This is a genomic window from Kitasatospora sp. NPDC032150, from assembly GCF_055579945.1.
On record NZ_JBVIMH010000012.1, the window covers coordinates 111695 to 208428 of the forward strand.

Consider the following 96734-nt stretch of genomic DNA (forward strand, 5'->3'; position numbering starts at 1 on the left):
GGTCAAGCCTTCGTGTTGCAGGCCGGACCGTGCGGTCAGGCTGACTGCCGAGCGCCTGGGCAGTGGCACGATGTCGAGGCCGGGTGGGGTGGGGTGTTTGGCGGCTGCAGCTGTCAGATACTCATCCGAAGGCGTCCGTGATCCGGGATGCGGCGGCTGACGCGACGGCAGGAGCGGCGCCCGGTGCGTCGCTCGGGCGACCGAAGTACACACTGTCCGCGATCTGCGCCAGCATGGTCACGTACGTGGGGAACTCCGGCATGGACGGCGTGCTGATCCGCATCACGAGCAGCGTGTCCGCGCCCTGGACGGGGATGTACACCTCCGCCTGGGCGAGTTCGAGCGTGGCGGGTGCCCCGGCCTCCTGACTGAAGTCGCACAGCTGGCCGTGGACGACCACCACTGCGGGCCCGCAGTGGACGTCGGTCCGGTACACCTCCTGATCCGGGTCGGCCGACAGCATCTCGACCAGGGAGGCTGCGGCGATCCCGGCGTCCGAGGTGTCGATCTTCTCGGCCTGGATGACCAGATTGGCGGTGGCGAGCCGGTCGTCGTCGGTGCGGAAATAGTTGATGCCCGCGTACAGCACGCCGTCCTCAAGCGCGCTCTCGGCGATCTCCGCGTACCAGGCGGCGACCGTCGTCCGCTGGTAGTCGGTGCCGCCCGCCCAGATCTCGGAGGCGATCTCCGCGTGGTGCGCGGCGCGCTGTTCCTCGGACATCTCGAGCCCGAGGGAGTGGAACCAGATCGGGACCTCGAAGCGGACGTCCACGTCGTCGTCGGCGTACAGCGGATCGACGGCATCCGCCTGCGCGGGCACCTCCGCAGCAGCCGTCGCGGCGGCGTCGGGCGTGAACGGATCGGTCATGCCGGGCTCCCCGAAAGCTCGTTCGACAGCTCAGGCGCGTGCAGCCCCAGACCGATGCCCTTGACACCGATCTGCGTGCCACGAGACCACCAGGACATCGGCTTGAGCGCAACCTGGATGACCTCGTGGCCCTCCTTGCCGACCTTCACGGCGACCTTGCCGGCCTTGTCCAAAGCGGGAACGAGGTCGGATGCGATGCTCGGCAAGTTACGCAGAGGCGTCTTGGTGACCACTGCCGAGATGCCCTTGTGCATCAGCGAGCCCCCCTCGCCCGCCTTGACGAAAGCCTTGCCCGCCATGGAGAGCTTTGAGGCGGCATTCACGGCCTCACCTGCCTCCGTCGCCGCCTTGACGCCCATTCGCATGCCACTGATCGCCTTGGCGCCAGCAGTCACTCCCGGAATCGCGCCGATGCCGTCCATTACGAGGGTTGTCATACTGATGTTCGCGCCGCCGAGCTTCGCCAGCCCGTGGGCCCCGAGGGCGACCGCCGACGCGCCGGCCGCGGCGCCTCCGAGGGCGGCGGACAGCGGCGGGCACCACATGGTCGCGAGCGCGGCGATGCCCAGGACGGCCGAGGCGGCGCCGGCGACGTCACCGATCTTCTTCAGCAGATCGGCGTGCTTGTGCGCCCAGTTCTTGATGCCTTGGCCGATCTTCTTGAAGCCGTCCCCGATCTTGCTCCACATGCTCTTGTGCGGAAGATTGTGGTCGGCCTTGCGCAGCGCCTTCGCGGTCTTGTCCGCGTCGTCGTGGTGGTGGTGCAGGAGTTCCTTGGCCTGCTTGACGAGATGGTGAAGCTGCTCCTCCAGCTCGTGCAGCTCCGCCTTCGCCGTCTGCAACTCGCCGTCGGCCGCGTGCAGTCGGCCCGAGGCCTCCTTGATGGCGTTGTCGGCGGCCGCCAGCGCCTCGGCGTTGGCCTGGTACGTGCCGATCAGCTGGAGGGCCGGATCTTCGGCGGCCTGGTTGTAGCGGGAGGTCGCCTCGCCCTTGCGCGCCTCGGCCTCCTGGATGCGGCGCTTGAGCTCCTCCGCATCCGCCTCGTACCGCTTGGCCGTGTCCTGGTAGTGCGCCAGCGCCGAACTCCAGGAGGCCAGCTGGGTCGACGCGCCCTTCAGCGCGTCCACACCCTGCTGCAGATGCTTGGGCAGCTCGCCGACCTTCTTCGAGAACGCGTTGGCGGCATCGCCCTGCCAGCTGCCGCTGCCGCTCGCGAGCGACGTCAGCGTGTTGTGGGCGTTCTCCATCGCGTTGGACGCCGAGTTGAGCTGGTCCACCAGGGCGTTCACTCCGCCCACGTTGCCCGGGGCCGGATTGAAGCCGAGCGCTGGGTACTCCGCGTCGTCGCTCATGCCGCGCTCCCCGGCCGGAGGGCGCCGCTGACGGCCTGCTCGGACTCCGCGTAGTTCTTGCGGACCTCGTCCAGACCGGTCGAGATCTGTTCGGTGCCCTCCGCGAGCATCTTGATCTCGTCGCCCCAACTGTGCTGGAAGTCGTTGCAGGCGTGGTCGAGCGCCTTGCTGCCGGTAGTCTTCGGGCCTGTGTCGCGCATCGCGTTCAGTGCGGTGTGCAGCTCCTGCTGACTCTGCTGCAACTGCTGCAGCAGGCGGTCGAGATCGCCGATCTCGACGCGGAAGAAGTCCCCCATCGTGCTTCAAGCCCCCGTAATCCGTGATCCAATAGCTGATCAAATGATAGGCGGATCATAGGGGGTCGAAGGCGTGGTGCGCGGACTCTCCCCACGGCCCGGTGATCGGCACTGTCGACGGACGGCAGGGCCGGCGCGAGGCATCCGCCGGCACCCGCGGGCTGACGTGGGCACCGAGTCCATGAGCCGTTACGCTTCCTGCCCGAACGATAGCTTGAGGCCAGGTGGGGACCATGCGTTGGCGTGACAGTCAGGGGAACAAGTATCGGATCCGCCAGGATCGCCTGGCATGGCGGGGGCTGGTACGGCCGAACATCGTCTGGAGGTTGGTGCCGGACACCACTGACGACATCATCCCCGGACTGGTGCTGATCCTCGTCACGCCGGTGTTCCTCGTTCTCGGGATCATCTGGATCGCCGAGTTGATGCTGCGTCTGGCGGCCACGCCCGTGGTCGCGGTGCTGCGCATGATGGATGTGGTGCCGTACCGGGTGGACCTGCTTCGGAACGGCAATGTGATGCACAGCTATGATCCGCGCGGCCGGGTCCAGCTGCGGCAGCTGTGGACGAGTCTGTCCCAATGGGCGGCGCAGCCCGCGGTCCCGGCGGGCAACCCCTGGCCAACGGCCCAGTGACGGACCCTGGTTTTCGCGGGCCCCGGCCGCTCAGCCCGCCGAGGGGGAGAGGTCGCCGAGCAGGTCGGTGGCGATCCGTCCGGTCCGCTCGCGTTGGGGGAAGGCGCCGACCGGGACGCGGGTGAGTTCCTTCGCGGTGCGGTAGTCGATCACCGAGACGGCGTCGGCCTTGCTGAGCGAGACGAAGCAGAGCGTGCCGTCGGCGCTGCTGGTGCCCCAGTAGGGCAGGCTGCCCGTCGGGTAGTCGACCGTCCCGCGGGTGCTCAGGTCGGCGGTGGAGACGATCGCGGTGTAGTCGTCGATGGTGCCGACGTCGCACAGGTTCGCACCGTCGCCGGAGAGGGCGAGGCCGTGGTGCGCCGAGTTCTGCGGGTAGTTGTCGGGGGAGAGGGCCGCGCCGGCCTGGCTGTAGGGCATCTGCACGGTGACCACCGAGCCGGTGGACAGGTCGTACCTGGCGAAGCCGTTGAGGTAGGACAGGTCGGTGTACATGGTCCGGCCGTCGGTCTCGATCGTGTTGGGGCGGATGCCGTGCGGGAACTTCCAGGTCTGCACGGTCTGCAGGGTGGCCGCGTCGACCTTGGTGAGCTGGAAGCTGCCCTTGGCCCACTCCATCGCCTGCGGGAACGAGGTGATGCCGATGCTGGAGTTGTAGATGTACTTCCCGTCCGGCGAGTAGTCGTTCTGGTGCGGGTAGGTGCCGGTCGGGAAGGAGCCGACCACGTCGCCGGTCGCGGTGTCGAGCACCTCGGCCTTCTGCGCGGTGGTCGCGGACACGACGTAGCGGCGGCCGTCCGGCGAGAGCGCGGCGTGGTCGGCCTTGAACCCGTCCAGTCGGGTGCGCCAGAGCTGGGTGCCGGTGGCGATGTCGAACGCGGCGACGTCGTCCAGATTGCCGCGGGAGACGTACAGCCGGCGGCCGTCGGGCGAGAGCGTCGCGTCGTCGACCCAGCGGTTGCCGCCCTCGATCGAGGTGACGGTCTGGAAGCCGATCCACTGGATGGGATCCATGCCGGAGATCCGCTGCTGGGCGTCGGCGGTGACGTTCAGCGAACCGAGGTTCCGGAAGGTGTGGGCGTCGAGGAAACTCACCGTGCCCGCCTGGCTGTTGCCGACCACCAGGACGTCCAGCAGGCCGGCATCGGCGCCTGCGCCCGCTGCCGGTGAGGCGGGGAGTACGAGCGCGCCGGCCAGGGCGGCGGCGGCCGTGGCGACGGAGACGGAGCGGGACAGGTGCCGAACGGCCTTGCCGGGGACGTGCTTTCTGCTCATCCGATCTCCCGGGGCGCGGTGCGTGGAAGGGGCGACGCTCGGTGATGGTGCTGAGGTCGACGGTGCTGAGGCCGACGGTGCTGAGGTCGACGGTGCTGAGGCGATCCGAGAAGAAGCACGCGCTCGGATTCGGCTACTTGACGGTACTGAGTGGCTGCGGGCCCGACAAGACTGCGGCAGAAGGGGAGTTGGCCGGTTGTCGGCCCGGTCTCCCACCACGTGTCCGGATGCGGCGTCAGACGGGAATTCCGGTGCTCCGTCCGGATGCGGTCCTCTACGCTCGCCACAAACCGCAGAGCGGGTCGGTGTGGCGGCAGGCCGACCGGCACGGGGGGCCGAGGACCCGCCCGCGCGCGGGCGGGTCCTGCCACGGCCCCGGAACCGGAGCAGCGCGGAGATGTTCTGACATTCCGTCAGGACGGCATCGGGAACGCGTCGGTGTCGGGCTCCAGCAGCTGGCCGGGCTCGGGGGTGACCTGGTCCACCAGGTACGAGGTGATCAGCGCGTCCAGGGCCTTGCTCTGGCCGATCGCGCAGTGCTGGACCATGTCGACCGAGACCAGTACGGCGCTGCCGAGCTCCTGCTGCATGTGCTGCGCGAACCGGTACCGGGTGGCCGGATCGAAGGTGTTGCCGATCACCATGACCGGATGGGCGGTCCTCCGGTGCCAGGGCCCGGAGTAGCGCTCCACCGCGCGCGCCGGCGCCGGCCAGGTCGCGCACGCCGGCGCGTCGAAGGCCTGGTACCGGCCGAAGGTCGGCGCCTCCAGCTCCCAGGCCCTGGCCACGAGGGCGAACAACCTCGGGTTCGACGGGTACGGCTTGTCCTGGCAGTTGACCCCGAGGTAGGAGTCGTCGGCGGTGTACGGGGTGTCCGCGGGGGCCTCCCGCAGTGCCGTCGGAGCCGGTACGGCCAGCGCGGCCGCCTCGTTCGCCGCCTGTGGTGCCGCCAGGGCGCCGGAGGTCCGCTGTGTCTCGATCACCTGGTGCAGTGCCTGCAGTGACTTGGCCAGCGGCGCCTGCCGGGTCTGCGCGTAGAGGGCGTTGGCGACCTGACTGGTGAAGGTGCTCAGCGTGACCTTCGAGCCGTCCGGCAGGGTGACCGGCTCGGTGCGCAGGTGGTCGCGGATCGCGTCGAACCTGGCCCGGGGATCGCCCTCGGCGAAGGCGCAACGCTGCACGCCCGCCGCCTTGCAGCGCTTCAGGTACTCGTCCAGCGCGAGCTCGAACCCGCCCGCCCGCTGCCGGTCGTACTCCAGGCCGTTGCTCAGCCGCAGCTGCGGGTCGACGTTGCCGTCGATGACCAGTGCGCGCACCTTGCCGGGGTACATGTTGGCGTACGTGGCACCGATCAGCGTGCCGTAGGAGAAACCGGCGAAGGTGAGCTGGGAGTCACCCACGGCCTGGCGCATCCGGTCGAGGTCGCGCACCACGTTGACGGTCGACATGTGCTTGAGCAGCGGACCCGCGTTGCGTGCGCAGGCGTCGGTGTAGTCCTTGTCGGCTGCCAGGGTGCTGTTCATCTCCGCTGAGGTGACCGGAACCTCGGTCGTCCGCTTGAGGACCGCGTCGGCCTCCTCGCCGGTCGTGAAGCAGCGGAGCGGATTGCTTCTGGCGACCCCGCGGGGGTCGAAGCCGATCAGGTCGAAGCGCTCCGTGACCCGGGGATCGAACCGGGTCGTGGTCGCCCAGAGGTAGCCGCTGCCGCCCGGTCCGCCGGGGTTGAGGAACAGCGAACCGATGCGCTTGGCCGGGTCGCCGGCCCGTCGGCGCATCATGGCGATGCCGGTCTTCTCGCCCGACGGGTTCGCGTAGTCCAGCGGCACCGGGTAGACGGCGCAGTCGTAGATCTTCGGATCGGGCTTCGACGGGTCGGGGTTGCACGGTGTCCAGACGACGGGTTCCACCTTCTCCGCGACGGTCTGCGCCGCGGTCCGCGCGGCTGACGCGGAGGCGGTGGCGGCGCCACCGGTGACGAGGGCGAACGCGCTGATGACCGCGACTGCCAGAGTCGGTTTCCGTAACAAGGGGCCTCCTCGGATTATGCAAACCCGGTCAGCCTGGCATCCGGCGGCCGTCGGTGGAAGAGCGCGTACCTCCGTCGGCGTGGCGGCCCCGGGCGGGATGCCGGGGCCGTCGGTGGAAGAGCGCGTACCTCCGTCGGCGTGGCGGCCCCGGGCGGGATGCCGGGGCCGTCGGTGGGTCACTTCTTCGCCTGGTACTGAACCTGATCAGGTGATGTCGGGGTCGTTCGCCTGACAGCGGCCGACCGGTTCCGGAAGCCGTGGGGCGTGAGGTTCGCGCAGGGCAGCGGGTTTACCGACGCCGAGAGGGCCGTGCGGGAGCGGGTCAGGCTGCAGGCCGTGGAGCGCTTCGAGGGAGGGGAGGAGCACCGGGAGGTCACTGTCGCGCTGACGGGTGTGCGAGCGGTCGGTGGAGCGATGGCGCCGGGCCTGGCGCGCGCGAGGCGAGGCCGCGACCGCCAGGAGGCACCCCGCGGTCCGGGCGAGTGGTAGTCGTAGCCACGGAACGACCGGCAAGTGGCGCGCGCCGTCAGCTGATTTGAGGCCACGCCCGCGGCCGGGGCCGCGCTGCTCATTGCCGCTGGAGGTCCGGGCGCACAGAGGACCCCTGTGCGCCCAGCTCCGCTCACCGCCGTGCCAGCGCCGGACTACGTGACGTCGCCGCCCAGCCGTATCACCGCCGACAGAGCCTCAGCCGATCCAACCCGACGCGGCAGCCCGTTCAGGATGACGGCCGAGAGCGACACCGGATCGGACCACTCCAAGATCAGCCGGTCACGACCGCGGACGTAGAAGTTACGGCCCCACGCCGTACCAAGCCCGGCGATCTCAGGAAACGCGGAGAGGCTCGGCGATGCGACACGCGACCACCCTTCCCGCTCGATCTCCAAGTCCCAGAACGCTGGTCCAGCTAGCATCACGCCTCCCGAGTCCGGCGACTGCGCGCGGCTCTCTTCGCCGTGCTCTTCTTCGCAGGTCTCCGCGCCGACGCCTTCGGGTGCTCTTCTAGCGCCTTCTCGACCGCAGCCTGCAAGACCGCCACCAAGTCTGTCACCCCGGCCGCCGGCGGCAGCACCTTCGCCTCCGGCACGTGCGGCGCCGGCAGGCCGCCATCCGTGCCTCCACGACCACGGTTCAGCCACGGCATGCGGCCGGTATCAGGCCTGGCCGGCGTCGGTGCCAGTGCCTGGGCTGGTGCCGGTTCTCATGCCCGTCCCCGTCCTGGCGCCCTCCTCGGCGCACAGCCGTACCGCCAACTCGCAGAGATCGGCGCGGTCCTGACACCCGGTCTTGCCGAGCAGGCTCGCCAGGTGCTTCTCCACCGTGCGCGGTGAGATGGACAGCTGCCGGGCGATCTGCTGGTTGCCCGGCCGGCCGGGCAGCAGCTCGAACACCTCGTACTCGCGCGGCGTCACACCTCGCAGCCGCAGCGGCGCGGGGATCCGCTCCCGGCCGGTGCGGTGCTGCGCCACGCTGGCCCCGGCCTGCCGCAGCAGCGCTCGGCAGGCGGCGGTCACCGCGGGGACCCCGGCGGCGTGGAAGTGCTCCTCCGCGGTCCGCAGCCACGCCACCGGATCTCCCCAGCCGTCGCGCAGTGCCGCCTCCGAGACCAGACGCAGGCCCAGGTGGGCTGCCGTCGGGAAGACCGCGGCGACCTCCCGGGAACGATGCGGCGGCGGAGAGGGCGGCCGGGGCGCTAACGCAGGCCGCATCCGTCGAACTGATTCGCACCGCGCGGAAGGACTTCCACCCATGACCCCCGATTGGTTCAAGTCGAGCTACAGCAACAACGGCGGCGCATGCGTAGAGGTAGCCGCCAACATCCCCGGCATCATCCCCGTTCGTGACTCGAAGGACCCTGAGGGCCCGGCGCTGATCTTCCCTGTCGACGCCTTCGCAGCCTTCGTGGCAGGCGTGAAGGCTGGCGAGTTCGGTACCGTGTAAGGCATCAAGTTGCCACGGATGCAGAGGTGTTAAGACTGCAGACGAAAGAGCCCCGACCCGGTTTGGGTCGGGGTTTCTTTGTTCGTGGGTCAGAGCAGGGCGCGGAAGGGATTGGCCGCCGCTACCTGTTCCACCTTGGGAGGCTGTGGCCGGGCTGGGGCCGTGCTCACCGGCCGGGGTGCGGCCTGTGGCTTGGTCGGGCGGTAGGTGTCCATGCGGACGACCATGGCCGGGCGTTCGTCACGCTGGGGTCGCGGCCGGCCGAGCGGAGAGTGATCAGCCTCCGCCTCGACCAGTGTGTAGACGGTGGCGGGACGGCCCACGCCGGAGCGGTTGAGAGTGACCTACACCCCGGGTAGGGCCCGGACCTCGTCAGTCGAGGCGGGTGTGGGAGCGTGTGGTGCACGGGTCTGACCGGTCTGGTCCAGCCCGTTCCTGGCCCTGTTGGTCACGCCCAGTGCCTAGAAACAGAAAGACCCCAGATCAACTGGGGTCTCTGCTGGTGTCCGAGGGGGGACTTGAACTCTCCACTCGGGCACCAGCTTCTCTCTGCTCTGACCTGCGCAAACAGCTCCGACACGCCGTTGGTTTGGCTGGCCGGTTTGGCCATGCTTCCTGGGCGTTTCTGGCCGTTCTGGACCGCTGTTGGTCATGCGTTGGTCACGTGGCCAATGCCTTCGTCCCGGGCAGAGAAAAGCCCCGCCCAGGGCGCGGGGGAGCACGGGCGGGGCGAGTTCTTGGTCCTACCGGTCTTCGGCGGCCCGGTAGGCGGGCTCACAGGACCGGCAGGCGTAGACGGGCACCGGGGCGCCGCTCTGGCGCTCCACGCGGCCGACGACGATCAGTTCGGCAGTCTGCTTGCAGCGGGGGCAGGTGGGCTTGGTCATCACGCCACCGCTCCACCGAGCGAGTGAGCGCCGGGGTAGGCGTAGCCGGTATCGGGCAGTCCGGCGGACGCGGCGAACAGTGCTTCCTGGCGTTCTTCCTGCCGCTGAAGCTCTTCTTCCCAGAGGAGGACGTACGGCCGGACGATCAGGTGGTCGTCGGGGTCCAAGGGCATCGTGCGGGCGAGCACGTGTGCGGGGATGGGCTCGGTCCATCCGCAGATCTGTCGGCGCGGGTCGGGCGTCCGGTGGCGCCCCTTGGCGGGCAGCAGTCGGCGGAGGGCCCAGAGAAGGGCGAGAACGATAAGGTGGCGCATGTCGGCAGCTCCTCGAAAGCTGTTCGGCGTTCCGCCCCCGGCGGCCGGGCCAACGGCTTCCGGGGGTTCCTTGTTTCCCGAAAATAACGGACCTCCCTATACCTGTCTATAGCCCCCTACTGGTGACGGTAGCCACGCATGGCGTTATGTGCCCGGCTACGGTTGTCGCGTGAGTGACCTTGATCCCACCCGCCCGAAGTGGCCGCAGATTGCCGAACGGTTGTCCGCCCGTATCGAGAGCGGGCAGTACGCCCCTGGCCACCTGATCTCAAGCCGAGCGGTAGAAGACGAATTCGGGGTGGCCAAGGTGACCGCAGGCAAGGCGCTTTCCGATCTTCGCCGCCGTCGGCTGGTTCGGACCGAGTTCGGCATGGGGTCATACGTCACGGACCCCGCAGAACGCGGAGACAACTAGGCCCCGCCCTGCCGGATCATCAGCGGGACGGGGCCTATGAGGGGCGCGGGTCAGGCATAAATCGTTTGATCAGTGTCTTCGCCGTCCTTGGCGTGGTGAGCAAACGCCCGCACCGTAGCTTGTGAGCCTAGCGTGGGCTCAGTTCCATTCGAGCCGGTGCCCGTCGGGGTGCACGGCCACCCGCAGCCGCTCGCCCGTGGGCTCACCCGCGACGCGCCACTGAGTGATCAGCTCGGCCACCGAATCCCAGAGTCGGACAGGGCCGCCTTGGCGGGCCAGCCACTGGCCGCCGTTCTCAAACACCACGGCCCACGACCCGCCGTCCACGTCCACAAGAACGTGTTCGGTGCGCCCGTTCCGGGGCATGGCAAGGTACTGCGCGAACGGCGCCGCGAACTGCGCCACGAACCGGGCCGCCCACTGGTCGAGCACGTCAGCACCGACAGCCGTAGGCCATGCCTCGCCCTGGTCGAGCGCGGGCAGCATGCCGAGCGGTGGGGGCATGTGTGGGCGGGCGAGCATGAACGAGACACCGCCCCCGAGCACCGGACCGGTTGCTGTCCCGTCCTCGGCCACGGTGAGCCGGACCAGATCGGAAGCGTTCATCCAACCGCCGACAGTCACCAGGATTTCGCCGCCGGGGCGGGTCTGCGCGATCCACTCGGCCGGGACGGTCCGCACCCCGCACGTTGCAATGATGCGGTCGTACGGCGCGCCCTTTGCGTGCCCGGCGAGCCCGTCACCGGTTACCAGGTCGGGCCAGTAGCCGAGTCCGCCGAGCGCCACGGACGCCCGCGCGGACACGTCCGCGTCAACCTCGATTGACGTCACCTGGTCGTCGCCGAGAACGTGCGTCAGAAGCGCGGTGGAGTAGCCGGTACCGGTGCCGATCTCCAAAACCGACATGCCGGGCGACACCCGTAGGTCTTCGAGCATCCGGACCACCAGGCCAGGCAGCGTTGAAGACGACGTGGGCACCTGCGACAACCGCCCCTCGACCTGGCGCGGGACCACGCAGCCGGCGAGTTGGGTTACCAGGGTGTCATCCTCGTAGACCCTGCTGATCAGCTCGGGTGACTCGGCTAGCGAGACGGGCCGGTACCAACCGCCCCCGTCATGCTCGAACCATCCGTCCGCCAGGAACGCCTCGCGCGGGACGGCCAGCACCGCCGCTTCCCACTCGGCGCTACGGATCACCCCCGCTTCCTTGAGCCGCGCGGCCAGCACCGCCCGCAGCCCTTCCGACTCGCTCACTCAGCTACTCCGTTCTCCAGAAGATCAGCGATGGCCGATGTGATCGGCAGAGCCGCCGCGTGCTCCAGCCACGCCCATTGGCCATTCGGGTTGCACTCCAAGAACCACCATTCGCCCTCGGGGGTCACCGCGAAGTCGAACGCCCCGAAGCTCAGCCCGAAGTGTGCGAGGAACGCCACCAGGGCGGCGTGGATCGGCTCCGGGCATTCGACAGGCTCATACGTCAGGTTGCGGTACTCGCTGCGCCAGTCGACCACTCCGGCCGGAGCCGTGATCAGAGCGCAGAACACCCGGTCGCCGACCGCCACGGCCCGCACGTCCCCAACCTTGGGCACCTGTGCTTGGAAGAGATGAGCGCAGCGGCTCACGGCGTTGGTGATCTCGGCGGGGGCGACTGGTGCAGCCCAGATTCCGGCGGCTTCGCCGTCGATCCAGTAATCCCCCGCGTGCAAGGGCTTGTAGATCGTCGGCTGTGCCGCGACGAATGCCGTAGCCTCGGCCGGGTCGTTGGTGATCGTTGTTGCTGGCACCCGCAAGCCGAGACGCGCCGCCGCCGCCAACTGAGCGGGCTTGTACTCCGCGCGAGCAATCGCCTGCGGGTGGCTCAGGTAGAGGCACCCTGGTAGGTCCGCGAGGATGCCCCCGAGGCCCCGGCGGTTCTCCTCCATCGTGAACCGTGCGGCTTGGCCGTCCGACTCCGGGCGGAACGGACTCGGGCGCCGGTGGTACAGCGCTCGGACCTTGGAGAGATCAACCGAGCGTTCGTCGGCCGTGAGCATCCCGGCCCAGCCGTCCGCGCCGAGTCGCGCTGCGAGCGTCGCGCGCTCCGGCAGATCCTTGCCAGGGTCGAACCGGAGGACGGGCACCCGGCGCCGGTTCAACTCCGCTATGACGAGATCAGCAGTCGGGTCTTCGTACCCTGTAGCGACCAGCACCGGGCGTCCGTCCATGGCACTACCCCTTAGTCCTGCGTGGCGTCTTGGCCGGAGTCCTGGTCCATCTTCCCGTCCTTGCCCTGCTGGGTGGTCGGGTAGGTGTTGACGGACGTGCCGTGCTTGCCGAGTTCGGCGGGCGTCATCTTTCCGTCCTCACCGAACCACAGTCCGGTCTGCGTCTCGGGGTCGATGCCCGCGTACTGCCACTGTGACGGCTCGCCGTTTCGCAGCGGCGCCAGGCGCCCCATGCCCCACGGGGCCACGGGGTGGAGATCGGTCGTGGTGCTCAACGTTCCTCCTGTGTTTTGGTGTTGCACGGAGTTACGAGCAACCCACCTTGCCCTCCCCATGCCCATCTAGGGATGGGAATGGCCAAGTAGGGTGGCGCCCCGCCCTGGTCGTCCGGTCTGACCGATTGCCCGTCACCGGGGCGGGAGTCTTGGGCCCGGCTCAACCCAGCGCGCGAGAACGCAGGTTGAGCCGGGGAGTGCTCTACGGGACGCGGCGCCAATCCTGTCCCGGAGCACGGCCCGCCGGTAGGGGGTTCGGCGGGGGTCTTGAGCTACACCGGTCGGTACGCCGCCAGGTTGATCCGCCACTGTCAATCCCCTGATTTCGTAGAGGCCTTCGTTATGCGGCCAGGTCCTTCTGATGATGGCTGGCGCGTGCTTCCCTGATGATCCGTTCGAACTCCACCGGCGGTAGTCCGTCGGCCGCGCTGTGCCTCCGACGGGTGTTGTAGAAGTCGGCGATCCAGGTCGCTATTCGGATGCGGGCCTCGGCCCGGGTGGCGAACGTATGGCGGTGGATGTACTCGACCTTGATCAGCGAGTTGAAGCTCTCCGCAGCGGCGTTGTCCAGAGCCGACCCCACGCGCCCCATGGACTGCACGACACCCAGCCGGTCGCACAGGGTGTTGTACGCCTCGCTGGTGTACTCGCTGCCGCGATCAGAGTGGAAGATCACCCCGTCGACTTGCCCGCCCCGGGTGGCGGCGGCCATCTTCAGCGAAGCGGTGACCAAGCCGGCGTCGTGGTGGGCGCCCATCGCGTAGCCGAGCAGGCGACGCGAGAACATGTCGATGACTGTGGCCAGGTACAACTTGCCTTCCCCAGTGTCGATCTCGGTCATATCGCCCACCCACAGCACGTTCGGAGCGACCGCGTCGAAGTGCCGGCCGACCAGGTCCCGGGCCGCTTTGCGCTTGCCCTGCCGGGTCAGCGACCGGCGCCGCCGCGGCGGCTTGCGGCCCTGGAGTCCGAGATCGGCCATGACCTCGGCGACGGTGTTCACCGAGACCTTCCAGCCCTCGGCCCACAGATCGAGCGTGATCCTCGGCGAGCCGTAGGTCTCACCCGAGCGGTGGAAGAAGTGCTTGATCCTCTCCTCCAGCCGCGTGCGCCTGACCTCGCGGTTTGTCGGCGAGCTCGGCCTGCGGCGCCACTTGTAGTACCACGCCTCGGAGACGCCGAGCGCGCGGCAGGAGACGGAGTGCGGGATGTTGTACTCGGTCCTCTGGTCGCTGATCACCCCGACGAGCGCCGCCAGGTCCGCCACAGCTATTTCACCCACAGGACCATGCAGCGTTTGAGGACATCACGCTCCATGGCAAGTTCCTTGTTCTCCCTGGTCAGCTCGGCGTTGCGCCGGCGCAGCCGCTCCAGTTCCTCCTGGACGCTCTCGCCCCGCCCGCCCGGGGCCGCGCCGGACCCCCGGGCCCGGGAGACCCAGCTGCCCAGCGTGGTGTCGTTGATCCCCAACTCCCTCGCGACCTGCGCAACCGGCTTGCCGGTCTCGGTCACGATCCGCACAGCCCCCTCACGGAACTCCGCGTCGAACTTCCGCCTCTTCTCCGCCATGACTCCCAACTTCCCCTGCAGTCACGGCCTCTACGCTACGAGGGGATGCTCACGTGCTCACCGGCCGGGGTGCGGCCTGTGGCTTGGTCGGGCGGTAGGTGTCCATGCGGACGACCATGGCCGGGCGTTCGTCACGCTGGGGTCGCGGCCGGCCGAGCGGAGAGTGATCAGCCTCCGCCTCGACCAGTGTGTAGACGGTGGCGGGACGGCCCACGCCGGAGCGGTTGAGAGTGACCTACACCCCGGGTAGGGCCCGGACCTCGTCAGTCGAGGCGGGTGTGGGAGCGTGTGGCGCACGGGTCTGACCGGTCTGGTCCAGCCCGTTCCTGGCCCTGTTGGTCGCGCCCAGTGCCTAGAAACAGAAAGACCCCAGATCAACTGGGGTCTCTGCTGGTGTCCGAGGGGGGACTTGAACCCCCACGCCCGATAAAGGGCACTAGCACCTCAAGCTAGCGCGTCTGCCATTCCGCCACCCGGACAGGGTGTGTGCCTCGGGTTTTTCTTCCTGCGCCCCGTGGCGACGGAGAGAACATTACCAGGCTTCTGGAGTGCTTCTCACCTGCGTATCTGTCGTGCGGTGAGGGGTCGGTCGGCGTAATCAGGAGAAAACGGGCATAGGTGGGCGAGTAGGGTAGAAGGCGGCGGTGTGTCAGGACGGGGGAGTGCTGGGCGGTGGAGTGGGCCGGGGTGAGGGAGGGGTGTCGGGGTGCGGGGGTCGGCGTCGGCGGGGTGAATGTTTCGGCTGTTGGGCGAGCACAATCGCCGCAGAATTCACCGGAAATAGTCAGGATCCGATCAGGAATGGGCTTCGGGTGGTCCAGTTCCAGTCCATGCCCCGCGGCCGGCCGGGGTTTCCCTAGCCTCTGGTGACCAAGGGAGCCTGAGCGGAGCGCCCGATTCCCGAGGGCCGGTGTCCGGGCCGCCCGGTGACGCCTCCCATCACCTGCGCGAAGGGCGGCTTGAGGTGGAGCAGATGAGCGGGGCGGCGGAACCCGCGACGAGGCCTGCGACGGAGGAGCGTGCGGAGACGGCCGAGCGGTCGGCGGCGGAGCGGTCGGCAGCGGAACCGCCGGGCAGAGAACCGGGGCTGCCGATCGAGGGCGTCTGGCGGTTCTCGGCGGTCGCGCACGAGGCCTCGGTGCCCCAGACCAGACATGCGGTGCGGGACCGGCTACTGGCCCAGGGGCTGGCGGCGGAGCGGTACCAGGAGCTGGTCGACGACGTACTGCTGATCGTCTCCGAGCTGGTGGGCAATGCCGTCACCCATGCCGCGGTGCTCTCGCCCTACCTCACCACCGAGCTGGCGATCGAGGACGGCTGGGTGCGGATCTCGGTGGAGGACGGCCATCCGCACCGCCCCAAGGCCCTGGACAGCGACCAGGGCCAGCTCGGCGGCCGCGGGCTGCTGCTGGTGAAGAGCGTGACCCTGCAGGCTGGCGGGGTGTGCGACGTCGAGTGCACGGGGGAGGGCGGCAAGGTGATCTGGGCCTCCCTTCCGCTTCCCACCGGACCCGGGGGCCCTGCGGGCGCTGCGGACGGCGGGGCCGGAGCGGGCTCGGCGGCCGCCGAGCCGGGGGCCGTGCAGAGCCCGGCAGTCGTGGACGGACTGCCGGGCTGCAGTGGCCTATGGCCGATGTGAGCTGGTGTGAGCCGGTGTGAGCCGGCGTGAGCCGGTATGAGTTGGTGTGAGCCGGTATGAGTTGGTGTGAGCCGGTGCCGGCGTGAGCCCGCGCGAGCAACTGTGAGCCGTCAGGGGTCGGCACGAGTCGGCGCAAGTCACGACCCGGGTCGGGCCCGCGCGCACCGAGCCGATCCGGCGCCCCCTGATCCCCCGATACCCCGACGCCTCGAACCGGGCAGGCCGGCGCCGCCGGGAACTACCCCCGCCCGGAACCACCAGCCCCGCCCGGAAGTACCGGACCTACCAGTCCCGCCCGGCGATCTCCCGGATCCCCGGGAGCGCGGCCTCGAAGACCGTCCGGAACCACACTGAGAACGGCTTCTCGGCCTCCAGTGCCTTCAGTTCCTCCGCGGTGACAAACCGGGTCTCGTCCACCTCGTCGGGGTCCGGCGAGAGCGGCGCGGTGACCAGGCCGACGAACAGGTGGTTCCACTCGCGCTCGATCAGGCCCGAGGTCTCGTCCGGCAGGTCGTAGCGGACCGTGCCGGCCTCGCAGAGCAGTGCGGGGGCCGTGCCGATCTCCTCGGTGGTGCGCCGTGCTGCGGCCGCGAACGGCGACTCACCCGGGTACGGGTGACCGCAGCAGGTGTTGGACCAGACGCCGGGCGAGTGGTACTTGCCCAGTGCCCGGCGCTGGAGCAGCAGCCGTCCCTGACGGTCGAACAGGAAGACGGAGAAGGCGCGGTGCAGGCGGCCCGGCTGCTGGTGGGCCGAGAGCTTCTCGGCCGTGCCGATGGTCACACCGTCGTCGTCGACGAGCTCCAGCAGGATCTCCGGGGCGGGGGAGCCCGGGGCTGAAGGAGTCGGGGGCGCTGCGGGGGACGGGGACGAGGCTGCCGCGCTCTGGTTCGCGAACTGCGTCTGGCTGGTCGGTCGGCTCTCCGGCATGGGGCCTCTTTCGGCACGGGGGGTTGCGTCGGTGGCCCAGTCTGCCCCATGGCCCACAGGGCCGGACCATCCGACGCACACGGGGGCGTGGAAGGCCAGGATCTCCAGCCTGCGCGTTCGATTCGTGATCATCTGAGCCCTGCTCTGTTCACCTTCTGTCTGCTGATTTGTCAGGTCACGGTCGCATGGGGGCAGGCGTGCGGCTTGAAGGCAGGGCCCGCGGTCCGGAATGATGATCTGCGCGGGCCGGTGCGCCAGCTGTTGATAAGCGCGGCCTGCTGGCTGCCGGCTGCCATTTCGAGGGCGAATCACCCGTCGGGTAGCCTCGGTCGGTGCGCCTGGTCCCGGAAATGCTCGTCCGGTACCGCCCGCCGCTGCATTCGTACGTCCAGAAGCCCCCATTCGTCCCACCGCACACCGTTGTGGCCGGACCGCACACCATCGCCAGGGAGTGAGTTCCGCTGTCCACTGTGATCGTGACCGGCCCCGAGCTGCTCGCGCACGGAAGGCCCGCCGGATCCGGCCGTGGCCGGAACGCCGCAGCGGTGACCGCGGCGCCGCTCGCCACCGCCCCGACGGCCACGGCGGCCGCCACGGCCACCGAGGCCCTCCAGGGCGACCTGGGTGCCGATCTCGCCGCCATCGGCTTCCGGCGGGTCCTGCGCGCGCACGACGCCGCACAGCTCGCCGCGCTGGTCTCCTCCGTCGGCCCGGGCGAGCGCCTGGCCGTGGTGGACGCCGGCTTCGTCGGCCACCGCCACTCGCTCCGGCTCGCGCTGACCGACCCCCGCTTCCCGGCCGCCGCCGTCCCCGGCGCGATGGTGGTCTCCGGCGCGGAGGCCCGGGCCGCCCTCGCCACGGCCGTCCAGCGCCTGAGCACCGAGCCGCAGCTGCCGCAGCAGCGCACCGGCGACTCGTACCAGAACGGCTACGGCGGCTACGCCGACGGCTACGGCACCGCCCCCCAGGGCACCGACCCGTACGGCACCGCGCGGTACGGCTGGTCCGACCGGTACGAGAGCCCGCTGCCCGACCAGCTCGCGGACGCCCTCGCCCAGCACGGGCTGCCCGTCCAGCGCCCCGAGCTCGGTACGCTGGTGGCCACCGTCCCCGGTGACGACGACGAGCTGCACGCGGCCCGCGCGGCCGTGGCCCGGGTGGACGAGGAGGCGGTCCGGCTGCGCCGGGCGGTGAAGGCCAGGGACGGCTTCTTCACCACCTTCTTCGTCAGCCCCTACTCGCGCTACATCGCCCGCTGGTGCGCCCGGCGCGGCCTGACCCCGAACCAGGTGACCACCGCCTCCCTGCTCACCGCGCTGATCGCGGCGGGCCTGGCGGCCACCGGCACCCGGGGAGGCTACATAGCCGCCGGCGTGCTGCTGCTCGCCTCCTTCGTGCTGGACTGCACCGACGGGCAGCTCGCCCGCTACTCGCTGCAGTACTCCACGGTGGGCGCCTGGCTGGACGCGACCTTCGACCGGGCCAAGGAGTACTCCTTCTACGCGGGCCTGGCGCTCGGCGCGGCCCGTACCGGGGACCACGTCTGGGCGCTGTCGCTGGCGGCGATGACGCTGATGACCTTCCGGCACAGCGTGGACTTCGCCTTCATGGCGGCCGACCAGGAGACCTCGCGCAACCCGGTCACCGCCGGCACCAAGCAGCAGGGCACCAACACCAGCCCCACCGCGCAGCTCTCCAACCGCCTGGACCGGGTCGGCTGGACGGTCTGGGCCCGCCGGATCATCGTGCTGCCGATCGGCGAGCGCTGGGCCCTGATAGCTCTGCTCACGGCCTGCACCACCCCCCGGATCACGTTGTCGGTGCTGCTCGCCGGCTGCGCACTGGCCTGCTGCTACACCACCGCAGGACGGGTGCTGCGCTCGATCAACCGCCGCCGCCCGCGCGAGGACCGGGCCGCCCGGGAGGTCGCGATCCTGGCCGACGGCGGTGTGCTCACCGAGCTGCTGGCCCCGGTGCTCCGCCCCGTGGCGCGTTTCCTGCCGGGCCTGGCCGTGCCGCTGCTGGCCGCCGTCGCGGCCGCCGGGCTGCCGGCCGCCGCGTACCTGACCGCGGGGACCTGGCAGGCGGTCGCCGCCGCCGGCTTGTACGTGCTGCTCAGCTCGCTGGTGCTGGCCCGCAGGCTCACCGGCGCGCTGGACTGGCTCGCCCCCGCGTTCTTCCGGGCGGGCGAGTACCTGACCGTGCTGGCGCTCGCGCTGAAGCTGGACACCGCTGCCCTCCCGGCCGCGTTCGGGCTGGTCGCCGCCTTCGCCTACCATCACTACGACACGGTGTACCGCCTGCGCGGCGGCACCGGAGCGCCGGCCAGGTGGCTGGTGCGAGTGACCGGCGGACAGGAGGGCCGGGCACTGCTCGTCACCCTGGTGGCGGCGCTCGTCTACCACGGCAGGCCCGAGGGGCCGATCGGTCACCAGACCGCCGGGGCGCATGCTCTGCAGGTCGTCCTGGTGGCCCTGGCAGGCCTGCTCGCCCTGGTCGTGGTCGCGGAGAGCATCCACTACTGGGTCCTCGGCGACGCCACCGCAGAACACGATGAATCAGGAGACACCGCATGATCGGCCTCGTTCTGGCAGCCGGCGCCGGCCGCCGGCTCCGCCCGTACACCGACACCCTGCCCAAGGCGCTGGTGCCGGTCGACGGGGAGCGGACCGTCCTGGACCTCACCCTCGGCAACTTCGCCGAGGTCGGTCTGCGCGAGGCCGCGATCGTGGTGGGCTACCGCAAGGAGGCGGTGTACGACCGCAAGGACGCGCTGGAGCAGAAGTACGGCGTCAAGCTCACCCTGGTCGAGAACGACAAGGCCGAGGAGTGGAACAACGCCTACTCGCTGTGGTGCGCCCGTGACCTGTTCGGCGAGGGCCTGCTGCTCGCCAACGGGGACACCGTGCACCCGGCCGCGGTCCAACGCACCATGCTGGACGGCAACGACCGGATGATCAAGGAGGGCGGCGCCCCCGGCATCCTGCTCGCCCTGGACACCGTGAAGAAGCTGGCCGACGAGGAGATGAAGGTCGTCGTCGACCCGGCCAAGGGCATGCAGAAGATCACCAAGCTGATGGACCCGGCCGAGGCGACCGGCGAGTACATCGGCGTCACGATCATCAACCCGTCTGCCAAGGACGCCCTCGCGGACGCCCTCAAGGCGACTTACGAGCGCGACCCGCAGCTGTACTACGAGGACGGCTACCAGGAGATGGTCAACCGCGGCCTGCGCATCGACGTGCAGCCGATCGGCGAGGTCTCCTGGGTCGAGGTGGACAACCACGACGACCTGAACAAGGCGCGGGAGATCGCGTGCCAGTACTGACCCGGCTGCTGCCGTCGCCGGTCTTCGTGGAGATCCGCCCGGGCGCGCTGGACGCGCTCGGCGGCATCCTCGCCGACCAGCGGCTGTCGGCCTCCGGCCGGATAGCGGTGGCGATCAGCAACGGATCGGGCACGGTGCTCCGGGAGCGGCTGGAACCGCTGCTCCCGGACGCCGAGTGGTTCGAGGTCGTCGACGGCAGCCTGGACAGCGCGGTACGGCTGGCGGACGCGATGCGGGCGGGGCACTTCGACGCCGTGGTCGGCCTCGGTGGCGGCAAGATCATCGACGCGGCGAAGTACGCCGCGGCCCGGGTCGGCCTGCCGCTGGTCGCGGTGGCCACCAACCTGGCGCACGACGGCATCTGCTCGCCCGTCTCCACCCTCGACAACGACGCGGGCCGCGGCTCCTACGGGGTGCCCAGCCCGATCGGCATCGTGGTGGACCTGGACGTGATCCGCGAGGCGCCGTCACGCTTCGTCGCGGCCGGCATCGGCGATGTGATCTCCAACATCTCGGCCTGCGCCGACTGGGAGCTCTCGCACGAGGTCACCGGCGAGAAGGTGGACGGCCTGGCGGTCGCGATGGCCCGCTCGGCCGGTGAGAACCTGCTCCGCCACCCGGGCCAGCTGGCCGACCAGTCCCTGCTGACCTGCCTCGCGGAGGCCCTGGTACTGTCCGGCATCGCGATGAACATCGCCGGCAGCACCCGGCCGTCCTCGGGCGCCTGCCACGAGATCTCGCACGCCCTGGACGTGCTGTACCCCAAGCGCTCCGCCCAGCACGGCGAGCAGGTCGGCCTCGGTGCCGCCTTCGCCAGCCACCTGCGGGGCGAGCGCGAGCTGACCGGCCTGATCGTGGACCGCCTGCGGTGCCACGGGCTGCCGGTCACCGCGGCTCAGATCGGGTTCACCGAGGCGGAGTTCACCGAGGCGGTGTACTACGCTCCGAACACTCGTCCGGGACGTTTCACCATCCTGGAACACCTCGATCTCTCTCCCTCCGACATCAGGGACGCGTACGCCGACTATGTCCATGCCGTCAACAACTGACCGCGCCGCGGTCGATCTCACGGTCCGGCCCTCGATCGAGGAGCTGCGGGCCGTCATCCACCCGGAGGGCATGCTCCAACGGCGCAGTGCCGAGCACTGGGCCGGCCGCTGGTACATGCGGAAGATCTCCCTGCGGATCACCCGCCTGCTCTCCACCATGACGGCGATCACGCCCAATGGCCTGACCTACCTGATGATGTTCACCGGCATCCTGGCCGGTGCCGCCCTGGTGCTCCCGGGCATCACCGGGGCCGTCCTGGGCGCCTTCCTGATCCAGGTCTACCTGCTGCTGGACTGCGTCGACGGCGAGGTCGCCCGCTGGCGGCGGCAGACCTCGCTCACCGGTGTCTACCTGGACCGGGTCGGCCACTACATGTCCGAGGCCGCGCTGCTCACCGGTCTCGGCCTGCGGGCCAGCGACCTGCTGCACCGCCAGGGCCACGCCTCGCACTGGGAGTGGGCCTTCCTGGGCACGCTGGCCGCGCTCGGCGCGATCCTGATCAAGTCCGAGACCGACCTGGTCGACGTGGCCCGCGCCCGCAGCGGGATGACCGCGGTGGAGGACAGCGCCTCGGTGCCGCGCTCCTCCGGTGTGGCCAAGGCCCGCCGTGCCGCGTCCTTCCTCAAGTTCCACCGCCTGGTGGGCGCCGTCGAGGCCTCGCTGTTCATCCTGGCCGCCGGGATCGCCGACACCGTCCACGGCGGGCTGCTCTTCACCCGCCTGGCGGTGGTGATCCTGGCCGCGATCGCCATGCTGCAGACGGTCCTGCACCTGCTCAGCATCGTCCTCTCCAGCAGGCTGCGATGAGCGCGCCGGGTCGCCCGGCGGCGGGCGGGCGGGGCGCAGACGACTTCCGCCTCGGCGCGGTCATCATCACCATGGGCAACCGACCCGAGGAGCTGAACGCTCTGATCGAGTCGGTGCGGAACCAGGAGGGCCCGGCCGTCGAGCTGGCCGTGGTCGGCAACGGCGCCCCGCTGCCCCCGCTGCCCGCGGACGTACGCACCGTCGCACTGCCCGAGAACCTCGGCATCCCCGGCGGGCGCAACGTCGGCATCGAGCTCTTCGGCGAGGACGGCCGGGAGGTGGACGCCGTCCTCTTCCTGGACGACGACGGGCGCCTGCCGAACAAGGACTCCGCCCGGCTGCTCCGCGAAGCCTTCACCGCCGACCCGAAGCTCGGCATCGTCTCCTTCCGGATCGCCGACCCGGACACCGGCGTCACCCAGCGCCGGCACGTCCCCCGGCTTCGGGCCAGCGACCCGCTGCGCTCCTCCCGGGTGACCACCTTCCTCGGCGGCGCCAGTGCGGTGCGCAGCGCGGTCTTCCCGCAGGCCGGCCAGCTGCCGGCCGAGTTCTTCTACGCGCACGAGGAGACCGACCTCGCCTGGCGCGCGCTGGACGCCGGCTGGGAGATCGACTACCGCGCGGACATCGTGCTGCACCACCCCACGACATCCCCGGCCCGGCACGCCACGTACTTCCACAACGTGGCCCGGAACCGGGTGTGGCTGGCGCGACGGAACCTTCCGGCCCCGTTCGTGCCTCTCTACTTGGGAACCTGGTTGCTGCTCACTCTGGCCCGCCGTCCCTCGGGCGACGCGCTGAAGTCCTGGGTGGGCGGTTTCCGGGCTGGTTGGAGCGAACCCTGCGGTCCGCGACGACCGATGCGATGGCGTACTGTATGGCGACTGACCAGGTTGGGCAGACCGCCAATCATCTGATCGCATCAGCAACTGATCACATCAGGGCGGCAGCCCCACTGCCGACCGGACAATCCCCCCGAGATCCCAGTGGATCCGCAGGCCCGTCGCCGCTCCCCCCGGCGGCGGGCCCGATATCCGATCCCGTGAAGGACGAATGTGTCAACAGTGAGTGACTTCAGCCTCTCCACACCGAGTGGGGCTGATGCGGGCCTGACCCCGAAGCAACTCGCGGCCAAGTACGGCCTGGAGGTCAGCGGCAGGCGGCCCGGTCTGCCCGCATACGTGAAGCAGCTGTGGGCGCGGCGCCACTTCATCCTGGCCTTCGCCACGGCCCGCCTGGTCGCTCAGTACACGACCGCCAAGCTGGGCCAGCTGTGGCAGGTGCTCACGCCGCTGCTGAACTGCTCGGTGTTCTTCCTGGTCTTCGGTGTGATGCTGAAGAGCCGGGACAGCATCCCGGTCTACCTCGCCTGGCTCTGCGTCGGCGTCTTCGTCTTCCAGTTCTCGCAGAGCGCCGTGCAAGCCGGTACCCGTTCGATCGCCGACAACCTCGGGCTGATCCGGGCGCTGCACTTCCCCCGGGCCTGCATGCCGGTGGCCTTCACCGTGATCCAGCTGCAGCAGCTGCTGATCTCGATGGTCGTCCTGGTCGGCATCGTGCTGGCGAACGGCCAGATGCCGCACATGACGTGGCTGCTGATCATCCCGGCGCTGCTGCTGCAGTGCCTGTTCAACGCCGGTCTGGCCATGATCATGGCCCGCGTCGGCTCCAAGGCCTCGGACATCTCCCAGCTGATGCCGTTCATCCTGCGCACCTGGATGTACGTCTCCGGCGTGATGTACAGCATCCAGGGGGCCATCGCGAGCTGGCCGCCGCTGGCCAAGACGGTCATGTCGCTGAACCCGGCGACGATCTACATGGACCTGATGCGCTACGCGTTCATGCCGGACAGCTTCAGCAAGCACTACTACCACGGTGGCAAGGACCACGCTGGCCACGCGCTGCCGCAGCACCTGACCCTGCCGCACCACATCTGGTTCACCGCCACCGCCTGGGCCGTGGTGGTCTTCGTGGCCGGTTTCGTGTTCTTTTGGAAGGCAGAGGAGGAGTACGGCCGTGGCTGACATCGCGATGAGCAACTTCCGAGGGGCGAGCCAGGACACGCCCAAGACCGCGTCCTCCGAGCCGGCTCGGACCCCCACCGTGGTCGTCGACGACGTCCACATCGTCTACAAGGTGCACGGCGCCGGTTCCGGCAAGGGCAGCGCCACCTCGGCGCTGAGCCGGCTGATCGCCAAGAAGCGCTCGCCCGCCATCCGCGAGGTGCACGCCGTGCGCGGCCTCAGCTTCACCGCGTACAAGGGTGAGGCGGTCGGCCTGATCGGCTCCAACGGCTCCGGCAAGTCCACCATGCTGGCGGCCATCGCGGGCCTGCTGCCGACGGCGAAGGGCGCGATCTACACCAACGGCCAGCCGTCCCTGCTGGGCGTGAACGCCGCGCTGATGAACGACCTGACCGGTGACCGAAACGTCATCCTGGGCTGCCTGGCCATGGGCATGACGCCCAAGGAGGTCGAGTCCCGGTACCAGGAGATCGTCGACTTCTCGGGCATCAACGAGAAGGGCGACTTCATCTCGCTGCCGATGCGCACGTACTCCTCGGGCATGGCGGCCCGTCTGCGGTTCTCGATCGCGGCGGCCAAGACCCACGACGTGCTGCTCATCGACGAGGCGCTGGCCACCGGTGACCAGAAGTTCCAGAAGCGCAGCGAGGCCCGCATCCGCGAGCTGCGCAAGGAGGCCGGTACGGTCTTCCTGGTCAGCCACAACAACAACGCGATCAGGGACACCTGCGAGCGCACCATCTGGATCGAGAAGGGTGAGCTCATGATGGACGGCCACACCGACGAGGTCGTCCGCGAGTACGAGAAGCACAACCGGGCCTGAGCTGAGCCGGTACGGCGGGGGCCGGTGCCGGGGCGGAAACGTCCCTGGTGCCGGCCCTTCGGCTGTGCCCAAAGGCTCGGGTGCGTGTCCGGTATGGGCCGGTGGACCGGGCCGGTGTAGAACGGGGGAGTGACGGTAGTGGCAGCTTCGGCTAAATCCGATAACCAGACAGACGGCGCCACGCTCGAGAAGGCGGACCTGGAGAACTTCCCGGTCGCGCCCTTTTTCCTGCCCGCCGCCTGGCGCACCGATCTGATGGCGGTGTACGGCTTCGCCCGCCTGGTGGACGACGCGGGTGACGGCGATCTGGCGGACCCGGGCCGGGTCGCCGAGCTGCTGGGTGTACCGTTCACCCGTTCGGCCGAAGACGGGACCGTTTTCCGGCTCGCCCTGCTGGACGGACTCGAACGGGACCTGGATCGCGCCTTCGAGGCGGCGCTCACCCCGGACGCCCCGGCGCCGCACCACCCGCTGATGCGCGCACTTGTCCCGCTGATCGGCCGGCACGCCGTCACCCCCGAGCCGTTCCGCCGGCTGATCGAGGCCAACCGGGTCGACCAGACCGTCACCCGCTACCCGGCCTACCGCGACCTGCTCGACTACTGCACCCTCTCCGCCGACCCGGTCGGCCGCCTGGTGCTCGCCATCGCGGGCGTGGCCACCCCGGAGCGGATCGCCTACTCCGACGCGATCTGCAGCGCCCTGCAGGTGATCGAGCACCTCCAGGACGTCGCCGAGGACCTCGGTCGCGGCCGGATCTACCTGCCCGCCGAGGACCTGGACGCCTTCGGCGTCACCGAGCAGGACCTCGCCCGGCCGGTCGCCGGACCCCGGGTGCGTGACCTGGTGGCCTTCGAGGTGGACCGGGCCCGGACCCTGCTCGATCACGGCGCACCGCTGGTAGGTACGGTTTCCGGGAGGCTCCGACTGCTGCTGGCGGGATTCACCGCAGGCGGGTACGCGGCCCTGGCTGCCATCGAGGCCGCCGGGTACGACGTCCTGGCCCAGCAGCCGAAGCCGGACAAGCGCCGCCTCGCAGTGAAGGCGGCGAGACTCTTCGCGAAGGGAAGGTGAACGCCCGCGTGGCGGCATCACCACTGGCGTCCGCTCAGGTCATGGCGGCGTACCGGTACTGCGAGGCGGTCACCGCCCTGCAGGCCCGCAACTTCAGCTACGGCATCCGGCTCCTCCCGGAGGCCAAGCGGTACGCCATGTCCGCGCTCTACGCGCTCGCCCGCCGGATCGACGACATCGGCGACGGCGACCTGCCGCCCGAGCGCAAGGCCGAGCAGCTCGGGCGCACCCGCGAGCTGCTCGACGAGATCCGCTCCGGCGCCGTCAGCGTGGACGACACCGACCCGATCAAGGTCGCCCTGGCGGACGCCGCCCGGCGCTTCCCGATCCCGCTCGGAGCCCTCGACGAACTGATCGACGGCGTCGAGATGGACCTCAAGGGCGCCGAGTACCAGACCTTCGAGGAGCTCAAGGTCTACTGCCGTTGCGTCGCGGGTTCCATCGGCCGGCTCTCGCTCGGCGTGTACGGCTGCGACGACCCGGAGCTCGGCGCCGAGTACGCCGACACCCTGGGCCTGGCCCTCCAGCTCACCAACATCCTCCGTGACCTGCGCGAGGACGCCCTCAACGGCCGCACCTACCTGCCCAGCGAGGACCTGGCCAGGTTCGGCTGCGAGCAGGGCTTCGCCCTGCCCAGGCCCCCGAGGGGCGCCGACTTCGCCGGGCTGGTGGCCTTCCAGGCCGAACGCGCCCAGCGCTGCTTCGAGGAGGGCCTGCGGCTGCTGCCGATGCTGGACCGCCGCAGCCGGGCCTCCACCGCCGCCATGGCGGGCATCTACCACCGGTTGCTGGGCCGGATCGCCGCCGATCCCGAGTCGGTGCTGCGCGGCCGCGTCTCGCTGCCGGGCTGGGAGAAGGCATACGTGGCGCTGTCCGGGCTCGCCGGAGGGCGTTCTTGATTCTCTCGGAAGTTATGTCACGCTGTGTCAGCGCAACATCACGGAAACGGTTCGGCGGGCTGCCCGTAAACGCACGTCCGACGTCCGTCGGCGGGTGTGCGACGGCCCTGGGCGGGCACGTGGTGTCCATGAGCGAACAGCCGAACGACGGCGGGGGGAGGGGCAGATGACCGGGCAGCGGACGTCCGCCCGCCGCAGCGCCGTGGTGGTCGGGGGCGGCCTGGCCGGGATCACCGTCGCACTGCGGCTGGCCGAGGCCGGTCAGCAGGTCACCCTGCTGGAGACCAGGCCCAGGCTCGGCGGCCTGGCCTTCTCCTTCAAACGCGGCGGGCTGACCGTCGACAACGGCCAGCACGTCTTCCTGCGCTGCTGCACCGCCTACCGCGGCCTGGTCGACCGGCTGGGCGCGGGCCGACTGGTGGATCTTCAGCCGCGCCTGGACGTCCCCGTCCTCGGGCTCGGCACCGGCGGCCGCCGCGACTTCGGCCGGCTGCGCCGGGACGCCCTGCCGGTACCGCTGCACCTCACCCGCAGCCTGGCCACCTATCCGCACCTGGGCCCGGCCGACCGGCTGCGGGTGGTGCGCGCCGCGCTCGCGCTGCAGCTGCTCGACCTGGCCGACCCGGCGCTGGACGAGCTCTCCTTCGGCGACTGGCTGCGCCGCCACGGTCAGACCCCGGCCACCGTCGAGGCCCTGTGGGACCTGGTCGGCGTCGCCACCCTGAACGCCACCGCCGACCGGACCTCGCTGGCGCTGGCCGCGATGGTCTTCAAGACCGGGCTGCTCTCCGACCCCGGGGCCTCGGACATCGGCATGGCCGCCGTCCCGCTCGGCGAGATCCACCACGACGCGGCGCTCGCCGAACTGGAACGCCTGGGCGTGCGGGTGCTGCTGCGCAGCCGGGCCGCCGAGCTCAAGCCAGCCGACCGGCACGCCGTCCGGCTGGAGAGCGGCGAGCTGCTCACCGCCGACACCGTGGTGCTCGCGGGCGCCCAGGACAGCGCCGCCGCGCTGCTGCCGGCCGGCGCGATCCCCCGGCAGGGGCGGCTCGCCGAGCTCGGCACGTCGCCGATCCTCAACGTCCACGTGGTCTACGACCGGCGGCTGCTGCGCCGCCCGTTCTTCGCGGCGCTCGGCTCCCCGGTGCAGTGGGTCTTCGACCGTACGGCGCACTCGGGTCTGGCCGTACCGGGTGCCCAGTACCTGGCGCTGTCCCAGTCCGACGCCGGGAACGAGATCGACCTGCCGGTGGCCGAGCTGCGGGCGCGCTACCTGCCCGAGCTGGAGCGGCTGATCCCGGGCGCACGGCAGGCGGAGGTGCTGGACTTCTTCGTCACCCGCGAGCGCACCGCGACCTTCGACCCGGCACCGGGCACCGCCGCGCTGCGCCCCGCGGCCCGGACGGCTGTCCCGGGGCTGCTGCTGGCGGGCTCGTGGACCGCCACCGGCTGGCCCGCGACCATGGAGGGCGCGGTGCGCAGCGGCCATGCCGCGGCCGATGCCGCGCTGGCCGGGACCGGGCGGATCCCGGTCGACCGAGGGGACGGGAGGTGGCCCCGATGACAGCGGGCCCCAGCACTACTGACATCGCACCAGGCGGGCCTGCCAGAGGGGCCCGGCGTCCGGACGGAGAGGGAGGACACGTGGAGGCTCGCTCCGCATCGGCCGCGGCCGCGACGGTCGAGGAGGCCGCTTCGGTGCCGGAGCTGCTGGCCCGCGGCCGGAGCCTGTGCACCCCGCCGCTGCGCGCCGCGGTCGCCCGGCTGGCCGCACCGATGGACACGGTGGCGGCGTACCACTTCGGCTGGATCGACCGGGACGGCAAGCCGGTCGCGGGGGACGGCGGAAAGGCCGTCCGGCCCGCGCTGGCGCTGCTCTCGGCGCAGGCGGCCGGTGCGCCGGCCGAGACCGGAGTGCCTGGCGGCGTCTCGGTGGAACTGGTGCACAACTTCTCGCTGCTCCACGATGACTTGATGGACGGTGACGAGACCCGGCGGCACCGGGCCACCGCGTGGACGGTGTTCGGCCCGGCCCAGGCGATCCTGGTCGGCGACGCGCTGGCCACGCTGGGCACCGAGGTACTGCTGGACGCCGCCGTCACCGGTGGCGCGAGCGCGGCCGACGCGGCCCGGGCGGTCCGTCTGATCACCACCGCCACCCGGAAGCTGATCGACGGGCAGGCCAAGGACGTGGCCTTCGAGGCACGCGAGGCCGTGACGGTCGAGGAGTGCCTGGACATGGAGGGCGGCAAGACCGGCGCCCTGCTGGCCGCCGCCTCCGCGATCGGCGCCGTCCTGGCCGGGGCCGACGACCGCGTCTCCGACGCGCTCCAGCGCTACGGCCACCACCTGGGCCTGGCCTTCCAGGCCGTGGACGACCTGCTGGGCATCTGGGGCGCCACCGAGGTGACCGGCAAGCCGCACTGGGGCGACCTGCGTCAGCGCAAGAAGTCGCTGCCGGTCGCCGCCGCGCTGGCCGAGGGCGGCAGCGCCTCCCGCCGGCTGGCCGAGCAGCTGGCCGACCCCGAGGGACGCGGCGAGGAGAGCGAGCAGGTGCTCGCCGCCCGCGCGGCCCTGATCGAGGAGGCGGGCGGCCGCGCCTGGACCCAGGCGGAGGCCCGCCGCCAGCACACGACTGCCCTCGCCGCACTGGACGAGGTGCCGATGACCGACGCGGTGCGCCGGCACTTCGTCGCACTCGCCGAATTCGTGGTGGTACGAGAGAGGTGACGTCAAGTGACGGCAACCGCGGACGGCCGGCTCGACCCAGAGTACGATTCCGAGCCGGTCGCGGTGGGCGACCGGCCGCCGGGGCCTGAACGGACCAGCGGCCGGATCGCGTCGGGCCGCCCGGCCGGCGGGCGCGGCCCGGTGCTGTGCGAGGCCGCCGGGGCCGACGGCGCGGTGAACGGGGCCAGGGCGGCCGGTCGGGCGGAGGAGGGCCCCGACCGGACCGCGCCGGCCGAGGCGCTGGCCAGGGCCACCGCCCATCTGCTGTCGCTCCAGAGCCCCGAGGGCTGGTGGAAGGGCGACCTGGAGACCAACGTCACCATGGACGCCGAGGACCTGTTACTGCGGCAGTTCCTCGGCATCAGGACGGAGGAGCAGACCCGCGGCACCGCCGCCTGGATCCGCTCCCAGCAGCGCCCGGACGGCACCTGGGCCACCTTCCACGGCGGTCCGCCCGAACTCTCCGCCACCGTCGAGGCGTACGTCGCCCTCAAGCTCGCCGGTGACGACCCCGAGGCCGCGCACATGCGGTCGGCGGCGCAGTACGTACGCGCGCACGGCGGTATCGCCGCCACCCGCGTCTTCACCCGGATCTGGCTCGCGCTCTTCGGCTGGTGGCCCTGGGAGCGGCTGCCGGAACTGCCGCCCGAGCTGATCTTCGCGCCCAAGTGGCTGCCGCTGAACATCTACGCCTTCGGCTGCTGGGCCAGGCAGACGATCGTACCGCTGACCGTGGTCTCGACCTACCGCCCGGTCCGCCCGGCGCCCTTCCCGCTCGACGAACTGCACACCGACCCAGCCGACCCGCACCCCCGTCGGCCGCTCGCCCCGCTGACCACCTGGGATGGGCTCTTCGAGCGCCTGGACAAGGCCCTGCACGTCTACCATCGTTACGCCGTACGGCCGTTGCGCCGGCTCGCGCTCGCCCAGGCCGAGCGCTGGATCATCGAGCGGCAGGAGGCCGACGGTTGCTGGGGCGGTATCCAGCCGCCCGCCGTGTACTCGCTGATCGCGCTGCACCTGCGCGGCTACCGTCTGGACCACCCGGTGATGAAGGCCGGGCTCGACTCCTTCGACGGCTTCACCGTGCACACCGAGGACGGCGGGCGCTGGATGGAGGCCTGCCAGTCCCCGGTCTGGGACACCTGCCTGGCCGCCATCGCGCTGCGCGACGCGGGACTGCCCGCCGACCACCCCGCGCTGGTGGCCGCCGCCGACTGGATGCTCGGCGAGGAGATCACCCGGCGCGGCGACTGGGCCGTCCAGCGACCCGAACTCGCTCCCGGCGGCTGGGCGTTCGAGTTCCAGAACGACAACTACCCCGACATCGACGACACCGCCGAGGTGGTGCTGGCACTCAGCCGGGTCGCCTTCCCCGACCAGGAGCGGCTGCAGGGCGCGGTGCGGCGCGGCGTCGAGTGGAACCTCGGGATGCAGTCCAAGAACGGCGCCTGGGGCGCCTTCGACGTGGACAACACCAGCCGGCTTCCCAACAAGCTGCCGTTCTGCGACTTCGGCGAGGTGGTGGACCCGCCGTCGGCGGACGTCACCGCGCACGTGGTGGAGATGCTCGCCGAGGTCGGCCGATCCGACGACCCGCGCACCCGGCGCGGCATCGCCTGGCTGCTCGCCAACCAGGAGCCGGACGGGTCCTGGTTCGGCCGCTGGGGCACCAACTACATCTACGGGACGGGGTCGGTGGTCCCCGCGCTGACCGCCGCCGGGCTGCGCACCGGCCACCCGGCGATCCGGCGGGCGGTGCGCTGGCTGGAGGAGCGGCAGAACCCGGACGGCGGCTGGGGCGAGGACATGCGGTCCTACCAGGACCCGCAGCGCTGGGCCGGACGCGGGGAGTCCACCGCCTCGCAGACCGCGTGGGCGCTGATGGCGCTGCTCGCGGCCGGGGAGGGGCCGGACGGGGCACGCAGTGCCGCGGTCGAACGGGGCGTGCGCTGGCTGGTGGACACCCAGCTGCCCGAGGGCACCTGGGACGAACCGCACTTCACCGGTACCGGGTTCCCGTGGGACTTCTCGATCAACTACCACCTCTACCGGCTGGTCTTCCCGGTGACGGCCCTCGGCCGCTACCTGCACGGCAACCGGGTGCCCGGCGGCCAGCGATGAGGCGCCGCCCGCGGCCGGTCCGGTGGCGGAGGAGGCCCGTGCCCCTGAGGATCGGGCCAAACGGCCGGATCGGAGGACTGGGATGAGGGCGAGTGCCTGCAGTGCCGCGGGGTGCGGGGCTCCGGGTGAGGTGTACCCCGGTCGGGTGCGGGGTCACCCGCGGGGTACCGCGCGCCCCCGGGGCGCCGCCTGCCTCGGCGCCTCGCGAAGCGGGGCCGTGCGATGAGGGACGGGGTGCTGCTGGTGGTGTGCGCGCTGGGCCCCGAGGTGTGGGCGCTGCGCGGCGGGGACTGGGCCGAGGCACAGAGCGGGCCGCCGGTACTGGCCAGGACCGGGGTGGGACGCACCCGGGCCAGGCGGGTGGCGCGCGAGCTGCTCGCCCGGGACGGGTACGGCGCCCTGGTGGTGGCCGGCTTCGGCGCCGCCGTGGGACCGGGCGTGCGGCCTGCCGATGTGATCGTCGCCGACGCGGTACGCGACCCCGACGGCAACCACTACCCGCTGGACTCCGCCAAGCAGCTCGCCCGGGCCCTGCAGTCCCGAGGCCTCACCACCCACACCGGGCTGCACCACACCGCGGACCACGTGGTGCGGGGCGCCGAGCGGCGGGCGCTGAACTCCCGGGGTGCACTGGCCGTGGACATGGAGGCGGCCGCGGTCCTGGCCGTCCGCGCCGAGCTGCGCCCCCACCTGCCCGCCGCCGTCCTGCGGGTGGTGGTGGACACCCCGGACCACGAACTGATCCGGCCGGGCACCCTACCGGCCGGGGTGCGGGCCTGGCGGACCCTGCGCGCCGCCGTACCGGCCCTCATCGCCTGGCACCGCCAGGCAGCTGTCGCACTCGAAACCCCGCCCTCGACGCTCCCTCAGGAGGCGAGTTAGTCATGGCCATGCCGCTGCGCCAGTCCATCCGCATCAGCACCTACCTCATGCAGCAGAAGCTGAAGCGGCGGGAGAAGTTCCCGCTGATCGTGGAGCTGGAGCCGCTGTTCGCCTGCAACCTCGCCTGTGAGGGCTGCGGGAAGATCCAGCACCCCGCCGGGGTGCTCAAGCAGCGGATGCCGGTGGCGCAGGCGGTCGGGGCGGTGCTGGAGGCGGGGGCGCCGATGGTGTCCATCGCGGGCGGCGAGCCGCTGATGCACCCGCAGATCGACGAGATCGTCCGGCAGCTGATCGCCCGCCGCAAGTACGTGTTCCTGTGCACCAACGCGCTGCTGCTGCGCAAGAAGCTGGACAGGTTCAAGCCCTCGCCCTACTTCACCTTCACCGTGCACATCGACGGACTGCGTGAGCGGCACGACGCCTCGGTGGCCAAGGAGGGCACCTTCGACGAGGCGGTGGAGGCGATCAGGGAGGCCAAGCGGCGCGGCTTCCGGGTCACCACCAACAGCACCTTCTTCAACACCGACACCCCGCAGACCGTGATCGAGGTACTGGACTACCTCAACGACGAACTGCGCGTCGACGAGATGATGATCTCCCCGGCCTACGCCTACGAGAAGGCCCCGGACCAGGAGCACTTCCTCGGCGTCGAGCAGACCAGAGAGCTGTTCCGCAAGGCCTTCGCCGGCGGCAACCGGCGCCGCTGGCGGCTCAACCACAGCCCGCTCTTCCTGGACTTCCTGGAGGGGCGGATCGACTTCCAGTGCACCGCCTGGGGCATCCCCAACTACTCGCTCTTCGGCTGGCAGCGTCCCTGCTACCTGATGTCCGACGGATACGTGCCCACCTACCGCGAGCTGATCGAGCAGACCGACTGGAGCAAGTACGGGCGGGGCAAGGACCCGCGCTGCGCGAACTGCATGGCGCACTGCGGGTACGAGCCGACCGCGGTGCTGGCCACCATGGGCTCGCTCAAGGAGTCGCTGCGCGCGGCCCGGGAGACCCTCGGCTCGTCCGGCACCGCGGCACGGTGACGGCATGTCGCTGCTGAGCGGGATCAGGGGACCCGCCGACCTCAGAGCCCTGGAGGCGGCCGAACTCCCGCTGCTGGCCGAGGAGATCAGGGACTTCCTGATCACCGCGGTGACCAGGACCGGCGGCCACCTCGGCCCCAACCTCGGCGTGGTCGAACTGACCATCGCGCTCCACCGGGTCTTCGACTCGCCGCACGACCGGATCCTCTGGGACACCGGCCACCAGGCGTATGTGCACAAGCTGCTCACCGGCAGGCAGGACTTCTCCCGGCTGCGCGCCAGGGACGGCCTGTCCGGCTACCCCTCGCGGGCCGAGTCCGAGCACGACCTGATCGAGAACTCGCACGCCTCCACCGCGCTCGGCTACGCCGACGGCCTCGCCAAGGCCGACCAGCTGCTCGGCCGCACCGAGCGCAGGAACGTCGCGGTGATCGGCGACGGCGCGCTGACCGGCGGCATGGCCTGGGAGGCGCTCAACAACATCGCCGAGGCCCGGGACCGCCCGCTGGTGATCGTGGTCAACGACAACGAGCGCTCCTACGCCCGCACCGTGGGTGGCCTCGCCCACCACCTGGCCACGCTGCGCACCACCCAGGGGTACGAGCGCTTCCTGGCCCTCGGCAAGGAGGCGCTGCAGCGCACCCCGCTGGTCGGGCAGCCGATCTTCGACGCGCTGCACGGCGCCAAGAAGGGCTTCAAGGACGCCTTCGCGCCGCAGGGGCTGTTCGAGGACCTGGGTCTGAAGTACCTGGGCCCCATCGACGGGCACGACATCGGCGCCGTCGAGCAGGCACTGCGGCAGGCCAGGAACTTCGGCGGCCCGGTGATCGTGCACTGCCTCACCGTCAAGGGACGTGGCTACCGGCCCGCCGAACTGGACGAGGCGGACCGCTTCCACGCGGTCAACCCGATCGACCCGTACACCTGCCTGCCCGTCGCGCCCTCGGCCGGGGTCTCCTGGACCTCCGTCTTCGGCGCGGAACTGGTCGCGCTCGCCGCCGAGCGGCCCGAGCTGGTCGCGGTCACGGCGGCGATGCTCCGGCCGGTCGGGCTGGCCAGGTTCGCGCAGACGTACCCGGAGCGGATCTTCGACGTCGGGATCGCCGAGCAGCACGCGGTGGCCAGCGCCGCCGGGCTGGCCACCGGCGGGCTGCACCCGGTGGTCGCGGTGTACGCAACCTTCCTGAACCGGGCCTTCGACCAGGTGCTGATGGATGTGGCGCTGCACCGGCTCGGAGTGACCTTCGTCCTCGACCGGGCGGGGGTCACCGGGAACGACGGGGCCTCGCACAACGGGGCGTGGGACATGTCCGTGCTGCAGGTGGTGCCGGGCCTGCGGCTCGCCGCACCGCGCGACGCCGAGCAGCTGCGCGCCCAGCTGCGCGAGGCGGTCGCGGTGGACGACGCGCCGACCGTGCTGCGCTTCCCCAAGGGCGACCTGCACCCCGCCGTCCCGGCCCTGGAGCGGATCGGCGGGGTGGACGTACTGCAGCGGACCGGGCCCGAGCCGGAGATCCTGCTGGTCGCCGTCGGCGCGATGGCCCCCGCCTGCCTGGACGCCGCCGCACTGCTCGTCACCGAGGGCTTCACCGCGACGGTGGCGGACCCGCGCTGGGTCAAGCCGGTGGACCCGGTACTGCTCGAACTCGCCGCCGCGCACCGGCTGGTGGTCACCGTCGAGGACAACGGCCGCTCCGGCGGCGTCGGTTCGGCGATCGCCCAGGCACTGCGCGACGCCGGTGTGGACACCCCGCTGCGCGACCTCGGCATCCCGCAGGAGTTCCTGGCGCACGCCGGGCGCGGCGAACTCCTGGAGGAGATCGGCCTCAGCGGCACCGGGGTGGCCGCGCAGACGGCCGCCTTCGCCAAGCAACTGCTGCGAACCCCGCCGAACCCGCCGATGAGAGGAGCGAACCAGCCCCATGCCGGCTGACCGCCTCGACCTCGCCGCGCTGATCGCCAAGCGCGGCCGGGAACGCTACGAGCTGCACGCCCGCTACCTCAACCCGCAGCTGCCCAGGATGCTGCACACACTCGGCTTCGACCGGTACTACGAGCGCGCCGAGGGGCCGTACTTCTACGACGCCGAGGGCAACGAGTACCTCGACATGCTGGCCGGGTTCGGCATCTTCGCGCTCGGGCGGCACCACCCGGTGGTCAGGGAGGCCGTTCAGCAGGTGATGGACCTGGACCTGCCGGACCTCACCCGCTTCGACTGCTCGCCGCTTCCCGGCCTGCTGGCCGAGCAACTGCTTTCGTTCGCCCCGGAGTTGGACCGGGTCTTCTTCGGGAACAGCGGAACCGAGGCGGTGGAGACCGCGCTGAAGTTCGCCCGGTACGCCACCGGGCGGCCCCGGGTGCTGTACTGCGAGCACGCCTTCCACGGCCTGACCACCGGATCGCTCTCGGTCAACGGTGAGAGCGGATTCCGCAGGGGCTTCGATCCGCTGCTGCCGGACACCGCGATCCCGCTGGGCGATCTCGGCGCGCTCGCCCGGGAGTTGAAGAAGGGCGATGTCGCGGCGCTGATCGTGGAGCCGATCCAGGGCAAGGGGGTGCACGCCGCTCCGGCCGGCTGGCTGCTCGCCGCCCGGCAACTGCTGCACGAGCACCGGGCGTTGCTGATCTGCGACGAGGTGCAGACCGGCATCGGCCGGACCGGCTCCTTCTTCGCGTACCAGGAGGAGGGGGTCGAGCCGGACCTGGTCTGTGCGGCCAAGGCGCTGTCGGGCGGGTACGTGCCGATCGGGGCGACGCTCGGGAAGGGCTGGATCTTCGAGAAGGTGTACTCCTCGATGGACCGGGTGCTGGTGCACTCCGCCAGCTTCGGTTCCAACGCCCAGGCGATGGCCGCCGCGCTGGCCACCCTCCATGTGATGCGGGAGGAGCAGGTGGTGGAGAACTCCCGGCGGATCGGCGAGCTGTTCCGGGAGCGGCTGGCGGCACTGGTGGACCGCTACGAGCTGCTGGCCGAGGTGCGGGGCCGGGGGTTGATGATCGGGATCGAGTTCGGGAGGCCCAGGTCGCTGAAGCTGCGCACCGGCTGGACCGCACTGCAGGCGGCGCGCAAGGGCCTGTTCGCGCAGATGGTGGTGGTACCGCTGCTGCACCGCCACCGCATCCTCACCCAGGTGTCCGGTGACCATCTGGAGGTGATCAAACTGATCCCGCCGCTGATCATCACCGAGCGGGAGGTGGACCGTTTCGTCACGGCGTTCACCGAGGTGATGGAGGAGGCGCACCGGGGCAGCGGCCTGATGTGGGACTTCGGACGGACGCTGGTCAAGCAGGCGGTCGGAAACCGGTAGGCCGGGGCGCCGCCCGGCGGGACGCCGGGGGCACCGGACCCGCTAGCGGGAGTTGGGGGCGGGGCAGAGGTCGGCCTGGACGGCGGTGAGGATCTTCTCGGCCTTGTCGGGGCCGAAGCCGTCGGGGTGCTTGGAGGAGGTGAAGTGCTGGTTGACCAGGTCGATCAGCTTCGCCCGGTCCTTGGGGAAGTTGTAGATCGCCTGGCACTGGCTCCGGGCCAGCTCCACGGCCTGGTCGGGGTGACCGGCGACGATGTCCGGGTCTATCGCGTCCAGGGCCGCCACCAGCTTCGTCACCACACCGGGGTCCGGCTTGGGCGGCAGGCCCGCGTCGCTGGGCGGGGCGGGCTTGGCCGGGGCGGCGGAGCCGGAGGCCGCGTCGGAGCCGGACCGGCCCGGCTGCGGAGACGTACCGGCGGCCGAGGCGGCCGGTGAGGCGGCTGCGGAGGAGGAGGCGGCGGGCGCGGCGGTGGTGGAAGCGCTGCTGCTGCAGCCGGTCAGTGCGAGGGCCGCGACGGCGAGAGCCGGTGCCAGTGATCGGAGACGCATCGCGTCAGGATGGCATGTGCGCGGCGGAGGTGTCCGGGGTTGTGACGACCTTGTGACCTGCCGAATCAGGGCTGACATCCGGTCACAGTTCGGTCCTGCGGCGGCGGACCACGACCCAGAGGTCGATCAGAGCGAGCAGGGTGAGGACGCCGCAGCACACGGCGAAGAAGGTGAGCGTGCCACTGCTCGGTGCGGCGGCGGAGGAGGTGTGGGCCGCCCAGAACGCGAACACGGCGGTGAGCACGGCGAAGAACGGGGTGAAGGTGACGGACAGCAGGAAGCGCAGCTTGAGGTCGCTCCGGGCCGTAGCGGGCTCGGTGCCGCTGCGCCACTGCCGTGGGGTCTTCGCTGGACGCATAGCCGATCGCCTCCACCCCGCTCGGCCGCGGTGGCCGATCTACGATTCCAGCGTACGTCCGGGTACGTCCGGGGACCGTGACGACCGTGGGGAGAACGGCTGTGGACGAGCGCGAGGAGCACGTGGAGTACGTCGGGCTGCCGGTGGAGGCGGCGCAGGACCTGGCGGCCGAGCGGGGGTGGGACGTCGTCCGGGTGCTGGCGCCCGGTGAGCTGATCACCCTGGAGTACCGCGAGGGCAGGCTCAACCTCGCGATCCGGGACGGGGTGGTCGAGCGCTGCTGGAGGGGCTGAGGGCCGGCCCGCGGCCGGGCGGGGGCCTGTGGTGGTGCGCCGGGGCCTGGCGGAGCCGTCTGATCAGCTGCGCAGTGCCGCGGGGGCGCGGCCTAGCGCGATCCGTGCCAGAGGGCGGTGATGCGTTCGTCGATCGTTGCGATCAAGGGCTCGAAGAGGGGCATCGAGAGCAGGACCAGAGCGCCCGCGGCCCAGCCGGCCAGGACGTCTGAGAGCCAGTGGGTGCCCAGGTAGACCGTGGTGAGCCCGATCGAGACGGCGGTGAACGAGGCCAGCAGGATGCCGGTGCGGCGCCAGCGTTCGGCGAGGTAGGCGAGTACGCCCCAGGTCACCACGGCGTTGGCGGTGTGCCCGGAGGGGAAGATGGTGCCGCCGGCGAACAGCTCGGGCGAGCCCAGGTAGTGCGCGTAGTGCGGGCCGAGCCGGCCGGTGACGATCTTCACACCGCCGACCGTGATGTTGAGCAGCAGCAGTGCCACCCCCATCGCCAGCAGCGGCCGTACGGTCTTGTGCCGGAAGCAGCGCCAGCCCAGCCAGACGCAAGCGATGATCGCGGAGGGGCCGCGCTGCCCGGCGATGATCCAGACGTTCAGCAGCGGCTGGACCTCGGGCCAGCGCTTGTAGGGTCTGAGCTGCTTGAGCGCCCAGTCGAGATCGACCAGCTTGGTGTTCAGCACCACGGCGATCACGACCAGCAAGTACGCCAGGCCGGTGAGACCGAAGACGATCGCGTGGCGGCGGCTCATCGGTAGCCACCCTGCCTCGGCGGATCCCCCGTCCACGGCGGGGTCGGTCCGGTGGCCGGACGGTTCGACATGAGCTTGCACGGCTTCGACATTACCCGCTCCACCTGGGCACTCTTGCCCAGTGCCAGCGGCCGTCACCCCGCAGTGACCACCCACTCCCGGCGCACTCCCGTGCGCTGGTGGGCAGGTTCGAAGCCGGCGAGGCGCCCGTCCTCGCGGGGTGGGGCCTGCGCGGACGGGCGCCGCTCCGAGGGCGGTGCCGAGTGGAGCAGCAGGTCAGGCGTAGTGGTCCAGGGCCCGTGCCCGACTGCCGTGACCGGCCCTCGCGCCGTCGAGCGAGCCGATCCCGAAGGGGATCCGGCAGGCGGTCCGGTGCCGGCGGGGCGGCCGGGCGGGAGGGGAGGACCAGTGCGGTCCACCGCGGGGGCCGGTGACCGCTGCCGAGAATGTCACCGAACCGTAGCCATTCCGTCGGCTACCGCACGGCCGGCCCGACAGCGCTCGCTCCGTCAAGCACCAGCCGGAGGCCGGCCGAGGTGGAGAGCGCCGCGGTCTTCACGTGGATCACGCCGCCACGGTCGTCCGCGTCGTACCACCAGCCCTGGCCGGACCGGTCGAAGGCGGCCCGGTCGGCCAGTTCGGGCAGGGCGCGCCCGCCCAGGGCGACCCGGCTCGGCGCGGTGCCGCCGTGCACGGTGAACAGGTACGGCCGGGCGCTCTGCTTGCCGGTGAAGGTCCCGAGACTGGGCGAGACGTCGATGCGCACCTGCCCCCGCCCGGCGGTCGGAGCGTCGACCCGGGCGGTCTGGGTGGCGTAGCCGCCGTCGCGGTACTGGCGGGTGACCCCGTCGTCCTCGTACAGGCTGAAGCCGCTGTGTCCCTGCGGGTAGACGTCCCAGGCGAGCGGGGAGTCGGCGGTGCGGTCCCGGTAGGAGCTGATACCCGGCCACATCGGCACCGCGGCACCGGCCTTGACGAACAGCGGCAGGGTGTCCAGCGGCGCGTGGTACCCGTTGACCGTGGTCGGCCCCTGGTACGTGCGGCCGGTCCAGTAGTCGATCCAGGTGCCCTCGGGCAGGTAGATGCCGTCGCGCACCGAGGTGTCGGAGTAGACCGGGGCCACCAGGAAGTCCTGGCCGCTGAGGAACTCGTACTTGACCGCGTCGGTGGCCGTGACCGGGTCGTCCGGGTACTCCAGGGCCAGCGGACGGACCGGGCCGACACCGGTGCGGTGGGCCTGGGCCGCGTAGCTGTACACGTAGGGCAGCAGCGACTCCTTGAGCTTGAGGTACTTGCGGTTGATGGAGGTGTACGGCTCGCCGTAGCGGTAGGGCTGCTTGTCGCTGGGCGCCCAGCCGTCCATCGACATGACGGCGGGCAGGAAGGACTTCCACTGCAGGTCGCGGGTGTAGGTCTGCGGGCTGCCGCCGAAGATGCCGTCCACGTCGCCCGTGTTGTAGGCCATCCCGGACATGGTGGAGCCGGCGTACGTGGGGATCTGCCAGCGGATGTAGTCCCAGCCGCCGGACTGGTCGCCGCTCCACTGCACTCCGCAGCGCTGGGCGCCGGACCAGCTCTCGGGCGCCCAGGTGAAGCCGCGGGCGTCGCTGTTGTCCTCGATGCCGCGGTAGGCGTCCTTGCAGCCGTCGAGCGCGAACTTGTAGCCGTCGCCGACCCAGGCGACGTCCAGTTTGGCCACCCGCTGACCGGACTTGACCTGGTCGGCGAGCTGGCTGAGGCCGTTCTCGGTCCACAGGCCGAGCTGCATCCCGCGTTGCCGCAGGCCCTCGGCGGTCTGGGCGAGGTTCTCGTATCCGCAGCCGTAGCCGTCGTTGACCAGCATCCAGCCGTTCGGCATGTCGTTCCTGCGGTAGTCGTCCGCGATCTTCAGCGCGTCCAGGGTGTGCCGCTCGCCCCGGTTGGCGTTGTGCAGATAGCAGTCCGAATCGCCCATCTCCAGACCGTAGATGGGCGGCAGGAACGGTTTTCCGGTCAGTGAGGTGTACTGGCCGATCACGTCCTTGAGGCCGGGCCCGGCGAAGTAGTAGGCGTCGAAGCGGAGTTCCTGCTCGGTGGTGGTGACCGGGTCGGTGAAGGCGTACGTGCCGGGGGCGTAGGTGTTGCGGTAGACGCCGTACCCGGCGGAAGAGAGGTAGAACGGCACGGAATTGGGGTGCCCGCCCTCGTTCCAGTCGTAGTCCACGCCGATCTGGACGGTCCTGTCGCGGTGGGAGAACGAGCCGTTCTGCTCACCGCCGCCGAAGAACTGCTCGTTCGCGCCCCGGGCCAGGGCCTGGGTGGTCGTCTTGCCGTCCCAGGAGATCGGCCGGGTCTCCTCCCAGACCTTCGTGCCGTCGGCCCGGTAGAGCGCGAAGCGCAGTGCCGACTTGTAGACGCGCAGGGTGACCTTGCCGGTGGACAGCTCGTAACGGTCGCCCCGGTCACGCCACTTGGTGGCGGGCGGGGCGCCCTGCGGCAGGACGACGTCGGCGCCGACCGGGTCGGTGAACGAGCCGTCGGGAGCGAGCTCGATCCGGAAGACCTGGTCGGTGACGAAGCTGACCCGGGCCCTGGCGCTGCCCGCGGAGAAGGTGTAGACGGCGCCCCTCGCGGTGATTCCGGTGACGGCGCCGGCCGACCCGGCCACCGCGGCGGCCGGCGCTGCGGCGAGGGCCGGGGCGAGGGCACCGCCGCCGAGGGAGAGCAGGGCGGCCAGGGCGAGAGCGGTGGTCCGTGACTGCCGGGAGTGTTGCAAAGTTCTGCGCATATGAGCTCCTCATCATGCAAGAACAAACACTGATGGGCAGGTATAGCGCACAGTCCTCCGCTTGACCACACCGCCGGACGGTCGGAAAAACACACAGGCCCCCGCAGATGCGGGGGCCTGTGAAGGGCTGGAGATCTCAGGGCATCAGGCGTTCGACCGCGGCGGCGCCGTACTTCTCCAGGTCCTGCCGGGCCTTCTCGATGAGCTCCGGGGTGGGGGTGCGGCCCGAGGCCATGACCAGGTCCTCCGGGTCCACCGGGTGCTCGGCACCCGTGTGGAGCAGGCGGTCCGGCGTCGGGCGGAACTCGCTGTCGGTGGGCTCGTTCGTCATCTGGTGCCTCCCGGGGAGTGCGGGCTTTCTGAGACCCGAGTCTCCTCCCACCTGGGCCCGCGCGCATCGCGAGCGGGCCCAGGACCTGTCCGGCGGACCCCTGCGGGCCGAAGAAGGTCCGCCGGACAGGCCCTGATGCGGTGCGGCGGTCAGTCGAGCGGGCCGCCGGCCACGTAGATGACCTGGCCGGAGACGAAGCCGGCCGCCTCGCCCGCCAGGAAGGAGATGGTGTTGGCGACGTCCTCGGGCACGCCGACCCGGTTCACCGGGATCTGGGTGGCGGCGGCCTGCTTGAAGGCCTCGAACTCCATGCCGACCCGGGCCGCGGTGGCGGCCGTCATGTCGGTCGCGATGAAGCCGGGCGCCACCGCGTTGGCGGTGATGCCGAACTTGCCCAGCTCGATCGCCAGGGTCTTGGTGAAGCCCTGCAGGCCGGCCTTGGCGGCGGAGTAGTTGGCCTGCCCGCGGTTGCCCTGCGCCGAGGAGGAGGAGAGGTTGACGATCCGGCCGAAGCCGGCGTCCACCATGTGCTTCTGGCAGGCCCGGGTCATCAGGAAGGCCCCCTTGAGGTGGACGTCCATCACGGTGTCCCAGTCCGACTCGGACATCTTGAACAGCAGGTTGTCGCGGAGCACCCCGGCGTTGTTGACCAACACCACCGGAGCGCCCAGCCCGGCGGTGATCGTCGCCACGGCCGCCTCCACCTGCTGCGCGTCCGAGACGTCCGCCCCCACCGCCAGGGCCCTGCCGCCCGCGGCGGTGATCCGCTCGACGGTGTCCTTGCCCGCCGAGGCATCCAGGTCCACGACGGCCACCGCGTAGCCGTCGGCGGCCAGCCGCTCGGCGGTCGCGGCGCCGATGCCGCGGGCCGCGCCGGTGACGACCGCGACCCGGGGGGTGCTGCTCTGCTCGGTCATGCTCGTACTCGTCTCTCTCGGTGGGGTGACGGACATGGCCGCTGCCGAGCGCGGCCCTGCCCCGATGGGTGGTCAGGAGGACGCTGAGGCGGACACCCTACCGGTGGGTAGTGCCCGGAGCCAGAGTGCAGAGTCGCAGGTGACGGAGGGTGAGGGCATCCGGTGAAGATCAATCATCCAAACCGGTAGTTGTGCCCACGACATGCTGCGGAAATATGCCAACTTCGACGAACATGCGTCTACTCTTGGCCCCTGCCTGCCGGTGCGGGCCTACCGTTTGTATAGTGTGCGCCAGCAGCCACCGGCTGCACGGCTGGCGCGCCTACCCTCACAGCGGGACGCTCACTCGCCGTTACTGCCCCGCCCGGGTGTCCCACACACACCGGGTGTGACATCGGGACGGATTTCATGGTGCTGGGGGAGATCCCGACGACCCGTGTGCCCGCGCGACTTCAGCAGTCGCCCGGTCACCTCATCCGCGTGGCCCAGCAGGTGCACACCCGCCTGTGGTCCGAGTACGTCGGTACCGAGCTCACGGCTCCGCAGTTCGCGGTGCTGCTCGTGCTGGCCCTCGAACCGGGAGCCGACCAGCGCACGGTCGGTGAGCGGGCCTCGCTCGACAAGGCGACGATGGCGGAGATGGTCGCCCGCCTGGTCCGGCGCGGTCTGGTGCTGCGGCGCCGTGACCCCGCCGACGGCCGTCGCAAGCTGCTCGCGCTCTCGCAGAGCGGTGCGCAGGCGGTGCGCGAGGCCACCGGCGGAGTGGTCCGCGTGCAGCGGACCCTCTTCGAGCCGCTGAGCGCCGAGGAGCAGGTCGAGATCGTCCGGGTGATGGCGAAGATAGCCCGTCTGGAGCCGGCCGCGGTGGCCGTCATGACGGACGCCCGGCCGATGCTGGACGCCCAGCGGGCGATCGGCTACCTGATCCGGGTCAGCCAGCAGGTGCACACCAAGCTCTGGTCCGAGAAGGTCGGCGCTGAGCTGACGGCCCCTCAGTACGCCGTGCTGGACGCCCTGGAGACCGAGCCCGGCGCCGACCAGCGTACGGTCGGTGAGCTGGCCTCGCTGGACAAGGCCACCATGGCCGAGATGGTCAGCCGGCTGGTCCGGCGCGGTCTGGTGCTGCGCCGCCGCGATCCCTCGGACGGTCGCCGCAACCTGCTCTCGCTCTCGCCGGCCGGGCAGGACCTGCTGCACCGCTCGGCGGCCGCGGTGCGGGAGGTGCAGGAACTCCTGCTCGCCCCGCTGGAGCCGGAGGAGCACGAGAGCGCGCTGGCGCTGATCGCCAAAGCCGCCAGGCTGTAGCGATCCGTCGGGCACTTCCTCGAAGTAACGATTTGCCACCGTGTCGAACGGCCCCGATCACCGGGTGCGTCCGGGCACGGCGGCGTGACGAGCGGCCGGTCGCCTCCGATCCGGGGGCAACGACCGGCCGCTCGTCTTTCCGTCACCGCCCGCGGTGGACCGTTCGGGCGGTCAGCTCCAGTCGAACTCCTGCGGGTCCGGGCCGAGGCGCTTGCCCGTGGCCACACCGGCGATCGCGCTCAGGTCCTCGGCGTCCAGCTCGAAGCCGAGGACGTCGATGTTCTCCCTGATCCGGGACGGGGTGACCGACTTCGGGATCGCGATGATCCCGCTCTGCAGGTGCCAGCGCAGCACCACCTGGGCCACCGTGCGGTCGTGCTTCTCGGCGATCTTGACCAGCTCGGGCTCGGTGAGCAGCTCCTTGCCCTGGCCCAGCGGGCTCCAGGCCTCGGTCGCGATGCCGTGCGCCGCGTGGTACTCGCGCAGCTCGTGCTGCGGGAAGTGCGGGTGCAGCTCGACCTGGTTGAGCACCGGCACGATCGAGCTCTCCTGGCGCAGCGCGTCAAGCTGCTGCGGGCCGAAGTTGGAGACGCCGACCGCCTTGACCCGGCCCTCGGCGTACAGCTTCTCGAAGGCCTTCCAGATGTTGAGGAAGGTGCCGTGCATCGGGCGCGGCCAGTGGATCAGGTAGAGGTCGACGTAGTCCAGGCCGAGCTTGGCCAGCGACTCGTCGAAGGCGCGCAGCACGGCGTCCTGGCCCTGGAGGCCCGACCAGTCCCGGGTGCCGGAGTTCCACAGCTTGGTGGTGACGAACAGCTCCTCGCGCGGTACGCCGGCCGCCGCGATCGCCTGGCCGGTGCCGGCCTCGTTCTCGTAGATGGCGGCGGTGTCGATGCTGCGGTAGCCGGCCTCGATGGCGGTGCGGACGGCGGTCGCCGCCTCGGCGTCCGGGACCTGCCAGACGCCGAAGCCGAGCTGCGGGATCCGGACGCCGTTGTTCAGAGTGACGCTGGGGATGGTGCTCACTGGAAGGGGTGCCCTCCGTCAGTCGGATAGTGCCGTTGGGGAGCAACCCCGAGCGGGGTCGGTATGTTCCCGATTCGCCAAGGATTCACCGAAATTGATGAACCTTGACGCCAAGTGCCGTTCCGCGGCCCTGCGTTGAGCGGCAGGTGCGGGAAAACCTGTTGCGTACGTCACAGTGCGGGCGGCACTCTCGGTGCCCATGACGTCCTGATGACCCGCACCCCCGCCGTCACCTCGTCCCGCCCGGCCTGCGGATCGCGCCGGGCGACCCGCCGCGCCCAGGACCTGGGCCGCGTGCCTGAGCATCCTGCCCGCACCACCCCCGCAACGGAGCGTCATGCCGCTCAAGTCCCTACCCATGCCGGATCCGGGCGTCCCCGACCTGGGTTCACCACGCGCCTTCCTGCGCTGGCTGCGCCGCAGCCAGCGGCGCGGCCAACTGCTAGCCACCGCCTGGGGCGTACTGGAACTCGCCTGTCAGGCGGCCCTTCCACTGGCGCTCGGCCTCGGCATCCAGGCCGCCGTGGCCGGCGACACCGCCGGGATCTGGCGCACCGGCGCCCTCGCCCTGCTGCTCGCCGCGCTCCAGGCGTTCGGCGCCGTCCAGTTGCACCGGCAGGCGGTGTGGAACTGGATCACCGCCGCCTCCCAGCTGCGCCAGCTGGTGGCCCGACAGGCATCCGGGCTCGGCGCCGGGCTGTCCCGGCGGATCGCCACCGGCGAGATCGTCGCGGTCAGCAGCAGCGACGTGGAGCGGATCGGCTGGTACGTCGAACTGCTCGCCAGGGTGCGGGCCGCCGTCCTGGTCTGGCTCGGCCTCAGCACGATCGTGCTGGTCCGCCGACCGCTGCTCGGCCTCGCGGTCCTGCTCGGCGTGCCCGTCCTCGCGGCCTCCGTGTGGCCGCTGCTCGCCCCGCTGGAGCGCCGCTACAGCACCCAGCGCGCCTTCGCGGGCAAGGCCACCGAGCTGACCGCCGACACCGTCGCCGGACTGCGGGTGCTGCGCGGCATCGGCGGCGAGGAGCTCTTCCTGGAGCGCTACCGGGCGGCCTCGCAGCAGGTCCGCGGCGCCGCCGTCCGTACGGCCAGGATCTGGTCGCTGATGCAGGCCCAGCAGGTGCTGCTGCCCGGCCTGTTCGTGGTCGCCACCACCTGGTACGGCGCCGAGCTGGTGATCCGCGGGCAGATCGGCGTCGGCGAACTGGTCGCCGTGTACGGGGCGACGGCCTTCCTCTCCTCGCCGCTGCGGATCCTCGGCGAGGCCGCGCACGCCCGGAGCGTCGCCCGGGTCGCGGCCGGCCGGGCGGTCCGACTGCTGGCGCTGAACCGGACGGCGGACGGCGAGGCCCTCACCGCCCGGCTCACCCGTTCGGAGCGCGCCGACCTGCACGACCCGCTCACCGGGCTGACCGCCCGCGCCGGGCGGATCACAGCCGTGGTCTGCGGCGACCCGGACGTCGCCGGCCACCTGGCCGGACGGCTCGGCGGGCATCTACCGCTGGCCGAGGGCGAGCAGCCCGAGCCCTCGGTACGGCTCGGCGGCACCCCGCTGGACGAGGTGCCGCTGGCCGAGGTGCGGGCGGCCGTACTGGTCCAGGACAAGGACCCGGCGCTGCTCTCCGGCACCCTGGCCGAGTTGTTCGACGTCCCCGGCGCCGGGCGCATCACCCCCGAGCGGGCGCTGGCCGCCGCCCGCGCCGGGGACGTCCTGGAGGCCCTGGTCGACGGCTCGCCCGAGTGCCAGGGCGACCCGATGCTGGCCCGGATCACCGAGAAGGGGCGCTCGCTCTCCGGGGGCCAGCGCCAACGCCTCGCGCTGGCACGCTCGTTGGCGGCCGACCCGGCCGTGCTGGTGCTGGACGAGCCCACCAGTGCAGTGGACGCCCACACCGAGTCCAGGATCGCCACCGGGCTGCGCGAGGTGCGTGAGGGCCGCACCACCGTGCTGTTCGCGACCAGCCCGCTGCTGCTCGACCGGGCCGACACCGTCCTGCTGCTCCACCAGGGCCGGGTCGCCGCCGGCGGCACCCACCGCGAACTGCTGCACGGCTGCCCCGAGTACCGGGCGATCGTCACCCGCGACGAAGGGGCGGCCAGCGCCGACAGGAGAACCGCGTCGGACGGTCCATCCGCATCCGCGCCCGCCGAGGAGAAGGTATGAAGCCCCCGGAAGTACGGCAGCACGGGCCGGCCGCCATGCTGCCGGTGGCCTCCCCGGCCACCGTCCGCGACTACGTCCGACTGCTGGCCCGTCGGCACCGCGCCGGCTTCGCCGCCGTGGTCGCACTCAACGCCACCGCCACCGTCGCCGGACTGGCCGGCCCCTGGGTGCTCGGCTCGCTGGTGCAGGAGCTCAGCGCGGGGACGACCGGGAGCCGGATCCTCACCGCGATCGGGTGGTATCTGCTCGCGCTGTTCGTGCAGGCCGGCTTCATCGGCTGTTCCCGGCTGCGCGGCAGCATGCTCGGCGAGCGGATGCTGGCCGACCTGCGCGAGGACTTCCTGGTGCGCTCGGTCGCCCTGCCGCCCGGCGTGCTGGAACGCGCCGGGACGGGCGACCTGGTCTCCCGCGGCACCACCGACATCGACCGGCTCGCCAAGTCGGTCCGCGAGGCGGTGCCCGAACTCGCCGTCGCCCTGGTCTCGGTGGTCCTGGTGCTCGGCGCCCTGCTGCTCACCTCGCCGCTGCTCGCGATCACCGCGGTGATCGGACTGCCACTGCTGCTGGCCACCTCCCGCTGGTACTTCCGCCGCGCCCCGCAGTCCTACCGCTGGGAGTCGGCCGGGTACGCGGCGGTCAACACCGTGCTGGCCGAGACGGTGGACGCCGGGCGCACGGTCGAGGCGCTCCGGCTGGGTGAGCGGCGGGTCGAGCTGACGGATCGCCGGATCGGCGAGTGGCTGGCCTGGGAGCGGTACACCCTGTGGCTGCGCACCGTGTGGTTCCCGAGCGTGGACGCCACCTACGCGCTGGCGGTGCTGGCCACCCTCACCCTGGGCGGCCTCTACGCGACCCGGGGCTGGATCGGCGTCGGCCAGTTGACCGCCGGGGTGCTCTACGCCCAGGCGCTGACCCACCCGGTCGACCTGATCCTGCGCTGGTACGACGAACTCCAGGTCGGCCAGGCCTCGTTGGCCCGGCTGGTCGGTGTCCGCGAGGTGGTGGACCCGGAGACGGACGAGACCGTGCGTCCGGCGGGCCGCGAGGTCTCGGCGAGCGAGGTGGCCTTCGGCTACCGCGACGGCGTCGATGTACTGCACGGCATCAGCCTGGACGTCGCGCCCGGCAGCCGGGTCGCGCTGGTCGGGCCGTCGGGGGCGGGGAAGTCCACGCTGGGGCGGCTGTTGGCGGGGATCTACGCCCCGGGCCGGGGGAGCGTCACGCTGGGCGGTGCCCCGCTGGCGCGGATGCCCGCCGAGCGGATCCGGGCGCAGGTCGCACTGGTCAACCAGGAGCACCATGTGTTCGTCGGCACCCTGCGGGACAACCTGCGGCTGGCCCGGCCCGGCGCCGATGACGTCGAACTGCGCGCGGCGCTCGCGGCGGTGGACGCCGGGGAGTGGGTGGCGGCGCTGCCGGACGGCCTGGACACCGAGGTCGGCTCGGGTGGGACGGTGCTGACGCCGCCGCAGGCCCAGCAATTGGCGCTGGCCAGGCTGGTGCTGGCGGACCCGCACACCCTGGTGCTGGACGAGGCGACCTCGCTGCTGGACCCGCGGGCGGCCCGGCACCTGGAGCGTTCGCTCTCGCGGGTGCTGGAGGGGCGTACGGTGATCGCCATCGCGCACCGGTTGCACACGGCGCACGACGCGGATGTGATCGCGGTGGTGGAGCAGGGGCGGATCAGCGAGTACGGGAGCCATCCGGAGCTGGTGGCGGCGGGCGGGGCGTACGCGGCGCTCTGGCGCTCCTGGCGCGACGAGGGATAGCGGGCCCGACGGACAGGCCGGCCCGGGCACTCGGGGGCGCACCGCTGTAGCGCCCCCGAGTGCCGGATCACCCCTCCGCGGCTGCCGCCGGTTGGGTGTACGGGGTGGGCCGGCCCGGGCACCGGGGGCGGCGCGCGGTGCGGGGCGGTGCGGCCGCGGCGCAGACTGCCTCCGTGGCCAAGACTTCAGGCCCCAAGGTCAAGGGCGGTGCCCCGATCGCAGCGGCGGGAGTGGTGACGGGCCTGCCTCCGGAGGCGCGGCAGTAGCCCTGTGATGCCCGAATATCAAAGCGAATACTGGGGTATTGCGGATGCGACTCCAAAATCTGCTTATGATTCAGGAGTGTTCGACTCACGGCACATCAGGACGTTCCACGAGGTCGTCAGCACCGGCTCCTACTCGGCCGCCGCTCGTGTCCTCGGCTACACCCAACCCGCCATCACCCAGCAGATGAAGGCGCTGGAGCGCGATGTCGGCGTACCGCTGTTCACCCGCGCCGGGCGCGGACTGCGGCTCACCGAGGCCGGCGAGGCCCTGTCCCGGCACGCCCGGACCATCCTCGCCAGCATGGAGGCCGCCCAGCAGCAGCTCGGCGCACTCGCCCGGCTGCGCGCCGGCCGGGTTCGGGTCTGCGCCTTCCCCAGCGCCAACGCCACCCTGATCCCCGAGGCGATGGCCCGGCTGCTCGCCGGGCACCCCGGGGTCCGGGTCGAGCTGCTGGAGGCCGAGCCGCCCGACTCCGTCCAGCGGCTGCTTCGCGGCGAGTGCGACATCGCGCTCTCCTTCACCTACCCGGGCGTGCGTGCCGAGACCCCGCCCGAACTGGTCGAAGTCCCGTTGATGGAGGATCAGTTGACCGTGCTGCTGCCGGTCGGCCACCAGCTCGTCCGACGGCATGCGGTGCGTCTGGCCGACCTGGAGACCGAGCGGTGGATCGCCGGGTGTCCGCGCTGCCGGGCCAACCTGCTGCACGTCTGCGCCGAGGAGGGCTTCGCCCCCGACGTGGTCTTCAGCACCGACGACAACCTCGCGGTGCAGAGCCTGGTCGCGGCCGGAGTCGGCATTGCCCTGATGCCCGCGCTGGTGCTCTCCTTCATGTGCCACCGCAAGGTCACCGGCCGGCTGGTCGAACCGCACCTGCGCCGCAAGGTCTGCGCTTACGTGCTCCGCGAGCACCAGCGGATACCGGCCACCGCGTTGGTGCTGGACGAGCTGCGCCGGGCGGGGGCCGCTCGGGTCGGGTGCTGAGGCAGCACCGGCGGGAGGCGGCCGAGGGCGGCAACCCATAAGCTGAAGTTGGCATACAGCCAAAAGACTGTCGTTGGACGTAATGGCTTGATCGGTCGACGCTTCAGATATGAACACTTCCGCCACCGTTATCGCCGACCGGTGTACGGAGCGTATGCACCGCCTGATCAGCGCGCTGCGCGACGTCGTCGAACGCGGCCTTCCTCCGGACCTGACCGCCTACCTGGTCGGCGAGCAACTCGCACCGCACCTCGGCGCAGCCGACCTGCTCACCGCCGACCAGCAGCTGGGCGATCCGGACCGTTACCGCCAGCACCTGATCCACGCCGAGTCCGACGGCAGCTTCTCCCTGGTCGCCCTGGTCTGGCTGCCGGGACAGCACACCTCCATCCACGACCACGTCTCCTGGTGCGCCACCGGCGTCCACCAGGGCACGGAGAGCGAACGCCGGTACCGGCTGGTCCCCGACGGCCGCGCCGCCCGGCTGATCGCCACCGAGGACATCACCAACCCGGTCGGCGCCGTCTGCGGCTTCGCCCCTCCCGGCGACATCCACCGGGTGCAGAACTGCGGCAGCGACACCGCGATCTCCCTGCACGTCTACGGTGCGGACATCTCCAGGATCGGCAGCAGTGTCCGCCGGGTCTACCGGCTGCCCGCCGACGAGCGGTGAGCGGGCCCGTGACGCTGACCGTCGATACCGCCGGACGACCCACCACGCCACCCGTCCTCGGGCCGGCGTTCCGGCGCAACGGCCCGGGACTGGCGCTCGCCGCACTCGGCGTGGCCACCGCCTGGGCCGTGCACCAGCTGATACCCGCCATTCCGCGGCTGACCGCGGCCGTGGTGCTCGGCGTCGCGGTCGCGCATGTCCCGTGGCTGCGCCCGCTGGTCAAGGGCGCGGCCAGGCCCGGACTCTCGCTCGCAGGAAAGCGGTTGATGCGGGCCGGGATCGTACTGCTCGGCCTCAAACTCAGCCTCGGCGACGTGCTCGGCCTCGGCTGGGCCACGGTCGCGATGGTGCTGGCCGTGGTCGTCGCGACCTTCTTCGGCACCCTCTGGCTCGGCCGCCGGCTCGGCCTGAGCGGCGACCAGCCGCTGCTGATCGCCACCGGCTACTCGATCTGCGGCGCCTCCGCGATCGGCGCCGTGAGTCAGGTCGCCGAGAGCGACGAGGAGGACGTCGCCACTTCGGTGGCGCTGGTCACCCTCTGCGGAACGCTGGCGATCGCGGTACTCCCGCTGCTGCAGCATCCGTTGGGGCTCGGCGGCGCCGAGTTCGGACGCTGGGTCGGGGCGAGCGTGCACGACGTCGGGCAGGTGGTCGCGACCGCGCAGACCGGTGGGGCGGACGCGCTGCGTGAGGCCGTACTGGTCAAGCTGATGCGGGTGGTGCTGCTGGCGCCGCTGACGGCGGGCGTGGCGGTGGCACTGATCAGACGGCGTCCGGAGGGGAACGCCGCACGGGAGAGCGGAGCGAAGCGGCCGCCGCTGGTGCCGCTGTTCGTACTCGGCTTCCTCGCCATGATCGTGCTGCGTTCGGTGGTGACCGTCCCGGCGGAGGTGCTGACGCTCGCCGGCGACGGACAGGAACTGCTGCTGGCGGCAGCCCTGTTCGGCCTCGGCAGCGCCGTCCACCTGCCCACCCTGGCCCGCACCGGCGGGCGGGTCGCGGCACTCGGGCTGGCCTCCTGGGTGGTGGTCGCCGGCGTTTCCTACGCGGGCGTGCTGCTGACCACCTGAGCGGATGCCGCGCAGCACTCGAGCGGATGCGGCTCACCAGCTCACCGGGCCTGTGGCGGGCGTCTGTGGCAGGGCCGTTGAGAACCGGGCTGACGTAAAGTGGTCCGGTACCGCTGGCCGCACACGATGGGGACCACGATGGCTGTACTGCCCGACCGGGACGGACTGGACACCCCTGTCACGCTCGACCGGCATGAGGGTCCGTACGGCGAGGTGGTGCTGCGGCAGCGAGGCGAACACTTCGAGATCATCGCCAACGGGTGCTTCCTGATGGACACTGCCGACGGGCGTTCCGAGCGGTTGCTGATCCAGGCGGCCCTGGACCAGCTCGGCTCGGTCGAGCTCCCCTCGGTGCTGATCGGCGGCCTGGGTGTGGGTTTCTCGCTCGCGTACGCCGCCGCCGAGCCCCGCTGGGGCCGGATCGCGGTCGCCGAGCGGGAGGGCGCCATCATCGACTGGCACCGCTCCGGCCCGCTGGCGGCGTTCTCCGCGCACGCCCTGGACGACGACCCGCGGGTCACGGTGCTCCACACCGACCTGGTCGAGTACCTGCGCGCCGAGGGCGAGTTGTACGACGCGCTCTGCCTGGACATCGACAACGGCCCGGACTGGACGGTCACCGACTCCAACCTCGGCCTTTACGGACCTGCCGGACTGGCCGCCGCCCAGCGGCGGTTGACGCCCGGTGGGGTGCTGGCGGTGTGGAGCGCGCAGCCGTCCGCCGCCTTCGAGGAGGCGCTGCGAGCGGCGGGCTTCGCAGATGTGCACACGCTGGAGATCCCGGTGCTGCGGGGCGTGCCCGATGTCATCCACCTCGCGCGGCGGAGCTGACACGTCGCAAGGGGTGCGGCAGCTGCTTGGCTCCGCAGGTCATTGACGGGAACGCCGGCTGAGGGCTACCGGTAGCGCCGGTGCTCACGGGCAGAGAACAGGGCGGCCGGGCGGACCCGAGTGCATGGGTCCGTCCGGCCGCTTCGGGCTTTCGGGTGAGCTTTTTGGCGTCCTGGCTTCCGCCGTTGCCGTCGGTCCTTTGACGCAGGCCCTCCGGCTCAGCCGAAGGGATTGTTGGCAGGCGGTTCCGGGGTCGCCGGGGCGGCGGGTGCCGCGGCCGGGGCGGAGGCAGCGGCAAAGGGGTTGAAGTCCGGCGGGGGAACGTTGACCGGAGTTCCCTTGGCCGGCGGAGCCTGCTCCTCCGCGTCGGCCGGTGCGTCGGTGGACGGCGCCGGAGGTGCGAACGGGTTGAAGTCCGCGGGGGGTACGGCCACCGGGGTGCCCTTGCCCTTGGGCGGGGCCGGGATCGTCGGCGGGTGCGCCGGCGGCGGGGGAACGGTGAACGACTGCGACTGCGCCGGAGCAGGGGCGGGTGCTGGTGCGGGCGAGGAGCCGGTCATCACCGTGCCGAACGGGTCGGCGGGCTGGTTGTTCATCACCGTGCCGAACGGATCGGCAGCCGGCGCGGGTTGCGGAGCCGCGGCGGCAACTACCGGAGCAGCAGAGGGAGTTGCCGACACGCTGACCGAGGGAGCTGCGGCCGCGAAGGGGTCGAAGTCGGCTGGGGGGACGGCTACCGGGGTGCCCTTGGTGGGGGTGGGGGCGTCGGTGGTGGTGGCGGTGGGTGCCGGGGGTGCGAAGGGGTCGAAGTCGGCTGGGGGGACGGCTACCGGGGTGCCCTTGGTGGGGGTGGGGGCGTCGGTGGTGGTGGCGATGGGTGCCGGGGGTGCGAAGGGGTCGAAGTCCACTGGGGGGACGGCTACCGGGGTGCCCTTGGTGGGGGTGGGGGCGTCGGTGGTGGTGGCGGTGGGTGCCGGGGGTGCGAAGGGGTCGAAGTCCGCTGGGGGGACGGCTACCGGGGTGCCCTTCCGCGCTGCGGGCTGCTCGGCGGGCGTCGCCGGTGCGGTCACCGGCGGGGTGGCGGTCACCGGCGGGGTGGCGGTCGGGGCCTGGGCAGGGGAGACACTGGTCGGCTGCGGCTGCGGCTGCGGCTGCGGCTGCGGCTGCGGCTGCGGCTGCGGCTGGGCGGAGCTGTGCGGGGCAGCGGCGGGCGCCTGGGCCTGGGCGGGAGCAGCGGGCTGGGTGGCGTAGACGCCGTCCCAGCCGAGCTGGATGCTCTTCAGGACCTCGGCGAACGAGGTCACGTACAGCTCCCAGTCCTCCGGCTGCGCGACGGAGAGCTGGATGACCAGGACGGAGGAGCCGTCCGGGAGCGGTACGAAAGCCTGGGCCACCGAGCTGGAAGTCCGGTGCGGCTGCCCGTCGTTGGAGAGCGGGGCCGGGACCGGGGACGTCCGCCCCTCGACCAGGACGGCGGCCGGGCCGGCGGGCAGCAGGACCGTCCAGACCTCCGCCTGCGGCCGGGAATCGGCGAGCTGGGCGGCGAGTTCGGCGATCTGGACCGGACGGTGGGCCACCGATATCACCAGCGAGGCGTGGCTCGGCCGGTCGGACACGCGAAGCGCGGAGACCCCGGCGAACAGCACTCCTGCGGCGCTCAACCGCGTGTCCAACGCGGCCGTCAGCACGGCCCACTCCTTGCGGGCCCGGACGTCGGCCCCCGCGAAGAGCTCCTCGGCGACCTCGGCGAGCTGTGCCGTGCGGGCGGGGGTGCCACCTCGGGCGGCGAGCGAGTGGAAGACCGAGGGCAGTACGAGTCGAACCTCGGTGCCGGTGCCGGTGGACAGCTCCTCCGGGGCGACCGTCGGGCGGTCGGCGGCCAGCTCGGCGAGGACTGCGGGGAAGGCCGGGCGGAGGTTGTCCTCCGTACGCTCCACACCGACCGGCAGTTGGAACTGCTCCGCGTCCAGGCCGTGGGCCGGGGCGAAGACACCTCGGACGGCACCGCCGCCGAAGCGGGTCAGCAACTCGGTGGCCACGGCGGGGTCCGGGGCGGTCGGGCGCTTGGTGCTGCCCTCGACCACCGTGCCCAGGCCGCGGACCGTCAGGGTGCCCGGACCCTTGGCACTCAATCGCAGGCCGAAGAGCGCGGAGGCGGACGGGTGGGCGTTGCGGCGGAAGCCCGTCAGCGAGGCGATCGGGTAGTGGGTCGCGTGCTCGTCGAGCAGGGCTGCGGCGAGTACGTCGAGTGTGGCTCCGACCTGCTCCGCGGCTGCGAAATCGTCCTGACTCACGGTACTGAGCCCCCCTCACCCGAATGCTGGAATTCCGTCCACTTTCTATCAGAAACCTCTGACAGTCCGAGACCGGTGGTGGGCGGGGGCGGGTGCTGTGCCGAGTCGGTGTTGGAAGGCGGAGCGGGGCCGGTGGGCGGTGTGCGGGGTGAGGAGTCGGGGCCGACACCGAAGTGCGGGTGGCCGGGCGGGCCGCCGGCAGGCGCGGGTCAGCAGGCGGCGAGCCGGGTGAGTTGGGCGCCGAGACCGGGGACGGATAGGAGACCGGCCAGTTCCCGGACCAGTTGGCCGGTGGGTCCCTCGGGGCGTTCAGCGGCGAAGAAGTCCGCGAGTTCGAGGGCGAGGACAGGCTCTCGGGCCGCGGTCAGCGTCAGCGCGGCCACGAACTCCTGGACCAGCTGGAGTTGGAGTTCCTCGCGTGGCACCGACCGGTCGGTCAGCCAGTCGAGGGAGGTGATCTCCGCGTTGGCGATCCAGGCCCGTACGGTGCGCCGCAGTCCGGTGCTGGGCTCGGCGATCGCCAGGTGCCGCAGGATCTGGTCGTGCGCGGCCCGCCGTACCTCGTCGATGACCGCCGTCGTTCCGGGGCTGGCGGCCACCGAACCGCCACGCAGCAAGGCTGCGAAGCCGGGCCCGTGGCTGTCCACGAAGTCCAGGTAGCGGCCCATCACCCGGTACAGCCGCTCGGAGAGCGGGCCCTCGATCTCCTCCTCGAACCGTCCGGCCAGTTCCTGCCCGGCGCGCCGCAGCGACTCCTCGTACAGCGCCTGTTTGCCCGGGAAGTAGTGGTAGACCAGCGGGCGCGAGGCGCCGGCCGCCGCGGCGATGTCGTCGATGGACACCTCCTCGGGCGGGTACTTGCTGAAGAGGTCCAGGGCGACCCCGATCAGCTGTTCCCGGCGCTCGTCCACGCTGAGCCTGCGCCGCGGTGCGCGTTCGCCGGCGGCACGTCCGGCTCGCCCGGCCCGGCCCGCGGCGTGCTCGCCCTCGGCGCGGTGGTCCGATACCGCCGGTGTACGGGAGGAAGCCATGCCCGCCACCCTATCCGGGCGGGAAGATGACGAAACCCTGACGTCCGGCCCCGGACCCTGGGAAGAGCGGCACCGACCTGCTCGAATGGCGGCATGACAGCGATGGGAGGCAGGCCATGAGAGCGGGCGGCGAGGGACCTCCGGTCGGGCGGCGGGTGGTGCTCGGGATGCTCGGGCTCGGGGCCGCCGGGGTTGCGGCCGGGCCGTACCTGCAGCGCGCGGTCGAGGGCGTGGCCAGCAAGGATCCGACCGGGCTGAGCGACCTGCTGCCGGGCGGCGGCGGGTTCAGGTACTACTCGGTGGCCGGATCTGTGCCGGTCAGGACGGCGGCCGACTACACCCTGACCGTGGGCGGCCTGGTCGATCGACCGGCCACCTACCGGCTCGCCGACCTCCAGGCGATGCGTCAGCGCCGGATCGTGCACGACGTGCAGTGCGTCACCGGCTGGCGGGTGCCGGGCACCCCGTTCGAGGGGGTCCCGCTCGCGGAACTGCTGCGGGCGGCGGGGGTGCGGCCGGAGGCGACCGCCGTCTCCTTCGGCTGCTTCGACGGCAGCTACACCGAGAGCCTGACGCTCGATCAGGCCGGGCGGGAGGACGTCCTGGTGGCGCTGCGGATGCAGGACCAGCCGCTCGGCCACGCGCACGGAGGGCCGGTCCGGCTCTACGTCGCGCCGATGTACTTCTACAAGTCGGCGAAGTGGCTCGACTCGATCACCCTCACCTCCACCGTCCAACCCGGCTACTGGGAGCACTTCGGATATGACGTCGACGCCTGGGTCGGACGCTCCAACGGACGCGATGACGCCCCGACCGGCTGACCGAGGCCCGCTGCTCCGCTTCACCAGGGCCGAGCGGTGGGTGCACTGGGCGAGTGCGGTGCTGATGCTGGTCTGCCTGGCCACCGCGGCCTGCCTGTACTACCCGCCGCTCGCCGAACTGGTCGGCCGGCGCAGGCTGGTGGTGACGGTGCACGAGTGGTGCGGGGTGGCGTTGCCGGTGCCGTTGCTGCTGGGGCTCGGCTCCCGGGCGCTGCGCGCGGACCTCTCCCGGCTGAACCGTTTCGCCCCGTACGACCGGGAGTGGCTGCGGGCGGTGCGGCGGTGCTCCTACCGGCGCCCGGCGGGCAAGTTCAACGCCGGGCAGAAGCTGTACGCGGCGTGGACGGGCGGTGCGGTCCTGGTGATGCTGGGGACCGGGCTGCTGATGTGGTCCACGCGGCTGGCGCCGCTGGTCTGGCGGACCGGGGCCACCTTCGTCCACGACTGGCTGGCGGTGGCCGTCGCGACCGGCGTCGCGGGGCACCTGTACCGGGCCGGGAAGGACCCGGAGGCACGGCGCGGAATGCGGACGGGGCTGGTGGACGAGGGCTGGGCCGCCCGGGAACACCCCCACTGGGACGGCCGCTAGCCGGGTACCGTCCAGGCGGTGCGGGGGGGCGGGCGGAGGTCCGGAACTCCGCACCGGGTGGCCGGGGCGCGGGGCCCACGCTGCTCGGCGCGCCCCGGCCGGGCAACCGGCTCACGCCGGGCCGGAGGTCCGTAGCGCCGGACCGGCCGCCCCACCGGCTGCCGGGGCTCAGGCGGAGCGGTACTCCAGGTAGCGGTGGTAGGCCTCGCGGCCGTCCGGGACGAAGTCCCAGCCGCCGCCGGCGAGCCGTTTTGCGAGCTCGTCCTCGGTGAGCCAGCCGTGCCAGGCGACCTCCTCGGCCTGGGGGGAGACCGGGCCGTCCCAGCGGGCCTCGTACATGTCGCACCACCAGGAGAGCCGGGGTTCGGCCTGGAAGAGGAACTTGAACAGCGGTACCGGCCTGATGCCGCTCACCCCCAGTTCTTCCTCCGCCTCCCGTACGGCGGCACCCGCGTAGGTCTCGCCGCTGCCGACCACGCCGCCGACGAAGCAGTCGTAGGCGCCGGGGGCGAAGAGCTTGGTGTCGGTCCTGCGGTGGGTGAAGATCCGGCCCTGCGGGTCACGGACGAGGATGAAGACGCAACGGTGCGTCAACCCCTCGCGGTACACCTCGGCGCGGGTGGCGGTTCCGATGACGTGGTCCTGGGCGTCCACCACGTCGAGCACTTCTTCGGCAGGGTTCGTCATGCCGCTCACGGTAGTGGGGGCCGGGAGCCGCCTGACACCGGCTCGGCGAGGTTTCGATGATCCGACTATCGTTCGGAAGGGAGACGTACGAGCGAGAAGGTGACGCGCGGTGGTCGAGATCTGGGGCGAGGCGGCGAAGGGCTTCGAGCCGGTCCGGGAGGCGTTCGCGCAGAACTTCCGCGAGCATGGCGAACTCGGCGCGGCCTTCGCGCTCTACGTCGACGGCCGCAAGGTGGTCGACCTGTGGGGAGGCGACGCCCGCCCCGAGGTCGGCGAGATCCCGGCCCCGGCCGTGCCCTGGACGGCGGACACGGTGCAGGTGCTGCGCTCGGTCACCAAGGGGCTGACGGCGGCCACCGCGCTGCACCTGGTCCAGCAGGGCAAGCTCGACCTGGACGCGCCGGTCGCCTCGTACTGGCCGGAGTTCAAGGCCGAGGGCAAGGAACGGGTGCCGGTGCGCTGGCTGCTCTCGCACCAGGCCGGCCTGCCCGCCCTGGACACCCCGCTGCGGGTCGAGGACGTGATTGCCTGGGAGCCCGCCGCCGCCGCGGTCGCCGCCCAGGCACCCGCCTGGGAGCCGGGGACCGCGCACGGCTACCACCCCTTCACCTTCGGCTGGCTGGTCGGCGAGGTGATCCGGCGGGCGAGCGGGCGCTCGGTCGGCCAGTACTTCGCCGAGGAGATCGCCCGGCCGCTCGGCCTGGACCTGTGGATCGGCCTCCCGGCCGGGGCGAGCCCCAGGGTCGGACGGCTGGTGGACCTGCCGGCGCCCCCGGCGGCGCACAGCGGTCCGGCCGGGCTCAGGATGCGGCCCAAGCAGTCCGTGGTGGACGCCTACCGGGACCCGCACTCGCTCACCGCCCGCGCCTTCTCCTCGGTGCGCCCGACGGTCGACTTCAACGACCCGGCGGTGCAGGCGGTGGAGATCCCCGGCGCGGGCGGGATCGGCACCGCGCGGTCGGTGGCCCGGTTCTACGCGGCGCTGATCGGGGCGGCGGACCGGCACGGCGGCACGCCCGGAGAGCTGCTGCCACCGCTGCTCAGCGCCGAACTGCTGGACGAGGCGATGGGGCCGGCGGTCAGCGGTCCGGACCGGGTGCTGATCATCAAGACCACCTTCGGCCTGGGCTTCTTCCGGCACAGCGCGACCTCGCCGATGTCCTCCCCGGCCGCGTTCGGCCATCCAGGGCGCGGCGGCTCGTTGGGCTTCGCGGATCCCGAGCTCGGGATCGGGTTCGGCTACGTCACCAACGGGATGCAGCCCGGGGTCACGGGTGACATCCGGTCGAAGACGCTGATCAAGGCAGTGCTGAAGTGCCTCGGCGGGTGACCGTGGGGCCTGGTGACTGGCGGTCAACCACGCTGATCTGATGGCGTGTCAGTCAATGCACCGTAGCGGCGCGGGCGGACAGCCGGTCTGGGGCGCGGGGTCGAGACCGGTGATCGAAGCGGCCGACTGAGGCGGTCGGCCTCGGTCGGGGCAGCGGCAGTCGGACCCGGACGGTGTGGAGCCGAGGCGGTGGAGCCTCCGGTACCGCCGGTCTCCCGTGTTGCCCGCCAGGCGTCCGCAGCGGCCGTCCCTCTCGCAAGCCCGGTCGGTGTCCCGGCCCTCACGGCCACGGGGGCTGAGTCGCGGCCTGCGGTCTCGGTGATCCACGTGCGGCGACCGCCGCGACGGCCGGGCGGGGGCGGTTCCGCGAGTTAGACCGACCGGCAATAGGGCCCGCGGCGTCGCGTGCCCTATTGCCGGTCGGTCTTTATTCCCGGTGTGACGGCGGCCATAGACAGTATGCGAAGCGTCGGGGAAAAATCCGGTCACCCGGCGCCGCCTCGCTTCCCAAGCCAGCCACTGCGCTGCAGGCCAGATCGTTCGATCGCCTCCGTGGTAGCTGTGTCGCCTGACGCGCGCCGGGCCCAAACGAGGACCCGTCCCGGAACCCTCCTGCCCAGTTCCATCCTGCCCGTCCCGCCGTGTCCGCCCAGCGACCCGGAGGCCTTTGCCAGAAAGCTCTCGATGCCTGCCTCGACCCGTCCACCGTCCCTCGCCCCACCTGTCCGCGCGGCCGCCCTCGGGGCGCTCGGCGTACTGGCCGCCCTGGTCGCCACCGGCTGCGGTGGCACCACCGGCCAGCTGTCCGCCGTCCCGGCGGGCAGTGCCTCGACGGTGTCCGCCGTCGGACAGCCCGGGTCCACGGCCGCGGCGCGACTCTCGGCGGAGCAACTGCCCAACGACGTCGCCGAAGGCTGGCAGCCGCTCTCCCAGCCCCGCGTCCAGGCCGTGACCGGTGACATCCAGCTCAACGAGTGCGCGTCCGTGTCCGGTGCCGCCACCTGGTGGCAGCAGGGCTACGTCGGCGTCCACCGCACTCCGGCGGAGCAGGACCTGTTCACCTTCCGGGACGCCGCTGCTGCGCAGGCCGCCTACCAGGGCCTGCTCGCGCAGATGGACGGGTGCCAGAACCAGTCACGCGCCGTTCAGGCCAAGGCCCTCGGCCTCGCCGACGCACAGGTCGCCAAGACCGCCGTGACCGACCGGGGCACCTCCTGGTCGCGTCAGTGGACGGGTGTCGAGGGCCTGTCCGCGGCAGGTCCGCAGACCGACCACTTGTACGCCGTCCTGCAGGGCATCCGCCTTGCGGTCGTCCACTACGACGAGTGGGCCGGCATCCACGCCGCCCCCTACAGCACCCGATCAGACGGCGACCTGCTCACCTCGGTCGCCCAGCAGCTCGGCTGAGCCGCACGCCTGCCACCAGCACATCCACGGAGACTCCCATGCCCAAGTACGGACCGTTCCTTCGCCGCTGCCTCGCCGGTCTCATCGGAGCCGGTGCCGCCTCCGTCGCCATCGCCGCTCCGGCGCACGCCGCCTCGTCAGTCGGCGGCAGCATCTCGCGCGACGAGGTGATCCAGCGGGCGAAGAGCTGGGTCACCGAGGGTGTGCCCTACAACCAGGGCGCCAGCCACACCGACGCCAACGGCACCTATCGCGAGGACTGCTCAGGCTTCATCTCCATGGCCTGGCACCTCGGCTCCAGCATGGTCACCTCCACCCTCCCGAACGTCGCCACCAAGATCGCCATCTCCCAGCTCCAGAGCGGCGACGCCCTCGACTACACGGCCGATCACGTGATCCTCTTCGGCAACTGGACCAACCAGTCGGCCGGAACCTTCAACTACTACTCCGAGCAGAACCCCAGCGTGCGCACCAGCGAGTACCAGGGCAACATCAACGCCAGCTCGCTGGCCGGCTGGCCGACCAGCTACTACACGCCGCTCCGCTACAACAAGATCACGGGCACCGGTACCACGTCGTCCACCTCGACCGCGTCGACCGCCTCGACGACCTCGACCACGTCGACCACGTCGACCACGTCCACCGCGCCGGCTCCCGGGCCCAGGTGGCAGCACGGCGGCCGCTGGTGACAGGAGCGCACCGCACGGCCCTGTGAGGAACAGCACCGTCGAGGCCGACCCCCGCACTGCGGGGGTCGGCCTCGACGGTGTCCGGTGCGGGAAGGCGCGGTGGGCGGTTCACGAGGTGGGACCGCGAGGTGTGAGGTCGCTTACGGTCAGGGCCTGGAACGGGGATGCGCCGGCCGGTCGGAAGGTCAGGCCTGGCCGGTCTCGAAGCGGCTGATCCTGCCGTCGCTGACCATGAACCGCCAGGCGGTGCGCATCTCGCCCCAGGTCTCGTTGGTGAAGTTGGCGATCAGCGCGCGGCCGCCGTCGGACTCGGTCTGGACCTCCATGTGGCCGTGGGAGGAGAAGATCTCCCGGTCGAGCCACGGCAGCAGGTCTCGGTCCGAGCCGTCGTCGGACATCGTCGCGTCCTCGGCCAGCAGGGCCAGGAAGGCCTTGCGGTCGTTGGCGTTGATCGCGGTGACCGCGGCGCGGACGGTTGGGTCGGACAGTTTGGCTACGGCGATGGTCATCTGACTGATCCTCGGATCATGGGGTGGATGGGTCGGCAGCACTGTCGCACAATGTGGCGGACTGCGCACTCTCCGTCGAGGGTGTCGTTCGGGGGTGGCCGACGCCTCCGGTGAATCGGCGTGGCGGTGTGCTTAGATCCCGATATGGGGCAATTCCGACCGGAAGGGAGCCTCGGATGGGGCCGGCCGAACTGCTCGTCCTGACGTTCCCGCAGGAGACCATCACCGTCGAGGCGGCGTCGGCCCTGTGCAAGCTGCGGACCGGCGGTGACATCCGGGTGATCGACTCACTGGTCGTCACCCGGCACCCCGACGGCGAGGCCAGCTACGGGGAGCTCGCCGACTTCGAACACCTCAGGGGCGTCGTCGGGGGCGGCGGTCACGCACAGGTGCTTCCGCTGATCGGTCCCGAGGACGCTCAGGAGGCCGCCGGACTGCTGGAACCCGGCACGGTGGCGCTGCTGGTGCTGATCGAGCACGTGTGGGCACAGGCCGCGGCGGACGCGCTGCGCGGGGTCGGCGGACGGATCGCCTCGGGTGTGCGGATTCCGCCGGAGAACATCGAGGAGGCCGTGCGCGTGGCCAAGGCCCGTGCCGCGGCCGGGAAGTGAGGGTGTGATGGTCCGTGCGCCGTATCCGGTGCGTTCGGTCCGTGCGCTGGGGGCCGCCCGGCCGGCGGGGACTCCGTTGATGCCGCCTCCTGGCGGTGGCGACCTGGCCGGACAGGCCCTGGGCGAGCTCGGCAGGCTGGTGGAGCGAGGGGTGCTCACCCCGGAGGAGTTCGCGGTGGTGAAGGCGAGGCTCCTGGCGGGGTGAGCCGCCCGGGGGTGCGGTGCCGTGTGTGCGGACGGCCGCGCGGGGCCCGCGGCCCCGGGCTAGCGTCCCAGGGCCGCGGACTCCTCGTCGGTGAGGAGGCGGGAGCGGGTCAGGAAGCGAAGGCCGGTGGGTGCCTCCAGGGAGAACCCGCTACCCCGGCCGGGCACCACGTCGATGGTGAGGTGGGTGTGCGACCAGTACGCGTACTGGTCCCTGGCCATCCAGACCGGGATCGGGTCCAGCCACCTCGAGCTCGCCGAGCAGCTGGTCGGTCTCCGGTGAGACGTGCAGCTCTCCGGCCGGGTAACACATCGGTGCCGAGCCGTCGCAGCAGCCGCCGGACTGGTGGAACATCAGCGGTCCGTGCTCGCCGTCGAGCTGCCGCAGCAGCTCGGCGGCCTGCGGGGTCACCGAGACCTGGGAGGGGCGCATCCTAGAAGAATCCCTGCGCCTGTCCGCTGTAACTGACCAGCAGGTTCTTGGTCTGCTGGTAGTGCTCGAGCAACACCTTGTGGGTCTCGCGGCCGATGCCGGAGTTCTTGTAGCCGCCGAACGCGGCGTGAGCGGGGTAGTGGTGGTAGCAGTTGGTCCACACCCGGCCGGCCTGGATGGCCCGTCCTGCCCGGTAAGCGGTCGAGCCGTCGCGGCTCCAGACGCCCGCGCCGAGCCCGTACAGGGTGTCGTTGGCGATGTCGACGGCCTCTGCGAAGTCCTCGAAGCGGGTGACCGCGACGACCGGGCCAAAGATCTCCTCCTGGAAGATCCGCATGTCGTTGGTGCCCGCGAAGACGGTCGGGGCGACGTAGTAGCCGCCGGACAGTTCACCGCCGAGGTCCACCCGCTCGCCGCCGGCCAGCACCTTGGCGCCTTCGGCCTGGCCGATGTCGATGTAGGAGAGGATCTTCTCCAACTGGTCGTTGCTGGCCTGGGCGCCGACCATGGTCTCGGTGTCCAGCGGGTTGCCCTGGCGCATCGCGCGGACCCGCTCCAGGCCGTCGCCGAGGAAGGAGTCGTAGATCGACGACTGGATCAGCGCCCGGCTCGGACAGGTGCACACCTCGCCCTGGTTGAGGGCGAACATGGCGAAGCCCTCAAGTGCCTTGTCGTAGAAGGCGTCGCGCCGGTCGGCGACGTCGGCGAAGAAGAGGTTGGGGCTCTTGCCGCCCAGCTCCAGGCTGACCGGGATCAGGTTGCCGCTGGCGTACTGCATGATCAGGCGGCCGGTGGTGGTCTCGCCGGTGAAGGAGATCTTCCGGATCCGCGAGCTGGAGGCCAGCGGCTTGCCCGCCTCGACGCCGAAGCCGTTCACCACGTTGATCACGCCCGGCGGCACCAGGTCGGCGATCAGCTCCATCAGCAGCATGATCGAGGCCGGGGTCTGCTCGGCGGGCTTGAGCACCACGGCGTTGCCCGCCGCCAGCGCCGGGGCCAGCTTCCACATCGCCATCAGCAGCGGGAAGTTCCACGGGATGATCTGGCCGACCACGCCCAGCGGTTCGTGGAAGTGGTACGCGACGGTGTCCTCGTCGAGCTGCGAGAGGCCGCCCTCTTGGGCGCGCAGCGCACCGGCGAAGTAGCGCAGGTGGTCGACGGCCAGTGGCAGGTCGGCGGCCAGGGTCTCGCGGACCGGCTTGCCGTTCTCCCAGCTCTCGGCGACCGCCAGCTCCTCCAGGTGCTGCTCCATCCGGTCGGCGATCCGCAGCAGCAGCCCGGCCCGCTCGGCCGGGGCGGTGCGGCCCCAGGCGGGTGCGGCGGCGTGCGCCGCGTCCAGGGCCGCCTCGATGTCCTCGGCGGTGCCCCGGGCGATCTCGGTGAACGGCTGCCCGGTCACCGGCGTGGGGTTCTCGAAGTACTGGCCGCGAACGGGCGGCGTCCAGGCGCCGCCGATCCAGTGCTCGTAGCGGGGGTGGTAACGGACGATGCTGCCGGGCCGGCCGGGGGGCTGGTACACGGTCATCTGATACCTCCGAGGAAACCCCCGGCTTCAGCCGGGGGTGGGGGCGCCCCCGCTGGCGGGGGAAGGATCGGGCCTCCTGCGCAGCAGGTCGGGAAGCGGCGTTTCGCCGTCAAGGCGGACCGCCGTCTCGCTACTGACAGTTAGTGGCATTGAACGGATGGTAGGCTTTGTGGTGCCCCGTGAGCGGCAACCGAGCCGGCCGGGCCTACCGCCGGGCTGGCTGGAAGTCAGGTCTGTGGAGCTGATGTAAGGCCGATGGGCGGTGCGCCGTCCCTCCGCCGGTAACTCCAGGTCGGCTGTCGGCCGTGAAGCAGAAGGCCCGACCCGCGAGGGTTGGAAGCCCCCTTGTTCGCGAGGGGGAGGAGGTCAACTGGTAGTGCTCCTCGCTTCGTCGGGTTGCCGTCCGGGGGGCGGCGGGACGGCGCACGGGCCCGGTTCGCGGGCGCGTGCGGACGGTCGGGAACGTGCTCGGAGAACGCTCGGTCGCCGGGGTGGGGTGTCCTCGCACTGCACCCTAGCCGCGCTCGGCTCGGTCCGCCATGGCGCGCACTTGATCAAAGAGGGGGCGTGCAGCGGGAGTTGCGCGCCCGATGCCGTCGTCGGAGCGGCAGGTGCGAGGGGTGTCCGCGACATGCGCCACGGGCCGGGGTGGGCCGGCCGCGCGGTGCCCCGTTGCTCCTGGCCCGATCGTCTCCGGGCGTGCCCCGCGCCGGCTCCGTCGATCGACGGAGCCGACACTCGCCCTCGTTGCCCGCCTCCGGCCGGGGGACCCATCCCCCAGCCTCCGGCCGGGGGGACCCCCGTTCGGCTCGGGGGCGCGCGGGGCACCCCGCTGCGGATCCGGGGCGTCCGGCTCAGTCGTGGTGGTAACGGAGGGTGCGGGACTCCCAGCGGAGGTAGCCCGCGATCCAGAACGCCATCCCGTCGGCGTAGCGCCGCGCGGCCCGCTGCTGCGCCTCGTCCAGCGCCATCCAGCGGCAGAGGTCGGCGAGCTCGTCCCGGAGGCCGCAGAACCGGTCGGCCATCCGCTGGGCCTCGTCCCAGACCACCGCGCAGGCCTCCTCGGCGGAGCAGCTGCGGTCCCGTTGGACGATCATCACCAGGTTGGCGACGTCGCCGCGCCTGGCCTCCTGTGCGTAGGAGCGCACATCGTTGGTGAACGACGGTATGTCGGCGGCTAGTTGGCGCATCTGCCGGAGCAGCGGGTGATGCATCACCTGCTGGGGCACCTCGAAGCGGCCGAGCCGCTCGATCATGTCGAAGATGCTCTCCATCGCGGCGGTCCCGCGTCTGAGGGTCAGATAGCTCTGCCGGTCCGGCGGCTGTCCGATGTTCCGGCTGGCGGCCTCGGCGGGATGGCAGGCGAAGTAGAACTCCCAGTTGTAGGCGGCGCGCGCCTTCCAGCGGTCCGACATGCCGCGACTGATGCGCCGCCACAGGTCGGCGAAGGCACGCTCGGCGGGCGAGGTGCCGGCCGGGTGGGCGCCGTACGCGATGGCGGTGAGGCGCTCGCAGACCAGGGCGACCTGGTCGGGGCGGCGACCGAGCGGGCCGTCGAACTGGTCGTCGAACAGGAAGTAGAACCCCATGAGGTCGGCGGCGAGCGCCAGGTCCTCGGCGGCGCTCTCGGGGTAGACCAGGGAGGCGAGTTCGGCGATGTCCCAGCCGGTGTAGGTCGGCTCGCTGACGACGGTGGCCAGCTCTCGGTGGCGTCGGAGCCAATCGAGGTGGCGGTCGGCGGCCTCGGTCTGGTGGGGGTTGCGGCGATGGGTGAACGGAAGCTCAAGAAAGGTGTCGTCGGACATCGGACTCCCGGTGCTGCTGGGGAACAGTGGTGCTGTGTGCTGCCGGACCTGTGCTGAACTCCTGCTTGCGGTGGTCGAATAGCGCTGATCAATTGCCATTGCCGGGCGGAACAGTAGTCGATCTGATCATCAGGTGTTAGAGATAACAGGGCATTTGCCCCCGATGAGGGCTCCAAACCCCGTAGGACCACCGCAGCCTGCGGGAACGGACCACACTCGGAGGTTTGCGGGGATAGTCTCGGCAGCGGACAGACCATCAGGTGACGCGGAGGGGCAGCGGTGGCCGAACAGCAGCACGGACCAGCGGGCGAGGCTGGGTCGGAAGGAGGTGTCCCGCCGATCGGTACCGCGGCGTCCGGTGTCGCGGAGCCGCAGACACTGCACGAACGCGAGGCCGAACTCCGTTCCGCCGAGCAGGCGTTGGACCGGCTCTGCCGCCGCTTCGCGGCCGGCGGCACCGAGATCGGCGAGCTGCTGGTCTTCTCCGCCCCGGCCGGCGGCGGCAAGACCAGCGTCCTGGACCAGGTCCGCCGTCTGGCCGGGCTGCGCGAGGGCTGCACCGTGCTCTCCGGCCGCGGCGGCGAGCGGCAGACCACGGAACCCTTCCACGTACTGCGGCAGTTGCTGCTCCCGGTGCTGGGCACGCTCGACAAGGACGAGCTGGCCGAGGTCTTCGGCGCCTGGTATGGCATCGTCGGCCCGGCCATCGGCCTGGTCCCGCCCTCCGACGAGGTCGAGCGGCTCGACCCGCAGGGCGTGCAGGACGGCCTGGACTACCTGCTCAGCCAACTCGCGCCGCGCCGTGCGCCGTTGGTGATGGTGGTGGACGACCTGCACTGGGCCGACCAGGAGTCGCTCGGCTGGCTGGCCTCCTTCGCGGCCCGCACCCGCCACCTGCCCGTCCTGCTGGTCTTCGCCTACCGCGACGAGTTCCAGGAGGAGGCCCAGGCCCTCCAGCAGCAGATCCAGGAGCAGGCCGCCCGCTGCCACGAACTACGCCCGCTCAACCCCGCGTCCGTCGCCCGGCTGGTCCGCGCTGTCCTCGGCGAGGAGGCCGAGGACGCGTTCTGCCGCCAGGTCTGGGCCGTCACCGCGGGCAACCCGTACGACACCACCGCGCTGCTGCGTGAGGTCCGCGACCAGTGCCTCGATCCGATCGAGGCCAACAGCCCGCAGCTGCGCGACCTGGCAGCCGCCGCCAAGGGCATGACGCTCCAGCACTGGCTGGCCAAGCTCGGCCCGAGCACCCTGCGGTTCGCCTGGGCCGCGGCCCTGCTCGGCACCGACATCAAGCAGAGCTTCGCGGCCAGCATCTCGGCCCAGGGCGCGGCCGAGGCCGACGAGTCAGTCCGCCAGCTGCGCAAGCACCGGATCCTCACCAGCACGCCCAACGGCCGGCTGGAGTTCGTCCACCCGCTGATCGCCACCTCGATCTACCAGTCCATGCCGGCCGGCACCCGCACCGGGATGCACGGGATGGCCGCCACCATCATCGAGAACAACGGCGGCTCCCTGCTGGAAGCCTCCCGCCACCTGCTGGAGACCCACCCCGAGGGCGACGACCGGATGGTCCGCAAGCTGCGCGCCGCCGCCGCCGAGCACCTGGCGATCGGTGCGCCCGAGGCCGCCCAGCGCTGTCTGGCCCGCGCCCTGGACGAGCCGCCGGACGACGACGACCGGGCCGAGGTGCTGTACGAGGCGGGCTGCGCCGCACTGCTCACCGACCCGAAGACCACCGTCAACCAGCTGAAGCTGGCGCTGTCGCTCAAGCCGGGGCTCCGTCCCGACTTCCGGGTGGACGCCACCTTCCGGCTCTCCGAGGTGCTCGCGCACGCGGGAGAGCTGGTCGAGGCCGCCGAGGTCTGCCGCCGCGAGGCCGAGAACACCGAGCCCGGGCCCGGCAGGCTGCGGCTCCAGGCCCTGCACTACATGTGGGTGGCGTGGCGGCGCGACGAGGAGGACGGTCCTGGCCGCTCCCGCAGGCTGAAGGAGCTGACCGCCACCCTGACCGGCAGCACCGTCCCCGAACGGGTGATCCGGGTGATGCGCGCCTGGGACCTCACCCTGCGCGGCAGGCCCGTGGCCGAGGCGATCGACCTGGCCGACAAGGCCCTGGAGAACGGCCGGCTGCCCAAGGAGATCGGCTGGACCAACACCACCTGGGGCTTCGAACTGCCCGCGCTGATCGGCCTGACCTACACCTACACCGACCAGCTCGCCCGCGCCGAGAAGCTGTTCTCCGATGCCGTGCTCGGCTTCGAGATGGCCGGCTGGAGCGGCGCGCACAAGGGCTTCGGGTACTTCCTGATGGGTCTCACCCGGTTCCGGCGCGGCTTCCTGATGGAGGCCGAGGACTATCTGCGCCAGGGCCTGCGGATCTCCGAGCGGGTCGCCCCGGACATCCCGCTGCAGTGGGACATCGTCGGCGTGCTGGCCGACACCCTGCTCGCCCGGGGCCGCGTCGACGAGGCCTGGGAGCTGGCCCAGAAGTACCGATTCGGACCGCCGTACCACCCCACCGCTATGGTGCTGCCCGACGCGCCCACCCTCTACGGCAAGCTGCTGCTGGCCATCGGCGAGCACGCCGCCGCGGCCGAGGTCTTCGAGGAGGTCGGTGAGCAGCTCACCAGGCGGGGCTGGCGCAACACGATCTGGGCGCCCTGGGTCGGACACCTCGCCCAGGCACTCTTCCCCACCGAGCCCGACCGGGCGCGCAAGCTGGCCGCCGAGGCCGTCGTGCTGGCCAGGGGCTTCGGCTCGGCGTCCGCGATCGGCACCGCGCTGCGGATGCAGGCCGAACTCTGGGACGGCCAGCGCGCCGTGGACCTGCTCGAACAGGCCGTCCGCTGGCTCTCGCAGTCCCCGGCCGGCTTCGAACTCGCCTGCGCCCTGGTGGACTTGGGCGCCTCGCTGCGCAGGGTCGGACAGCTCACCGACGCCGCCGAGTACCTGTACCAGGGCATGGAGCTGGCCCAGACCTGCGGCGCCGACGGCCTGGTCGACCGGGCCAGGACCGAACTGGCCACCTCGGTGCTGCGTCCCAACCGCCTGCGCACCCTGAGCAAGGAGGGCCTCAGCGAGCCCGAGTGGGACGTCGCCAGGTTGGCCGTCCGGGGCGTCCCGCCGCAGCGGATCGCCGAACGGCTGGACCTCCCGCTCAGCCTGGTGCACCGACGGCTGGCCGCCGTGCACCGCAAGGCAGGCAGCGGCCCGGAGGGTCTGGCGGCGGCGCTCGGGCTGACCGCGGGGCCGGAGCCGGACGGCGAGCCGGGATCGGCGGAGGGGCAACCGGAAAAGGAAGACTGATGAACCATCGGGTGCGGGAGGGTCGCAGCCGATCCGGGCACGGAGGCCGGGGCTAACCTGGCGAGCGTACAGATCCCCAAGCAGGGGCGGCCGTCGGGCGAAGGGTCGTCGGGAGGAGCGAGTCATGACGGGGTCGGCCGGGACGACCGAGGTCAGCCGGGCGCCGTTCGCCGCCAGCGGCGCCGGAGCCGCGATCGAGCGCTGGACGCTGCGCAGCGGCCCGATCACAGCCAGCGTGCTCACCCTGGGGGCGACCCTGCACACCCTCACCGCACCCGACCGGGCCGGCGCCGATGCGCAGCTCCTGCTCAGCACGGAGGACCTCGGCGCGCTCCTCGGTCCCGCGCGCACCTACGGCAGCGTCGTCGGGCGCTACGCCAACCGCATCGCCGACAGCCGGATCACCATCGACGGCGAGGAGCACCAACTCGCCTCCACCGGCGGCGGTGTCACCCTGCACGGCGGCCCCGACGGCTTCGCCCACCGGATCTGGACGGCCGAGGAGGTACCCGACGGAGTCCGGCTCCATCTGCACAGCGCCGACGGGGACCAGGGCTTCCCCGGCGCGCTGGAGGTCTGGGTCGGCTACACCCTCGACGGTGACACCCTCACCATCGACTACCGGGCCACCACCAACCGCCCCACCGTCGTCAACCTCACCAACCACGCCTACTTCAACCTCTCCGGCGAGGGCAACGGCGACATCCTCGGCCATCTGCTCACCCTGGAGGCCGACCAGTACACCCCGGTCGACGACCGGCTGGTTCCCTACGGCCCGTACGAGCCCGTCGCCGGAACGCCGTTCGACTTCACCTCGCCCCGGCCGATCGGCAAGGACATCCACGACGAGCACCCGCAGCTGCGGGCGGGCGGCTACGACCACAACTGGGTGCTCAGGCCCCGCCCCGCGGACGGCACGCCGGCCCGTGCGGCGTTTCTGGAGGACCCGGTCAGCGGCCGCACCCTGGAGGTGCTCACCACCGAACCGGGCATCCAGGTCTTCACCGCCAACACCTTCCACGGCGCGGTCACCGGTCCGAGCGGCGTCCCGTACGGTCCGTACGCGGGTGTCGCCCTGGAGGCCCAGCACCACCCGGACTCCCCGCACCAGCCCTCTTACCCGTCCACCGAGCTGCGGCCGGGGGAGGAGTTCCGCTCGACCACGGTGCTGCGCCTGGGCGTGAGCGGGTAGCCGGACCGCACAGGTGGGGCGTGGGACCGCGGCGCCGGGGCGGGCGGTTTCCCGGGGCTTCGCACGTCCGACCGTAGTATTGGGTGAATGGAGAGCTCGGACCCCGGTGTGCACAAGGCCCTAGCGGTGCCCGCGCGGCGGGCGCTGCTGGCGGCACTGACCGACGCGGCCGAGCCACTGGACAACCGGCAGCTGGCCGAACTGGTCGGGCAGCACATCACCACCGTCCGCCACCACCTGACCGCACTGGTGCAGGCGGGTCTGGTCGAGGTGCGTCAGGAGGAGCCGACGGGCGGCCGCGGCCGGCCCCGGCTGCTGTACGCGGCTGCTCCCGTACGCGAGCAGCTGGCCGCCTACCGGACGCTGGTGGACGTGCTGGCACTGGGCCTCGGCGACAGCAGGGGTGAGCGGGCGCAGCGGGCCGGGGAGGCCGGCCGACTGTGGGGCGCCACCGAGCAGGGGGCGGACGGCTCGCTCACCGAGCAGGTGATGGCGGCCGCCGACGGCTGGGGCTTCGAGCCGGAACTTCGCACGGACGGCGACGCGGGCGGCGGTGAGGTGCTGTTGCACGGCTGCCCGTTCCAGCACAACGCGGAGCGCAACCCCGAGGTGGTGTGCTCGGTGCACCAGGGCCTGCTGGACGCGATGGCGGAGCGTGCCGGACAGCCGGGCACGCTGCGGCTGCAGCCCTTCGTCGGCCCTCATGTCTGCAGCATCTCGATCGGCCGTCGCGGGAACTGAGCCGAGTCGGCGGCCTCCGCGGGGTCGCGGAGGCCGCAGCGCGGCGGGGCGGGGCGGCTGATCATGAGCGCGCCGGGCGGTCGGTCACGAACATGCCGGACGGGCAGCACCCCGTGCCAGCGGGGTGCTGCCCGTCGCGAGCCGGTTCAGTTGCCGGAGGCCAGCCAGAGGTCGGGGCCGAAGACCTCGTAGTGGACCGACTGGGCCGGGACGCCGCGCCGCAGCAGTTCGGCCCGGGTCGCGCGCATGAAGGGCAGCGGTCCGCACAGGTAGGCGCGCACACCCTCCGGCACGTCGATCTGCGCCAGGTCGACCAGGCCGGTCCGAGCCTGGGCGTCGTCCTCGGCCGGCTGCTGGTACCAGCGGTGCAGCTCGGCGCCGGGCAGGGCGGCGACGAGGGTGCGCAGCTGCTCGGCGTGGGCGTGGTCGGCGGGGGAGCGGTCGCCGTGCACCACGGTGACCGGGCGGGTGGAGCCGGTGGCCACCAGGTGGTCGAGCATGCCGATCATCGGGGTGCAGCCGATCCCTGCGGAGGCGAGCAGCAGCGGCTCGGTGCCCTCGGCCAGGGTGAGGTCGCCGAACGGGAGCGAGACGGTGAGCTGGTCGCCGGGCTGGACGTTGGCGTGCAGCCAGTTGGAGAGCTCGCCGTCCGGGGTGTCCCCGCCGTGCACCCGCTTCACGGTGATCCGCCAGTGGCTGCCGCCGGGGGCGGCGGACAGGCTGTACTGGCGGATCTGCCGTGCGCCGTCGGCCAGGTGGACGGCGACGCTGACGTACTGGCCGGGCCGGAAGTCGGGGGCGGGGCTGCCGTCGGCCGGGCGGAGGGTGAAGGAGACGGCGTCGCGGGACTCCTGGGTGCGGGCGACCACGGTGACCGGGCGCCAGGTCTCGCCCGGGGCCACGCCCGCCTCGGCGTACAACTTGGCTTCCAGGGCGATGAGTTCACCGGCCATCAGCCAGTAGACCTCGTCCCAGGCAGCGGCCACCTCGGGGGTGACGGCGGCGCCGAGCACCTCGACGATCGCGGCGAAGAGGTGCTTGTGCACGATCTTGTACTGGTCCTCGGTGATGCCCAGCGAGACGTGCTTGTGGGCGATCCGGGCCAGCATCGCGGCCGGACGCACCTCCGGCTGCTCGACCAGCATGGTCGCGTAGCCGGCGACGGCTCCGGCCAGCGCCTTGGGCTGCTCGCCGGCGGCCTGGTTGCCGCGGTTGAAGAGGTCGCGCTCCAGCTCGGGGTGGTCGGCGAACATCCGGCCGTAGAACAACGAGGTGATCTCGCCGATGGCGGCCCCGATGGCGGGGAGGGTGGCGCGGACGATCGCGGTCGATTCGGGGGAGAGCACGGGTTCCTCCAACACGGTCTGACGGATCTGGCTGCGTTCGGCAGTGCCATCAATATATAGGAGGATCATCCTTTTAAATGCAGGCGGATGCCGTTTGGGGTCTTGTGAAGCTGCACACGGGCCGGAAGATGCCCTGCAAATCGGACAATTGCTAAGAGAGCGGCCATGGGTCGACTACCTTGCGGCAACGCGGAGGACACGCGGGCGTAACGATCGCAAGATGTTGCAGAAACTTGCTGCAAGGACTTTCGTTGGCGATTGCGCGCCTGTTACGTTCCTGCCCAAGCCCGACGGCCGCAACGGCGCAGTCGGCACGGGACAGCCATTATGCGTGCTCCCCCCACCAACTCGGGCACCCCCACCTTCTAGGAGTTCTCATGCGGCGTGGCATCGCGGCCTCCGCCCTCATCGCGGCCCTCGCGGTCACGACTGCTGCGTGCGGCAGCAGCGGCGGTTCCGGTTCGGACGGCAAGGCCGACGGCCCGGTGACCATCACCTACTGGGACACCTCCAACGCCACCAACGAGGCACCGAACTACCAGGCGCTGGTCGACAAGTTCCAGACCGCGAACCCCGACATCAAGGTCAACTTCGTCAACGTGCCGTTCGACCAGGCGCAGAACAAGCTGCAGACCGCGATGGGCGCCAAGGGCGCGCCGGACGTCTTCCGCTCCGAGGTCGGCTGGACCGCCGCCTTCGCCAAGGCCGGCTTCCTGGCGCCGCTGGACGGCACCGCCGCCGCCAAGGACGTCTCCGCCTTCCAGCCCAGCCTGGTCAAGCAGGCCACCTACGAGGGCAAGCTGTACGGCGTGCCGCTGGTCACCGACACCCTCGGCCTGCTCTACAACAAGGAGATCTTCGCCAAGGCGGGCATCGACAAGGCCCCCACCACCTGGGACGAGCTGAAGGCCGACGCCGCCCAGATCAAGGACAAGGCCGGCGTGGACGGCCTGTTCATGCGGGCCGGTGACGGCTACTACGCGATGCCGTTCCTCTACGGCGAGGGCACCAACCTGGTGGACGCCGCCAACAAGAAGATCACCATCAACTCGCCCGAGGCCGTCAAGGCGATCGACACCTACAAGTCGATGTTCACCTCGCCCGGCACCGTCAAGGCCGACGTGACCACCGACTCGTACGCGCACATGATGGACGCGTTCAACAACGGCAAGGCCGCGATGATCATCCAGGGCCCCTGGGAGATCACCAACATCTACAAGGGCGCCGCCTTCACCGACAAGAAGAACCTCGGCATCGCCCCCGTCCCGGCCGGCTCCTCCGGCAAGGCCGGCGCCCCGACCGGCGGCCACAACGTCTCGGTCTACGCCGGCTCCGACAAGGCCCACCAGGAGGCCGCCGAGAAGCTGGCCGCCTTCCTGACTTCCGCCGAGAGCCAGACCTTCCTCGCGCAGAAGAACTCCACCCTGCCGACCCGCGCCGACGCCTACACCGCCGACGTCAAGGCCGACCCCGGCATCGCCGGCTTCCAGGCCGTCCTCCCGGTCGCCCAGCCGCGCCCCGAACTTCCCGAGTACAGCTCGATGTTCGCCCCGCTCGGCACCGACCTGACCAAGGTCGCCCAGGACCAGGCCAGCACCCAGGCCGGCCTGGACACCGCCGCCACCGACTTCGCCAAGCTGCTCCCCGGCTTCAGCAAGTAACGCCAGCAGCCGCCCGGCCCACCACCACCGGTGGTAGGCCGGGCGGCCACTGGGCTCTGCGACACCTGTCCGAGAAGGTGTCAAAGGTGACTCCGCCCTGGCTGAGCCGAGAGCTTCCCACTCACTGACCGGAGCCGGCTCATGGCGGTCAAGCCCTGACCGCTGCCTGACGACAGGCGGCCAGGATACGTATTCCAACCGGCTGAGGTCGGTGGTTCCCCGAAAAGAGGATTGATGGCAGTCGCCGTGCAGGGCGCTCCCAGCCAGCGCAGCCGCGAGCCGCGGCCCGGCCTGCTCCAGCGCCTGAAGCTCTCGTACAGCAAGCACTGGTACGCCTATGCGATGGTCGCACCGGTGATCATCGTGCTCGGCGTACTGGTCGGCTACCCGCTGGGGCGGGGCATCTACCTGACCCTCACCGACGCCAACAGCCTCAACGTGGGCCGGCAGATCGGCGTCAACCACATCCCGGACAGCTTCAACTTCGTCGGGCTGCACAACTACGCCGACGTGCTCTGGGGTCCCGGGTCCTACGACCGGTTCTGGTCGCACTTCATCTGGACGGTCCTGTGGACCGTCTTCTGCGTCGCCCTGCACTACACCCTGGGCCTCGGCCTCGCCATGCTGCTGAACCAGAAGCTGCGCGGCCGCCTCGCCTACCGGATGCTGCTGATCCTGCCCTGGGCCGTGCCCACCTTCGTCACGGTCTTCTCCTGGCGGCTGATGCTCTCCGACAGCGGAGTGGTCAACAGCTTCCTCGGCTTCCTGCACCTGCCACAGCCGTCCTGGCTCAGCGACCCGCTCGCCTCCAAGTTCGCCGTCGTCATCGTCAACACCTGGTGCGGCGTGCCGTTCATGATGGTCTCGCTGCTCGGCGGCCTGCAGTCGATCCCGGCCGAGCTCTACGAGGCGGCCGAGATGGACGGCGCCACCCCCTGGCAGCGCTTCCGCTACGTCACCCTGCCCGGGCTGCGCACCGTCAGCAGCACCGTCATCCTGCTCGGCGTGATCTGGACCTTCAACCAGTTCGCGATCATCTTCCTGCTGCTGGGCGACGGCTCGCCGGACACCCAGATCCTGGTCACCTGGGCCTACCGCCTCGGCTTCGGCCAACAGCCCCGCGCCTACGCCGAGTCGGCCACCTACGGGGTGCTGCTGCTCTCCATCCTGGTCGTCTTCACCAGCTTCTACCGCCGCTGGCAGGTCCGCAACGAGGAGAACGCGTGATGCCGCGGACCGGCGCAGTCACCCCACCGACCACGACGAGGCAGGCCAGCGAATGAGCGCCACCACCGAACTCCCCACCAGTGCCGCGCAGTCCGCGCCGGCCGCCGAGCCCCGCCGAAGGGCGCGCGGCGAGCGCGGTCCGCTCCGCACGGCACTGCTGCACGGGCTGCTCACCGTCGCTTCGCTGGTGGCGCTCTTCCCGGTGCTGTGGATCGCCTGGATCTCGCTCGGCCCGGACAAGACCGACTACCTGCACCCCGGCGACATCCTCGGCAAGATGAGCCTGGGCAACTACGGCTTCGTGCTGCAGCACACCGACTTCCTCGTCTGGTTCGGCAACTCGCTGCTGGTCGCGCTCGGCACCACGGTCTTCTCGGTGCTGGTCGCCGCCACCACCGGCTACGCGGTGTCCCGGATGCGCTTCCCCGGCCACCGCCAGTTGATGTGGACCCTGCTGCTCACCCAGATGTTCCCGATCGCCGTGGTGATCGTGCCTATGTACACCATCCTGTCCAGCCTCAACCTGCTGGACAACTACCTCGGCCTGATCCTCACCTACGCGGGCACCATCGTCCCGTACTGCGCCTGGCTGATGAAGGGCTACTTCGACACCATCCCGGTGGAGATCGACGAGGCCGGCCGGGTGGACGGGCTCACCCCGTTCGGGACGTTCTGGCGGCTGATCATGCCGCTGGCCCGTCCCGGCCTGGCCGTCGCCGCGTTCTACTCCTTCCTCACCGCCTGGGCCGAGGTGCCGTTCGCCTCGACCTTCATGCTCAGCTCCGACAAGTACACGCTGGCGGTGGGCCTGCAGACCTACATCAGCGAGCACGACGCGCAGTGGCACCTGATGGCCGCCACCTCGGTGCTGATCGCGCTGCCCGCCGCGCTGTTCTTCTACTTGGTCCAGAAGCACCTGGTCACCGGCCTGACCGCCGGTGCCGCGAAGTCCTGATCCGTACCTGGCCTGATCGCCACCCGGCCTGATCAGCAGCCGTTTCCTCTGATTCCTCAAAGGATGACTTGTCCGATGACCCAGAACCTGGCCGACACCTCCCGGCCCGCCGCAGCGCCGACCGCCGCGAACGCCGGTGAGAGTAGAGGCTGGTGGCGTGACGCGGTCATCTACCAGGTGTACCCGCGCAGCTTCGCCGACTCCAACGGCGACGGCATGGGCGACCTGCCCGGTATCCGCAGCCGCCTGCCGTACCTGCGTGACCTCGGCGTGGACGCGGTCTGGCTCTCGCCGTTCTACGCCTCCCCGCAGGCCGACGCCGGGTACGACGTGGCCGACTACCGCGCGGTGGACCCGATGTTCGGCACCCTGCTGGACGCCGACGCGCTGATCCGCGACGCCCACGAGCTGGGCCTGCGGATCATCGTCGACCTGGTGCCCAACCACTCCTCGGACCAGCACGAGTGGTTCCAGCGCGCGCTGCGCGAGGGCCCTGCCTCCCCGCTGCGCGACCGCTACCACTTCCGCCCCGGCAAGGGCGAGACGGGTGAACTCCCGCCCAACGACTGGGAGTCCATCTTCGGGGGCCCGGCCTGGACCCGGACGAAGAACCCCGACGGCACCCCGGGCGACTGGTACCTGCACCTGTTCGCCCCCGAGCAGCCCGACTTCAACTGGGAGAACCCGGCCGTCGCCGACGAGTTCCGCTCGATCCTGCGGTTCTGGCTGGACATGGGCGTCGACGGCTTCCGGATCGACGTGGCGCACGGCCTGGTCAAGGCCGACGGACTGCCGGACATAGGCTCGGGCGACCAGCTCAAGCTGCTCGGCAACGACGTGATGCCGTTCTTCGACCAGGACGGCGTGCACGAGATCTACCGCTCCTGGCGGAAGATCCTCGACGAGTACCCGGGCCAGCGGATCGGCGTCGCCGAGGCCTGGACCCCCACCGTCGAGCGCACCGCCAACTACGTCCGCTCCGACGAGCTGCACCAGGCCTTCAACTTCCAGTACCTGAGCACCTACTGGGATGCCACGGCACTGCGCGAGGTCGTCGACCTCTCGCTGGACTCGATGCGCCCGGTCGACGCCCCCACCACCTGGGTGCTCTCCAACCACGACGTCACCCGGCACGCCACCCGCTTCGGCAACCCGCCCGGCGGCACCCAGATCCGCACCCCCGGCGACCGCGAACTGGGCCTGCGCCGCGCCCGTGCCGCCGCCCTGCTGATGCTCGCCCTGCCCGGTTCCGCCTACCTGTACCAGGGCGAGGAGCTCGGCCTGCCGGACGTCACCGACCTGCCCGACGAGGTCCGCCAGGACCCGTCCTTCTTCCGCCAGGCCGGTCAGGACGGCTTCCGCGACGGCTGCCGGGTGCCGATCCCGTGGTCCGGCACCGAGGCCCCTTACGGCTTCGGGCCGGTGGCGGGCGGGCCGTCCTGGCTGCCGCAGCCCGCCGAGTGGGCCGAACTCAGCGTCGAGGCGCAGACCGGGGACCCGACCTCCACCCTGGAGCTCTACCGCTCCGCCCTCGCCGTCCGCAGGGCCCAGCCCGCGCTCGGCGCGGGCAGCGAGGTGACCTGGCTGGACAGCCCCGAGGGCACCCTGGCCTTCCGCCGGGACAGCGCCGAGGGCCCCTCCTCGCCGGAGGCGGGCGAGGAGGGCACCTCCTTCGTGTGCACCGTGAACACCACCGGCGAACCCGTCAGCGTCACCGCCCCCGGCAGGGTCCTGCTCAGCTCGGTCGGGAGCACCGAGGTCACCGGCGGTCAGGCCGTGCTGGAACCGGACAGCACCACGTGGTGGGCGGTCTGAGATGGTTGCAATAGGCTTCGGGACCGTGACTACGGCGCGACTCTCGGACATCGCGGCGCAGGCGGGGGTCAGTGAGGCCACCGTCAGCCGCGTCCTCAACGGCAAGGCGGGCGTCTCCGCCACCACACGGCAGAACGTGCTGGCGGCGCTCGACGTGCTCGGCTACGAGCGGCCGACCCGGCTGCGCCAACGCAGTGCGGGCCTGATCGGTCTGATCACCCCCGAGCTGAGCAACCCGATCTTCCCCGCGCTGGCCCAGGTGATCGAGCAGGTGCTCAGCCGCCACGGGTACACCCCGGTGCTGTGCACCCAGACGCCGGGCGGGTCCACCGAGGACGAACTGGTCGAGATGCTGGTCGACCGCGGCGTGGCCGGCATCGTCTTCGTCTCCGGGCTGCACGCCGACACCACCGCCGACCACGACCGCTACGCCAAGCTGACTGGTCGCCAGGTGCCGTTCGTGCTGATCAACGGCTACAGCGAGAAGATCTCCGCACCGTTCATCTCGCCGGACGACCGGGCCGCGATGTGGATGGCCGTGCAGCACCTGGTCGAGCTCGGCCACGAGCGGATCGGACTGGCGGTTGGCCAGCGCCGGTACGTCCCGGTGCTGCGGAAGATCGAGGGCTTCACCGCGGCCGTCCGGGAACTGCTCGGCAGGACCGAGGAGGAGGCCGAAGCCCTGGTCCACCACACGCTGTTCAGCGTCGAGGGTGGACACGCGGCCGCGGGCGCCCTGCTGGACCAGGGCTGCACCGCGATCGTCTGCGGCAGCGACATGATGGCGCTCGGCGCGATCCGCGCGGTCCGCCAGCGCGGTCTCTCGGTCCCGCAGGACATCTCGGTGGTCGGCTTCGACGACTCGCCACTGATAGCTTTCACCGAGCCGCCGCTGACCACCATCCGTCAGCCGGTCGAGGCGATGGCCACGGCCGCGGTGGACGCGCTTCTGGAGGAGGTCGGGGGGAACCCCGGACAGCGTGCCGAGTTCATGTTCCAGCCGGAGCTGGTGATGCGGGGCTCCACCGGGGCCCGGGCGCACTGAGGGGCTGGGAAGGCTGAAGACCCGGAGGTAGTGAGGCCCCGGGCGCGCGTCGGTCCGTCGGGTTCTGCCCGTCGGGCCGACGCGCTGCCGTTTCGGGGTTCGAGGGGCGCGCCGTCATGGAAGTGCGCGCTGCCACGGGGCCGGTGCCCGTTCTGGTGCGCAGTCACGGGCCGGTGCCCGTACTGGGGCCTGCACCGTCCCCTGGATGGAGTAATGCCGGGTCCGAGGGCCATCGACCGTCCGCTGGGCCCGTCTGCCGGACACCGGCGGGCAGGGGGCCTCGGCTCGCGCTGCGAGTGGGCCCGCCGGTCGCCAGCATCGAGATATGAGAGCTGGTCGGACGGGGGAGAACGCAGCGGCACCGGTCTGGCGCAGGCGGTTGCTGCTCGGCGGCGGACTGCTGGTCGCCGGGGCGGTCGTCTACTTCGCCTGGGCCGCGACGATCCCGCGCTGGTGGGCGCAGCGGGTGGGCAACATGGTCAACGGGCACCTGAGCGCGGGACTGCTGCTGGGGCTCGTCTTCGGGATCTGCTTCACCCTGCTGCCGTTGCTGGCGGCGTGGGCCGGCCTGCACCGGCGGCGGCCCTGGAAGGTGACGCTGGCCTGGTTGGTGCTCGCCCTGCTGCTGGCGATGCCGAACCTCTGGACGCTCGGCATCGCGGCGGGCAGCGGCAGCGCAGCACACGCCGGAGAGCGGGTGATGGACGTCCGGGCGCCCTGGTTCCGCGGCTCGACCCTGATCGGCGCGATCATCGCGGGGGTGATCTTCGTGGGACTGATGGTCTTCACCCGTGCACGCTGGCCCGGCCGTGGCAGGAAGCCCGGCAAGGGCAGGGGCAACGGCAAGGACCACGGCGAGGGTGCGGCAGACGAACCGGGCAGCGCCGGGTGACCGCCTCTCAGCCCTCCTCGGCGGCGGGCCGCCGCCCCTGGCCGACCCGGTGCGCGTCGGCGGCGTCGCCGGTACGCGCCTCGGTACGGCGGCCGGTGGACAGGTAGTCGCGGACGGTCAACTCAACCGCGTCCTGCGGACTCCTGGTGCCGGACAGCAGCATCGCCTCGATCGCCAGATCGCTGTCGAGACTGACGGTGACCTTCGTCATGGCGTTCCCCTTCCCGTGGCTGCAGGCGCAACCGACGTTAGAGGGTGGGGAACCGAGCCACCAGCCCGCGCGGCACACGGGTTTTCCGAGCATCTGATGCGGTGCCCGCCCGCGGCGGGGGAACCACGAGCGGGCGGGGGACCACGAGTGGGCGGGAACCGTGTGACCGAGCCGCCCCGTGCACACGGGATCCCGTGAGGCCGCTGTCCCCGGCGCCGACCAGAGCACCGGGGACAGCGGCCTCACGCGGAGAGCCGGGACCGTCAGACGCGGCCGGCGAAGTCCGGGGCGTAGTTGGCGATGGTCTCGATCTTCACGCCCGCCTTCGGGTTGGCAGCCTCGACGTACTTGCCGGCACCGATGTAGATGGCGACGTGGTAGACACCCGAGTTGCTGCCGTTGTTGGACCAGAACAGCAGGTCGCCCGGCTGCAGGTTGTCCAGCGACACCTTGGTGGTGACGTCGGCCTGGTCGGCGGCGACGCGCGGCAGCGAGATGCCGGCCTGGCGGTAGGCGGCCTGGGTCAGACCGGAGCAGTCCCAGCCGCCGTCGCTGCTGCCGCCGTAGACGTAGGCCTGGCCGACCTTGGAGAGCGCGAAGTTGACCGCGGCGGCCTTGCTGCCGGTCGCGGCCGGAGCCGGGGTGGCGGGCTTGGCCGGAGCCGGCGCCGGAGCCGGGGTGCTGGAGCTGCTCGGCTTGGCAGCCGGCTTCTGGGTGTCCTGCTTCGGCGCGGCGGCCGAGGTGCTGCCGAGCGCCAGCTGCTGGCCGGGGAAGATCATGTCCGGACCCTGGGTCAGCACCGACTTGTTGAGGTCGTACAGCTTCTGCCAGCCGCCGTCGACGTTGTTCTTGGTGGCGATGGACGACAGCCAGTCGCCCGCCACCACGGTGTACTTGGCGCCGTTCGCGGCCTGCGGGGCGGCGGTCGGGGCGCTCTTCGGCGTGGCGGCCGGAGCCGGGGTGGCCGGGGCGGTGGCCGGCGCCGGGGTGGCGGCAGGCGCGGAGGTGTCGACCTGGGCAGGAGCGCTGTCCTTGGTCAGACCGGCCTTGACCGAGCAGACCGGCCAGGCGCCGGGGCCCTGCGAGGCGAGGACCTTTTCGGCGACGGCGATCTGCTGCGCCTTGGTCGCCAGGTTGGCCTGCGGGGCGTACTGGGTGCCACCGAAGGCGGCCCAGGTGGAGGCGGTGAACTGCAGGCCACCGTAGAAGCCGTTGCCGGTGTTGATGCTCCAGTTGCCGCCACTCTCGCACTGGGCGACCTTGTCCCAGGTGGAGACGGAAGCGGCGGAGGCACCGGAGGCGGCGAGGGCGGGGATCGACAGGCCGAGACCGACCACACCCGTGGCGGCGATCAGACGGCGGGCACGCTTGTTGGCGTTGATGGGCAGCATGAAGGTGCGTTCCTCTCCCACGCCTGCGAGGTGAGCTGTCGGATTCGGGCTGGAGTTGCCCGGCCGTGCTGCGCACGGCTTCACCCCTAGCCCGGAACCGGCCGAATACTGGCCGGCTCTCGGGCGACTTACCTGGTTCCCCCGCCCCTGCCGTCGGTGCGTTCTGCGGTGCCAGCTGCTCCGGCGGCAGGACTCGGCGTTCCGGAAGAGCTGGGTCCGTGTGTCAACGAACGGAGAGCACGTTAAGCAGACTTAAGTTGAATCCGCAAACACCTGTGAGTTCCCTCACAGGCTATTCGCGGATTATTCAAGATCGAATGCGCACCGGCATTTCCAGGAAATCCGATGGGACTCTTTCAGGTGTGCGGCCGGAGTGGGTATCTGCTCCCCTTTCAGGTGATGCCGTGGCATTCCCGGGGGTTCGGGCGACCGGTTGTGAAGGTTCTGAAAAGCCCCCGAGGGGGAGTGGGGTCCGGGTCAATGGGGCCCACGGAGGGGTCGGTGGCAAATGTCCGAGTTGTGAGCCAATGGGGCAAATGTCATGCAAGGTTCGCCAATTGGCCACCCGGCTCCGGCCCTACGGCCCCGGGAGCCCGCGCCCCGCTCGATCTGGGCCGAGCGGGGCGCGGACCCGCGGGGGCCCCGGAAACGCCGAGAGGCCCCTCGCGGGGGCCTCTCGTACGGTCTTGTCGGGTGCTCAGTCGGCGGGCTGCTCCGCGACGGGGGCCGGGGCCTCACCCGGGCCCGGGATGTTGAGCGCGGCCAGGTAGGTGGACGCGATCAGCTGACCGACGGTCGGGTAGGCGCCGAGCGGGGCTGCGCTCGGGCAGCCGGTCTCCTCGGCTGCCGCGGCCAGCAGCTCGGGGTCGGCCTCGGGGCCGATCACCAGCGGGGCCAGTGCGGGACGCTGGGAGCCGGTGGCCTTCAGGTGCTCGACCGCGGCGGCGACCGAACCCGGCGCGTCCAGGGCGGCGGCCACCACGGGTACCGCGAGCCGGGCGGCCAGCAGTACGCCGGTGATCCCGGCTGCCGCGGCGGACTCCTCGCCGCCGACGGTGGTCAGGACCACGCCGTCCGCCGCAGTGGTGATGGCGAACAGGCGCGCCCGGTCGGCGCGGGCCAGGCCGGCCTCGGAGAGCCGTACGTGCACCGCCTCGGCCAGCAGTGGGTGCGGGCCGAGCACATCGGTGACGGTCGCCCCGGTCTCCCCGGCCAGCTTGTGCAGGGAGGTCAGGAAGCCGTGCGGACCGGCCAGTAGCGGAATCACGACCGGCGCGGGCATGCCCGCCTCGGCGGCCTGGGCGAGTACCTCGGCCACGGTCGGGGCGGCCTGGCCGTCGCCGGTCGCGAGGTCCTCCGTCGTGTCGGCGTCGGCCTGTTCGCCGGTCAGGTAGCCGGCCGCGGTCTCGATGCCGGGCTGCTCGCCGCGCACGATGGAGAGCAGTTCCTCGACTATCGGGCTCGCCTCGGGCCCGGCCGAGGCGGGGACGGCAAGCACCAGTGCCGGGGAACCGGCCGGGATCTCGGGGCGCTCGGGACGGCGGTGGCGCCCCCGCGCACGGGAGCCTGGAGTGCGGACGGGCAGTGGCGCGCCCGGGATGGCTGCGGTGCTCATGGCGGAGATCGTAAGACATTCGGCAGGCAGGACTGCATCCGGATCCCCAGAGTGGGCACCGAGCCCGCGCGAAATCGGGACAATTGCCATCAAATTACCCAATCCTTGCTGACGACCTGTCGCTTCGCGCAACCGAAAAGCAGTCAGCTGCCGTCCTGGGTGACGTGCCTCACAGGTGATCCCGGGGTGCGGTGTGGGTGTTCGGCGCCGGGCGCACGAAGATCAACACGATGGCGCGAGCCCAGTACGGGCAGTCATCGGGCGAACTGTGATTCGCTGGGCTATGTCCACTTACGTTCCGTCAAAGCCGGATCAAGTGGAGTGGTTGGCACACATTCCGACACGCTTGACTGCACGGGCAATGTCCCGTGCTGATGCACGTGCACTGGAGCTATCATCGCGTCAAGTAGGGCGTAAGCCCGGCAGGTCGGGAGAATTCGGTGCAGGAGATGCAGGAAACGTACAACGGCATGGCGGCTGCGGACCTCGAAGGCGTGGTGTGGCAGAAGAGCCGGCACAGCAATTCGCAGGGTAACTGCGTCGAGTTCGCCGCTCTGCCGGGCGGTGAGGTGGCGATGCGCAACTCGCGCTTCCCCGAGGGGCCGGCGCTGATATACACCCGGGCCGAGATCGCCGCGATGGTGCTCGGCGTGAAGGACGGGGAGTTCGACCATCTGACGGCCTGAACCGCCGTCAGCCCTCTGCCGCTTACAGGCCGTCGTGGGACCGTCAGCCACGACGGCCTTCATCGTCTTCGCGGGCATTCGGGGGCCGTCCGGGCCGTCGCGGCCCGCAGCGATGCTCGGAGGAGCGCGGAGTGGAGGACGAGCGTCGAGTGGTTCGGGGCCGCCCGCGGGCTCGCACCGGTCCACCGCCGCTGCCGGTTCATGGTTGCCGCTGGGCCGCGGTTGCCGCCAGGAGACCTGCGGGATCGGCGAGAGAGCGGCTCGGGGCCGGTGGATGTGGCCGTCCGCCCGGATGTGCGGCGGGTCCCGAGATCGGGTGGTGAACCCGGAGGATGTGACCGGCGGCTGAGGGGTGGCCGGGTCGCTCGGATGCGATGGGCGGCGGCGGAGCGGCGGCCCACCCCGGGATGCTCGGCCCGACCGGCCGGGCCGGGCGGTTCAGGCGGAGCGGCGGTGCCGACCGGAGGGTGCCAGTGCCAGCTCGGGCTGAGCCTTGGCCTCGAACAGGGCCCAGACCACCTTGCCCGCACCGGCCAGCGGGTGCCAACCCCAGGAGCGACTGAAGGAGTCGACCAGGTGCAGCCCCCGGCCGGACTCGGCGACGAAGTCGGGCTCGCGGGCGATCGGCCCGGCGCAGCTCGGGTCGCTCACCGCGCAGACCACCTGGGGTGCGCGGTGCACCAGGCTTATTCGGATCGGCAGCGACTCGTCGGCGGCCTGTGGCGCACCAGTCGGCGGCAGGCCGGGGGTGATGGCGGACCACTCGTCCCGGCGGGCGCCGAGGGCGTGCCGAAGGGCGTTGGTCACCAACTCCGAGGCGACCAGGGAGACATCGTCGAACAGCTCACCGAGGCCCCAGCCGGTCAAGGTCGATCTGGCGAACTCGCGAGCGGTCCTGACGGCTTCGAAGCGTGGTGCGAGCGTACAGGTGACCACGTGGGGGTCGGCCAGGACAGCCGTACCGGTGCCCATGAAGAGCTCCTCCCATAAGGGGGCGGACACGGCTGGACCCAGGGGGGTCATGCCGGTCACCTCCGACTCGCTCGGCCGCGCGCCAGCCTCCTCGACGGCCCACACGCGCGCACGCGCGGCCGACCGTGCTGGTACGCGGCCGAGTGGGTGTGCGGAGTCGCGCGAGGGGTCGGACGTGGAGCCCGCGGGATTGCCAGGGATGTGCAGGTGCACGTGCACCATGGTCCTCTGCGCTCACTGCAGATGCAAGAGTCGATTCACGTGCAGTCGCACTATTGGCATATGCAAGCGCCGGATGCACGTGCATGATGGTCTATCCGGTGATAGATCTGATAGATCGTTCTGCCAGTACCGGCACCCAGAGCGCTCAACTGATGGCAGACTGTGCCCTGTTTGCCCTAGGCGGAGGTTTCGACGGCATGACCACAGTCCAGCCCAACGGTGGTTCGATGGTGCGCCGCATCCTCCTGGGCTCCCAACTGCGCAGGCTGCGCGAGGGGCACGGGATCACCCGCGAGGATGCCGGCTACCAGATCCGCGCTTCCGAGTCGAAGATCAGTCGCATGGAGCTCGGCCGGGTCAGCTTCAAGGAACGCGACGTGGCCGATCTGCTCACCCTCTACGGTGTGCACGACGGAGCCGAGCGGGAGGCGTTGCTCGGCCTGGTCCGCGAGGCCAACAAGCCGGGCTGGTGGCACAGTTACAACGATGTGCTGCCCGGCTGGTTCCAGACGTACGTCGGCCTGGAGGAGGCCGCCGCACTGATCCGCACGTACGAGGTGCAGTTCATCCCCGGTCTGCTCCAGTCCGAGGAGTACGCGCGTGCCGTCTTCGGGCAGACCCGGCCCGTACTCAGCGATGAGGAGCTCGAACGCCGGCTCAGCCTGCGGATGCGCCGCCAGAAGCTGCTCACCGAAGGCCAGAGCCCCCGGCTGTGGGCGGTCATCGACGAGGCCGCGCTGCGGCGCCCGGTCGGCGGGCACGGTGTGATGCGCCGCCAGGTCCAGTACCTGATCGACGTGGCCGAGACGTCCAACGTGGTGATCCAGGTGATGCCGTTCCGATTCGGGGCGCACGCCGGCGAGAGCGGCGCGTTCAGCATCCTGCGCTTCCCTGAACAGGACCTGGCCGACGTGGTCTACCTGGAACAGCTCACCAGCGCGCTCTACCTCGACAAGCGCGACGACGTCGACTCCTACGTCCAGGTCATGGAACGGCTCTGCGTCGACAGCCTGACCCCCGACCAGACCATCGATCTCTTCAAGTCGATCCTCGCCGAGAGCTGAACCGGGCCCGTAACGGCTCCCGGGCGCAGGTGCCCGGCGAACGGGGACGGATAGGACTTCGACCGCTCTGCAGCGGGTCCCTCGCGCGGCCGGGTGCGGCCCGTCGCCCCGGTCGCCGAGCGGATGCTCAGACGCGGACGGACAGCTGGGGCGGGAGCGGGGCCTGCGGCTGTGGCGGGACGCCGAGTTCCCAGGCGAGCCCGTAGCGCGCGAAGAGGTCGGCCCGGATCGGGGCCAACGGCAGTGCTGCACCCGGCAGCAGCACGCCGATGCAGCCGCCCATCAGCGCACTGCGCAGCACCGCGTGCTCCGCGACCGGATCCACCGCGCCCCAGTCCTGCAGTAACTCCCGCAGGATCGCCCCGAGTCGCTGCTGCTCCGGATCCTGGACGAAGGTGCCGGCGTCCGGATCGAGGATCAGCGCGAGATGCGAGCGCATCACCCGCGGGTGGTCCAGCGCCAGGCCGAGCACGGCGTCGATGGCACGCGCCAGCCGGGCCTCGGGGCCTGCGCCGGCAGGTAGTTCGGCCAGTGTCGCGGCGATCTCCAGGTGCATCAGCCGGTGGGTGGCGGCCTGCATCAACAGCCGTTTGCCGTCGAAGTAGTACGACAGCAGCCCCCGGGCGAGCCCGGCCCGTGCGGCGATGTCGCTGAGCGTCGTCCCGGCGTATCCGTTCTCGTCCACCAGCTCGATGGTCGCCCGCATGATGCGCCGGCGGGAGCGCACACGCATCTCCTCGTTGACCGATTCCCCGCGAGGTGCCATCGTGTCTGCTCCGTACGTTGACTGGCTCTCGGCCAATATACTGGCGGGGCCAGGTCCGCTGTGCCCGAACCCGGGGAGATCCGTGTCCGGACCGTCCCCGCTGCTTCCCAGCGGGCGGACCCGTACGGCGAGCCGACTCCACCAACACGGGGGTTTGGTGGAGTCGGCTCTCAACCGCACCGCACTCGCTCGATGTTGGAGCGCTTCCTGTTCGTGCGCGATCGTTGATGAGCGGTCCTGAGCGTCATTACGCGGACACCGGGTGTTCCTGATCCCACCTGCCGGGGCATCGCCGTCCGTGGGGCGGCGCGGGGGCGGTCGGGACGGGGCGTCAGAACAGGGTGGCCAGTCCCGGTGCGACGGCCAGCAGGACGACGGCGGCCGGGGCCGTGAGGGCGGTGATGGTCAGCCGCAGGCGGTGGTGGACGGGCAGGCGCGGTTCGCCGGCCAGTAGACGGTCCACCCGGCGCGGTGACTGGGCCAGTTGCTGCGGCAGGCAGGACCCGAACACCCCGCGGCCGGAATTGAGTTCGACCAGGGCGAGGGCCGTGGTCACCCGGCCGTGACGGCGGGCCGCACGGTCGTCCGCGGCCAGTTCGACCAGCTCCCCGACCTGGTCGCGGAAGGCGGTGAAGACCCCCACCCCGGGGAAGCCGGTGGCCAGTGCCTCGGCGCACTGGGCCAGCCAGTGGTGCCTGGCCCTGACGTGGCCGCGCTCGTGGCTCAGCACGGCGGCCAGCTCGTGGTCGCTCAGCTGCCGGAGGGCGCCCGTGGTCACCACCAGCTGGGCACCGGGGCCCGGCAGGGACCACGCCTCGGGGCGCGCGTTCTCCAGTACCACCAGCCGCTCGCGGCCGCTCCTGGCCCGGTCAGCGGTCAGTTCGGCGGGCAACTCGGGTGCCCGGTGGCGGAGTTCGGCATGCCGGTGGTCGCGCAGCGCACGGGCGGCACGTACCTCTCGGGTGAAGGAGACCGCCGTCCACACCCCGCCGAGCGCCAGCAGCCCGGCGCACAGCCGTCCCCAGCCCTCCGATCCCGACAGGCCGTACGCCGCCTCGACCTCCCCCGGTGCCCCCGTGAAGAGCAGTGCGCGCAGTTCCGGCAGCGCGGCCGATGCGGCCAGCAGCAGGCCGAGCACACAGCACAGCAGGACGGCGACCACCAGGCACTGCCAGGCCCACAGGGCGAGCACGGGTTCTCGCTCGGCCCAGCGCGCCCGGGCCAGCCGCCCAGGAGCGACGGTGGCCAGCAGTGTTCCGAGCAGCAGCAGGCTGAGCAGGGCCGTCATGTCGAGATGCTCCCCCAAGGACGCGCGGGAGCGCGGCATCGCGCTGCTCCCAACCTATGCGCTGCCGAGTCCTCGGGGAACGTCCTTGGCACGCAGGTGACCAACACCACTGGGCTGCCGGCGCTGAACGCCTGTCAGCGGCGGCGGGTGGACTCCTCGGGGCAGGTGGGGCTTGCCGGCGGCTGGGGCGGGGTCGGGCAACAGTCCGGAACTGCCGAAAGTCCAAGCCCGTGCCGCCGAGCCGCATGCACCGCACGAGCGGCGTTTCCGGCGTCACATCGACAGCAGCATCGCGAACATCCCGACACCCATGGCCAGCCGGCAGGCCCGGGAGACGCCGTCGGCCGTCCCGGTGCCGCCCGCTGCCACAACCGTCCCTGCGGTCAGCAGCCGGCTGCCGCTCCAGAGTGCGTAGCAGCCGAAGTAGAGCAGCAACGCGCCGTTCAGAAGCGGCAGTCCGGACGGCGCGGCGTGGTGGGCGTGTGCGTGGTCGTGCGCCGGCGCGTCGGCCATGGCGAGCGCCATGTACGTCATCGCGAGCGCGCCTATCCCGTGGTGCAGCCGGTGCGCGCGGAGGGCCGGACCGCCGCGGCGCAGTGCCGCGAACACCTGGGCGGCGGCGAGCAGCGCGAACAGCCAGCCCCAGAGAACGCCCGGGTGCAGGGCCATGCCTGCCATGCCGATGCCCATCAACGCCTCAGTGGCCTCGGTCCGGTGGCCGGTGCGGCGGCTGGTGCCGCCTTGAGCGGCGCAGGACGGAGCTGGTCCGCACAGGCGGACCAGGCAGTACCCGCTGGACGCGAGGGCCAGTGCAGCCAGTAACCAGGTGACGAGGGCGGGTCCGTGCATCGGTGCACCTCTCGGCCGATCACGTTGTTCCCGTCCACGATCACCGATCAGGGGTGGGCGTAGCAGGGCGCGTGCGGGGGCGCATAGAGGTGTTCGGGCCTGTGGCCCACGGGGCAACTCCCCCCCCCGGGAGCGCGGGAGACCGCGCGGGTCACCGGATGGTGCGGAGCGGTTCGCCGGACAACTCGTCGGTGGCGAGGGGAAGCGCGGCTCGCGCGGTTCCCCTCGCCAGCCGGGTTCCCGGAGGGTCAGGGCGCGAGGCGGCCGGTGGCGACGATGCGGCTGAGGAACCGACGGGTGCGGTCCTGCCGCGGGTCGCCGAAGACCTGCTCGGGCGGGCCCTGCTCGAGGACGACCCCGTTGTCCAGGAAGCAGACCCGGTCGGCGACTTCGCGGGCGAAGCCCATCTCGTGGGTGGAGAGCACCATGGTCATGCCCTGCTCCTTGAGGTCGCGGACCACCGCGAGCACCTCACCAACGAGTTCGGGGTCCAGCGCCGCCGTGATCTCGTCCAGGAGCAGCAGCCGCGGCCCGGTGGCCAGGGCCCGGACGATGGCGACCCGTTGCTGCTGCCCGCCGGAGAGCCGGTCGGGGTACTCCCCGGCCTTGGCGGCCAGGCCGAGCCGGTCGAGCAGTTCCCGCGCCCGGTCCTCCGCCTCGACCCTTCGCACTCCGTGCACCCGGCGCGGGGCGAGGGTGATGTTGTCCAGCACGGTCATGTGCGGGAAGAGGTTGTACGCCTGGAAGACCACGCCGATCCGGCGCCGGACGCCGTCCTGGTCGGCGCGCGGGTCGGTGATCTCTTCGCCGTCCAGGAAGATCGCGCCGTCGTCGATCTCCTCCAGCAGGTTGGCGCAGCGCATCAGCGTGGACTTGCCGGAACCGGAGGCGCCGATCAGCGCGGTCACCGAGTGGGCGGGTACCGCGAGTTCGACGTCGCGCAGTACCAGGTGGCCGCCGAAGCTCTTGCGGACGGCCTCCAGCCGGAGCACGGGCTCGGTCATGCCGTTCCTCCCTGGTGCCGGCGGCGGTTCATCCGGGCCGTCGTCCAGTCGGTGAACCGGGTCATCGGGATGGTCAGGACGATGAAGACCAGTGCCGAGACCAGGTAGGGCGTGTAGTTGAAGGTCTGCGAGGTGATGATCTTCGCAGCGTAGACCGCGTCGATCACACCGCCGATGGAGACCAAGCCGGTGTCCTTCTGCAGCGAGATCAGGTTGTTGAGCAGTGGCGGCACCACCCGGCGGACGGCCTGCGGAAGCACCACGTACCGCATCGTCTGCGCGTTGCTGAGGCCCAGCGAACGGGCGGCGGCGCGCTGACTGGGGTGCACCGACTGGATCCCGGCGCGGAACACCTCGCAGACGTACGCGGAGTAGGTGAGCACCAGGGCCGCGCCGCCGAGCAGCAGCGGGTCGGTGGTCACCCCGGTCAGCCGTAGTGCGGGCACGCCGGTGATCATGATCAACAGGCAGATGATCATCGGCAGGCCGAGGAAGAAGTCCACGTACGCGGCGGCCAGCAGCCGCACCGGCAGGAAGACCGGCCCGCGCAGGGTGCGCAGCACCGCCAGCAGCAGGCCGAAAACCAGGATCAACACCCCGCAGACCGCCATCAGTTCGAGGTTGATCCGCAGGCCCCTGAGCACCTCGGGCAGTGCCTGCCAGGCGTAGTGCGCGTTGAAGAAGGTGTCCCGAGTGCGTTGCCAGCCAGGCGAGTTGACCACCACCAGGTAGAGCACCAGTGCGGTGCCGGCCGTGCTGAGCGCGGCGATCAGCGCCGAGTTCCTGGCCCGCCGCCGGTGGTACGCCTCACGGGCCAGTCGGCGGGCGGACGGACGGTACGGCTCGTCCGCACCGCCGCCGTCGGACAGTTCGCCCGCCGCCGTACGGGCGGTCACTTGAGCACCGGTACCGAGACGGCGTCGGACAGCCACCGCTTCTCCAGCACGGCCAGCGTGCCGTCGGAGCGCAGCCCGTCCACCGCCCGGCTGACGCAGCCGGTCAGCGCGCTGCCCTTGTCCAGCACCAGGCCGAACTGCTCGGCGCCGCTGCCGCCTTCCAGCTGCCCGACCACCTTCGCGTCGGTGATCTCGGCATCGGTGATGTAGAGGGCGGTCGGCAGATCGACCACCAGCGCGTCGATCTGACCGTTCTTCAGCGCTGCCTTCGCCAGATCGTTGTCGTCGAAGGCGGCCGGCCCCTGGCTGGGCTTGATGAGGTCGTTGATGCTCGCCAGGCTCGTGGTGCCGACCTGGGCGCCCAGCTTGGCGCCCTCGAGGCCGGCCAGGCCGGCGGCGGACGCGAACCTGGAGCTCTTCAGCGCCACCACCGCCTGCCGCACGTCGTAGTAGCCGGAGGAGAGGTCCACCGACCTCCTGCGGTCGTCGTTGATGGAGACCTGGTTGATGTCGAAGTCGAAGTCCTTGGCGCCCGGCGCGAAGGCCTTGTTGAACGGGCTGACCACCCAGCTGACCTTGTCCTTGGGGTAGCCGAGCCGGTCCGCGACGGCGTACGCCACGGCGGACTCGAAACCGTTCCCGTTCTCCGGCCGGTCGTCGTCGAACCAGGGGGCGTACGCCGGCTTGTCGGTGCCGACGGTCAGCGTGCCCGCCTTCCTGGTCGCCAGCGCGCCCTTCGCGCGCCCGGCCGCCGTTCCCGCCGGAGCGGTGGCCGCGGCCGAGGAGGCGCCGCCGGCGCCCGCGTCCTGCGGGGCGCAGGCGGTGAGCACCGAGGCCGCGACGAGCAGTGCGGCGAACGGCGCCTGGCGGGCGGCACGCGAGCCGAGGGCATGGACCATGGCTGGACTCCAGGAGAGGGCGAAGAAGCGGGATCACGGACGCGTGCCCTCGGGACAAGGTGCCCACCGCGCGCGGTGAACACACCGGAAGCTCCCGGTGGCGGCGCTGCGGGGCGCGAGGCATGGTCGGCGTACGGCACCGTCTCCGCGGTGCCTCCCGGACCGGCTTCAGCGGCGACAGCAGCGGTCGTGCGCGCGGCGACAGGAGCACACCCCGAGCAGGTCGCGGTGGCAGGACGCCACAAGATCCGCCGGGAGCATGGCGGGAGGTTCGCACCCCACCGGGACGTCTGTCCACAGCCGTTCGCCAGATGTCCGGATGCCGGACAGCCGGCACCTTCGCATCCTTCCCCCGCCGCCCCCTCTTGAACAGGAGAACCTTTCGAACCTATGGTGTCCGTGTCGAAATAACTTCTGTCGAAGTGAGTCTCAGATGCAGAATCTTTCGCCTAGGCTCGCTGTAGCGGCCGACCTTCCCGCAGCGACCTCGACCACCGAGCCCACCGGCCACGCGGCCAATCCCGCCTGGCTGGGACTCAAGGACGCCGTCGAGGCCCTGCGCCCGCTCCAGTCGAAGGACGGCTCCATCGACCTCGCGGCCGTCCAGCGCCACACGGTCGACCCGCTGATCGACACCGTGCTCGGGGCAATCGAAGAGCTCGCCCCGCTCTTCCCGCACGACGCGGAGTACCTCATCGCGGTCCAGGCCGACCTGCGCAAGTGGGCCGACACCGGCTACCGCGAGCCCGACTTCCTCGACTCGCTGCTCGCCTTCCAGCCCGCCGCGCAGCGCGCCGACGGCCTCGAGCACCTCGTGGTCTTCCCGATGTACACCCAGAACGGCAACCCGAACCGCAACCTCGAAGCCGTCCTGCTCAAGGTGGTCTGGCCCGAGTGGCTCGCCGAGCTCGAGCGCACCCGGTTCGACAACCCGATGTTCGTGCCGATCACGTTCACCGACTTCACCGCCGGGTACGACACCAACTCGGCCGTGCTGTTCCCCGAGACCGTGGCCGTCCGCAAGGCACCTGAGCGCTTCACCTGGGGCGGCATCTTCTGCGACCGCGAGGCCGCCCGCTTCCGCGCCGTCTCCACCAGCGCCGTCGAGCTGCTCGGCCTGGACATCCCGGCCGACGCGCAGGAGCTGCTCACCGACCAGGAGCGCGCCCAGCAGACCTTCGTCCTGTGGGACCTGGTCCACGACCGCACCCACAGCCACGGCGACCTGCCCTTCGACCCGTTCATGATCAAGCAGCGCAGCCCGTTCTGGATGTACGGGCTCGAAGAGCTCCGCTGCGACCTGACAGCCTTCAAGGAGGCCGTCCGCCTGGAGGGCGAGGGCTACCCGCAGGGCCGCGACGTCCAGTACGCGATCCTCTTCGACCGCCTCTTCCGCTTCCCGGTCAGCGGCGACCGGGTGCGCAACTACGACGGCATGGGCGGCCAGCTGCTCTTCGCCTACCTGCACAAGCACGACGCGCTCCGCTGGCGCGACAACCGCCTCAGCATCGACTGGGCCCGCGTCGCCGAGGTCACCAACAAGCTCTGCGGCGAGATCGAGACCCTCTACCGCGACGGCATCGACCGGCCCAAGACCGCCCACTGGATCGCGGCCTACCAGCTGGTCTCCCGCTACCTCACCCCGCACCCGGCCTCCACCTGGGCCAAGGGCCCCGAGGCGCTGCCGCTCGACATCGCCGACGGCAAGGCCCTCAACAAGGCGCTGTGCGACGCCGTCCTGGCCGACGAGTTCCCGCTGTCGATGTTCTACGAGGCCCTGAGCAAGAAGCTCAGCGGTGTGATCGCCGCCACCGCGGGCATCACCGGCGCCGGCATCCAGGGGGCCGCCGCGTGAGCACCCGACTCGAGGGCAAGGTCATCGCCGTCGCCGGGGCCAGCGGCCTCGGTGGTCCGGCCGTCGTCCGCCGCCTGGCCGCCGACGGCGCCACGGTCGTCGCAGCCGACATCGACCAGCAGCGGCTCGACTCGCTGGTCGAGTCCATCCGTGTCGCCGTGCCCGGCGCCAAGGTGACCGGCCAGGTGATAGACCTGCTCGACCCGCAGGAGGTCCACGACTGGGCCGACCACCTGGAGGCCGAGCACGGCCACGTCGACGGCCTGCTCCACCTGGTCGGCGGCTGGCGCGGCAGCAAGACCTTCTTCGACAGCCGCATCGACGACTGGGACTTCCTGCACGACCGCGTGGTGCGCACCCTGCAGCACACCTCGCTGGCCTTCCAGCCCGCCCTGGTCCGCAGCCCGGCCGGCCGGTACGCCATGGTCTCCGCGGCCGCGGCCCACAAGCCCACCGCCGGCGGCGCCGCCTACGCGGCAGCCAAGGCCGCCACCGAGGCTTGGACCCTGGCCATGGCCGACTCCTTCAAGAAGGAGAGCACCGCCGACGACGGCGAGCCCACCGCCGCAGCTGCCATCCTGGTGATCAAGGCCCTGGTCAGCCCCGAGATGCGTGCCGAGAAGCCGGAGGCGAAGTTCGCCGGCTTCACCGACACCGCCGACCTGGCCGACACCCTGGCGGGCCTCTGGGACCGCCCCGCAGCAGAACTGAACGGACAGCACCTGTGGCTGACAGCCCGATGAACACCACCGGCGTCTTCGCCGGCGCGACGGACGCGGTACGGCGGCACGATCCCGCCGTCCGCGGTTTCGCGAGCGACAACTACGCGGGGGTGCACCCCGAGATCCTCGCCGCGATAGCCCTGGCCAACGAGGGCCACCAGATCGCGTACGGCGAGGACCAGTACACCGAGCACCTCCAGACGGTCTTCCGCAAGCACTTCGGCGACCGCGCCGAGGCGTACCCCGTCTTCAACGGCACCGGCGCCAACGTCGTGGCCCTGCAGGCCCTGCTCCCGCGCTGGGGCGCGGTGATCGCCGCCGGGACCGCCCACATCAACGTGGACGAGTGCGGCGCCCCCGAGAAGATGGGGGGCATCAAGCTCCTCACCATCCCCACCCCGGACGGCAAGCTCACCCCCGAGCTGATCGACCAGCAGGCCTGGGGCTGGGGCGACGAGCACCGTGCCCAGCCGCTCGCCGTCTCCATCACCCAGAACACCGAGCTCGGCACCTGCTACACCGCCGAGGAGGTCCGGGCGATCTGCGAGCACGCCCACGAGCGCGGCATGCTCGTCCACATGGACGGCTCGCGCCTGGCCAACGCCGCCGCTTCGCTGGACCTCCCGTTCCGCGCCTTCACCACGGACGCGGGCGTCGACGTCCTGTCCTTCGGCGGCACCAAGAACGGCCTGCTCTTCGGTGAGGCCGTCGTCGTCCTCAACCCGGACCGGGTCCGCGACATCAAGTACCTGCGCAAGATGTCGATGCAACTCGCCTCGAAGATGCGTTTCGTCTCGGTCCAGTTCGAGGCGCTGCTCACCGGAGACCTCTGGCTGCGCAATGCCGGCCACGCCAACGCGATGGCCAAGCGCCTCGAGGCCGCCGTCCGCGGGATCGACGGTGTGACCGTCGTCCGGCCGGTCGAGGCCAACGCGGTCTTCGCCGTGCTCCCGCGTGAGGTCAGCGAGCGCCTGCAGAAGCGCTACCGCTTCTACTTCTGGGACGAGCACACCGGTGAGGTGCGCTGGATGGCCGCTTTCGACACGACCGAGGCCGACATCGACGCCTTCGCGGCAGCGATCGCGGAGGAGATGGGCCGGGTCTGACCAAGCGGCCAGGCTCGTCGTCGCCCCTGTCCGGGACCCGTGGGGGGCTCCGGGCGGGGGCGATTTGCTTGTCGGGGACCGGACCCGTAGAGTTCCGGAGTCGCACCGAGCGGGGCGGCGAAAAGCGAGTCCGATGGAATTCGGTCCGGTAAACGGAGCGGAAAGCATCTGATAAGCTGGAAACACGAAAGAACGAAGCGCCCGGAGGGTCCGCTGGAAGGCGGCCTGAAGGAAGTGTCCGTTCCTTGAGAACTCAACAGCGTGCCAAAAGTCAACGCCAGATATGTTGACATCCCCGGCCTCGGATCCTTGTGGTTCGTGG

At 71.2% G+C, this 96734-nt stretch carries 85 protein-coding genes, 1 tRNA gene, 5 pseudogenes and 1 riboswitch; of the genes and pseudogenes, 50 read left to right on the plus strand and 41 right to left on the minus strand.

Going from position 1 to position 96734, the window contains the following annotated elements; genetic code table 11:
• Positions 1–121: 121 nt before the first annotated feature.
• From ACZ5ON_RS16515 to ACZ5ON_RS16525, 3 genes are read right to left on the minus strand one after another with little or no spacing between them, the layout of a single operon-like run.
• Positions 122–868: a hypothetical protein gene (locus ACZ5ON_RS16515; protein ID WP_465592112.1), complete on the minus strand. Its 747-nt coding sequence runs from the start codon at positions 866–868 to the stop codon at positions 122–124.
• Entirely contained in the window at positions 865–2220 is a 1356-nt protein-coding gene (locus ACZ5ON_RS16520; protein ID WP_465592115.1) for a putative T7SS-secreted protein, read from the minus strand. The genes ACZ5ON_RS16515 and ACZ5ON_RS16520 overlap by 4 nt, the downstream gene beginning before the upstream one ends.
• The gene (locus tag ACZ5ON_RS16525; RefSeq protein ID WP_465592117.1) at positions 2217–2516 is read right to left on the minus strand and encodes a hypothetical protein; all 300 of its coding nucleotides are present in this window, start codon (positions 2514–2516) and stop codon (positions 2217–2219) included. The genes ACZ5ON_RS16520 and ACZ5ON_RS16525 overlap by 4 nt, the downstream gene beginning before the upstream one ends.
• A gap of 233 nt (positions 2517–2749) precedes the next feature.
• Here ACZ5ON_RS16525 and ACZ5ON_RS16530 point away from each other — a divergent pair, with 233 nt between their 5' ends.
• On the plus strand, positions 2750–3151 hold the full coding sequence (locus ACZ5ON_RS16530) for a hypothetical protein (protein WP_465592120.1): 402 nt from the start codon (positions 2750–2752) through the stop codon (positions 3149–3151).
• 30 nt (positions 3152–3181) lie between these two features.
• Here ACZ5ON_RS16530 and ACZ5ON_RS16535 read toward each other — a convergent pair whose 3' ends face one another.
• On the minus strand, positions 3182–4423 hold the full coding sequence (locus tag ACZ5ON_RS16535; RefSeq protein WP_465592123.1) for a YncE family protein: 1242 nt from the start codon (positions 4421–4423) through the stop codon (positions 3182–3184).
• A 413-nt stretch (positions 4424–4836) separates the two neighbouring features.
• The gene (locus ACZ5ON_RS16540; protein ID WP_465592126.1) at positions 4837–6450 is read right to left on the minus strand and encodes an alpha/beta hydrolase; all 1614 of its coding nucleotides are present in this window, start codon (positions 6448–6450) and stop codon (positions 4837–4839) included.
• 264 nt (positions 6451–6714) lie between these two features.
• Between ACZ5ON_RS16540 and ACZ5ON_RS16545 the strand changes: the two are divergent.
• Positions 6715–6898, plus strand: a pseudogene (locus ACZ5ON_RS16545) (helix-turn-helix domain-containing protein); the annotation flags it as partial.
• A 196-nt stretch (positions 6899–7094) separates the two neighbouring features.
• On the opposite strand, the gene ACZ5ON_RS16550 reads toward ACZ5ON_RS16545, so the two are convergent.
• Both ACZ5ON_RS16550 and ACZ5ON_RS16555 read right to left on the minus strand, forming a co-directional pair.
• Positions 7095–7337: a hypothetical protein gene (locus ACZ5ON_RS16550; RefSeq protein ID WP_465592129.1), complete on the minus strand. Its 243-nt coding sequence runs from the start codon at positions 7335–7337 to the stop codon at positions 7095–7097.
• 267 nt (positions 7338–7604) lie between these two features.
• Positions 7605–8099 (minus strand): annotated as a pseudogene (locus ACZ5ON_RS16555) (helix-turn-helix transcriptional regulator); the annotation flags it as partial.
• A 100-nt stretch (positions 8100–8199) separates the two neighbouring features.
• On the opposite strand from ACZ5ON_RS16555, the gene ACZ5ON_RS16560 reads away from it, so the two are divergent.
• The gene (locus ACZ5ON_RS16560) at positions 8200–8391 is read left to right on the plus strand and encodes a DUF397 domain-containing protein (protein ID WP_465592132.1); all 192 of its coding nucleotides are present in this window, start codon (positions 8200–8202) and stop codon (positions 8389–8391) included.
• Between the two features lie 743 nt (positions 8392–9134).
• Here ACZ5ON_RS16560 and ACZ5ON_RS16565 read toward each other — a convergent pair.
• Together ACZ5ON_RS16565 and ACZ5ON_RS16570 are read right to left on the minus strand one after the other, a co-directional pair.
• A complete protein-coding gene (locus ACZ5ON_RS16565; protein ID WP_465592135.1) occupies positions 9135–9278 on the minus strand; it encodes a hypothetical protein in 144 nt (47 codons plus the stop codon).
• A complete protein-coding gene (locus ACZ5ON_RS16570; protein ID WP_465592138.1) occupies positions 9278–9592 on the minus strand; it encodes a hypothetical protein in 315 nt (104 codons plus the stop codon). Before ACZ5ON_RS16570 ends, ACZ5ON_RS16565 begins: the two co-directional genes overlap by 1 nt.
• 169 nt (positions 9593–9761) lie before the next feature.
• Here ACZ5ON_RS16570 and ACZ5ON_RS16575 point away from each other — a divergent pair, with 169 nt between their 5' ends.
• The gene (locus tag ACZ5ON_RS16575) at positions 9762–10007 is read left to right on the plus strand and encodes a GntR family transcriptional regulator (RefSeq protein ID WP_465592141.1); all 246 of its coding nucleotides are present in this window, start codon (positions 9762–9764) and stop codon (positions 10005–10007) included.
• A 138-nt stretch (positions 10008–10145) separates the two neighbouring features.
• Here ACZ5ON_RS16575 and tgmC read toward each other — a convergent pair whose 3' ends face one another.
• The 6 genes from tgmC to ACZ5ON_RS16605 all read right to left on the minus strand — a co-directional run bounded on the left by tgmC (position 10146) and on the right by ACZ5ON_RS16605 (position 14534).
• The gene (tgmC, locus tag ACZ5ON_RS16580; protein WP_465592144.1) at positions 10146–11261 is read right to left on the minus strand and encodes an ATP-grasp peptide maturase system methyltransferase; all 1116 of its coding nucleotides are present in this window, start codon (positions 11259–11261) and stop codon (positions 10146–10148) included.
• Positions 11258–12211: an ATP-grasp ribosomal peptide maturase gene (gene tgmB / locus ACZ5ON_RS16585; RefSeq protein ID WP_465592145.1), complete on the minus strand. Its 954-nt coding sequence runs from the start codon at positions 12209–12211 to the stop codon at positions 11258–11260. Before tgmB ends, tgmC begins: the two co-directional genes overlap by 4 nt.
• Positions 12212–12222: 11 nt before the next feature.
• A complete protein-coding gene (gene tgmA, locus ACZ5ON_RS16590) occupies positions 12223–12486 on the minus strand; it encodes a putative ATP-grasp-modified RiPP (protein ID WP_465592148.1) in 264 nt (87 codons plus the stop codon).
• A gap of 340 nt (positions 12487–12826) precedes the next feature.
• On the minus strand, positions 12827–13768 hold the full coding sequence (locus ACZ5ON_RS16595) for an IS3 family transposase (protein WP_465592151.1): 942 nt from the start codon (positions 13766–13768) through the stop codon (positions 12827–12829).
• Positions 13756–14055 (minus strand): transposase, encoded by a 300-nt coding sequence (locus ACZ5ON_RS16600; protein WP_465592154.1) that lies wholly within the window; start codon positions 14053–14055, stop codon positions 13756–13758. The genes ACZ5ON_RS16595 and ACZ5ON_RS16600 overlap by 13 nt, the downstream gene beginning before the upstream one ends.
• Positions 14056–14446: 391 nt before the next feature.
• Positions 14447–14534, minus strand: a tRNA-Leu gene (locus ACZ5ON_RS16605).
• Positions 14535–15028: 494 nt separating this feature from the next.
• Between ACZ5ON_RS16605 and ACZ5ON_RS16610 the strand changes: the two are divergent.
• A pseudogene (locus ACZ5ON_RS16610) lies at positions 15029–15571 on the plus strand (ATP-binding protein); the annotation flags it as partial.
• A 405-nt stretch (positions 15572–15976) separates the two neighbouring features.
• On the opposite strand, the gene idi reads toward ACZ5ON_RS16610, so the two are convergent.
• Complete coding sequence (gene idi, locus ACZ5ON_RS16615; protein ID WP_465592157.1) at positions 15977–16624, minus strand: isopentenyl-diphosphate Delta-isomerase; 648 nt, start codon at positions 16622–16624, stop codon at positions 15977–15979.
• Positions 16625–17244: 620 nt separating this feature from the next.
• On the opposite strand from idi, the gene ACZ5ON_RS16620 reads away from it, so the two are divergent.
• The 16 genes from ACZ5ON_RS16620 (at position 17245) to ACZ5ON_RS16695 (ending at position 36707) form a co-directional block, all read left to right on the plus strand.
• The gene (locus ACZ5ON_RS16620) at positions 17245–19200 is read left to right on the plus strand and encodes a DUF5941 domain-containing protein (protein ID WP_465592349.1); all 1956 of its coding nucleotides are present in this window, start codon (positions 17245–17247) and stop codon (positions 19198–19200) included.
• Positions 19197–19952, plus strand: coding sequence for a phosphocholine cytidylyltransferase family protein (locus ACZ5ON_RS16625; protein WP_344635789.1), 756 nt, complete (start codon positions 19197–19199; stop codon positions 19950–19952). Before ACZ5ON_RS16620 ends, ACZ5ON_RS16625 begins: the two co-directional genes overlap by 4 nt.
• Positions 19940–21001 (plus strand): iron-containing alcohol dehydrogenase family protein, encoded by a 1062-nt coding sequence (locus ACZ5ON_RS16630; RefSeq protein ID WP_465592160.1) that lies wholly within the window; start codon positions 19940–19942, stop codon positions 20999–21001. The genes ACZ5ON_RS16625 and ACZ5ON_RS16630 overlap by 13 nt, the downstream gene beginning before the upstream one ends.
• On the plus strand, positions 20979–21809 hold the full coding sequence (locus tag ACZ5ON_RS16635; protein WP_465592163.1) for a CDP-alcohol phosphatidyltransferase family protein: 831 nt from the start codon (positions 20979–20981) through the stop codon (positions 21807–21809). Before ACZ5ON_RS16630 ends, ACZ5ON_RS16635 begins: the two co-directional genes overlap by 23 nt.
• Positions 21806–22726, plus strand: coding sequence for a glycosyltransferase family 2 protein (locus tag ACZ5ON_RS16640; protein WP_465592166.1), 921 nt, complete (start codon positions 21806–21808; stop codon positions 22724–22726). Before ACZ5ON_RS16635 ends, ACZ5ON_RS16640 begins: the two co-directional genes overlap by 4 nt.
• A 138-nt stretch (positions 22727–22864) precedes the next feature.
• Positions 22865–23833, plus strand: coding sequence for an ABC transporter permease (locus ACZ5ON_RS16645; RefSeq protein WP_465592169.1), 969 nt, complete (start codon positions 22865–22867; stop codon positions 23831–23833).
• Positions 23834–23840: 7 nt separating this feature from the next.
• Positions 23841–24656, plus strand: a complete 816-nt coding sequence (locus ACZ5ON_RS16650; RefSeq protein WP_465592352.1) for an ABC transporter ATP-binding protein — start codon at positions 23841–23843, stop codon at positions 24654–24656.
• Positions 24657–24794: 138 nt separating this feature from the next.
• Positions 24795–25730, plus strand: a complete 936-nt coding sequence (hpnC, locus tag ACZ5ON_RS16655; RefSeq protein ID WP_465592172.1) for a squalene synthase HpnC — start codon at positions 24795–24797, stop codon at positions 25728–25730.
• Positions 25731–25771: 41 nt separating this feature from the next.
• Positions 25772–26629 carry a presqualene diphosphate synthase HpnD gene (gene hpnD, locus ACZ5ON_RS16660; RefSeq protein WP_465592355.1) on the plus strand — a complete coding sequence of 286 codons (858 nt, stop codon included), beginning with the start codon at positions 25772–25774 and terminating at the stop codon, positions 26627–26629.
• A gap of 166 nt (positions 26630–26795) precedes the next feature.
• The gene (gene hpnE / locus ACZ5ON_RS16665; protein WP_465592175.1) at positions 26796–28193 is read left to right on the plus strand and encodes a hydroxysqualene dehydroxylase HpnE; all 1398 of its coding nucleotides are present in this window, start codon (positions 26796–26798) and stop codon (positions 28191–28193) included.
• A complete protein-coding gene (locus tag ACZ5ON_RS16670) occupies positions 28190–29359 on the plus strand; it encodes a polyprenyl synthetase family protein (RefSeq protein WP_465592178.1) in 1170 nt (389 codons plus the stop codon). Before hpnE ends, ACZ5ON_RS16670 begins: the two co-directional genes overlap by 4 nt.
• A gap of 174 nt (positions 29360–29533) precedes the next feature.
• Positions 29534–31483, plus strand: coding sequence for a squalene--hopene cyclase (gene shc, locus ACZ5ON_RS16675; protein ID WP_465592358.1), 1950 nt, complete (start codon positions 29534–29536; stop codon positions 31481–31483).
• Between the two features lie 222 nt (positions 31484–31705).
• Complete coding sequence (locus ACZ5ON_RS16680; protein WP_465592181.1) at positions 31706–32365, plus strand: 5'-methylthioadenosine/S-adenosylhomocysteine nucleosidase family protein; 660 nt, start codon at positions 31706–31708, stop codon at positions 32363–32365.
• Positions 32366–32367: 2 nt separating this feature from the next.
• Positions 32368–33399, plus strand: coding sequence for an adenosyl-hopene transferase HpnH (hpnH, locus tag ACZ5ON_RS16685; RefSeq protein WP_465592184.1), 1032 nt, complete (start codon positions 32368–32370; stop codon positions 33397–33399).
• Between the two features lie 4 nt (positions 33400–33403).
• A complete protein-coding gene (dxs, locus tag ACZ5ON_RS16690; RefSeq protein ID WP_465592187.1) occupies positions 33404–35332 on the plus strand; it encodes a 1-deoxy-D-xylulose-5-phosphate synthase in 1929 nt (642 codons plus the stop codon).
• Positions 35322–36707 carry an aspartate aminotransferase family protein gene (locus ACZ5ON_RS16695; RefSeq protein ID WP_465592190.1) on the plus strand — a complete coding sequence of 462 codons (1386 nt, stop codon included), beginning with the start codon at positions 35322–35324 and terminating at the stop codon, positions 36705–36707. Before dxs ends, ACZ5ON_RS16695 begins: the two co-directional genes overlap by 11 nt.
• 42 nt (positions 36708–36749) lie before the next feature.
• Here the strand turns inward: ACZ5ON_RS16695 and ACZ5ON_RS16700 are convergent, their stop codons facing one another.
• Entirely contained in the window at positions 36750–37256 is a 507-nt protein-coding gene (locus ACZ5ON_RS16700; RefSeq protein ID WP_465592193.1) for a hypothetical protein, read from the minus strand.
• Between the two features lie 82 nt (positions 37257–37338).
• The gene (locus ACZ5ON_RS16705) at positions 37339–37614 is read right to left on the minus strand and encodes a DUF6343 family protein (RefSeq protein WP_465592196.1); all 276 of its coding nucleotides are present in this window, start codon (positions 37612–37614) and stop codon (positions 37339–37341) included.
• An 86-nt stretch (positions 37615–37700) separates the two neighbouring features.
• Here ACZ5ON_RS16705 and ACZ5ON_RS16710 point away from each other — a divergent pair, with 86 nt between their 5' ends.
• On the plus strand, positions 37701–37907 hold the full coding sequence (locus ACZ5ON_RS16710; RefSeq protein WP_465592199.1) for an I78 family peptidase inhibitor: 207 nt from the start codon (positions 37701–37703) through the stop codon (positions 37905–37907).
• A gap of 92 nt (positions 37908–37999) precedes the next feature.
• Here the strand turns inward: ACZ5ON_RS16710 and ACZ5ON_RS16715 are convergent, their stop codons facing one another.
• From ACZ5ON_RS16715 to fabG, 4 genes and pseudogenes are all read right to left on the minus strand, one after another.
• Positions 38000–38653 (minus strand): phosphatase PAP2 family protein, encoded by a 654-nt coding sequence (locus ACZ5ON_RS16715; protein ID WP_465592202.1) that lies wholly within the window; start codon positions 38651–38653, stop codon positions 38000–38002.
• Between the two features lie 490 nt (positions 38654–39143).
• Positions 39144–41420: pseudogene (locus ACZ5ON_RS16720) on the minus strand (glycoside hydrolase family 31 protein); the annotation flags it as partial.
• A gap of 136 nt (positions 41421–41556) precedes the next feature.
• Positions 41557–41751, minus strand: coding sequence for a hypothetical protein (locus tag ACZ5ON_RS16725; protein ID WP_045303144.1), 195 nt, complete (start codon positions 41749–41751; stop codon positions 41557–41559).
• 149 nt (positions 41752–41900) lie between these two features.
• On the minus strand, positions 41901–42704 hold the full coding sequence (gene fabG / locus ACZ5ON_RS16730; RefSeq protein WP_465592206.1) for a 3-oxoacyl-ACP reductase FabG: 804 nt from the start codon (positions 42702–42704) through the stop codon (positions 41901–41903).
• 444 nt (positions 42705–43148) lie between these two features.
• On the opposite strand from fabG, the gene ACZ5ON_RS16735 reads away from it, so the two are divergent.
• The gene (locus tag ACZ5ON_RS16735) at positions 43149–43973 is read left to right on the plus strand and encodes a MarR family winged helix-turn-helix transcriptional regulator (RefSeq protein WP_465592209.1); all 825 of its coding nucleotides are present in this window, start codon (positions 43149–43151) and stop codon (positions 43971–43973) included.
• Between the two features lie 171 nt (positions 43974–44144).
• Here the strand turns inward: ACZ5ON_RS16735 and ACZ5ON_RS16740 are convergent, their stop codons facing one another.
• Positions 44145–44999, minus strand: a complete 855-nt coding sequence (locus ACZ5ON_RS16740; protein ID WP_465592212.1) for an aldo/keto reductase — start codon at positions 44997–44999, stop codon at positions 44145–44147.
• 337 nt (positions 45000–45336) lie between these two features.
• Between ACZ5ON_RS16740 and ACZ5ON_RS16745 the strand changes: the two genes are divergently transcribed.
• The 6 genes from ACZ5ON_RS16745 to ACZ5ON_RS16770 all read left to right on the plus strand — a co-directional run bounded on the left by ACZ5ON_RS16745 (position 45337) and on the right by ACZ5ON_RS16770 (position 52751).
• Positions 45337–47160, plus strand: a complete 1824-nt coding sequence (locus ACZ5ON_RS16745; protein ID WP_465592215.1) for an ABC transporter transmembrane domain-containing protein — start codon at positions 45337–45339, stop codon at positions 47158–47160.
• Complete coding sequence (locus ACZ5ON_RS16750) at positions 47157–48929, plus strand: ABC transporter ATP-binding protein (protein ID WP_465592218.1); 1773 nt, start codon at positions 47157–47159, stop codon at positions 48927–48929. The genes ACZ5ON_RS16745 and ACZ5ON_RS16750 overlap by 4 nt, the downstream gene beginning before the upstream one ends.
• A 342-nt stretch (positions 48930–49271) precedes the next feature.
• A complete protein-coding gene (locus ACZ5ON_RS16755; RefSeq protein WP_465592221.1) occupies positions 49272–50177 on the plus strand; it encodes a LysR family transcriptional regulator in 906 nt (301 codons plus the stop codon).
• 154 nt (positions 50178–50331) lie between these two features.
• Complete coding sequence (locus tag ACZ5ON_RS16760) at positions 50332–50850, plus strand: cysteine dioxygenase family protein (RefSeq protein ID WP_465592224.1); 519 nt, start codon at positions 50332–50334, stop codon at positions 50848–50850.
• An 8-nt stretch (positions 50851–50858) separates the two neighbouring features.
• Positions 50859–51920 carry a YeiH family protein gene (locus ACZ5ON_RS16765; protein WP_465592227.1) on the plus strand — a complete coding sequence of 354 codons (1062 nt, stop codon included), beginning with the start codon at positions 50859–50861 and terminating at the stop codon, positions 51918–51920.
• A gap of 138 nt (positions 51921–52058) precedes the next feature.
• A complete protein-coding gene (locus ACZ5ON_RS16770; protein ID WP_465592230.1) occupies positions 52059–52751 on the plus strand; it encodes a spermidine synthase family protein in 693 nt (230 codons plus the stop codon).
• 218 nt (positions 52752–52969) lie between these two features.
• On the opposite strand, the gene ACZ5ON_RS16775 is transcribed toward ACZ5ON_RS16770, so the two are convergent.
• Together ACZ5ON_RS16775 and ACZ5ON_RS16780 are read right to left on the minus strand one after the other, a co-directional pair.
• Entirely contained in the window at positions 52970–55045 is a 2076-nt protein-coding gene (locus ACZ5ON_RS16775; RefSeq protein WP_465592233.1) for a hypothetical protein, read from the minus strand.
• Positions 55046–55254: 209 nt separating this feature from the next.
• A complete protein-coding gene (locus ACZ5ON_RS16780) occupies positions 55255–56076 on the minus strand; it encodes a TetR/AcrR family transcriptional regulator (RefSeq protein WP_465592236.1) in 822 nt (273 codons plus the stop codon).
• 116 nt (positions 56077–56192) lie between these two features.
• On the opposite strand from ACZ5ON_RS16780, the gene ACZ5ON_RS16785 reads away from it, so the two are divergent.
• Entirely contained in the window at positions 56193–56897 is a 705-nt protein-coding gene (locus tag ACZ5ON_RS16785; RefSeq protein WP_465592239.1) for a molybdopterin-dependent oxidoreductase, read from the plus strand.
• Positions 56878–57486 (plus strand): cytochrome b/b6 domain-containing protein, encoded by a 609-nt coding sequence (locus ACZ5ON_RS16790; protein ID WP_465592242.1) that lies wholly within the window; start codon positions 56878–56880, stop codon positions 57484–57486. The genes ACZ5ON_RS16785 and ACZ5ON_RS16790 overlap by 20 nt, the downstream gene beginning before the upstream one ends.
• Before the next feature lie 168 nt (positions 57487–57654).
• On the opposite strand, the gene ACZ5ON_RS16795 is transcribed toward ACZ5ON_RS16790, so the two are convergent.
• Positions 57655–58173 (minus strand): NUDIX hydrolase, encoded by a 519-nt coding sequence (locus ACZ5ON_RS16795; protein WP_465592245.1) that lies wholly within the window; start codon positions 58171–58173, stop codon positions 57655–57657.
• Positions 58174–58282: 109 nt separating this feature from the next.
• Here ACZ5ON_RS16795 and ACZ5ON_RS16800 point away from each other — a divergent pair, with 109 nt between their 5' ends.
• From ACZ5ON_RS16800 to ACZ5ON_RS16810, 3 genes are all read left to right on the plus strand, one after another.
• Complete coding sequence (locus ACZ5ON_RS16800) at positions 58283–59503, plus strand: serine hydrolase domain-containing protein (RefSeq protein ID WP_465592248.1); 1221 nt, start codon at positions 58283–58285, stop codon at positions 59501–59503.
• A gap of 684 nt (positions 59504–60187) precedes the next feature.
• Positions 60188–60910 (plus strand): hypothetical protein, encoded by a 723-nt coding sequence (locus ACZ5ON_RS16805; protein WP_465592251.1) that lies wholly within the window; start codon positions 60188–60190, stop codon positions 60908–60910.
• 38 nt (positions 60911–60948) lie between these two features.
• Positions 60949–61599, plus strand: a complete 651-nt coding sequence (locus ACZ5ON_RS16810; RefSeq protein WP_465592253.1) for a hypothetical protein — start codon at positions 60949–60951, stop codon at positions 61597–61599.
• Between the two features lie 185 nt (positions 61600–61784).
• Here ACZ5ON_RS16810 and ACZ5ON_RS16815 read toward each other — a convergent pair whose 3' ends face one another.
• The gene (locus ACZ5ON_RS16815; protein WP_465592256.1) at positions 61785–62108 is read right to left on the minus strand and encodes a nuclear transport factor 2-like protein; all 324 of its coding nucleotides are present in this window, start codon (positions 62106–62108) and stop codon (positions 61785–61787) included.
• A 176-nt stretch (positions 62109–62284) separates the two neighbouring features.
• Between ACZ5ON_RS16815 and ACZ5ON_RS16820 the strand changes: the two genes are divergently transcribed.
• Complete coding sequence (locus ACZ5ON_RS16820) at positions 62285–62719, plus strand: DUF6325 family protein (RefSeq protein ID WP_344635752.1); 435 nt, start codon at positions 62285–62287, stop codon at positions 62717–62719.
• A gap of 79 nt (positions 62720–62798) precedes the next feature.
• On the plus strand, positions 62799–62924 hold the full coding sequence (locus ACZ5ON_RS16825) for an SHOCT domain-containing protein (RefSeq protein WP_465592259.1): 126 nt from the start codon (positions 62799–62801) through the stop codon (positions 62922–62924).
• 59 nt (positions 62925–62983) lie between these two features.
• Here the strand turns inward: ACZ5ON_RS16825 and ACZ5ON_RS16830 are convergent.
• The 3 genes and pseudogenes from ACZ5ON_RS16830 to ACZ5ON_RS16840 form a co-directional block, all read right to left on the minus strand.
• Positions 62984–63356 (minus strand): annotated as a pseudogene (locus ACZ5ON_RS16830) (DUF779 domain-containing protein).
• 1 nt (position 63357) lies between these two features.
• The gene (exaC, locus tag ACZ5ON_RS16835) at positions 63358–64881 is read right to left on the minus strand and encodes an acetaldehyde dehydrogenase ExaC (protein WP_465592262.1); all 1524 of its coding nucleotides are present in this window, start codon (positions 64879–64881) and stop codon (positions 63358–63360) included.
• 854 nt (positions 64882–65735) lie between these two features.
• Positions 65736–66686, minus strand: a complete 951-nt coding sequence (locus tag ACZ5ON_RS16840) for a terpene synthase family protein (RefSeq protein WP_465592265.1) — start codon at positions 66684–66686, stop codon at positions 65736–65738.
• Between the two features lie 279 nt (positions 66687–66965).
• Here ACZ5ON_RS16840 and ACZ5ON_RS16845 point away from each other — a divergent pair, with 279 nt between their 5' ends.
• From ACZ5ON_RS16845 to ACZ5ON_RS16855, 3 genes are all read left to right on the plus strand, one after another.
• On the plus strand, positions 66966–69992 hold the full coding sequence (locus tag ACZ5ON_RS16845; protein WP_465592268.1) for an ATP-binding protein: 3027 nt from the start codon (positions 66966–66968) through the stop codon (positions 69990–69992).
• Between the two features lie 124 nt (positions 69993–70116).
• Positions 70117–71184: an aldose epimerase family protein gene (locus ACZ5ON_RS16850; RefSeq protein WP_465592271.1), complete on the plus strand. Its 1068-nt coding sequence runs from the start codon at positions 70117–70119 to the stop codon at positions 71182–71184.
• Between the two features lie 87 nt (positions 71185–71271).
• Complete coding sequence (locus ACZ5ON_RS16855; RefSeq protein ID WP_465592274.1) at positions 71272–71925, plus strand: helix-turn-helix transcriptional regulator; 654 nt, start codon at positions 71272–71274, stop codon at positions 71923–71925.
• A 146-nt stretch (positions 71926–72071) separates the two neighbouring features.
• Here ACZ5ON_RS16855 and ACZ5ON_RS16860 read toward each other — a convergent pair whose 3' ends face one another.
• A complete protein-coding gene (locus ACZ5ON_RS16860; protein ID WP_465592361.1) occupies positions 72072–73271 on the minus strand; it encodes a globin domain-containing protein in 1200 nt (399 codons plus the stop codon).
• A 377-nt stretch (positions 73272–73648) separates the two neighbouring features.
• On the opposite strand from ACZ5ON_RS16860, the gene ACZ5ON_RS16865 reads away from it, so the two are divergent.
• From ACZ5ON_RS16865 to ACZ5ON_RS16890, 6 genes are all read left to right on the plus strand, one after another.
• Positions 73649–74932 (plus strand): extracellular solute-binding protein, encoded by a 1284-nt coding sequence (locus ACZ5ON_RS16865; RefSeq protein WP_465592277.1) that lies wholly within the window; start codon positions 73649–73651, stop codon positions 74930–74932.
• 234 nt (positions 74933–75166) lie between these two features.
• Positions 75167–76159 (plus strand): carbohydrate ABC transporter permease, encoded by a 993-nt coding sequence (locus ACZ5ON_RS16870; protein WP_465592280.1) that lies wholly within the window; start codon positions 75167–75169, stop codon positions 76157–76159.
• A 52-nt stretch (positions 76160–76211) separates the two neighbouring features.
• The gene (locus tag ACZ5ON_RS16875) at positions 76212–77114 is read left to right on the plus strand and encodes a sugar ABC transporter permease (RefSeq protein WP_465592283.1); all 903 of its coding nucleotides are present in this window, start codon (positions 76212–76214) and stop codon (positions 77112–77114) included.
• Positions 77115–77189: 75 nt separating this feature from the next.
• The gene (locus tag ACZ5ON_RS16880; protein WP_465592286.1) at positions 77190–78929 is read left to right on the plus strand and encodes a glycoside hydrolase family 13 protein; all 1740 of its coding nucleotides are present in this window, start codon (positions 77190–77192) and stop codon (positions 78927–78929) included.
• 1 nt (position 78930) lies between these two features.
• Positions 78931–79974, plus strand: a complete 1044-nt coding sequence (locus ACZ5ON_RS16885) for a LacI family DNA-binding transcriptional regulator (RefSeq protein WP_465592289.1) — start codon at positions 78931–78933, stop codon at positions 79972–79974.
• A 325-nt stretch (positions 79975–80299) separates the two neighbouring features.
• Positions 80300–80866 (plus strand): hypothetical protein, encoded by a 567-nt coding sequence (locus ACZ5ON_RS16890; RefSeq protein ID WP_465592292.1) that lies wholly within the window; start codon positions 80300–80302, stop codon positions 80864–80866.
• 7 nt (positions 80867–80873) lie between these two features.
• Here the strand turns inward: ACZ5ON_RS16890 and ACZ5ON_RS16895 are convergent, their stop codons facing one another.
• From ACZ5ON_RS16895 to ACZ5ON_RS16905, 3 genes are all read right to left on the minus strand, one after another.
• Positions 80874–81077, minus strand: coding sequence for a hypothetical protein (locus tag ACZ5ON_RS16895; protein WP_465592295.1), 204 nt, complete (start codon positions 81075–81077; stop codon positions 80874–80876).
• Positions 81078–81340: 263 nt separating this feature from the next.
• Positions 81341–82489 carry a transglycosylase family protein gene (locus tag ACZ5ON_RS16900; protein WP_465592298.1) on the minus strand — a complete coding sequence of 383 codons (1149 nt, stop codon included), beginning with the start codon at positions 82487–82489 and terminating at the stop codon, positions 81341–81343.
• Positions 82474–82646, minus strand: a riboswitch (cyclic di-AMP (ydaO/yuaA leader). Its footprint overlaps the gene before it by 16 nt.
• Positions 82647–83165: 519 nt before the next feature.
• Positions 83166–84083: a sirohydrochlorin chelatase gene (locus ACZ5ON_RS16905; RefSeq protein WP_465592301.1), complete on the minus strand. Its 918-nt coding sequence runs from the start codon at positions 84081–84083 to the stop codon at positions 83166–83168.
• A gap of 449 nt (positions 84084–84532) precedes the next feature.
• On the opposite strand from ACZ5ON_RS16905, the gene ACZ5ON_RS16910 reads away from it, so the two are divergent.
• The gene (locus tag ACZ5ON_RS16910) at positions 84533–84769 is read left to right on the plus strand and encodes a DUF397 domain-containing protein (RefSeq protein WP_465592364.1); all 237 of its coding nucleotides are present in this window, start codon (positions 84533–84535) and stop codon (positions 84767–84769) included.
• Between the two features lie 438 nt (positions 84770–85207).
• Here the strand turns inward: ACZ5ON_RS16910 and ACZ5ON_RS16915 are convergent, their stop codons facing one another.
• Positions 85208–85741 (minus strand): ATP-binding protein, encoded by a 534-nt coding sequence (locus tag ACZ5ON_RS16915; RefSeq protein WP_465592304.1) that lies wholly within the window; start codon positions 85739–85741, stop codon positions 85208–85210.
• Positions 85742–86160: 419 nt separating this feature from the next.
• Between ACZ5ON_RS16915 and ACZ5ON_RS16920 the strand changes: the two genes are divergently transcribed.
• Entirely contained in the window at positions 86161–87027 is an 867-nt protein-coding gene (locus tag ACZ5ON_RS16920) for a helix-turn-helix domain-containing protein (RefSeq protein WP_465592307.1), read from the plus strand.
• 127 nt (positions 87028–87154) lie between these two features.
• Here ACZ5ON_RS16920 and ACZ5ON_RS16925 read toward each other — a convergent pair whose 3' ends face one another.
• The 6 genes from ACZ5ON_RS16925 to ACZ5ON_RS16950 all read right to left on the minus strand — a co-directional run bounded on the left by ACZ5ON_RS16925 (position 87155) and on the right by ACZ5ON_RS16950 (position 92729).
• Entirely contained in the window at positions 87155–87760 is a 606-nt protein-coding gene (locus tag ACZ5ON_RS16925) for a TetR/AcrR family transcriptional regulator (protein WP_465592310.1), read from the minus strand.
• Between the two features lie 364 nt (positions 87761–88124).
• Entirely contained in the window at positions 88125–89081 is a 957-nt protein-coding gene (locus tag ACZ5ON_RS16930; RefSeq protein WP_465592314.1) for a M56 family metallopeptidase, read from the minus strand.
• A gap of 273 nt (positions 89082–89354) precedes the next feature.
• Complete coding sequence (locus ACZ5ON_RS16935) at positions 89355–89930, minus strand: DUF5134 domain-containing protein (protein ID WP_465592317.1); 576 nt, start codon at positions 89928–89930, stop codon at positions 89355–89357.
• Between the two features lie 248 nt (positions 89931–90178).
• A complete protein-coding gene (locus ACZ5ON_RS16940; RefSeq protein ID WP_465592320.1) occupies positions 90179–90934 on the minus strand; it encodes an amino acid ABC transporter ATP-binding protein in 756 nt (251 codons plus the stop codon).
• Positions 90931–91830 (minus strand): amino acid ABC transporter permease, encoded by a 900-nt coding sequence (locus ACZ5ON_RS16945; protein WP_465592323.1) that lies wholly within the window; start codon positions 91828–91830, stop codon positions 90931–90933. Before ACZ5ON_RS16945 ends, ACZ5ON_RS16940 begins: the two co-directional genes overlap by 4 nt.
• Positions 91827–92729 (minus strand): ABC transporter substrate-binding protein, encoded by a 903-nt coding sequence (locus ACZ5ON_RS16950; RefSeq protein ID WP_465592326.1) that lies wholly within the window; start codon positions 92727–92729, stop codon positions 91827–91829. Before ACZ5ON_RS16950 ends, ACZ5ON_RS16945 begins: the two co-directional genes overlap by 4 nt.
• A gap of 433 nt (positions 92730–93162) precedes the next feature.
• On the opposite strand from ACZ5ON_RS16950, the gene ACZ5ON_RS16955 reads away from it, so the two are divergent.
• The 3 genes from ACZ5ON_RS16955 to ACZ5ON_RS16965 are packed head-to-tail and all read left to right on the plus strand — an operon-like array spanning position 93163 to position 96412.
• Positions 93163–94584 (plus strand): DUF6421 family protein, encoded by a 1422-nt coding sequence (locus ACZ5ON_RS16955; RefSeq protein WP_465592329.1) that lies wholly within the window; start codon positions 93163–93165, stop codon positions 94582–94584.
• Positions 94581–95327: an SDR family NAD(P)-dependent oxidoreductase gene (locus ACZ5ON_RS16960; protein WP_465592332.1), complete on the plus strand. Its 747-nt coding sequence runs from the start codon at positions 94581–94583 to the stop codon at positions 95325–95327. The genes ACZ5ON_RS16955 and ACZ5ON_RS16960 overlap by 4 nt, the downstream gene beginning before the upstream one ends.
• Entirely contained in the window at positions 95324–96412 is a 1089-nt protein-coding gene (locus ACZ5ON_RS16965; RefSeq protein ID WP_465592367.1) for a threonine aldolase family protein, read from the plus strand. Before ACZ5ON_RS16960 ends, ACZ5ON_RS16965 begins: the two co-directional genes overlap by 4 nt.
• Positions 96413–96734 lie beyond the last annotated feature (322 nt).

Excerpts from the sequence above, each read along its gene's own strand:
- ACZ5ON_RS16865 (WP_465592277.1), top strand. The coding sequence starts at position 73,649 with ATGCGGCGTGGCATCGCGGCCTCCGCCCTCATCGCGGCCCTCGCGGTC.
- ACZ5ON_RS16750 (WP_465592218.1), top strand. The coding sequence starts at position 47,157 with ATGAAGCCCCCGGAAGTACGGCAGCACGGGCCGGCCGCCATGCTGCCG.
- ACZ5ON_RS16525 (WP_465592117.1), bottom strand. The coding sequence starts at position 2,516 with ATGGGGGACTTCTTCCGCGTCGAGATCGGCGATCTCGACCGCCTGCTG.
- ACZ5ON_RS16905 (WP_465592301.1), bottom strand. The coding sequence starts at position 84,083 with ATGAGCACCGCAGCCATCCCGGGCGCGCCACTGCCCGTCCGCACTCCA.
- ACZ5ON_RS16535 (WP_465592123.1), bottom strand. The coding sequence starts at position 4,423 with ATGAGCAGAAAGCACGTCCCCGGCAAGGCCGTTCGGCACCTGTCCCGC.
- hpnH (WP_465592184.1), top strand. The coding sequence starts at position 32,368 with ATGGCCATGCCGCTGCGCCAGTCCATCCGCATCAGCACCTACCTCATG.
- exaC (WP_465592262.1), bottom strand. The coding sequence starts at position 64,881 with ATGACCGTGTACCAGCCCCCCGGCCGGCCCGGCAGCATCGTCCGTTAC.
- tgmB (WP_465592145.1), bottom strand. The coding sequence starts at position 12,211 with ATGGACGGACGCCCGGTGCTGGTCGCTACAGGGTACGAAGACCCGACT.
- ACZ5ON_RS16895 (WP_465592295.1), bottom strand. The coding sequence starts at position 81,077 with ATGACGAAGGTCACCGTCAGTCTCGACAGCGATCTGGCGATCGAGGCG.
- ACZ5ON_RS16530 (WP_465592120.1), top strand. The coding sequence starts at position 2,750 with ATGCGTTGGCGTGACAGTCAGGGGAACAAGTATCGGATCCGCCAGGAT.
- ACZ5ON_RS16810 (WP_465592253.1), top strand. The coding sequence starts at position 60,949 with ATGCCCAAGTACGGACCGTTCCTTCGCCGCTGCCTCGCCGGTCTCATC.
- ACZ5ON_RS16910 (WP_465592364.1), top strand. The coding sequence starts at position 84,533 with ATGCAGGAAACGTACAACGGCATGGCGGCTGCGGACCTCGAAGGCGTG.
- ACZ5ON_RS16965 (WP_465592367.1), top strand. The coding sequence starts at position 95,324 with ATGAACACCACCGGCGTCTTCGCCGGCGCGACGGACGCGGTACGGCGG.
- ACZ5ON_RS16695 (WP_465592190.1), top strand. The coding sequence starts at position 35,322 with ATGCCGGCTGACCGCCTCGACCTCGCCGCGCTGATCGCCAAGCGCGGC.
- ACZ5ON_RS16950 (WP_465592326.1), bottom strand. The coding sequence starts at position 92,729 with ATGGTCCATGCCCTCGGCTCGCGTGCCGCCCGCCAGGCGCCGTTCGCC.
- ACZ5ON_RS16825 (WP_465592259.1), top strand. The coding sequence starts at position 62,799 with ATGCCGCCTCCTGGCGGTGGCGACCTGGCCGGACAGGCCCTGGGCGAG.
- ACZ5ON_RS16680 (WP_465592181.1), top strand. The coding sequence starts at position 31,706 with ATGAGGGACGGGGTGCTGCTGGTGGTGTGCGCGCTGGGCCCCGAGGTG.
- ACZ5ON_RS16650 (WP_465592352.1), top strand. The coding sequence starts at position 23,841 with ATGAGCAACTTCCGAGGGGCGAGCCAGGACACGCCCAAGACCGCGTCC.
- ACZ5ON_RS16715 (WP_465592202.1), bottom strand. The coding sequence starts at position 38,653 with ATGAGCCGCCGCCACGCGATCGTCTTCGGTCTCACCGGCCTGGCGTAC.
- ACZ5ON_RS16560 (WP_465592132.1), top strand. The coding sequence starts at position 8,200 with ATGACCCCCGATTGGTTCAAGTCGAGCTACAGCAACAACGGCGGCGCA.
- ACZ5ON_RS16850 (WP_465592271.1), top strand. The coding sequence starts at position 70,117 with ATGACGGGGTCGGCCGGGACGACCGAGGTCAGCCGGGCGCCGTTCGCC.
- ACZ5ON_RS16520 (WP_465592115.1), bottom strand. The coding sequence starts at position 2,220 with ATGAGCGACGACGCGGAGTACCCAGCGCTCGGCTTCAATCCGGCCCCG.
- ACZ5ON_RS16640 (WP_465592166.1), top strand. The coding sequence starts at position 21,806 with ATGAGCGCGCCGGGTCGCCCGGCGGCGGGCGGGCGGGGCGCAGACGAC.
- dxs (WP_465592187.1), top strand. The coding sequence starts at position 33,404 with ATGTCGCTGCTGAGCGGGATCAGGGGACCCGCCGACCTCAGAGCCCTG.
- ACZ5ON_RS16625 (WP_344635789.1), top strand. The coding sequence starts at position 19,197 with ATGATCGGCCTCGTTCTGGCAGCCGGCGCCGGCCGCCGGCTCCGCCCG.
- ACZ5ON_RS16955 (WP_465592329.1), top strand. The coding sequence starts at position 93,163 with ATGCAGAATCTTTCGCCTAGGCTCGCTGTAGCGGCCGACCTTCCCGCA.
- ACZ5ON_RS16700 (WP_465592193.1), bottom strand. The coding sequence starts at position 37,256 with ATGCGTCTCCGATCACTGGCACCGGCTCTCGCCGTCGCGGCCCTCGCA.
- ACZ5ON_RS16745 (WP_465592215.1), top strand. The coding sequence starts at position 45,337 with ATGCCGCTCAAGTCCCTACCCATGCCGGATCCGGGCGTCCCCGACCTG.
- ACZ5ON_RS16885 (WP_465592289.1), top strand. The coding sequence starts at position 78,931 with ATGGTTGCAATAGGCTTCGGGACCGTGACTACGGCGCGACTCTCGGAC.
- hpnD (WP_465592355.1), top strand. The coding sequence starts at position 25,772 with ATGGCGGCGTACCGGTACTGCGAGGCGGTCACCGCCCTGCAGGCCCGC.
- ACZ5ON_RS16565 (WP_465592135.1), bottom strand. The coding sequence starts at position 9,278 with ATGACCAAGCCCACCTGCCCCCGCTGCAAGCAGACTGCCGAACTGATC.
- ACZ5ON_RS16515 (WP_465592112.1), bottom strand. The coding sequence starts at position 868 with ATGACCGATCCGTTCACGCCCGACGCCGCCGCGACGGCTGCTGCGGAG.
- ACZ5ON_RS16760 (WP_465592224.1), top strand. The coding sequence starts at position 50,332 with ATGCACCGCCTGATCAGCGCGCTGCGCGACGTCGTCGAACGCGGCCTT.
- ACZ5ON_RS16670 (WP_465592178.1), top strand. The coding sequence starts at position 28,190 with ATGACAGCGGGCCCCAGCACTACTGACATCGCACCAGGCGGGCCTGCC.
- idi (WP_465592157.1), bottom strand. The coding sequence starts at position 16,624 with ATGCCGGAGAGCCGACCGACCAGCCAGACGCAGTTCGCGAACCAGAGC.
- ACZ5ON_RS16790 (WP_465592242.1), top strand. The coding sequence starts at position 56,878 with ATGACGCCCCGACCGGCTGACCGAGGCCCGCTGCTCCGCTTCACCAGG.
- ACZ5ON_RS16770 (WP_465592230.1), top strand. The coding sequence starts at position 52,059 with ATGGCTGTACTGCCCGACCGGGACGGACTGGACACCCCTGTCACGCTC.
- ACZ5ON_RS16880 (WP_465592286.1), top strand. The coding sequence starts at position 77,190 with ATGACCCAGAACCTGGCCGACACCTCCCGGCCCGCCGCAGCGCCGACC.
- ACZ5ON_RS16870 (WP_465592280.1), top strand. The coding sequence starts at position 75,167 with ATGGCAGTCGCCGTGCAGGGCGCTCCCAGCCAGCGCAGCCGCGAGCCG.
- fabG (WP_465592206.1), bottom strand. The coding sequence starts at position 42,704 with ATGTCCGTCACCCCACCGAGAGAGACGAGTACGAGCATGACCGAGCAG.
- ACZ5ON_RS16890 (WP_465592292.1), top strand. The coding sequence starts at position 80,300 with ATGAGAGCTGGTCGGACGGGGGAGAACGCAGCGGCACCGGTCTGGCGC.
- ACZ5ON_RS16935 (WP_465592317.1), bottom strand. The coding sequence starts at position 89,930 with ATGCACGGACCCGCCCTCGTCACCTGGTTACTGGCTGCACTGGCCCTC.
- ACZ5ON_RS16920 (WP_465592307.1), top strand. The coding sequence starts at position 86,161 with ATGACCACAGTCCAGCCCAACGGTGGTTCGATGGTGCGCCGCATCCTC.
- ACZ5ON_RS16785 (WP_465592239.1), top strand. The coding sequence starts at position 56,193 with ATGAGAGCGGGCGGCGAGGGACCTCCGGTCGGGCGGCGGGTGGTGCTC.
- ACZ5ON_RS16725 (WP_045303144.1), bottom strand. The coding sequence starts at position 41,751 with ATGACGAACGAGCCCACCGACAGCGAGTTCCGCCCGACGCCGGACCGC.
- ACZ5ON_RS16940 (WP_465592320.1), bottom strand. The coding sequence starts at position 90,934 with ATGACCGAGCCCGTGCTCCGGCTGGAGGCCGTCCGCAAGAGCTTCGGC.
- ACZ5ON_RS16875 (WP_465592283.1), top strand. The coding sequence starts at position 76,212 with ATGAGCGCCACCACCGAACTCCCCACCAGTGCCGCGCAGTCCGCGCCG.
- ACZ5ON_RS16820 (WP_344635752.1), top strand. The coding sequence starts at position 62,285 with ATGGGGCCGGCCGAACTGCTCGTCCTGACGTTCCCGCAGGAGACCATC.
- ACZ5ON_RS16780 (WP_465592236.1), bottom strand. The coding sequence starts at position 56,076 with ATGGCTTCCTCCCGTACACCGGCGGTATCGGACCACCGCGCCGAGGGC.
- ACZ5ON_RS16915 (WP_465592304.1), bottom strand. The coding sequence starts at position 85,741 with ATGGGCACCGGTACGGCTGTCCTGGCCGACCCCCACGTGGTCACCTGT.
- ACZ5ON_RS16925 (WP_465592310.1), bottom strand. The coding sequence starts at position 87,760 with ATGCGTGTGCGCTCCCGCCGGCGCATCATGCGGGCGACCATCGAGCTG.
- ACZ5ON_RS16930 (WP_465592314.1), bottom strand. The coding sequence starts at position 89,081 with ATGACGGCCCTGCTCAGCCTGCTGCTGCTCGGAACACTGCTGGCCACC.
- ACZ5ON_RS16635 (WP_465592163.1), top strand. The coding sequence starts at position 20,979 with ATGTCCATGCCGTCAACAACTGACCGCGCCGCGGTCGATCTCACGGTC.
- hpnE (WP_465592175.1), top strand. The coding sequence starts at position 26,796 with ATGACCGGGCAGCGGACGTCCGCCCGCCGCAGCGCCGTGGTGGTCGGG.
- ACZ5ON_RS16600 (WP_465592154.1), bottom strand. The coding sequence starts at position 14,055 with ATGGCGGAGAAGAGGCGGAAGTTCGACGCGGAGTTCCGTGAGGGGGCT.
- ACZ5ON_RS16795 (WP_465592245.1), bottom strand. The coding sequence starts at position 58,173 with ATGACGAACCCTGCCGAAGAAGTGCTCGACGTGGTGGACGCCCAGGAC.
- ACZ5ON_RS16705 (WP_465592196.1), bottom strand. The coding sequence starts at position 37,614 with ATGCGTCCAGCGAAGACCCCACGGCAGTGGCGCAGCGGCACCGAGCCC.
- ACZ5ON_RS16805 (WP_465592251.1), top strand. The coding sequence starts at position 60,188 with ATGCCTGCCTCGACCCGTCCACCGTCCCTCGCCCCACCTGTCCGCGCG.
- ACZ5ON_RS16570 (WP_465592138.1), bottom strand. The coding sequence starts at position 9,592 with ATGCGCCACCTTATCGTTCTCGCCCTTCTCTGGGCCCTCCGCCGACTG.
- ACZ5ON_RS16815 (WP_465592256.1), bottom strand. The coding sequence starts at position 62,108 with ATGACCATCGCCGTAGCCAAACTGTCCGACCCAACCGTCCGCGCCGCG.
- ACZ5ON_RS16855 (WP_465592274.1), top strand. The coding sequence starts at position 71,272 with ATGGAGAGCTCGGACCCCGGTGTGCACAAGGCCCTAGCGGTGCCCGCG.
- ACZ5ON_RS16840 (WP_465592265.1), bottom strand. The coding sequence starts at position 66,686 with ATGTCCGACGACACCTTTCTTGAGCTTCCGTTCACCCATCGCCGCAAC.